The organism is Lelliottia nimipressuralis, assembly GCF_004402045.1.
Taxonomy (GTDB): Bacteria; Pseudomonadota; Gammaproteobacteria; order Enterobacterales; family Enterobacteriaceae; genus Enterobacter; species Enterobacter chinensis.
Genome location: NZ_SOMG01000030.1, coordinates 226288 through 341111, shown reverse-complemented (window position 1 = coordinate 341111; position 114824 = coordinate 226288). Strand labels below are relative to the sequence as shown.

The 114824-nt window shown below is 55.4% G+C and carries 112 protein-coding genes, 2 tRNA genes, 1 other RNA gene and 1 pseudogene (1 of these 116 running past the window's edge); 64 read left to right on the top strand and 52 right to left on the bottom strand.

What is annotated here, in order from left to right; genetic code table 11:
- The first annotated feature begins 20 nt into the window (after positions 1–20).
- Entirely contained in the window at positions 21–950 is a 930-nt protein-coding gene (tus, locus tag E3U32_RS19280) for a DNA replication terminus site-binding protein (RefSeq protein WP_134350046.1), read from the top strand.
- Here tus and fumC read toward each other — a convergent pair whose 3' ends face one another.
- Positions 951–2345, bottom strand: a complete 1395-nt coding sequence (gene fumC, locus E3U32_RS19275) for a class II fumarate hydratase (RefSeq protein WP_134350045.1) — start codon at positions 2343–2345, stop codon at positions 951–953.
- Positions 2346–2528: 183 nt separating this feature from the next.
- On the bottom strand, positions 2529–4175 hold the full coding sequence (fumA, locus tag E3U32_RS19270; protein WP_134350044.1) for a class I fumarate hydratase FumA: 1647 nt from the start codon (positions 4173–4175) through the stop codon (positions 2529–2531).
- 199 nt (positions 4176–4374) lie between these two features.
- On the opposite strand from fumA, the gene manA reads away from it, so the two are divergent.
- Both manA and E3U32_RS19260 read left to right on the top strand, forming a co-directional pair.
- Entirely contained in the window at positions 4375–5550 is a 1176-nt protein-coding gene (gene manA, locus E3U32_RS19265) for a mannose-6-phosphate isomerase (RefSeq protein ID WP_134350043.1), read from the top strand.
- A 99-nt stretch (positions 5551–5649) separates the two neighbouring features.
- On the top strand, positions 5650–7182 hold the full coding sequence (locus E3U32_RS19260; protein WP_134350042.1) for a YdgA family protein: 1533 nt from the start codon (positions 5650–5652) through the stop codon (positions 7180–7182).
- Positions 7183–7221: 39 nt separating this feature from the next.
- Here E3U32_RS19260 and E3U32_RS19255 read toward each other — a convergent pair whose 3' ends face one another.
- On the bottom strand, positions 7222–8076 hold the full coding sequence (locus E3U32_RS19255; protein ID WP_134350041.1) for an alpha/beta fold hydrolase: 855 nt from the start codon (positions 8074–8076) through the stop codon (positions 7222–7224).
- A 15-nt stretch (positions 8077–8091) separates the two neighbouring features.
- Positions 8092–9072 carry an MBL fold metallo-hydrolase gene (locus E3U32_RS19250; protein ID WP_134350040.1) on the bottom strand — a complete coding sequence of 327 codons (981 nt, stop codon included), beginning with the start codon at positions 9070–9072 and terminating at the stop codon, positions 8092–8094.
- A gap of 107 nt (positions 9073–9179) precedes the next feature.
- Between E3U32_RS19250 and E3U32_RS19245 the strand changes: the two genes are divergently transcribed.
- Positions 9180–10076, top strand: a complete 897-nt coding sequence (locus tag E3U32_RS19245) for a LysR family transcriptional regulator (protein ID WP_134350039.1) — start codon at positions 9180–9182, stop codon at positions 10074–10076.
- 2 nt (positions 10077–10078) lie between these two features.
- Here the strand turns inward: E3U32_RS19245 and E3U32_RS19240 are convergent, their stop codons facing one another.
- Entirely contained in the window at positions 10079–11107 is a 1029-nt protein-coding gene (locus E3U32_RS19240; RefSeq protein ID WP_023311457.1) for a Mal regulon transcriptional regulator MalI, read from the bottom strand.
- Positions 11108–11284: 177 nt separating this feature from the next.
- Here E3U32_RS19240 and malX point away from each other — a divergent pair, with 177 nt between their 5' ends.
- The 3 genes from malX to add all read left to right on the top strand — a co-directional run bounded on the left by malX (position 11285) and on the right by add (position 15196).
- A complete protein-coding gene (gene malX, locus E3U32_RS19235) occupies positions 11285–12877 on the top strand; it encodes a maltose/glucose-specific PTS transporter subunit IIBC (RefSeq protein ID WP_047348773.1) in 1593 nt (530 codons plus the stop codon).
- 48 nt (positions 12878–12925) lie between these two features.
- Positions 12926–14098, top strand: a complete 1173-nt coding sequence (locus E3U32_RS19230; protein ID WP_134350038.1) for a MalY/PatB family protein — start codon at positions 12926–12928, stop codon at positions 14096–14098.
- Between the two features lie 96 nt (positions 14099–14194).
- On the top strand, positions 14195–15196 hold the full coding sequence (gene add, locus E3U32_RS19225; protein ID WP_134350037.1) for an adenosine deaminase: 1002 nt from the start codon (positions 14195–14197) through the stop codon (positions 15194–15196).
- Positions 15197–15250: 54 nt separating this feature from the next.
- Here the strand turns inward: add and E3U32_RS19220 are convergent, their stop codons facing one another.
- Positions 15251–16291, bottom strand: coding sequence for an oxidoreductase (locus tag E3U32_RS19220; protein WP_134350036.1), 1041 nt, complete (start codon positions 16289–16291; stop codon positions 15251–15253).
- Positions 16292–16534: 243 nt separating this feature from the next.
- Here E3U32_RS19220 and blr point away from each other — a divergent pair, with 243 nt between their 5' ends.
- The 12 genes from blr to gstA all read left to right on the top strand — a co-directional run bounded on the left by blr (position 16535) and on the right by gstA (position 26692).
- Complete coding sequence (blr, locus tag E3U32_RS19215; RefSeq protein WP_168112406.1) at positions 16535–16660, top strand: division septum protein Blr; 126 nt, start codon at positions 16535–16537, stop codon at positions 16658–16660.
- Positions 16661–16891: 231 nt separating this feature from the next.
- Entirely contained in the window at positions 16892–17107 is a 216-nt protein-coding gene (ydgT, locus tag E3U32_RS19210) for a transcription modulator YdgT (protein ID WP_013096896.1), read from the top strand.
- An 86-nt stretch (positions 17108–17193) separates the two neighbouring features.
- Complete coding sequence (locus E3U32_RS19205; RefSeq protein WP_024909347.1) at positions 17194–17634, top strand: DUF2569 domain-containing protein; 441 nt, start codon at positions 17194–17196, stop codon at positions 17632–17634.
- 76 nt (positions 17635–17710) lie between these two features.
- Positions 17711–18292: an electron transport complex subunit RsxA gene (rsxA, locus tag E3U32_RS19200; protein ID WP_008500564.1), complete on the top strand. Its 582-nt coding sequence runs from the start codon at positions 17711–17713 to the stop codon at positions 18290–18292.
- A complete protein-coding gene (gene rsxB / locus E3U32_RS19195) occupies positions 18292–18870 on the top strand; it encodes an electron transport complex subunit RsxB (protein ID WP_023335457.1) in 579 nt (192 codons plus the stop codon). The genes rsxA and rsxB overlap by 1 nt, the downstream gene beginning before the upstream one ends.
- Entirely contained in the window at positions 18863–20884 is a 2022-nt protein-coding gene (gene rsxC / locus E3U32_RS19190; RefSeq protein ID WP_134350035.1) for an electron transport complex subunit RsxC, read from the top strand. Before rsxB ends, rsxC begins: the two co-directional genes overlap by 8 nt.
- Positions 20885–21937 (top strand): electron transport complex subunit RsxD, encoded by a 1053-nt coding sequence (gene rsxD, locus E3U32_RS19185; RefSeq protein ID WP_134350034.1) that lies wholly within the window; start codon positions 20885–20887, stop codon positions 21935–21937. It abuts the gene before it with no gap.
- Between the two features lie 10 nt (positions 21938–21947).
- Positions 21948–22568: an electron transport complex subunit RsxG gene (gene rsxG, locus E3U32_RS19180; protein WP_047348780.1), complete on the top strand. Its 621-nt coding sequence runs from the start codon at positions 21948–21950 to the stop codon at positions 22566–22568.
- A 2-nt stretch (positions 22569–22570) separates the two neighbouring features.
- Positions 22571–23257: an electron transport complex subunit E gene (locus E3U32_RS19175; protein WP_134350033.1), complete on the top strand. Its 687-nt coding sequence runs from the start codon at positions 22571–22573 to the stop codon at positions 23255–23257.
- A complete protein-coding gene (gene nth, locus E3U32_RS19170; RefSeq protein WP_134350032.1) occupies positions 23254–23889 on the top strand; it encodes an endonuclease III in 636 nt (211 codons plus the stop codon). Before E3U32_RS19175 ends, nth begins: the two co-directional genes overlap by 4 nt.
- A 590-nt stretch (positions 23890–24479) precedes the next feature.
- On the top strand, positions 24480–25988 hold the full coding sequence (gene dtpA, locus E3U32_RS19165) for a dipeptide/tripeptide permease DtpA (RefSeq protein WP_134350031.1): 1509 nt from the start codon (positions 24480–24482) through the stop codon (positions 25986–25988).
- Positions 25989–26086: 98 nt separating this feature from the next.
- On the top strand, positions 26087–26692 hold the full coding sequence (gene gstA, locus E3U32_RS19160) for a glutathione transferase GstA (RefSeq protein ID WP_134350030.1): 606 nt from the start codon (positions 26087–26089) through the stop codon (positions 26690–26692).
- A gap of 90 nt (positions 26693–26782) precedes the next feature.
- On the opposite strand, the gene pdxY is transcribed toward gstA, so the two are convergent.
- From pdxY to anmK, 5 genes are all read right to left on the bottom strand, one after another.
- The gene (gene pdxY / locus E3U32_RS19155) at positions 26783–27643 is read right to left on the bottom strand and encodes a pyridoxal kinase PdxY (protein ID WP_134350029.1); all 861 of its coding nucleotides are present in this window, start codon (positions 27641–27643) and stop codon (positions 26783–26785) included.
- A 67-nt stretch (positions 27644–27710) separates the two neighbouring features.
- Positions 27711–28985, bottom strand: coding sequence for a tyrosine--tRNA ligase (gene tyrS / locus E3U32_RS19150; protein WP_134350028.1), 1275 nt, complete (start codon positions 28983–28985; stop codon positions 27711–27713).
- Positions 28986–29110: 125 nt separating this feature from the next.
- Complete coding sequence (gene pdxH / locus E3U32_RS19145; RefSeq protein WP_166790962.1) at positions 29111–29767, bottom strand: pyridoxamine 5'-phosphate oxidase; 657 nt, start codon at positions 29765–29767, stop codon at positions 29111–29113.
- Between the two features lie 57 nt (positions 29768–29824).
- Complete coding sequence (gene mliC / locus E3U32_RS19140; RefSeq protein ID WP_134350026.1) at positions 29825–30148, bottom strand: C-type lysozyme inhibitor; 324 nt, start codon at positions 30146–30148, stop codon at positions 29825–29827.
- A 93-nt stretch (positions 30149–30241) separates the two neighbouring features.
- Positions 30242–31366: an anhydro-N-acetylmuramic acid kinase gene (gene anmK, locus E3U32_RS19135; RefSeq protein WP_134350025.1), complete on the bottom strand. Its 1125-nt coding sequence runs from the start codon at positions 31364–31366 to the stop codon at positions 30242–30244.
- A 255-nt stretch (positions 31367–31621) separates the two neighbouring features.
- Between anmK and slyB the strand changes: the two genes are divergently transcribed.
- Together slyB and E3U32_RS19125 are read left to right on the top strand one after the other, a co-directional pair.
- Complete coding sequence (slyB, locus tag E3U32_RS19130) at positions 31622–32089, top strand: outer membrane lipoprotein SlyB (protein WP_047348789.1); 468 nt, start codon at positions 31622–31624, stop codon at positions 32087–32089.
- Positions 32090–32288: 199 nt separating this feature from the next.
- On the top strand, positions 32289–33650 hold the full coding sequence (locus E3U32_RS19125; RefSeq protein WP_134350024.1) for a sensor domain-containing diguanylate cyclase: 1362 nt from the start codon (positions 32289–32291) through the stop codon (positions 33648–33650).
- 35 nt (positions 33651–33685) lie between these two features.
- Here E3U32_RS19125 and slyA read toward each other — a convergent pair whose 3' ends face one another.
- Positions 33686–34126 carry a transcriptional regulator SlyA gene (slyA, locus tag E3U32_RS19120; protein ID WP_024909359.1) on the bottom strand — a complete coding sequence of 147 codons (441 nt, stop codon included), beginning with the start codon at positions 34124–34126 and terminating at the stop codon, positions 33686–33688.
- Positions 34127–34312: 186 nt separating this feature from the next.
- Between slyA and E3U32_RS19115 the strand changes: the two genes are divergently transcribed.
- The 3 genes and pseudogenes from E3U32_RS19115 (at position 34313) to E3U32_RS19105 (ending at position 37447) form a co-directional block, all read left to right on the top strand.
- Positions 34313–34549 carry a DUF1656 domain-containing protein gene (locus E3U32_RS19115; RefSeq protein WP_134350023.1) on the top strand — a complete coding sequence of 79 codons (237 nt, stop codon included), beginning with the start codon at positions 34313–34315 and terminating at the stop codon, positions 34547–34549.
- A 2-nt stretch (positions 34550–34551) separates the two neighbouring features.
- The gene (locus tag E3U32_RS19110) at positions 34552–35412 is read left to right on the top strand and encodes an efflux RND transporter periplasmic adaptor subunit (RefSeq protein WP_134350022.1); all 861 of its coding nucleotides are present in this window, start codon (positions 34552–34554) and stop codon (positions 35410–35412) included.
- A pseudogene (locus E3U32_RS19105) lies at positions 35412–37447 on the top strand (FUSC family protein). The gene E3U32_RS19110 and the pseudogene E3U32_RS19105 overlap by 1 nt, the downstream one beginning before the upstream one ends.
- Here the strand turns inward: E3U32_RS19105 and sodC are convergent.
- From sodC to E3U32_RS19090, 3 genes are all read right to left on the bottom strand, one after another.
- Complete coding sequence (gene sodC / locus E3U32_RS19100) at positions 37426–37944, bottom strand: superoxide dismutase [Cu-Zn] SodC (RefSeq protein ID WP_094917650.1); 519 nt, start codon at positions 37942–37944, stop codon at positions 37426–37428. The pseudogene E3U32_RS19105 and the gene sodC overlap by 22 nt on opposite strands.
- Positions 37945–38024: 80 nt before the next feature.
- Positions 38025–38921, bottom strand: a complete 897-nt coding sequence (locus E3U32_RS19095; protein WP_134350021.1) for an aldo/keto reductase — start codon at positions 38919–38921, stop codon at positions 38025–38027.
- Positions 38922–38969: 48 nt separating this feature from the next.
- A complete protein-coding gene (locus E3U32_RS19090; protein WP_134350020.1) occupies positions 38970–39209 on the bottom strand; it encodes a DUF1289 domain-containing protein in 240 nt (79 codons plus the stop codon).
- Between the two features lie 149 nt (positions 39210–39358).
- Between E3U32_RS19090 and eptA the strand changes: the two genes are divergently transcribed.
- From eptA to rnt, 5 genes are all read left to right on the top strand, one after another.
- Positions 39359–40984, top strand: a complete 1626-nt coding sequence (gene eptA / locus E3U32_RS19085; RefSeq protein WP_134350019.1) for a phosphoethanolamine transferase EptA — start codon at positions 39359–39361, stop codon at positions 40982–40984.
- Between the two features lie 41 nt (positions 40985–41025).
- Complete coding sequence (locus E3U32_RS19080; RefSeq protein ID WP_134350018.1) at positions 41026–41625, top strand: TetR/AcrR family transcriptional regulator; 600 nt, start codon at positions 41026–41028, stop codon at positions 41623–41625.
- A gap of 52 nt (positions 41626–41677) precedes the next feature.
- Positions 41678–42775, top strand: coding sequence for an alkene reductase (locus tag E3U32_RS19075; protein ID WP_134350017.1), 1098 nt, complete (start codon positions 41678–41680; stop codon positions 42773–42775).
- Between the two features lie 101 nt (positions 42776–42876).
- Complete coding sequence (gene gloA / locus E3U32_RS19070) at positions 42877–43284, top strand: lactoylglutathione lyase (protein ID WP_013096923.1); 408 nt, start codon at positions 42877–42879, stop codon at positions 43282–43284.
- Between the two features lie 96 nt (positions 43285–43380).
- Entirely contained in the window at positions 43381–44031 is a 651-nt protein-coding gene (gene rnt, locus E3U32_RS19065; RefSeq protein ID WP_134350016.1) for a ribonuclease T, read from the top strand.
- A gap of 44 nt (positions 44032–44075) precedes the next feature.
- On the opposite strand, the gene grxD is transcribed toward rnt, so the two are convergent.
- Positions 44076–44423: a monothiol glutaredoxin 4 gene (gene grxD / locus E3U32_RS19060; RefSeq protein WP_003832760.1), complete on the bottom strand. Its 348-nt coding sequence runs from the start codon at positions 44421–44423 to the stop codon at positions 44076–44078.
- Positions 44424–44761: 338 nt separating this feature from the next.
- Between grxD and E3U32_RS19055 the strand changes: the two genes are divergently transcribed.
- Positions 44762–45535 carry a C40 family peptidase gene (locus tag E3U32_RS19055; RefSeq protein WP_134350015.1) on the top strand — a complete coding sequence of 258 codons (774 nt, stop codon included), beginning with the start codon at positions 44762–44764 and terminating at the stop codon, positions 45533–45535.
- A gap of 123 nt (positions 45536–45658) precedes the next feature.
- Entirely contained in the window at positions 45659–46240 is a 582-nt protein-coding gene (gene sodB, locus E3U32_RS19050; protein ID WP_023311353.1) for a superoxide dismutase [Fe], read from the top strand.
- A 38-nt stretch (positions 46241–46278) separates the two neighbouring features.
- Here sodB and E3U32_RS19045 read toward each other — a convergent pair whose 3' ends face one another.
- Complete coding sequence (locus E3U32_RS19045; protein WP_134350014.1) at positions 46279–47445, bottom strand: MFS transporter; 1167 nt, start codon at positions 47443–47445, stop codon at positions 46279–46281.
- A gap of 163 nt (positions 47446–47608) precedes the next feature.
- On the bottom strand, positions 47609–47698 hold the full coding sequence (locus tag E3U32_RS19040; protein WP_014831618.1) for a YnhF family membrane protein: 90 nt from the start codon (positions 47696–47698) through the stop codon (positions 47609–47611).
- 297 nt (positions 47699–47995) lie between these two features.
- Here E3U32_RS19040 and purR point away from each other — a divergent pair, with 297 nt between their 5' ends.
- On the top strand, positions 47996–49021 hold the full coding sequence (gene purR / locus E3U32_RS19035; protein ID WP_047348803.1) for an HTH-type transcriptional repressor PurR: 1026 nt from the start codon (positions 47996–47998) through the stop codon (positions 49019–49021).
- 17 nt (positions 49022–49038) lie between these two features.
- Here purR and punR read toward each other — a convergent pair whose 3' ends face one another.
- Positions 49039–49950, bottom strand: coding sequence for a DNA-binding transcriptional activator PunR (punR, locus tag E3U32_RS19030; protein ID WP_134350013.1), 912 nt, complete (start codon positions 49948–49950; stop codon positions 49039–49041).
- Between the two features lie 115 nt (positions 49951–50065).
- Between punR and punC the strand changes: the two genes are divergently transcribed.
- Together punC and cfa are read left to right on the top strand one after the other, a co-directional pair.
- Complete coding sequence (gene punC, locus E3U32_RS19025) at positions 50066–51265, top strand: purine nucleoside transporter PunC (RefSeq protein ID WP_134350012.1); 1200 nt, start codon at positions 50066–50068, stop codon at positions 51263–51265.
- Positions 51266–51563: 298 nt separating this feature from the next.
- Positions 51564–52712: a cyclopropane fatty acyl phospholipid synthase gene (cfa, locus tag E3U32_RS19020; RefSeq protein WP_059312064.1), complete on the top strand. Its 1149-nt coding sequence runs from the start codon at positions 51564–51566 to the stop codon at positions 52710–52712.
- Between the two features lie 30 nt (positions 52713–52742).
- Here the strand turns inward: cfa and E3U32_RS19015 are convergent, their stop codons facing one another.
- Entirely contained in the window at positions 52743–53384 is a 642-nt protein-coding gene (locus E3U32_RS19015; protein ID WP_047348807.1) for a riboflavin synthase, read from the bottom strand.
- A gap of 225 nt (positions 53385–53609) precedes the next feature.
- On the opposite strand from E3U32_RS19015, the gene mdtK reads away from it, so the two are divergent.
- From mdtK to E3U32_RS18995, 4 genes are all read left to right on the top strand, one after another.
- Positions 53610–54983, top strand: a complete 1374-nt coding sequence (gene mdtK, locus E3U32_RS19010; RefSeq protein WP_134350011.1) for an MdtK family multidrug efflux MATE transporter — start codon at positions 53610–53612, stop codon at positions 54981–54983.
- Between the two features lie 153 nt (positions 54984–55136).
- Positions 55137–55213 (top strand) — tRNA-Val (locus E3U32_RS19005).
- A 4-nt stretch (positions 55214–55217) separates the two neighbouring features.
- A tRNA-Val gene (locus E3U32_RS19000) sits at positions 55218–55294 on the top strand.
- Positions 55295–55412: 118 nt separating this feature from the next.
- On the top strand, positions 55413–57008 hold the full coding sequence (locus tag E3U32_RS18995) for an FAD-NAD(P)-binding protein (protein WP_134350010.1): 1596 nt from the start codon (positions 55413–55415) through the stop codon (positions 57006–57008).
- Positions 57009–57036: 28 nt separating this feature from the next.
- Here the strand turns inward: E3U32_RS18995 and E3U32_RS18990 are convergent, their stop codons facing one another.
- Positions 57037–57672, bottom strand: coding sequence for a carbonic anhydrase (locus tag E3U32_RS18990; RefSeq protein WP_047348810.1), 636 nt, complete (start codon positions 57670–57672; stop codon positions 57037–57039).
- A gap of 72 nt (positions 57673–57744) precedes the next feature.
- Positions 57745–58527: an MBL fold metallo-hydrolase gene (locus E3U32_RS18985; protein ID WP_134350009.1), complete on the bottom strand. Its 783-nt coding sequence runs from the start codon at positions 58525–58527 to the stop codon at positions 57745–57747.
- Positions 58528–58652: 125 nt separating this feature from the next.
- On the opposite strand from E3U32_RS18985, the gene E3U32_RS18980 reads away from it, so the two are divergent.
- Complete coding sequence (locus E3U32_RS18980) at positions 58653–58793, top strand: hypothetical protein (RefSeq protein WP_003857665.1); 141 nt, start codon at positions 58653–58655, stop codon at positions 58791–58793.
- Positions 58794–58828: 35 nt separating this feature from the next.
- Here E3U32_RS18980 and E3U32_RS18975 read toward each other — a convergent pair whose 3' ends face one another.
- The 4 genes from E3U32_RS18975 to E3U32_RS23675 all read right to left on the bottom strand — a co-directional run bounded on the left by E3U32_RS18975 (position 58829) and on the right by E3U32_RS23675 (position 61603).
- Positions 58829–59308, bottom strand: a complete 480-nt coding sequence (locus tag E3U32_RS18975; RefSeq protein ID WP_047348812.1) for a GlcG/HbpS family heme-binding protein — start codon at positions 59306–59308, stop codon at positions 58829–58831.
- Between the two features lie 90 nt (positions 59309–59398).
- Positions 59399–60010, bottom strand: a complete 612-nt coding sequence (locus tag E3U32_RS18970) for a response regulator transcription factor (protein WP_134350008.1) — start codon at positions 60008–60010, stop codon at positions 59399–59401.
- Positions 60003–61328 (bottom strand): sensor histidine kinase, encoded by a 1326-nt coding sequence (locus tag E3U32_RS18965; protein ID WP_134350007.1) that lies wholly within the window; start codon positions 61326–61328, stop codon positions 60003–60005. Before E3U32_RS18965 ends, E3U32_RS18970 begins: the two co-directional genes overlap by 8 nt.
- Positions 61329–61435: 107 nt before the next feature.
- Positions 61436–61603 (bottom strand): hypothetical protein, encoded by a 168-nt coding sequence (locus tag E3U32_RS23675; RefSeq protein WP_166790961.1) that lies wholly within the window; start codon positions 61601–61603, stop codon positions 61436–61438.
- Between the two features lie 245 nt (positions 61604–61848).
- Between E3U32_RS23675 and E3U32_RS18960 the strand changes: the two genes are divergently transcribed.
- Genes E3U32_RS18960 through E3U32_RS18945 form a run of 4 tightly spaced genes read left to right on the top strand, consistent with a single transcriptional unit; the run spans position 61849 to position 64942 of the window.
- Positions 61849–62679 (top strand): ABC transporter substrate-binding protein, encoded by an 831-nt coding sequence (locus tag E3U32_RS18960; RefSeq protein ID WP_166790978.1) that lies wholly within the window; start codon positions 61849–61851, stop codon positions 62677–62679.
- A 1-nt stretch (position 62680) separates the two neighbouring features.
- On the top strand, positions 62681–63496 hold the full coding sequence (locus E3U32_RS18955; protein ID WP_134350006.1) for an amino acid ABC transporter ATP-binding protein: 816 nt from the start codon (positions 62681–62683) through the stop codon (positions 63494–63496).
- Positions 63496–64272 (top strand): amino acid ABC transporter permease, encoded by a 777-nt coding sequence (locus E3U32_RS18950; RefSeq protein ID WP_134350005.1) that lies wholly within the window; start codon positions 63496–63498, stop codon positions 64270–64272. The genes E3U32_RS18955 and E3U32_RS18950 overlap by 1 nt, the downstream gene beginning before the upstream one ends.
- Positions 64256–64942 carry an amino acid ABC transporter permease gene (locus E3U32_RS18945; RefSeq protein WP_134350004.1) on the top strand — a complete coding sequence of 229 codons (687 nt, stop codon included), beginning with the start codon at positions 64256–64258 and terminating at the stop codon, positions 64940–64942. Before E3U32_RS18950 ends, E3U32_RS18945 begins: the two co-directional genes overlap by 17 nt.
- Here the strand turns inward: E3U32_RS18945 and fumD are convergent.
- The 4 genes from fumD to E3U32_RS18925 form a co-directional block, all read right to left on the bottom strand.
- A complete protein-coding gene (gene fumD, locus E3U32_RS18940; protein ID WP_134350003.1) occupies positions 64923–65132 on the bottom strand; it encodes a fumarate hydratase FumD in 210 nt (69 codons plus the stop codon). The two genes, E3U32_RS18945 and fumD, sit on opposite strands and share 20 nt — an antisense overlap.
- A 110-nt stretch (positions 65133–65242) precedes the next feature.
- Positions 65243–66055: a MetQ/NlpA family ABC transporter substrate-binding protein gene (locus E3U32_RS18935; protein ID WP_134350002.1), complete on the bottom strand. Its 813-nt coding sequence runs from the start codon at positions 66053–66055 to the stop codon at positions 65243–65245.
- Between the two features lie 23 nt (positions 66056–66078).
- The gene (locus E3U32_RS18930) at positions 66079–66747 is read right to left on the bottom strand and encodes a methionine ABC transporter permease (protein WP_047348818.1); all 669 of its coding nucleotides are present in this window, start codon (positions 66745–66747) and stop codon (positions 66079–66081) included.
- Positions 66740–67762, bottom strand: coding sequence for a methionine ABC transporter ATP-binding protein (locus tag E3U32_RS18925; protein ID WP_134350001.1), 1023 nt, complete (start codon positions 67760–67762; stop codon positions 66740–66742). The genes E3U32_RS18930 and E3U32_RS18925 overlap by 8 nt, the downstream gene beginning before the upstream one ends.
- 400 nt (positions 67763–68162) lie before the next feature.
- Here E3U32_RS18925 and E3U32_RS18920 point away from each other — a divergent pair, with 400 nt between their 5' ends.
- The 5 genes from E3U32_RS18920 (at position 68163) to lpp (ending at position 73035) form a co-directional block, all read left to right on the top strand.
- Complete coding sequence (locus E3U32_RS18920) at positions 68163–69533, top strand: pyridoxal-phosphate dependent enzyme (protein ID WP_134350000.1); 1371 nt, start codon at positions 68163–68165, stop codon at positions 69531–69533.
- An 11-nt stretch (positions 69534–69544) separates the two neighbouring features.
- Positions 69545–70690, top strand: coding sequence for a trans-sulfuration enzyme family protein (locus tag E3U32_RS18915; protein WP_134350748.1), 1146 nt, complete (start codon positions 69545–69547; stop codon positions 70688–70690).
- Positions 70691–70763: 73 nt separating this feature from the next.
- Positions 70764–71060, top strand: coding sequence for a protein YnhH (gene ynhH, locus E3U32_RS23975; protein ID WP_435659351.1), 297 nt, complete (start codon positions 70764–70766; stop codon positions 71058–71060).
- A 7-nt stretch (positions 71061–71067) separates the two neighbouring features.
- Positions 71068–72489: a pyruvate kinase PykF gene (pykF, locus tag E3U32_RS18910; protein WP_047348822.1), complete on the top strand. Its 1422-nt coding sequence runs from the start codon at positions 71068–71070 to the stop codon at positions 72487–72489.
- A gap of 309 nt (positions 72490–72798) precedes the next feature.
- A complete protein-coding gene (gene lpp / locus E3U32_RS18905) occupies positions 72799–73035 on the top strand; it encodes a murein lipoprotein Lpp (protein ID WP_001082307.1) in 237 nt (78 codons plus the stop codon).
- A gap of 60 nt (positions 73036–73095) precedes the next feature.
- On the opposite strand, the gene ldtE is transcribed toward lpp, so the two are convergent.
- The 9 genes from ldtE to E3U32_RS18855 all read right to left on the bottom strand — a co-directional run bounded on the left by ldtE (position 73096) and on the right by E3U32_RS18855 (position 82175).
- The gene (gene ldtE / locus E3U32_RS18900) at positions 73096–74109 is read right to left on the bottom strand and encodes a L,D-transpeptidase LdtE (RefSeq protein ID WP_134349999.1); all 1014 of its coding nucleotides are present in this window, start codon (positions 74107–74109) and stop codon (positions 73096–73098) included.
- A 97-nt stretch (positions 74110–74206) separates the two neighbouring features.
- On the bottom strand, positions 74207–74623 hold the full coding sequence (gene sufE, locus E3U32_RS18895; RefSeq protein ID WP_134349998.1) for a cysteine desulfuration protein SufE: 417 nt from the start codon (positions 74621–74623) through the stop codon (positions 74207–74209).
- 14 nt (positions 74624–74637) lie between these two features.
- On the bottom strand, positions 74638–75858 hold the full coding sequence (gene sufS / locus E3U32_RS18890; protein ID WP_134349997.1) for a cysteine desulfurase SufS: 1221 nt from the start codon (positions 75856–75858) through the stop codon (positions 74638–74640).
- On the bottom strand, positions 75855–77126 hold the full coding sequence (gene sufD / locus E3U32_RS18885) for a Fe-S cluster assembly protein SufD (RefSeq protein ID WP_134349996.1): 1272 nt from the start codon (positions 77124–77126) through the stop codon (positions 75855–75857). Before sufD ends, sufS begins: the two co-directional genes overlap by 4 nt.
- Positions 77101–77847: a Fe-S cluster assembly ATPase SufC gene (gene sufC, locus E3U32_RS18880; RefSeq protein WP_014831592.1), complete on the bottom strand. Its 747-nt coding sequence runs from the start codon at positions 77845–77847 to the stop codon at positions 77101–77103. Before sufC ends, sufD begins: the two co-directional genes overlap by 26 nt.
- A gap of 9 nt (positions 77848–77856) precedes the next feature.
- The gene (gene sufB, locus E3U32_RS18875) at positions 77857–79347 is read right to left on the bottom strand and encodes a Fe-S cluster assembly protein SufB (RefSeq protein ID WP_134349995.1); all 1491 of its coding nucleotides are present in this window, start codon (positions 79345–79347) and stop codon (positions 77857–77859) included.
- An 8-nt stretch (positions 79348–79355) separates the two neighbouring features.
- Positions 79356–79724: a Fe-S cluster assembly scaffold SufA gene (gene sufA / locus E3U32_RS18870; RefSeq protein ID WP_134349994.1), complete on the bottom strand. Its 369-nt coding sequence runs from the start codon at positions 79722–79724 to the stop codon at positions 79356–79358.
- A 307-nt stretch (positions 79725–80031) separates the two neighbouring features.
- Positions 80032–80766: a MerR family transcriptional regulator gene (locus E3U32_RS18860; protein WP_134349993.1), complete on the bottom strand. Its 735-nt coding sequence runs from the start codon at positions 80764–80766 to the stop codon at positions 80032–80034.
- A gap of 188 nt (positions 80767–80954) precedes the next feature.
- Complete coding sequence (locus E3U32_RS18855; RefSeq protein ID WP_134349992.1) at positions 80955–82175, bottom strand: diguanylate phosphodiesterase; 1221 nt, start codon at positions 82173–82175, stop codon at positions 80955–80957.
- A 338-nt stretch (positions 82176–82513) separates the two neighbouring features.
- Here E3U32_RS18855 and ycgZ point away from each other — a divergent pair, with 338 nt between their 5' ends.
- The 4 genes from ycgZ to fdhF all read left to right on the top strand — a co-directional run bounded on the left by ycgZ (position 82514) and on the right by fdhF (position 85727).
- The gene (ycgZ, locus tag E3U32_RS18850) at positions 82514–82753 is read left to right on the top strand and encodes a regulatory protein YcgZ (RefSeq protein WP_029739771.1); all 240 of its coding nucleotides are present in this window, start codon (positions 82514–82516) and stop codon (positions 82751–82753) included.
- 4 nt (positions 82754–82757) lie between these two features.
- The gene (locus E3U32_RS18845; RefSeq protein WP_134349991.1) at positions 82758–83078 is read left to right on the top strand and encodes a hypothetical protein; all 321 of its coding nucleotides are present in this window, start codon (positions 82758–82760) and stop codon (positions 83076–83078) included.
- Between the two features lie 29 nt (positions 83079–83107).
- Positions 83108–83386, top strand: coding sequence for a biofilm development regulator YmgB/AriR family protein (locus tag E3U32_RS18840; protein WP_134349990.1), 279 nt, complete (start codon positions 83108–83110; stop codon positions 83384–83386).
- A 190-nt stretch (positions 83387–83576) separates the two neighbouring features.
- A complete protein-coding gene (fdhF, locus tag E3U32_RS18835; RefSeq protein ID WP_134349989.1) occupies positions 83577–85727 on the top strand; it encodes a formate dehydrogenase subunit alpha in 2151 nt (716 codons plus the stop codon).
- A 44-nt stretch (positions 85728–85771) separates the two neighbouring features.
- Here fdhF and fliB read toward each other — a convergent pair whose 3' ends face one another.
- From fliB to E3U32_RS18800, 7 genes are all read right to left on the bottom strand, one after another.
- Positions 85772–86989 carry a flagellin lysine-N-methylase gene (fliB, locus tag E3U32_RS18830; protein ID WP_134349988.1) on the bottom strand — a complete coding sequence of 406 codons (1218 nt, stop codon included), beginning with the start codon at positions 86987–86989 and terminating at the stop codon, positions 85772–85774.
- A 109-nt stretch (positions 86990–87098) separates the two neighbouring features.
- A complete protein-coding gene (locus E3U32_RS18825) occupies positions 87099–87740 on the bottom strand; it encodes a LuxR C-terminal-related transcriptional regulator (RefSeq protein ID WP_134349987.1) in 642 nt (213 codons plus the stop codon).
- Between the two features lie 176 nt (positions 87741–87916).
- Entirely contained in the window at positions 87917–88429 is a 513-nt protein-coding gene (locus E3U32_RS18820) for a fimbrial protein (RefSeq protein WP_134349986.1), read from the bottom strand.
- A gap of 11 nt (positions 88430–88440) precedes the next feature.
- Positions 88441–89388: a fimbrial protein gene (locus E3U32_RS18815; RefSeq protein ID WP_134349985.1), complete on the bottom strand. Its 948-nt coding sequence runs from the start codon at positions 89386–89388 to the stop codon at positions 88441–88443.
- 1 nt (position 89389) lies between these two features.
- A complete protein-coding gene (locus E3U32_RS18810; RefSeq protein ID WP_134349984.1) occupies positions 89390–91933 on the bottom strand; it encodes a fimbria/pilus outer membrane usher protein in 2544 nt (847 codons plus the stop codon).
- A 44-nt stretch (positions 91934–91977) separates the two neighbouring features.
- Positions 91978–92655 (bottom strand): fimbrial biogenesis chaperone, encoded by a 678-nt coding sequence (locus E3U32_RS18805; protein ID WP_134349983.1) that lies wholly within the window; start codon positions 92653–92655, stop codon positions 91978–91980.
- 57 nt (positions 92656–92712) lie between these two features.
- On the bottom strand, positions 92713–93243 hold the full coding sequence (locus tag E3U32_RS18800) for a fimbrial protein (RefSeq protein ID WP_134349982.1): 531 nt from the start codon (positions 93241–93243) through the stop codon (positions 92713–92715).
- Positions 93244–93691: 448 nt separating this feature from the next.
- On the opposite strand from E3U32_RS18800, the gene E3U32_RS18795 reads away from it, so the two are divergent.
- A complete protein-coding gene (locus E3U32_RS18795; RefSeq protein WP_134349981.1) occupies positions 93692–94351 on the top strand; it encodes a winged helix-turn-helix transcriptional regulator in 660 nt (219 codons plus the stop codon).
- Positions 94352–94420: 69 nt separating this feature from the next.
- A complete protein-coding gene (locus E3U32_RS18790) occupies positions 94421–95050 on the top strand; it encodes a helix-turn-helix domain-containing protein (RefSeq protein ID WP_134349980.1) in 630 nt (209 codons plus the stop codon).
- 44 nt (positions 95051–95094) lie between these two features.
- Here E3U32_RS18790 and E3U32_RS18785 read toward each other — a convergent pair whose 3' ends face one another.
- The 3 genes from E3U32_RS18785 to ydiJ all read right to left on the bottom strand — a co-directional run bounded on the left by E3U32_RS18785 (position 95095) and on the right by ydiJ (position 98838).
- Positions 95095–95289 (bottom strand): YdiH family protein, encoded by a 195-nt coding sequence (locus E3U32_RS18785; RefSeq protein WP_003857766.1) that lies wholly within the window; start codon positions 95287–95289, stop codon positions 95095–95097.
- A gap of 85 nt (positions 95290–95374) precedes the next feature.
- On the bottom strand, positions 95375–95785 hold the full coding sequence (menI, locus tag E3U32_RS18780; RefSeq protein WP_029739768.1) for a 1,4-dihydroxy-2-naphthoyl-CoA hydrolase: 411 nt from the start codon (positions 95783–95785) through the stop codon (positions 95375–95377).
- Positions 95782–98838 (bottom strand): D-2-hydroxyglutarate dehydrogenase YdiJ, encoded by a 3057-nt coding sequence (gene ydiJ, locus E3U32_RS18775; protein WP_134349979.1) that lies wholly within the window; start codon positions 98836–98838, stop codon positions 95782–95784. The genes menI and ydiJ overlap by 4 nt, the downstream gene beginning before the upstream one ends.
- A gap of 198 nt (positions 98839–99036) precedes the next feature.
- On the opposite strand from ydiJ, the gene ydiK reads away from it, so the two are divergent.
- Positions 99037–100152 carry an AI-2E family transporter YdiK gene (gene ydiK / locus E3U32_RS18770; protein ID WP_033145295.1) on the top strand — a complete coding sequence of 372 codons (1116 nt, stop codon included), beginning with the start codon at positions 99037–99039 and terminating at the stop codon, positions 100150–100152.
- 209 nt (positions 100153–100361) lie between these two features.
- Positions 100362–100469: antisense sRNA RprA (gene rprA / locus E3U32_RS18765), an RNA gene on the top strand.
- A 5-nt stretch (positions 100470–100474) separates the two neighbouring features.
- Here rprA and E3U32_RS18760 read toward each other — a convergent pair.
- The 3 genes from E3U32_RS18760 to ppsA all read right to left on the bottom strand — a co-directional run bounded on the left by E3U32_RS18760 (position 100475) and on the right by ppsA (position 106867).
- Positions 100475–102850, bottom strand: coding sequence for a glycoside hydrolase family 3 N-terminal domain-containing protein (locus tag E3U32_RS18760; RefSeq protein ID WP_134349978.1), 2376 nt, complete (start codon positions 102848–102850; stop codon positions 100475–100477).
- Between the two features lie 3 nt (positions 102851–102853).
- On the bottom strand, positions 102854–104254 hold the full coding sequence (locus E3U32_RS18755) for an MFS transporter (RefSeq protein ID WP_134349977.1): 1401 nt from the start codon (positions 104252–104254) through the stop codon (positions 102854–102856).
- Between the two features lie 234 nt (positions 104255–104488).
- Entirely contained in the window at positions 104489–106867 is a 2379-nt protein-coding gene (gene ppsA, locus E3U32_RS18750) for a phosphoenolpyruvate synthase (protein ID WP_134349976.1), read from the bottom strand.
- Positions 106868–107202: 335 nt separating this feature from the next.
- On the opposite strand from ppsA, the gene ppsR reads away from it, so the two are divergent.
- From ppsR to E3U32_RS18710, 8 genes are all read left to right on the top strand, one after another.
- Entirely contained in the window at positions 107203–108036 is an 834-nt protein-coding gene (ppsR, locus tag E3U32_RS18745) for a posphoenolpyruvate synthetase regulatory kinase/phosphorylase PpsR (RefSeq protein WP_134349975.1), read from the top strand.
- Between the two features lie 152 nt (positions 108037–108188).
- Entirely contained in the window at positions 108189–109235 is a 1047-nt protein-coding gene (gene aroH / locus E3U32_RS18740) for a 3-deoxy-7-phosphoheptulonate synthase AroH (RefSeq protein WP_134349974.1), read from the top strand.
- Between the two features lie 210 nt (positions 109236–109445).
- The gene (hemP, locus tag E3U32_RS18735) at positions 109446–109628 is read left to right on the top strand and encodes a hemin uptake protein HemP (protein WP_059312296.1); all 183 of its coding nucleotides are present in this window, start codon (positions 109446–109448) and stop codon (positions 109626–109628) included.
- A gap of 72 nt (positions 109629–109700) precedes the next feature.
- On the top strand, positions 109701–111683 hold the full coding sequence (locus E3U32_RS18730) for a TonB-dependent hemoglobin/transferrin/lactoferrin family receptor (protein WP_134349973.1): 1983 nt from the start codon (positions 109701–109703) through the stop codon (positions 111681–111683).
- 34 nt (positions 111684–111717) lie between these two features.
- Positions 111718–112746, top strand: a complete 1029-nt coding sequence (gene chuS / locus E3U32_RS18725; protein ID WP_134349972.1) for a hematinate-forming heme oxygenase ChuS — start codon at positions 111718–111720, stop codon at positions 112744–112746.
- Positions 112743–113564: a heme/hemin ABC transporter substrate-binding protein gene (locus E3U32_RS18720; protein WP_134349971.1), complete on the top strand. Its 822-nt coding sequence runs from the start codon at positions 112743–112745 to the stop codon at positions 113562–113564. The genes chuS and E3U32_RS18720 overlap by 4 nt, the downstream gene beginning before the upstream one ends.
- A complete protein-coding gene (locus tag E3U32_RS18715; protein ID WP_134349970.1) occupies positions 113564–114556 on the top strand; it encodes a FecCD family ABC transporter permease in 993 nt (330 codons plus the stop codon). The genes E3U32_RS18720 and E3U32_RS18715 overlap by 1 nt, the downstream gene beginning before the upstream one ends.
- Positions 114549–114824, top strand: partial view of a heme ABC transporter ATP-binding protein gene (locus tag E3U32_RS18710; protein WP_134349969.1) — the 5' end (the start) only. It continues 504 nt past the right edge of the window; the window shows 276 of its 780 coding nt (coding positions 1–276); it begins with the start codon at positions 114549–114551; its stop codon lies off the right edge, out of view. The genes E3U32_RS18715 and E3U32_RS18710 overlap by 8 nt, the downstream gene beginning before the upstream one ends.

Genomic DNA, 114824 nt, shown 5'->3' with positions numbered 1-114824 from the left:
TGTAACTAATGAGTGTGTTTATGGCAACCTACGATCTCATCGAAAGGCTGAACAGCACCTTTCGCGAAATAGAACACGAGTTACTCACTCTGACGGAACGTTTGCAGACCTGCCGTCTGCTGGCCGCGCGCGTCTTTACCCTGCCCGACGTGGCCAAAGGAGCCGAGCACGATCCGCTGGATACCATCGAGGTGAAACAGTACATCGGCAGCGCCGCATGTGAGCTGGCGATGAAACACTATCGCCATCTCTTTATCCAGCAGCAGTCAGAACAGCGCAGCAGCAAGGCGGCCGTGCGTCTGCCTGGCGTGATCTGCCTACAAACCGATGCCGCAGCGCGCGAGGCGCTTGAAACCCAGATTGCCCATATCAATAACCTGAAAGCGACGTTTGAAAAGATCGTTACCGAAGAGTCGGGCCTGGCCCCTGCCGCCCGGTTTGAGTGGGTGCACCGTCAGCTTCCGGGGCTGATTACCCTGAATGCCTACCGCACGCTGACGGTTCTGCACCACCCCGCCACGCTGCGCTTCGGCTGGGCGAATAAACACATTATTAAAAACTTTACCCGGGACGAGATTCTGGCGCTGCTGGAAAAAAGCCTGAAGACGCCGCGCACCGTCGCGCCGTGGTCGCGTGAACAGTGGATCGAACGCCTGGAGCAGGAGTACCACAGCATCGCCTCGCTACCGGCGGACACGCGCCTCAAGATCAAGCGACCGGTGAAGGTGCAGCCTATCGCCCGCGTCTGGTATTCCGGCCAGCAAAAACAGGTGCAGTATGCTTGCCCGACGCCGCTGATTGCGCTTTATGATGCCGAACAAGGGGCCGTCGTGCCGGATATTGGCGAGCTGTTGAATTACGATGCTGAAAATGTTCAGCACCGTTACAGACCTCAGGCGCAACCGCTACAGCTGATTATTCCGCGGTTGCACCTGTACGTGGCGGGATGATTATTTCAGACTGCCGACCATCGCTTCCGGGCGTACCCAGGCGTCGAACTCCGCCTCCGTCAGATAGCCCAGCGCCAGGGCGGAAGCTTTCAGCGTCAGCCCCTCTTTATGCGCTTTTTTGGCGATCTCGGCGGCCTTGTCGTAGCCGATATGGGTATTGAGTGCGGTCACCAGCATTAATGACTCATTCAACAGCTGGCTGATGCGCTCGCGGTTTGGCTCAATGCCCACCGCACAGTGCTCGTTAAAGCTCTCCATCCCGTCCGCCAGCAGACGAATGGATTGCAGAACGTTGTGGATCACCATCGGGCGATAGACGTTCAGCTCGAAGTTGCCGGATGCCCCGCCCATATTGACGGCCACGTCGTTGCCCATCACCTGACAGCAGAGCATGGTCATGGCTTCGCACTGGGTCGGGTTCACTTTACCCGGCATGATAGAGCTGCCCGGCTCGTTTTCCGGAATGCTGATTTCACCAATGCCGCAGCGCGGACCGGAAGCCAGCCAGCGCACGTCGTTGGCAATTTTCATTAGCGAGGCCGCCAGCCCCTTCAGGGCGCCGTGGGTGTGAACCAGCGCATCGCAGGTCGCCAGGGCCTCGAACTTATTGGGTGCGGTGACAAACGGCTGCCCGGTAATGGCTGCAAGCTCCTCAGCCACGCGCTCCGCGTATTCAGGATGGGTATTTAACCCGGTACCGACCGCCGTACCGCCGAGCGCCAGCTCCGCAAGATGCGGCAGGTTGTACTCAATATGTTTCAGGTTATGTTCCAGCATCGCCACCCAGCCGGAAATCTCCTGACCGAGCGTCAGCGGCGTAGCGTCCTGCAGGTGCGTACGGCCAATTTTAACGATGTCGCGGAAGGCCTTCGCCTTATCGTTAAGCGTGGATTTTAGGACGTTGAGCTGCGGGATAAGCTGTTCGCGGATAGCGATCACCGCCGCCACGTGCATCGCCGTGGGGAATACGTCGTTAGAGCTCTGGCTTTTGTTCACGTCATCGTTCGGGTGAACCTTGCGCTCCATGCCGCGTACGCCGCCCAGCAGCTCGCTGGCCCGGTTTGCCAGCACTTCGTTCATATTCATATTGCTTTGGGTGCCGGAACCGGTCTGCCAGATGGCGAGGGGGAATTCGTCAGGATGCTTGCCCGCCAGCACTTCGTCGGCGGCATTAATGATGGCGGTGGCCTTGTCTGCCGCCAGCAGGCCTAAATCCTGGTTGACTTTCGCGGCTGCACGTTTGGTAAGAGCCAGCGCCTGAATCAGCGAAACGGGCATTTTTTCGGTCGAAATACGGAAATGTTCCAGCGAACGCTGGGTTTGCGCGCCCCATAGCTTGTCGGCCGGAACTTCGATTGCGCCCATAGAGTCTTTCTCATGGCGTACCGTTGTCATTACTTTCTCCTTGATAACACTGTCGGGATTGCTCACATGCTTAAGGGATAAGTATTGATGACTTCTGAGAAACGATATGGCGCTTTGTGCGCTCTTTTTGGTGTCGGGTGGCGCTGACGCTTACCCGACCTACCAGACTCGTAGGCAGGGTAAGGCGCAGCCGCCACCCGGCAATTTACAGAATTACTTCACACATGCCGAACACTGAGAGGACTGGATCTGTTTGAAGAAGTCGTTACCTTTGTCATCCACCAGGATAAACGCCGGGAAATCTTCCACTTCAATTTTCCAGATCGCTTCCATACCCAGTTCCGGGTATTCCACGCACTCCAGGCTCTTGATACTGCCCTGCGCCAGGACCGCAGCCGGGCCGCCGATGCTGCCCAGGTAGAAACCGCCGTGCTTGTGGCAGGCGTCCGTCACCTGCTGGCTACGGTTGCCCTTCGCCAGCATGATCATGCTGCCGCCGTTGGCCTGCAGCTGGTCAACGTACGAGTCCATACGCCCTGCCGTGGTCGGGCCTAACGAGCCGGAGGCATAGCCTTCAGGCGTTTTCGCCGGGCCGGCGTAGTAGATCGGGTGATCTTTAATGTACTGCGGCAGCCCTTCGCCGTTGTCCAGACGCTCTTTCAGCTTCGCGTGCGCGATGTCGCGGCCCACGATAATCGTGCCGTTCAGGGAAAGACGGGTCGAGACCGGATACTGCGAAAGCTGCGCCAGGATCTCTTTCATCGGACGGTTGAGGTCAACGCGAACCGCTTCACCCTCGCCCGCTTTACGCAGTTCTTCCGGGATGTATTTGCCTGGGTTGTTTTCCAGTTTTTCGATCCACACGCCTTCGCGGTTGATCTTCGCCTTGATGTTGCGATCCGCAGAGCAGGACACGCCCATCCCGACCGGGCAGGATGCACCGTGACGCGGCAGACGGATCACGCGCACGTCGTGGGCAAAGTATTTGCCGCCAAACTGCGCGCCGAGGCCCAGATTGCGCGCTTCTTCCAGCAGCTCCTGCTCAAGCTGAACGTCGCGGAACGCCTGGCCGTGCTCGTTACCTTCGGTTGGCAGACCGTCGTAGTATTTGGTTGAGGCCAGCTTCACGGTTTTCAGCGTGCTTTCCGCCGACGTACCGCCAATCACAAACGCGATATGGTACGGCGGGCACGCCGCGGTGCCGAGCGTGCGCATTTTCTCAACCAGGTAGTTCTTCAGCTTGCCCGGGGTGAGCAGCGCTTTGGTCTCCTGGTAGAGATAGGTTTTATTGGCTGAACCGCCGCCTTTGGCGATACAGAGGAATTTGTACTCGTCACCGTCCACGCTGTAGAGATCGATCTGCGCAGGCAGGTTGGTACCGGTGTTGACCTCTTTATACATATCCAGCGCCGCGTTTTGCGAATAGCGCAGGTTGTCTTCGATGTAGGTGTTGTAAACGCCATGCGCCAGCGCTGCTTCATCACCGCCGCCGGTCCAGACGCGCTGGCCTTTTTTACCGACGATGATCGCCGTGCCGGTGTCCTGGCAGGTCGGCAGAATGCCTTTCGCCGCGATGTCTGAGTTACGCAGGAACTGCAGGGCAACGTATTTATCGTTTTCGCTGGCCTGCGGGTCGCTCAGGATATCGGCAACCTGCTGCTGATGCGCAGGGCGGAGCATAAACGAGGCGTCGTGGAAAGCGTGCTGCGCCAGCAGCGTCAGCGCCTGCGGATCAACCTTGAGGATCTCTTGTCCTTCAAACTCAGAGACGGAGACGTGATCGCGGGTTAACAGGTAATACTCGGTCTGATCCTTACTGAGGGGGAAAGGATCCTGATAATGGAAGGGTTTATTCGACATTGGTCTCTCACTTACTGCTTCGGTCTGATTATTCAGGGCAGATGTTCCGCTGCCCGGCTTAAAAGCGAGTCAGCTTATCCTACACAATTTTTTAACAAAAACTGAGACTAGTACGACTTTTTACATCCACAGGTTACTTCCATGAGGTTTATTGCTTTAATACCCGGAGTTAATTCCATAATTGAATCAGGGCTTGATAATGCAAAAACTCATTAACTCGGTGCAAAACTACGCCTGGGGAAGTAAAACTGCGTTAACGGATCTCTACGGTATCGCCAACCCGAACAACCTGCCGATGGCAGAACTGTGGATGGGGGCTCACCCGAAGAGCAGCTCAAAAATTGAAGATGCCAGCGGCCAGGTACGCAGCCTGCGTGACGTAATTGATGCCGATAAAACCGCGCTGCTGGGCGACAAGGTAGCTCAGCGCTTCGGCGAACTGCCGTTCCTGTTTAAAGTGCTGTGCGCCGACCAGCCGCTCTCCATTCAGGTTCACCCAAACAAGAAAGCGTCTGAAATCGGCTTTGCGAAAGAGAACGCGGCGGGTATCCCGTTAGACGCCGCCGAGCGTAACTACAAAGATCCTAACCATAAGCCGGAGCTGGTTTTTGCACTGACCCCGTTCCTTGCGATGAATGCGTTCCGCGAGTTTTCAGAGATCATTTCCCTGCTGCAACCGGTCGCGGGTGCCAACAAGGCTATCGCTCACTTCCTCGAAAACCCGAACGCAGACGCGCTGAGCCAGCTGTTTGCCAGCCTGCTGAATATGCAGGGGGAAGAGAAATCTCACGCGCTGGCGGTGCTGAAAACAGCTCTGGACAGCCAGCAAGGTGAACCGTGGGACACTATCCGCCTGATTTCCGAATTCTACCCGGACGACAGCGGCCTGTTCTCTCCTCTGCTGCTGAACGTGGTGAAGCTGAACCCGGGCGAAGCGATGTTCCTGTTTGCCGAAACCCCGCACGCTTATCTGCAGGGCGTGGCGCTGGAGGTGATGGCCAACTCTGATAACGTGCTGCGCGCGGGTCTGACGCCAAAATACATCGACATCCCGGAGCTGGTTGCCAACGTGAAGTTCGTGGCGAAACCTGCCGCAGAGCTGCTGACTCAGCCGGTCAAAAACGGCGCAGAGCTGGACTTCCCTATTCCGGTCGATGATTTTGCTTTCTCCCTGCACGACCTGAGCCAGACGGAAACGGCCATCGCACAGGAGAGCGCAGCGATCCTGTTCTGCGTTGAGGGTGAAGCTACTCTGCATAAAGGTAGCGAGCGTCTGGTGCTGAAACCGGGTGAATCGGCGTTTGTTGCGGCGAATGAGTCTCCGGTGAGCGTAAGCGGCACCGGTCGCCTGGCGCGCGTTTTTAATAAGCTATAGGCACTTACTGAATTTTTTAACAACTCTTGCTAAGCTAGTGGCAGGCTTTATATCTCCGGGCGGTTTCAACCGCCTGGTTTCATTTTAGGGATAGTCGCAATGAAAAAATCGGTCGTAGCGGTTGGAGTGATTGTAGCGTTAGGCGTGGTCTGGACGGGTGCCTCCTGGTTTACCGGGAAACAGCTGGAAGGCCGTCTGGCTGAGATGGTGGCGCAGGCGAACGGAGAGATTAAGCGCAGCGCGCCGGAAGCAGGCCTTGAGCTGAGCTACCAGAATTATCAGCGCGGTGTGTTTACCAGCCGTATGCAGCTGGTGGTGAAGCCGGTTCCCGGTACCGAAAACGGCTGGCTGAAACCGGGCCAAAGCGTGGTGCTGGATGAGGTGGTGAGCCACGGCCCGCTCCCGCTGGCACAGTTAAAATCGTTTAACCTGATCCCGTCGATGGCGTCCGTTCACACCGTGCTGGTGAACAACGACCTGACCAAACCGCTGTTTGACCTGGCGAAGAATGAATCACCTTTCGACATTAATACCCGCATCAGCTATGCCGGTGACACGAGTTCCGATATTGCCCTGAAAGCGCTGAACTACGAGAAAGAGAATGAGAAAGTCGCCTTTAGCGGCGGTAACTTCAAACTTGACGCTGACCGCGACGGAAACGTGCTCTCCCTGACGGGTGAAGCTGAAAGTGGCCTGGTCAATGCCGTGAACGAATATAACCAAAAAGTTCAGCTCACCTTCAACAACCTGAAAGCTGACGGCAACAGCCGAATGACCGATTTCAAAGAGCGTATCGGCGATCAGAAACTTTCTCTCGACAAGGTTGCGATCGCGGTTGAAGGCAAAGAGATGGCCGTGCTGGAAGGCATGGATATCAACGGTACATCTGACGTTTCCAAAGACGGTAAGAGCATCAACACGCAGCTGGACTACACGCTGAAGAGCCTGAAAGTACAGAATCAGGATCTGGGTACCGGCAAACTTTCGCTGAAGATCGGCAATATCGACGGCCAGGCGTGGCACGAATTTAGCCAGAAATACAGCAAAGAGAGCCAGGCGCTGCTGACCGATGCCGCGCTGCAGCAGAACCCTGAGGTGTACCAGCAGCAGGCGATGGCGGTACTGTTCAACAACCTGCCTATCCTGCTGAAAGGTGAGCCGGTGGTAACCGTTGCGCCGCTGAGCTGGAAAAACAGCAAAGGTGAAACCAACTTTAACCTGTCTCTGTTCCTGAAAGATCCGGCAACCGCAACGGGCGAACCGCAGACGCTGGCGCAGGAAGTGGATCGCAGCGTGAAGTCGCTCGACAGCAAGCTGACCATCCCAATGGATATGGCGACCGAGTTTATGACCCAGATTGCGAAGCTGGAAGGTTACGGCGATGAAGACGCTGGCAAACTGGCGAACCAGCAGGTGAAAGGTCTGGCTGCGATGGGCCAGATGTTCCGCATCACTAAAGTGGAAGACAACACGATTTCCACCAGCCTGCAGTATGCCAACGGCCAGGTGACGCTCAACGGCGATAAAATGCCGCTGGAAGACTTCGTCGGGATGTTTGGTATGCCGACGCTGGGGATGCCGGAACCGGCTGAACCCGCAGCGCCAGCCGAACCGGCAGCGCCGCAGCAGTAAACAACAAAACCCCTCGAATGAGGGGTTTTTTATTGCCCGTTAAAATTTCCATCCCGCCAGGAAATCCAGCAGCAGCGCGTTCACTTTCTCTGGCTGCTCCTCCTGCGGCAGATGACCGCACTCATCAATACCGTATGCCCGCAGGTTATCCGCCATTTCGGCCCAGACGCTTTGCATATCGAAGAGCTTGCCAACCGCGTGAAAATCATTGCCCCACAGCGACATTACCGGGCAGTTAATTTTCACGTCAGCGTCTGCCAGATCCTGCGCCACATCCTCTGCGTTGGCGCGATAGTCAGCCATTGCGCCCCGCACGGCACCCGGCGCCTGATACGCGCGTACATAGGTGTCAAACGCCTCGCCGCTGATGGTTGACGGGTCGTAGGTCCAGTCCGAGAAAAAGTGGCGCAGCCATACGTTTTCTCGACCCGCAATCAGGGCTTCCGGCAGGTCGGGCACAAGATGAAACAGGAAGAACCAGTATGCACGCGCAATCGAAGCATTCAGATCGCGGGCCACAATACGCGTTGGCACGTTGTCCATCACCACCAGGCGGTCGATTAACTCGGGATAATCTTTCGCAAAGCGGGTCGCAACCCGCGCTCCGCGATCGTGCCCTACCAGCACCACCTTCTCCAGACCCAGTACTCGCATCAGTTCCCGAATGTCACGCGCCATGTTCCGTTTATCATAACCGGAGGCCGGTTTATCCGTTTCCCCATATCCGCGTAGATCGGGCGCAATCACGCGATAGTGGCGGGATAAAACCGGTATCTGGTGGCGCCAGGCATAGTTTGTTTCTGGAAAACCGTGCAGAAGAATAACCGGCGCGCCGTCACCCTCTTCGACCACAAACTGACGGATGCCGTTTGCCGTTACGGTGTAACTTTTCATGCGGTTAACCTCACTTTATTTCAGCAGAGGCACATGGGCCGCACGTTGATAAGGACCATAATTTACCGGGGTCCAGCGGTAGCCCTGCTGCCAGGCGGTGATATGCCCAATACCCGGGAAAGGCAGATGCGCCGCGGCCATCCACTCGCCGTCTTTCGCCAGCGCGTTAAATTCCTGCGCGCGGGATGAGACGGCTTTTTTCGAATCGACATCGAAACGAATAGACACTTCTGGATGCGGGAACTGGACGGCAGGAGCATGAATCAGGTCCCCAATGAAGTTAATGGCCGTTCCCTGTGAAGCAAACCGATAAACGGTGCTGCCGGGCGTATGACCAATGGCATAGGCCGTCTGGACTTCAGGAATAGGCGAAGCGGGCGGAATAAAGGTTTTAAGATGTCCGGTGGCTTTATACGCAGCCAATGCATTCCTGGCGATAGCGAAATAGGCTTTCGCATTCGCTGGCGCGCTCGCTTCCTTAGCCGGATCGAGCCAGTAATCGGCCTCCCCCTGCGGCACATAGACGGTGGCATTGGGGAACAACGCCTTACCGTCCGCATCGCTCAGGCCACACACATGGTCAAGATGAAGGTGGGTCAGGAAAATCGTATCGACCTGCTCAGGCCGATAGCCTGATGCGTTCATATTGCCGATGAGCTGGCCGGCGGTTTCCGCCATGCAATGGCCACCCCCGCTGTCAATCATGACCAGGTGTTTACCGGTATTCACCAGAAAGGCGTTGAAGGCGGTAGGCATGCGCTCGGCATCGATTTTTTGTTGTGCCAGCAGTTTGCGAACCGCGTCGGGTGAAAGGCCTTGTAACAGCGTGGGCGAAAGATCGTTATAGCCGTCGAACAGCGCCGTCACCTCGTACTCCCCTACGGCAAGGCGATAATAGCCGGGGACCTGCTGTTTCACCTGCGCGGGTGCATCTGCCCACGTCGCGCTCGCAAACAACAGGCCGCTGAACGCCAGAACCGTTTTCAACTTTTTCATCTTCACTCCAAATTCATGTTTATCAGGATGTGAAGAGACTATGGCAGCGTAACGAAAAATAATGTAGATATGTAATTTGATAAGGCAGCATAACGAAAAACGAGATAATGAGACTGGAAGATATTGAAGTTTTTGTTGAAGCCGTCAGGGCGGGTAGTCTCGCCGGCGCCGCACGTCGGCTCTCCATGAGCGCCATGGCCGCGTCGCGTGCCCTGACGCATCTCGAAGCGGAGCTGGGGGTTCGGCTGGTACACCGCACCACGCGTTCGCTCTCGCCCACCAGCGACGGGGATATTTTTCTCCCTCACGCGCTGGCGCTCCTGGAAGATAAAAGCAACGCGCTTGCCGACCTGTTTCCCGACGGGACGCACCTTTCCGGACGCCTGCGCATTACCGCCTCAGCGGGGTTTGGCCGGAAGATCGTGGCTCCTATGCTGACCCGGTTCATGCAGCAGCATCCCGCCCTGCAGGTCGATTTACTCGCCACCGACGAACAGGTTGATATTGTCGGCAAAGGCATAGACGTGGCGTTACGCATTGCGCCGCTGCGCGATAACCGACTGGTTGCCCATCGCCTTTGCCATAACCCTCGCGATCTCTGCGCCAGCGCTGAGTATCTGGCAACAAACGGTTATCCAAAATCGTTTAACGATCTGGCGGCACACAGCTGTCTGACCACGTCAGACACGGTCCACTGGTCTTTCGAACAGGGCGAACTACGCTACAAGCAGAAGGTGTCGGGCCGATTCTCCGCGAACTCTGTCGAGGCCATTTTCGAAGCCTGCCTCGGAGGGATGGGCATCGCCAATCTATCTCGCTGGTACGTAGAACCGGAGTTCAGAGAGGGGAAACTGGTACGCATCGTCCTGGAGGATGCCCAGCCGGAATCACTGGCCGTGTGGGCGGTCTATCCGACCTCCCGCCTGATCCCGGCAAAAGTACGAAAGTTTGTGGAAGCCCTGGAGGCCGAGCTGCTGCTCAACCCGCTTACGCAAAATACCTGAGGTTATTTCACCGTCACTAGCCGCGCCGCCACAATCTGGTGCCCGGCCTGAACATCCGTATTGTCGATGCGCTGCATGATCCTGTCCGCCAGCGTGTAGCCCATCTCCCGCGCAGGGGTCGTGGCCCAGACGATAGGGAGATCGTCGAGCGCGTTTTCGCCGACGTCGGCGAACGCCCCCAGCGCCACCTGATGGCCGAAGAACGTTTCTACCCCGCCCTCGCCGCTCTGGCGTCCGGCGCGGATCAGGCCAAACCAGGCACCCATGGCAATCACGTCGTTATAGCAAATCACGGCGCTAATCGTCGGACTGCTTCGCAGTAGCGCGCCTATCGCTTCCGCCGCTTTCTTCTGGCTGGATTCACACTCCACGACCCATTCGCTGTGGAACGGCAGGCCGTATTTAATCAGCGTCGCGCAGTAGCCGCCTACCCGCTCGGCGCGCGTCAGTGACGAGCTTTTCCCGCCCAGCCAGGCGATGCGCTGATGCCCGCGACGAATAAGATGCTCGGTCAACATTTGTGCGGCCTGCATGTTATCCGGGCGCAGCGTATCGGCTTCGTCCAGGTAGCTGGCGCGAGAGGCAAACACCAGCGGTACGCCTTTTTCGGCGGCTCGCTCGCATAGCTCGCTGCCCACGCCCGACGCCCCGGCGACAATCACCCCGTCCACTCCCTGGTTTAGCAGCATATCGAGCCGGGAAAGAAGCTGATCGGCCTCGCGTCCGCCATGCAGCAAAAAGACCATTCGCCCCTGCGCTTCAAGCGCTTCGGTTAACCCTGCGGTCAGCTCCGCATAGAACGGCGACGTCAGGTCGCGGACAATCAGGCCAATCACCCCGCTTTGCCCGCCGCGCAGCGCCGACGCCTGGCGATTACGCACGAAGCCCAGCTGTTCAACCGCCTCGTTAACCCGCTGGCCGGTTGCGGGCGAGATACGCCCTTTTCCGCTTAGCACCAGAGAAACGGTGCTGACGGAAACGCCCGCCGCCAGCGCGACATCGTTAATGGTGATTTTTTTCGCTACAGCCATGTGTCGGCGTGACTCCCTGAAATGAGATCGGTAAAACGTTTTATCAATACGTTATCTTTATACTACCAGTCAAAGCCTGAGAATGTGATTTAGCGCGCACTAAACTTTGATAAAACGTTTTATCTTCTCGCAGCATTGAAGCAGACAAACTGATTTTAACAATAAAGGAGTCGTTTTATGACGGCGAAAGCAGCACAAAAAATATCGCTGTGGGAATTTTTCCAGCAACTGGGTAAAACCTTTATGCTGCCCGTAGCACTCCTCTCGTTCTGCGGGATCATGCTCGGGATCGGCAGCTCGCTAAGCAGTAAAGACGTCATCACGCTGATCCCATTCCTCGGCGCACCCGTGCTGCAGGCGATCTTTATCTGGATGAGTAAAGTCGGCTCCTTCGCCTTCAGTTTCCTGCCTGTCATGTTCTGTATCGCTATCCCGCTGGGCCTGGCCCGCGAGAACAAAGGCGTCGCGGCGTTTGCCGGGTTTGTGGGTTACGCGGTAATGAACCTCGCGGTCAACTTCTGGCTCACCGCAAAAGGCATACTGCCTACCACCGACGCTGCGGTGCTCAAAGCCAACAACATTCAGAGCGTGATTGGTATCCAGTCTATTGATACCGGGATCCTCGGGGCGGTGATCGCCGGGGTGATTATCTGGATGCTGCACGAGCGCTTCCACAATATCCGTCTGCCGGATGCCCTGGCCTTCTTCGGCGGCACCCGCTTTGTACCGATTGTGACGCTGGTCGTGATGGGCCTGTTTGGTTTGATCATTCCGCTGATCTGGCCGGTCTTCGCGATGGGCATCAACGGCATTGGCCGCATTATTAACGGCGCGGGAGATTTTGGTCCGATGATCTTCGGCACCGGCGAGCGCCTGCTGCTGCCGTTTGGCCTGCAGCATATCCTGGTGGCCCTGATTCGCTTCACCGAAGCGGGCGGTACCATGGAGGTGTGCGGTCATGATGTGAGCGGCGCGCTGACCATCTTCCAGGCGCAGCTGAGCTGCCCGACGACCCACGGCTTCTCCGAAAGCGCGACCCGCTTCCTGTCTCAGGGTAAAATGCCGGCCTTCCTCGGCGGCCTGCCCGGTGCCGCGCTGGCGATGTACCACTGTGCACGCCCGGAAAACCGTCATAAAATTAAGGGCCTGCTGATCTCCGGCGTGATCGCCTGCGTCGTGGGCGGTACCACTGAGCCAATCGAATTCCTGTTCCTGTTCGTTGCGCCGGTGCTGTATCTGATTCACGCGGTGCTGACCGGTCTGGGCTTTACCGTGATGGCGGTGCTGGGCGTAACCATCGGCAACACCGACGGCAACGTAATCGACTTCGTGGTATTCGGGATCCTGCACGGCCTGTCCACCAAGTGGTACCTGGTGCCGGTTGTGGCGGCTATCTGGTTTGCGGTGTACTACGGTATCTTCCGCTTCGCGATTACCCGCTTTAACCTGAAAACGCCGGGTCGTGATGCGGATACCGCCACCAGCGTAGAACAGGCCGTTGCAGGGACCGTAGGTAAATCCGGCTATAACACTCCGGCCATTCTGGCGGCGCTGGGCGGTGCGGATAACATCACCTCTCTGGATAACTGTATTACCCGCCTGCGTCTGTCGGTGGCGGATATGTCAAAAGTGGACACCAATGCCCTGAAAGCCAACCGGGCCATTGGCGTGGTGCAGCTTAATCAGCACAATTTGCAGGTGGTTATCGGCCCGCAGGTGCAGTCAGTGAAGGATGAGCTGGCCACCCTGATGCGAACAGTAGAAGCCTGATGCCTCAGCCCCCTCACCATGAGGGGGTTTTACGTTAAGGAATAAAGCATGTTTGATTTCTCGACCGTCGTGGACCGTCACGGCACCTGGTGTACGCAGTGGGACTACGTCGCCAACCGCTTTGGTGCAGCCGATTTGCTGCCCTTCACCATCTCCGATATGGATTTCGCCACCGCCCCCTGCATTACCGACGCGCTGCATGAACGCATTAATCACGGGGTGTTCGGCTACAGCCGCTGGAAAAATGACGAGTTCCTGGCCGCCATCGCGCACTGGTTCCAGCAGCGCTTTAACAGCCGGATTGATACTGAAAGCGTTGTGTATGGACCTTCGGTCATCTATATGGTTTCCGAGCTGATACGGCTCTGGTCAACCCCTGGCGACGGTGTGGTGGTTCACACCCCGGCATATGATGCCTTTTACAAGGCCATTGAGGGCAATGCGCGTCATATGGTGCCCGTTGAGATGCAAAAACAGCCGGCAGTCTGGCAAGGGAATATGGCTGCCCTTGAAGCCGCCCTGGCAAAACCCGAAAACAAAATTTTGTTACTGTGCAGCCCGCAAAACCCAACCGGCAAGGTCTGGACGCGGGATGAACTGACGCACATGGCTGAACTGTGCGCACGTTATGACGTGGCGGTCATCAGCGATGAAATCCATATGGACATGGTGTGGGGAGAGCATCGTCACACGCCGTGGAACGACGTCGCGCGCGGCAAATGGGCGCTTCTGACTTCCGGATCGAAAAGCTTTAATATTCCGGCGCTCACGGGCGCTTATGGCCTGATTGGCGATGAAGAGAGCCGTAATGGCTACCTCAGCGCGCTAAAAGGCCGCGACGGGCTATCTTCCCCCGCCGTGCTGGCGCTGACGGCCCATATTGCGGCCTATCAGCAGGGATCGCCATGGCTGGATGCCTTACGCCATTATCTCGAAGCGAATTTGTTGTATATCGCGCGCGAATTAAACAGCGCTTTTCCGAATCTGAACTGGCAGCCGCCAGAAGCGACCTATCTGGCCTGGATTGACCTGCGTCCGCTGAACATTGACGACCATGAGCTGCAAAAAGTGCTTATCGAGCAGCAAAAGGTCGCCATCATGCCGGGATATACCTACGGCAAAGAGGGAATGGGTTTTGTGCGGCTTAACGCTGGCTGCCCGCGCAGCAAGCTGGAACAAGGGGTTCAGCGCCTGATTGCCGGCATTAATACACTTCTGTAATGAGTTTGCGCAACGGAATATTCCCTTGCGCAAATAGCTTTTTACCCCGTTTTGTTTTTATAATATGGCGCACTTTAACCAGAAAAGAGTGCGACCATGATTGATACACGCCTGCCTTTAACTGATATTCATCGTCACCTTGACGGTAACATTCGTGCCCAAACCATTCTCGATCTTGGCCGCCAGTTCAATTTAACGCTTCCCGCCCAGACGCTTGAGTCTCTGATCCCGCATGTACAGGTGACCTCTAATGAACCGGACCTCGTCAGCTTCCTGAGCAAACTCGACTGGGGCGTGAAGATGCTGGCCTCGCTGGATGCCTGCCGCCGCGTCGCCTTCGAGAATATTGAAGATGCGGCCCGCAACGGCCTGCATTACGTCGAGCTGCGCTTCTCGCCGGGCTATATGGCGATGACCCACAACCTGCCCGTTGCAGGCGTGGTAGAAGCCGTCATTGAAGGCGTCCGCGAAGGCTGCAAAACCTTCGATGTTCAGGCCCGTCTGATTGGCATTATGAGCCGCACGTTCGGCGAAGCAGCCTGTCTGCAGGAACTGGAGGCGCTGCTGGCCCATCGCGATGCCATCACCGCCGTCGACCTCGCCGGCGATGAGCTGGGCTTCCCGGGCAGTCTGTTCCTCTCCCATTTCAACCGAGCGCGCGATGCCGGCTGGCACATTACCGTGCATGCGGGTGAAGCGGCAGGCCCGGAAAGTATCTGGCAGGCCATCCGCGAACTGGGCGCCGAGCGTATCGGCCACGGCGTGAAGGCGGTCGAAGATCGCGCCCTGATGGATTTCCTGGCGGAACAGCGTATCGGGATTGAGTCGTGTCTGACGTCTAACATTCAGACCAGCACCGTCGCCTCACTTGACAAGCACCCGCTGAAAACCTTCCTCGAGCACGGCGTGCTGGCCTCGCTGAACACGGACGATCCGGCGGTACAGGGGGTAGATATTATCCACGAGTACACCATCGCCGCACCGCAGGCGGGTTTGAGCCGCGATCAGATCCGCCAGGCGCAAATCAACGGGCTGGAGATCGCCTTCCTGACGCCTGAAGAGAAGCGGGCGCTTCGGGATAAGGTGGCAACCGCGTAAACCCTTTGCCGGGTAGCGGCTACGCCTTACCCGGCCTACAAAATTAGTTAAAATTTATGCCAGACAGAGCGTGGCGCGATGTTTGGCAGATTCGATGCCCAGCTCAATCAGCTCCATGATCTGAATCGCCTGGCTGGCCGGAACCGGATTCTCCCCCGTGCCGTTCAGCGCATCGCGGACGGCCGCATAATACGCCGGATAATTACCCGGGATCGTCAGCAACGTTTCCTCGACCAGCTCTTCACCTTCCACCCGCGTTACAACGCCGTCGCGCATGTCATAGCCCCAGTCTTCCTGCGGCAAACGTTCGCCATTTTTCAGGCGGTCTTCCTGCGGATCGAGACCAAACTTCACGTAGCTCCCGCGCGTGCCGTGAATAATGTACCGGGCAGACTCTGCGGCTGCGATCATCGTACCGTGCAGCACAACCCGTCGCTGCGGGTAACTTAAAACAGCGTGGAAGTAATCGGTTGTCTGCGCCCCGGGCCTGAGCTGGGCCAGATCGACCGTCATGCTCACCGGCAGACCAAAAAGATTTACGGCCTGATCCAGCAGATGCGGGGCTAAATCGTACCAGATACCGCTGCCCGGACCGGCCTGCTCGCGCCAGCGGTTACGTACCTGCGGGCGGAAACGGTCAAAGTGCGATTCAAAAAAGGTAATCTCCCCTAACGTTCCTTCGCTGAGCAATGCTTTTACGGTCAGAAAGTCGCTGTCCCAGCGGCGGTTATGGAAAACCGACAGCAGCCTGCCCAGACCCTTTGCCAGCGCGTCCAGCTCACGCGCCTGTGACAGCGTGACGGTAAAGGGCTTATCGACAACCACGTGTTTACCGGCCTCCAGCGCGGCCTTTGCCAGCGGGAAGTGAGTATCGTTCGGCGTGGGGATAACGATTAAATCAATATTCGGATCGTTGAACAGATGTTTAGGCTCAGAGACAACCGGCACGGAAGGCCAGTCGGCATGGACTTTAGCGGCATCGCTGCTGGATACCGCCGAAAGCGCCATCCCCGGCGTACCGGCTATCAGAGGCGCATGAAACGTTTTGCTCGCGTAGCCGTATCCAATTAGCCCGACGCGGATATTATCACTCATAGTGCCATCCTCTTTTATGACGTTCTTATTTCACACTGGCTAGCCTGGCTTTACCACAGATTAATAATGAGTCATATGACGTAAAATAGCAGGTTGTACCGGTTGTTTTTGTTACATAGTATTAACCTGCTGATTTTGTTTAAGGGAACCGTTCCCGAAGCGCTTGCCGTCGGGAAGCGCTCGCTGTAACATTTGCACCCAGTATTTATGGATAAAGTACAATTACGAATCATGACGTCAATTATTAATCGAATCATTGAATTAGCGGGATGGATTGTTCTTGGGGTATCGGTCATTTTGCTCGGCGTTGCCAGCCATATCGATAACTACCAGCCGCCGGAGCCTGTCACCGTCGCCCAACCTAAGTAACCGGTTACCGCAATAAAGAGTGACATAATATGTCAGTTACGTATTGCCAGCCCTAGTGAACACGGTTAACCTTCTCTTCCAGGCATCGTCTGATGCCTGAATTTCAGCAAAGAAAACTCCTAATTTCGTCGCGTTACCTGAGTGGGCTGTTTACGTCTTTATTAATCCGTTTATTATTCGAACGAATTACCTTAACTGGTATTACTCACTTTTATATGGAAACTTATTAATATGACAGTTCAGGACTATTTATTAAAATTTCGCAAGATCAATTCGCTTGAGAGCCTGGAAAAACTGTTTGACCATCTGAACTACACCCTGTCGGATAATCAGGACATCATTAATATGTATCGCGCCGCCGATCATCGCCGTGCGGAGCTGGTCTCCGGCGGTCGTTTGTTCAACGTGGGCGAAGTGCCTAAATCCGTATGGCGTTACGTTTTATAAGAAAGTAGCCATCCGCGCGAAATGTTATATACTCTCCGCCCTGCAAACTGGCTGTACAACATTTCGCGCAGATTATGGGAGAGTTCATGACCGCAACGCCTGGAGAACGCATTGGAGGCTGGTTAATCGCCCCACTGGCATGGCTGCTGGTTGCTTTATTAAGCGCATCACTTGCGCTGCTGCTTTATACTACCGCGCTGATTACCCCTCATGCTATCCAGACCCTGATGTCGCAAAGCGTGCTTAATATTGCGCTGTGGTTTGTGTCGTTCGTTTTCGCGATAGGGATGTGGTACTACACGCTATGGCTGACGATCGCCTTCTTTAAGCGCCGTAAGAGCGTGCCTAAACACTACATTATCTGGCTGCTGATTTCGGTCCTGCTGGCGGTGAAGGCGTTTGCTTTTTCGCCCGTATCAGACGCTCTGGCCGTCCGTCAGCTGCTTTTCCCGTTGCTGGCTGCGGCGCTGCTGGTGCCCTACTTCAAGCGTTCGACGCGGGTGAAAAACACCTTCGTGAACCCGTAATAACCTTACAGATAACCTGTTGTCGCCTGCGTGGGTTTGTCCGATAATAGGCGGCTTTTTTATTTCAGGCTAAATAATGACCGATTACTTACTGCTCTTTGTCGGCACTGTGCTGGTTAACAACTTCGTTCTGGTGAAGTTCCTTGGCCTGTGTCCGTTTATGGGCGTTTCCAAAAAGCTGGAAACGGCTATGGGAATGGGGCTGGCGACGACCTTCGTCATGACGCTGGCATCTATCTGCGCGTGGTGGATTGATACCTGGATCCTCATCCCGCTGGGGTTAACCTATCTCCGTACGCTGGCCTTTATTCTGGTTATCGCGGTGGTGGTGCAATTTACCGAAATGGTGGTGCGCAAAACCAGCCCGGCGCTCTATCGCCTGCTGGGTATCTTCCTGCCGCTGATCACCACCAACTGTGCCGTACTGGGCGTGGCGTTGCTGAACATCAACCTTGGCCATAACTTTATGCAATCGGCGCTGTATGGTTTTTCTGCGGCGGTCGGTTTCTCGCTGGTCATGGTGCTCTTCGCCTCTATTCGCGAGCGCCTGGCGGCAGCGGATATTCCTGCGCCCTTCCGCGGTAACGCGATTGCGCTGGTGACCGCAGGTTTAATGTCTCTGGCCTTTATGGGCTTTAGTGGTCTGGTGAAGTTGTAATGAATGCTATCTGGATTGCCATCGCCTCTATCAGCGTCCTGGGGTTGGTGTTTGGCCTTATCCTGGGTTACGCCTCCCGCCGTTTCGCGGTAGAGGACGATCCTGTTGTTGAGAAAATTGATGAGCTTTTGCCACAAAGCCAGTGCGGGCAGTGTGGCTACCCCGGCTGTCGCCCCTATGCCGAAGCGGTAGGGATTCAGGGTGAAAAAATTAACCGCTGTGCACCCGGCGGCGAAGCGGTGATGCTGAAAATAGCGGCCCTGCTTAACGTTGATCCGCAGCCCGTTGACGGCGATGCGGACGTGCAGGAGCCGGTACGCGCCCTGGCCGTGATCGACGAAGCGAACTGCATCGGTTGCACCAAATGTATTCAGGCCTGCCCTGTTGACGCCATTGTTGGCGCAACCCGCGCCATGCACACCGTGGTGGCGGATCTGTGCACCGGCTGTAACCTCTGCGTGGCCCCCTGCCCGACGCAATGTATCGAGTTGCGCCCGGTTGAAACGACTACCGAAAGCTGGAAGTGGGATCTTCAAACCATTCCGGTTCGCATCATTCCTGTGGAACAACATGCTTAAGTTATTTTCTGCTTTCAGAAAAGAGAAGATTTGGGACTTTGACGGCGGTATTCATCCACCGGAGATGAAAACCCAGTCCAACAGCACCCCGCTGCGTCAAATTCCGCTGGCGACGCGCTACGTCATGCCGCTCAAGCAGCACATCGGTGCCGAGGGTGAACTGTGCGTGAAAGAAGGCGATACCGTCCTTCGCGGCCAGCCGCTGACCTTTGGTCGCGGACGTATGCTGCCGGTACACGCCCCAACCTCCGGTAAAGTGGTGGCCATCGCTCCTCATACGGTGGCTCATCCGTCAGCGCTCTCCGAACTGAGCGTGATTATTGAAGCCGACGGCGAAGACCGCTGGATCGATCGTGACGGCTGGAGCGACTACCGCTCCCACAGCCGCGAAGCGCTTATCGAGCGAATTCATCAGTTCGGCGTTGCCGGTCTGGGAGGCGCGGGCTTCCCTACTGGCGTCAAACTGCGCGGCGGTGGCGATAACATTCAGACGCTGATTATCAACGCCGCCGAATGCGAACCGTATATCACCGCCGACGACCGTCTGATGCAGGATTGTGCCGCCCAGGTGGTGGAAGGTATCCGCATCCTTGCGCACATTCTGCAGCCGCGGGAAGTGCTGATTGGTATCGAAGACAATAAACCGCAGGCTATCTCTATGCTGCGCGCCGTGCTGGCCGGTAGCCATGATATTGCCCTGCGCGTCATTCCGACCAAATACCCCTCTGGCGGCGCAAAACAGCTGACGCAAATTCTCACCGGCAAGCAGGTTCCGCACGGCGGACGCTCTTCGGATATCGGCGTGTTGATGCAAAACGTTGGTACCGCTTACGCCGTGAAGCGTGCGGTGATGGACGGCGAGCCGTTAACCGAGCGCGTGGTGACGCTGACCGGAGAATCGGTCTCTCGCCCGGGCAACGTCTGGGCGCGTCTGGGTACGCCGGTGCGTCACCTGCTGGAGCAGGCTGATTTCTGCCCGGGCAGCGACCAGATGGTGATCATGGGTGGCCCCCTGATGGGCTTTACCCTGCCATGGCTCGATGTCCCGGTGGTTAAAATTACCAACTGTCTGCTCGCGCCTTCACCGACCGAGATGGGTGAAGAGCAGGAAGAGAAAGGCTGCATCCGCTGTAGCGCCTGCGCCGATGCCTGCCCCGCGGATCTGCTCCCGCAGCAGCTGTACTGGTACAGCAAAGGCCAGCTGCACGATAAAGCGAAGGCCCATAATCTGGCTGACTGCATCGAATGCGGTGCCTGCGCCTGGGTCTGCCCAAGCAACATTCCGCTGGTGCAATATTTCCGCCAGGAGAAAGCTGAAATTTATGCCATCTCGATGGAAGAAAAACGCGCTGCGGAAGCTAAAGCGCGCTTTGAAGCACGTCAGGCGCGACTCGAACGCGAAAAAATCGCCCGTCAGGAGCGCCATAAGCAGGCTGCCGTTCAGCCTGGCGAGAAAGATCAGGATGCCATCAACGCCGCGCTGGCGCGCGTTCGCGAGAAAAAAGCCACCGCGGCGCAGACTGTTATCATTCCGGCGGGCGAGAAACCTAACAACAGCGAAGCGGTCGCCGCACGTGAAGCACGTAAGGCCGCAGCGCGCGCCCGTCAGGCTGAAAAAGCGCAAACGGCCGAGGCAAATGCTGAAGTCGATCCACGTAAAGCCGCCGTTGAAGCGGCGATTGCCCGCGCCAAAGCCCGCAAAGCCGGAGAGCAGCAGGTAGTGGTTGAACAGGAAGCGGTGGATCCGCGTAAAGCTGCCGTAGAAGCGGCAATTGCTCGCGCCAAAGCCCGTAAAGCAGCGCAGCAGGCGCCAGCGGCAGAACCAGAAGCACCGGTCGACCCGCGTAAAGCCGCCGTCGAAGCGGCAATTGCCCGCGCCAAAGCCCGTAAGGCGGCGCAGCAGGAAGAGCAACCGCAGGCCGCCAACGATGACCCACGCAAGGCCGCCGTTGCCGCCGCCATCGCGCGCGTTCAGGCGAAGAAAGCCGCACAGAAAGCAGTTAACGAGGATTAAATGGTTTTCAGAATCGCAAGCTCCCCTTACACCCACAATCAGCGCCAGACGTCGCGCATTATGATGCTGGTCTGCCTGGCGGCGCTGCCGGGCATTGCCGTTCAGTGCTGGTTTTTCGGCTGGGGAACCCTGTTCCAGATAATCCTGGGCTGCGCCAGCGCCCTGGCAGCGGAAGCCCTTGTGCTTAAGCTACGCAAGGTGGCTGTTGCCCGCATTCTTGCCGACAACTCCGCGCTGCTGACCGGCCTGCTGCTGGCCATCAGTATCCCGCCGTTTGCACCGTGGTGGATGGTGGTCCTCGGGACCATTTTTGCCGTGATTATTGCCAAGCAGCTGTATGGTGGCCTGGGTCATAACCCGTTTAACCCGGCGATGATTGGCTACGTGGTGCTGCTGATCTCCTTCCCTGTGCAGATGACCAGCTGGCTGCCACCGCACGAGATTGCGGCCACGGTTCCGGGCTTTATGGATGCCCTGCACGTTATCTTCACCGGCCATACGGCGCTCGGCGCGGATATGAACGCGCTGCGTATGGGCGTGGACGGCATTAGCCAGGCGACGCCTCTCGATACGTTTAAAACCTCCCTGCATGCCGGGCACAGCGTTGAGCAGATTATGAAATCCGCCATCTACAGCGGCATGCTGGCGGGTGCCGGCTGGCAGTGGGTCAACCTGGCGTATCTGCTGGGAGGCCTGTTCCTGCTGCAGCAAAAAGCGATTCGCTGGCATATCCCGGTCAGCTTCCTCGTGACGCTGGCGGTCTGCGCCACGCTGGGCTGGGTGTTCTCTCCTGAATCACTGGCCAGCCCGCAGATGCACTTGCTCTCCGGTGCGACCATGTTAGGGGCCTTCTTTATCCTGACGGACCCCGTTACGGCGTCAACGACTAACCGCGGGCGCCTGATCTTCGGCGCGCTGGCTGGCTTGCTGGTATGGCTCATCCGCAGTTTTGGTGGATACCCGGACGGCATGGCCTTTGCTGTCCTGCTCGCCAACATTACCGTTCCGCTCATCGACTACTACACGCGTCCGCGCGTGTACGGCCACCGCTAAGGGTTTCGCCATGTTAAAAACGATGCAAAAACACGGCGTCACACTGGCTGTCTTCGCCGCGGTCCTGACAGGCCTGACGGCCCTGGTCAATGCGTTGACCAAAACCACGATAGAAGAGCAGGCCACGAAGCAGCAAAAAGCGCTGTTCGATCAGGTGATCCCGTCCGATTTCTACGATAATGACCTGCAAAAAAGCTGCTTTGTGGTAGACGCGCCGCAGCTTGGGAAAGGTACGCATCGCCTCTTTATCGCCCGCAAAGGGGATAAACCGGTAGGCGCGGTGATGGAAGCGACGGCACCCGACGGTTATTCCGGTGCCATTCAGCTGCTCGTTGGCAGCGATTTCTCGGGCACGATACTGGGCACCCGCGTCACGGAGCATCATGAAACGCCGGGTCTTGGCGATAAAATTGAAACCCGACTGAGCGACTGGATTTTGCACTTCGCCGGTAAAGTTATTCATGGCGAAGGGGATACCGCGTTTGCGGTGAAGAAAGATGGCGGCGAGTTCGACCAGTTCACCGGCGCGACCATCACCCCGCGCGCGGTGGTGAACGCCGTAAAACGAGCCGGGCTGTATGCTGAAACGCTGCCCGCGCAAATCAACAATCTTCCGGCCTGTGAGGAGTAATCATGAGCCAGGTTAAAGACGTTATCGTCCAGGGATTGTGGAAGAACAACTCCGCGCTGGTACAGCTTCTGGGGATGTGTCCGCTGCTGGCGGTGACATCCACCGCTACCAACGCGCTCGGTCTGGGCCTGGCGACCACGCTGGTGCTGACCCTGACCAACCTATCCATCTCTGCCCTGCGCCGCTGGACGCCGTCGGAAATCCGTATTCCGATTTACGTCATGATCATTGCGTCGGTGGTCAGTATCGTCCAGATGCTGATTAACGCCTACGCGTTTGGTCTTTACCAGTCGCTTGGGATCTTTATTCCCCTGATCGTCACCAACTGTATCGTGGTCGGGCGTGCGGAAGCCTTCGCGGTGAAAAACAGCCCGGCCATGTCGGCGCTGGATGGTTTTTCCATTGGCATGGGCGCCACGTGCGCTATGTTCGTGCTGGGCTCGCTGCGCGAGATCCTCGGGAACGGTACGCTGTTTGACGGCGCAGACGCGCTGCTCGGCGGCTGGGCCAAAGCGCTGCGCATTGAAGTGTTCCACACCGATACGCCATTCCTGCTGGCTATGCTGCCGCCTGGCGCGTTTATTGGCCTTGGCATGATGCTGGCGATAAAATACCTGATTGATGAAAAACGTAAGCGCCGCGCGGCAGAGCGCAGCGTCCAGGAAGGGATACCCGAGAAGGCCTCATGAATAAAGAAAAGCGCATTGCGATCCTGACCCGTCTGCGCGACGAGAACCCGCACCCGACGACGGAGCTGAATTTTAACTCCCCGTTTGAGCTGCTGATCGCCGTGTTGCTCTCTGCGCAGGCTACCGACGTTAGCGTCAATAAAGCTACCGCCCTGCTCTATCCGGTCGCCAATACGCCGAAGGCCATGCTGGAGCTGGGCGTTGAGGGCGTGAAGTCCTATATCAAAACCATTGGCCTGTTTAACAGTAAAGCCGAGAACGTCATAAAGACCTGTCGGATCCTGCTGGAACAGCACGGGGGCGAAGTGCCGGAGGACCGCGCTGCGCTGGAAGCCTTACCGGGCGTGGGCCGTAAGACGGCGAACGTGGTGCTCAATACCGCGTTTGGTTGGCCTACTATCGCTGTGGATACGCATATTTTTCGCGTGTCTAACCGGACAAACTTTGCGCCTGGGAAAAATGTCGAGCAGGTCGAAGAGAAGCTGTTAAAAGTGGTTCCCGCCGAATTTAAGGTTGACTGCCATCACTGGCTGATTCTGCACGGTCGTTATACCTGCATTGCCCGTAAGCCTCGCTGCGGCTCATGCATTATTGAAGATCTCTGCGAATACAAAGAAAAAGTCGATCTCTGATTATCAAATCCCTTATCAAAAGAAGGGTAATCACACGCTCTTCTTTTGGCCGTTATTTGTTCGCCATTCCTTTCCATTGACCTGTCACTTGTTCGGTTGTTTAACGCTCAAACAGGTTAATACTTTTTTCATAGCCAAAAATTTCTATACATCTGTGATCGCGATCACCCTGATAACTTCATGTTGTATTTTTGTTATCAAAATCTGCCTAAACCCTTTGCGGCACAAGATATCTCCCCCTCAAAGCCGCATATCCAACCAGTGATTTTTCAGATTATGGGCTATATGACTGCCTAAAACGACAAATAGCAGAACATATCGCCAAAAGCCGTTCAGGGAGGGTAATTGCCAGTCGAAAAAACTACCTTTACTCATCGAATGAAATTTAACGCTGAATAACATTTGTATGAACCGACGATTATACCACCCAAGATATATGTAACAGAGTATTACAAACGTATTGCCAGATGGGGCAGGATAGTGAACATTACCCGCCGTTTCTCCTCCCAATATAACTATAAGGCGTATGGACTACGGCCATCACGCTATGAACACCCCCGTTAATATGGGATGTAAAAAAAGAGGTATATGTGTCTACTGCAAACAATAAACCAACAGATGAAAGCGTGAGTCTTAACGCTTTTAAACAACCTAAAGCGTTCTATCTCATCTTCTCTATCGAGTTATGGGAGCGTTTTGGTTATTACGGCCTGCAAGGGATCATGGCGGTTTACCTGGTAAAACAGCTGGGTATGTCCGAAGCCGATTCCATCACGCTGTTCTCTTCCTTCAGTGCTCTGGTGTACGGCCTGGTCGCTATCGGCGGCTGGCTGGGTGATAAAGTCCTCGGGACTAAACGTGTCATCATGCTGGGTGCCATTGTCCTGGCGATTGGCTATGGCCTGGTTGCATGGTCAGGACACGATGCGGCTGTTGTATACATGGGTATGGCGACGATTGCCGTCGGTAACGGTCTGTTCAAAGCGAACCCGTCCTCCCTGCTCTCTACTTGCTATAACAAAGACGATCCGCGTCTGGACGGTGCATTTACCATGTACTACATGTCCATTAACATCGGTTCGTTCTTCTCGATGCTGGCGACTCCATGGCTTGCAGCGAAATTCGGCTGGAGTGTGGCGTTCGCGCTGAGCTTCGTCGGTATGCTGATCACCGTGGTGAACTTCCTGTTCTGCCGCAGCTGGGTTAAAGATTACGGTTCAAAACCGGACTTCGAGCCTGTGCACATGGGCAAACTGCTGGCGACCATCGTGGGCGTTGTGATCCTTGCCGCGATCGCTACCTGGCTGCTGCACAATCAGGGTATCGCACGTGCGGTTCTGGCCGTGGTTGCATTGGGTATCGTGATTATCTTTGCGAAAGAAGCATTCGCCATGCAGGGGGCTGCCCGTCGTAAGATGATTGTGGCGTTCATTCTGATGCTGGAAGCAATTATCTTCTTCGTTCTGTACAGCCAGATGCCAACCTCTCTGAACTTCTTCGCGATTCGTAACGTTGAGCACTCTATTCTGGGCATCGCGTTCGAACCGGAGCAGTATCAGGCTCTGAACCCGTTCTGGATCATGATTGGTAGCCCGATTCTGGCCGCTATCTATAACAAGATGGGTGACCGTCTGCCAATGCCGCACAAGTTCGCTATCGGCATGGTGCTGTGCTCCGGCGCGTTCCTGGTGCTGCCGCTGGGCACCAAATTCGCCACCGACGCGGGTATCGTTTCCGTTAACTGGCTGATCCTGAGCTACGCTCTGCAGTCTATCGGCGAACTGATGATCTCCGGTCTGGGCCTGGCGATGGTGGCACAGCTGGTTCCGCAGCGTCTGATGGGCTTCATTATGGGTAGCTGGTTCCTGACCACTGCCGGTGCGGCAATTATCGCCGGTAAGATTGCGAACCTGATGGCTGTGCCGGAAAACGTCACCGATCCACTGGTCTCTCTGAACGTCTACGGTACCGTATTCATGCAGATTGGTATCGCTACGGCAGTTATTGCAGTTCTGATGCTGCTGACCGCTCCGAAACTGAATCGTATGACTCAGGACGACGACAAGACGGCGAAAGCGACCAAAACCGCAACCGCGTAATGTTATTGAGAAACGACGAGCCGCTAATGCATTAGCGGCTTTTTTTTTATCCGTGCGCGCACTAACATAGCTGAAACCTCAGCCAAAAGGAGTTACCGATGAAACTGTTCTATAAACCAGGTGCCTGCTCTCTTGCTTCCCATATTACCCTGCGCGAGAGTGGCAAAGATTTCACGCTGGATGGCGTTGATCTGATGAAAAAACGCCTGGAAAATGGCGATGATTATCTTGCCATTAACCCGAAGGGACAAGTTCCGGCGCTCTTGCTGGATGACGGTACTCTGCTGACCGAAGGTGTCGCGATTATGCAGTTCCTGGCCGATAGCGTGCCCGATCGCCAACTGCTGGCACCGGTCAGCACAATTTCGCGCTATAAGACGCTGGAATGGCTGAACTACATTGCGACCGAACTGCACAAAGGCTTTACGCCGCTGTTCCGCCCGGATACGCCGGAAGAGTTTAAGCCGACCCTGCGTGCCCTGCTGGAGAAAAAACTCCAGTACGTCAACGCATCGTTGAAGGACGATCAGTGGATTAGCGGGTCGCGCTTCACGGTTGCCGATGCGTATCTCTTCACCGTGCTGCGCTGGGCGCGCGCGGTTAAGCTGAACCTGGAAGGGTTAGACCATATCGCATCGTATATGAAACGCGTGGCGGAGCGCCCTGCAGTGGCTGCGGCGCTGAAAGCGGAAGGTTTGAATTAACCGAGCGGCCTGTGTTGCCGGGTGGCGCTGATGCTTACCCGGCCTACAAATTTCGTAGGCCCATGCAAGCGCAGCGCCGTCGGGCGGCGTCTAAAGCTGCGTTGCGCTGAAATAGTGCTCCGGCTTCGCGATACGATCCTGTGCCGCAACCACCTGCAGTTCATACTCCTGCATCTCTTTCGTCGCAATCATGATTTCGTACACCGCCGCTGTGACATGCTCCAGCGCATCGCGCAGCGTCGCCCCCTGCAGCAATTTCACCAGCAGCAGACCGCTGGTGACATCACCAACCCCCACTGGCTGTCGCAGGCCAAAATCCACCAGCGGACGGCTGATATGCCAGGCGTCGTCTTTCGTCACCAGCAGCATCTCAAAACGGTCCTGACTCAGCCCTGCGCGCGCAAGGTGTTTTACCAGCACAACCTCAGGCCCCTGGGCTATCAGCTCACGAGAGGCGCTTACCGCCTCTTCTACGCTGTTCACCGGACGCTCGCAGAGAATTTCCAGCTCGACCAGGTTTGGCGCAATGATATCGCTGGCGGGCAGCGCATGGCGGACGTGAAACTCTGCGACACCTGGCGCCACGATACAGCCTTTCTCCGGATGTCCCATGACGGGGTCGCAGAAGTATTTTGCCAACGGATTTGCTGCTTTCACCTGGCGTACGATGCCGAGGATATGCTCCCCCTGCTCCGCTGAGCCGAGGTAACCGCTCAGTATGGCGTCACAGCGTTTGAGCTGGTCGATATCGGCAATCCCCTGCACAACCTCTGTGAGGTGCGAAGGCGGCATCACACAGCCGGTCCATTTGCCGTACTGCGTGTGGTTGGAAAACTGCACGGTATTGAGGGGCCAGACGTTGACGCCGAGGCGGCGCATCGGGAATTCCGCTGCGCTATTGCCAGCATGTCCAAAAACAACGTGGGACTGAATGGCGAGGATGTTCTTCATTTTTGCTTACCAAACCCTGAAAAAAACAAAAAGGGGCGTGGTTTCCCACGCCCCTCGAGACCGTTAATTATTTCCAGCAGACAAGGCAGTAATTTTTCTTACCGCGACGCAGCAGCGTGTAGCGGCCATACAGGCGGTCGCCGTCAACGAAGGTGTATTCCGGGTCGGCCTGTTTCTCACCGTTGATGGTGATCGCGTTAGACGCGATGGTTTTACGCGCCTGACCGCGGGAAGGCTGCAGCTCAGAGTCCACCAGCGCCTGCATCAGGTCAGCCCCTTTTTCCATCTCAACCATTGGCACGCCGTCCTGCGCCAGCTGTTCGAAGTCCGCTTCGCTCAGATCGCTCAGGGTACCGTTGAACAGGCTCGCCGTAATGCGTTTTGCCGCAGCCAGACCTTCTTCACCGTGGACCAGTTTGGTCACTTCATCTGCCAGCACGTACTGAGCACGTGGCGCTTTACCGCTGTTCTTGTCTTCTTCTTCCAGCGCATTGATTTCTTCAATGTCCATAAAGGTGAAGAACTTCAGGAAGCGGTAAACATCGGCGTCCGCCGTGTTGATCCAGAACTGGTAGAATTTATACGGGCTGGTTTTCTTCGGATCAAGCCATACCGCGCCGCCTTCAGTCTTACCGAATTTGGTGCCGTCTGCTTTGGTGATCAGCGGAACGGTCAGACCAAAGACCTGGTTCTGGTGCAGGCGACGGGTCAGATCGATACCGGAGGTAATGTTACCCCACTGGTCAGAACCGCCAATCTGCAGGGAAACGCCGTGCAGTTTGTTCAGGCAGGCAAAGTCATACCCTTGCAGCAGGTTGTAAGAGAACTCAGTAAAGGAGATACCCTGGTCGTCACGGTTCAGACGCTGCTTCACGGCTTCTTTGTTAATCATCTGGTTAACAGAGAAGTGCTTGCCGATGTCACGCAGGAAGGTCAGCACGTTCATGCTACCAAACCAGTCGTAGTTGTTCGCGGCAATCGCGGCGTTATCACCACAGTCGAAGTCGAGGAACGGTGCAACCTGTTTGCGGATCTTATCCACCCACTCCTGCACGGTATCTTCGGTATTCAGTTTACGCTCAGCGGCTTTGAAGCTTGGGTCGCCAATCAGACCGGTCGCGCCGCCCACCAGGGCAACAGGCTTGTGGCCTGCCATCTGGAAGCGTTTCAGGCATAACAATGGAACAAGATGCCCCAAATGCAAGCTGTCAGCGGTGGGATCGAAGCCGCAATAGAGCGCGATCGGGCCTTGCGCCAGTCGCTCTGCTAACGCTTCCTCGTCCGTCACCTGGGCCACGAGGCCCCGCTCTTGCAATTGTTTAATCAAGTTACTGCTTGCCATCAAATTCTCCATGTATAAACGACTGCACCTTTGCCGGTACACGACTTTTCGCCTGATGCGAAAGGACCATAGAATAAAGCGCAAGCGCGGTGTGCGCTAGCGCTTAAATCAACAAATTTCGGGGATTACGGTGCCAGTCTGTCGATTTTCCAGCCGCCATTCTCGCGCTGGTATAAAAAGCGGTCGTGCAGGCGATGTTCCCCCCCCTGCCAGAACTCCATCTGCTCAATCGGAATACGGAAGCCGCCCCAGAAACTCGGCAGCGGGATTTCACCCTGCTGGAACTTCTGCTTTAGCTCGAGGAATTTACTTTCCAGCACGCCGCGGGCAGAAATGCGGCTGGACTGTTTTGATACCCAGGCGCCAATCTGGCTGTCACGCGGACGGCTGTGGAAATACTTCACCACTTCCAGCGTCGAGAGACGCTCGGCTTTGCCTGTCACCATCACCTGACGTTCCAGCATGTGCCATGGGAACAGGAGACTGATACGCGGATTTTTTTCTAAATGATGCGCTTTGCGGCTGCCCAGGTTGGTATAGAACACCAGTCCTTTCTCGTCATAATGCTTGAGCAATACGATGCGCTGATACGGTTGGCCGTTTTCATCTACCGTCGCGACAACCATTGCCGTTGGGTCGGCAAGTTTCGCTTCGCAGGCCTGTTTCAGCCAGCGTTCAAAAAGCACGAGGGGTTCAGCGGGAAGGTCCTGGCGGCGCAGGCCGCCTTTGGTGTATTCACGGCGCAGATGCGCGATTTGCTGCAGTTCGTCGTTATCTGACATGGCGTTAGCTGACATTGAGATTGGGTGGCGCTATTGTGCGCCGCCCCTGTGAAAATCTCAACGCTTCGGATTTTCGAGCTGGCAATTGTTCAGCACAATGCGGTCGCGTTTGTAGACCGTGGCACTGTCGCCTTTTGACCAGAACACATAGATACCGTCGGTATAACGTGCACCTGAGGCCGACATGCCCTGCTTCAGCGTCAACAGTTTATTGTCGTAAACAAAGCTGGCTTCCTGGCGCGGATTATTCAGCTTCACGGTCAGCGGTTTTTCGTCGCAGCGATACTCCAGCGTATCGGTCTGCATGCGCTCAAGGAGCTGGTTATAGACGCTGCATCCTGACAGCAACAAAGGGGCGACAATAAGAAGAAGTTTTTTCATGGGCGTATTCCGAAGACTTTCCTGGTCCTGGAGGGCATGCCTGCCCTCCTGTTTCATTCCATTCTAACGATGCCGCGCCGCGCTGAATTTCAGTTAACTCTGATTATGACGCGGATTGGCCGGGAAAATCGCCCCGAGAACGCTCGCCTCGCGCGCACCGGTTACCGACGGCAAATTCCCCGGGAGTCCTGCAATGGTTCGCCAGGCAAGCCAGGCAAATGCCAGCGCTTCCATGTCATCGCCACTGATGCCGGCCTCATCTGTCGTCGTCACTTCGGTACCCGGCAGTAGCCCTGCAAGACGCGCCATCACCAGCGGGTTGCGGCTTCCACCACCGCATACCAGCAGGCGTTCACACCCGCCGCTGAGAAGCACCTGCTCGGAGATCGACACGGCCGTAAGCTCGGCAAGTGTCGTCTGGACATCCTGCGGCGCGAGCGCCGGGAATGGCGCCAGCTGGCGCTCAAGCCAGCCTAAGTTGAAGTATTCACGTCCCGTGCTTTTAGGTGCCGGCAAGGCAAAATAAGGATCGCTCAGCATGGACTGCAACAGCGGGATAATCACTTTACCCTCGCTCGCCCACTCCGCGTTTTTATCATACGGTTGGCCACACTGACGCCAGATCCAGGCATCCATCAGCATATTGCCGGGGCCGGTATCATAACCGCGGACCGGCTGGCCCGGGATAAGCATCGACAGATTGGCAATCCCACCAATGTTGAGCACCATCCGCCGCTCTGTTGGGTGTGCCAGCAACGCCTGATGGAATGCCGGTACCAGCGGCGCCCCCTGACCGCCAAGCGCAATATCGCGACGACGAAAATCGCCGACCACCGTGACGCCCGTTTTCGCCACAATCTGGTTATTATCGCCAATTTGCAGCGTGTGCGGGGCATCGCCGACGGGCTCGTGCCAGACCGTTTGTCCGTGACACCCGATGGCCACCACATCCTGCGGGCGAAGATGTTCTTTTTGCATTAAAGCCTGCACCGCATCCGCAAACAGCGCCCCCAGGCGGACATCAAGTTGCCCAAGCTGGGAGAGGGTCAGCTGCTGCCCCTGACAGATACTCAGAATATCCTCTTTCAGTGAAATGGGGATTGGCCAGGTCAGGCTCGCCTGCTGCGCCACCATATTTTCGTCAATGGCGGCCAGAACGACATCTACCCCATCCAGACTGGTGCCTGACATCACACCAATGTAGCGACCCGATTTCATGCGCTTTCCTTACGTTGCGTGGGCTAAGGATATCCACTCAACCATAAACGACACCGCTTTGCCATCCGGCGATAATATTTTTTAACAATCTCAGACGGGTAACGCGGGCAGATCCTGTTTATGTCTCGTTAAGTCAAATTCAAGTACAATTTTCCTATTGTTAGTGCAAAGATATGAACTATGGCCCCTTATGCCATATAATTTAGCCATAACGGATGCCCTCGGTCGGGCGTTTTTGGTGAACAGGAGATTCAAATGATTTTACGTGTACTGGGCGTTTCGCTGATTGGTTTAACTCTGGCTGGCTGTGTGAACGACAGTTCACTTTCTGGCGACGTTTACAGCGCTTCTGAAGCGAAACAGGTTCAGAACGTGACTTACGGTACCGTTGTTAACGCACGCCCTGTACAGATTCAGGGTGGCGATGAAAACAACGTGATGGGCGCAATCGGCGGTGCCGTTCTGGGTGGTTTCCTCGGTAACACCGTTGGCGGCGGTACTGGCCGCTCTCTGGCAACGGCCGCAGGCGCCGTTGCGGGTGGTGTAGCAGGCCAGGGCGTTCAGGGTGCGATGAACAAAACTCAGGGCGTAGAGCTGGAAATTCGTAAAGACGACGGCAGCACTATCATGGTTGTACAGAAACAAGGTAACACCCGCTTCTCTGCAGGCCAGCGTGTTGTTCTGGCAAGCAACGGTAGCCAGGTGACCGTTTCCCCACGTTAATTAAAGGTAGATGTGGCCGTTGGGCCACATCTATTTACAATATATATCACCCTCGCAAATATATTTACAAAATACATTCACCACATCCATTATTAATCACGCCGTATATTGTTTCTGCGCAAAGTATTTATTGTGCTAATTGATTAGACTCTTCGCAATTACCTTCTCTTCATACATTATAATTTTGTCAAAAACCTATATGCTTGCGAATCGTCGTTCTCTAAAGAGTCGTTATATCGCGTTCTGCCTCGGCTGCATTGTTGTCATCGGGATATTACAAACGCTATTTTTAAAACTCGTTGAATGGGTTCCTTCCTTTTCACCGCTTTTATTCCCTACGCTCACCATTTTCTTGCTGGTGTTTCACCTGTTTATTGCCTGTTTTATGGAGATGAAATACTGGTGTGACAGAAGGCGCTTGTATCTGATAGCGATCGCTTTCGCCTTTGCCGGTTCGGCATTGCTGATGGTCGGAACGCTGTCCAGCTTCCCTGCCTGGCTGGATCTCTATCAGTTCAACGTCGTGAACTACAACGATGCAATGATTTACTATATGTTCCGCCACCTCTTAATGGCGGTGCTGATACTGATTGCGGCAATACTCTATACCACGCGCGATTATCCCGTTTCCCGGCTGGCGCATATCTCAATAGTGAGCGGCACGTTTCTCTTTACCGCCTGCGCAGTGGGGCTGGCCTGGCTCTATTCCAGCCATTCACCATTGTTATCCATTGACCTGGTTGATAATGAAACCCGTCAGTTTATGGTTCTCTGGAGCCAGTTCATTAATATTTCTTTAATTGTCCTCTGGATAGTGACATTAGCAACGCTGATGTTTGTTACGCGCGTGCGCAATTTATTCTGGGTGGGCGGTAATTTTCTCTGCGTCTGCTATATCGTCACGCTATCAATGCTGTTAGCGGGTGGACATGCCGAAGATATATCCTGGTATCGCGCCCGGTTATTTGAAACGGTCGCCACACTGCTGATTATTTTTGTTCTGCTCTACGATGTCTTCAGGCTGTATCGCGACTCGCATGTAAAATATCAGCAGTCCTATCAGAACTCGATTCGCGACCCGCTCACGCGCCTTTATAACCGCAGTTATTTCTATGAATCGTTAAATCAGGCGCTGGATATCGCTAAAGCTAACCGCCCAGTTTCCGTCATCGTCAGCGACCTCGATCGCTTCAAGCGTATCAACGACACCTATGGGCATCTGCAGGGCGACAAAGTCCTGCAGTTTGTCGCCAACCTGCTGATGGATTCCGTGCGCCCGCAGGACATCGCAGCCCGCATCGGGGGGGAAGAGTTTGTTCTGATGCTGACCAACACCTCACCAGAGGCGGCATTTCAGGTGGCTGAACGCATACGGTTGAATCTGAGCAGCTTTGATAGCACCAGCAGCGGGGGGCAGTTACCGGAGCCGATCACCATCAGCATGGGGGTGTTTACGGCTACGTCACCGGCGATAACCGCGGAAACGTGCGTGGAGAATGCCGATAAGGCGATGTATGAAGCGAAAGAGACAGGTCGTAACCGTGTGGTCGTGTTTAAGTAAAAAAAGGCCTTGCTGCTGCAAGGCCTTATTGTTTGTCAGTCTCGCGACTGCAGCTCATGGATGTTTTGCTCGAGGCGTCCAATGAGGCTGATGAGCATTTCCAGCTCCGCCGGTGAAACACCTGACAGGATTTCACCGCGCGTTTTGGTAATCACAGCTTCCATTTCAGTGATGATAGGGGCTGCTTTCTCGGTAAGCTTAATCCGCTTAGCACGACGATCGCTGGCGCAGGTTTGCCGGGAAATCAACCCCTTCTCTTCCAGCTGGTCAAGCGTACGTACCAGCGACGGCTGCTCAATCCCTATCGCTTTTGCCAGCTGAATTTGCGACTGATCGGGCGGCAGCTGATGAATGTTGTGCAGCGTGACCCAATGCGTCTGTGTGAGTTCCAGAGGTTTCAGGCGATGGTCAATCAGAGCACGCCAGACGCGTACCAACCTTGCCAGATCAGAACCTAATGGCGATTCCAATTTCATCTCCTTATAATTAGCTTGCTAAGTTATTATACTGATTTTAGAATAGTGTGCAGCATTTGTATTGCCAAAACAAATGCAATACTGCATTCATCGAACTTAAAAGTATGACTTACACTGAATTGTGATGCTTCACCCTACTAAGACAAGCCAACGCGGCATTCTGTTCACTGCAAAGGATTTCTGCCTGTGACGTTTTTTCATCGCTCAGAGGGGTTACCCCTTCAGGACCTGATCTTCGGTGCGTCAGTCTACTTTCCTCCCTTGTTTAAAGCCGTTCTGGTGGGCTTTATTCTCTGGCTCATCGCACATCGTCTGCTTCGTGACTGGATGTACTCCGGCGAAATCTGGCATCCCATGTTGATGGATCTTTCCCTGTTTGCCCTCTCCGTCTGTGTGGGCCTTGCCGTTTTGACTGTGTGGTGAATATGTCTCTGAAAACGCTAAAGTACTTTTCCACCCTGTTTGTTCTTGCCCTCGCGCTGGTTGCGGGCTGGTGGATGTGGAATTTTTATATGCAGTCGCCCTGGACACGTGACGGTAAAATTCGCGCTGAACAGGTCAGTATTACCCCTCAGGTGTCGGGAAGTATCACGACGCTGCTCGTTAAGGATAACCAGTACGTTAAAAAGGGTGAGATTTTATTCCGTATCGACGATACCCCGTACCACATCGCGATCCTGAATGCCGAGGCGCAGCTGGCGAAAGCCCAGTCTGACCTGGCGAAAGCCAACAACGAAGCCAATCGCCGCCGGCATTTATCGCAAAACTACATTTCAGCGGAAGATTTAGACACCGCGAATATCAACGTGAAGGCCATGCAGGCGAGCGTCAACGTTGCCGAAGCCTCGCTAAAACAGGCCCAGTGGGAACTGACGCAAACGGTCATCACCGCCCCGGTCGATGGATGGGTGACCAACCTTTCCGCCCGCGTGGGAAACTATGCCACCACTGGCCAACCTGTTTTTGCTCTCGTCGACAGCCACTCCTTCTATGTCGTGGGCTATTTTGAAGAGACCAAACTTCGTCATATCCGCGAAGGGTCACCCGCCGCGATAACGCTTTACAGTGGCTCGAAAAAGTTACAGGGTCACGTATCCAGTATCGGCCGGGCCATTTACGACCAAAGCGTTGAAACGGATTCGGGGCTAGTGCCGGACATTAAGCCGAACGTTCCCTGGGTGCGTCTGGCCCAGCGCGTTCCGGTTCGCGTGGAGTTTGACCGTTTACCGCAGGACATCACTCTGGTATCCGGCACCACCTGCACCGTCGCCATCGGAACCCGTTAATGAAGTTGCCGGTTTTCTCCTGGCAAAACACGCCGTGGCTGAAAGCGACGCGTCCCCAGTGGCGCTACGCGCTGCGCAATGGCATTGCCATGTGTCTTGCGCTGTCTGTCGCCTATTACCTGAACCTGGATGAACCCTACTGGGCGATGACGTCTGCAGCGGTGGTGAGTTTTCCCACGGTCGGCGGAGTGATCAGTAAAAGCCTTGGCCGTATCGCAGGCAGCCTGCTGGGTGCCACCGCCGCGTTAATTATCGCCGGCCATACGCTAAACGATCCGTGGCTGTTCCTGCTGAGCATGGCGGCATGGCTGGGATGCTGTACCTGGGCCTGTGCCCATTTTACCAATAACGTCGCCTACGCTTTCCAACTGGCGGGCTATACCGCCGCCATTATTGCCTTTCCGGTGGTTAACGTGCTCGACACCACCGAGCTGTGGGATATCGCTCAGGCGCGCGTCTGCGAAGTGATTGTCGGGATCCTCAGCGGCGGTTTTATGATGATGATCCTGCCCAGCACTTCCGACGGCACTACGCTCATCACCGCGCTGAAAACAATGCATGCCCGATTGCTGGAGCATGCGAGCCTGCTGTGGCAACCCGATACCAGCGATGACATCCGTCTCGCGCATGAAAAGGTTATCGGGCAGATCCTGACGATGAATCTGCTGCGTATTCAGGCCTTCTGGAGCCACTACCGCTTTCGCCGTCAGAACACCCTGCTTAATTATTTACTGCACCAGCAGCTGCGCATGACCAGCGCTATCTCCAGCCTGCGCCGGATGCTGCTCAACTGGCCAACGCCACCTGAAAACACCCGGGCCGTGATTGAAACGCTACTCGCGGCCCTTGCGCGCCCGGATGCAGATATCTACACGGTCGCGCGCATTATTGCCCCGCTCGCTCCGGTTGATGACTACGACTACCGCCATCGCGCCTTCTGGCAGCGTCTGAACTACTTTTGCCGGCTGTACCTGCGCAGCAGTCGCTGGATTAATGCGGTTGAGAATGCAACCCCTCTGACAGAATTCAACGTCCCCGGCAGCCCCGCTCTTGCACGGCATACCGACTATCTGGAAGCACTGTGGAGCGGTTTTCGCACCTTCTGTGCGCTGATGCTGGTGGGCGCGTGGAGCATCACCACGCAGTGGGAATCCGGTACGGCAGCCCTGACGCTTGCCGCCATCAGCTGCGTGCTTTACTCCGTCGCAGCCTCGCCGTTCAACTCCCTGACGCTCCTGCTGCGCACGCTGGTGCTGCTGTCGCTGTTCAGCTTTGTGGTGAAGTTTGGCCTGATGGTGCAGATAAGCGATCTGTGGCAGTTCCTGCTGTTCCTGTTCCCCCTGTTAACCACTATGCAGCTTCTGAAGCTGCAAATGCCGAAGCTGGCCGGTCTCTGGGGACAGCTGATTATTTTTTTATGGGTTCGTTTATCTCCGTGACGAATCCGCCAGTTTATGATTACGCCGATTTTCTCAATGACAACCTGGCGAAGATCCTGGGCGTGGGGCTGGCGTGGCTCGCTTTCGCGGTGTTACGTCCCGGTTCCGATGCGCGCAAGAGCCGCAGGCATATCCGGGAGTTACGGCGGGGATTTGTCGACCAGCTCAGCCGTAAACCGCATCTGCGTGAAAGCGAATATGAATCGCTGGTTTATCACCACGTCAGCCAGCTGAATAACAGCCAGGATGCGCTTTCCCGACGCTGGCTGTTGCGCTGGGGCGTCGTGCTGTTGAACTGTTCGCACGTGGTCTGGCAGCTTCGCGCGTGGGAAACGCGTTCCGACCCGCTGTCGCAGGTGCGTGATGTGTGTATCTCCCTGCTGCGCGATGTGATGAGTGAACGCGGCGTCCAGCAGCGACCGCTGGAAGCCACGCTGAATGAACTGCGGCGGATCTGCGATACCCTCGCACGGCATCATCTGCCCGCAGCCCGCGATTTGGCGTCGATAATCTGGCGCCTGCACTGCTCGCTGTCGCAGCTGGAACAGGCGCCGCCACCGGGAACAATTGGGGATCAGATCACGCCGCAGGCATAACGTGCCCCGCCGCCGCCGAGTGGTTTAGGCTGATCGGACATATTGTCGCCGCCGACGTGGATCATCAGTGCCTTACCTTTCACCTCATCCAGCTTTTTTAGGCGCGGAGCAACAACGGGCTCTGTGGCTTTACCGTCGTTATTCACCACCAGCACGGGCAAATCACCCAGATGCCCCATACCTTCCGGCCCCTCATGCTTTCCGGAGTGTTGTGGATCAAGGTGCCCCCCTGCTGCTTCCGCCGCAGACGGTTTACCCTCTTTTAATGCGGGCTGACAGCTGCCTTTGGCATGAACATGGAAACCATGTTCGCCGGGAGGGAGTGCTTTGAGGTTCGGGGCGAACTCCAGTCCTTTATCGGTTTCAGTGATTTTCACCGTTCCGATGGACTGGCCCACACCCTGAGAGGTGACGAGATTCATTTCCACTTCGTCGCTGGCTGCCTGCGCCCCTGCGCAAACAACCAGCGTGACCAGTGCCAGAGCAAAACGCTTCATATGACCTCCGCTGGTTATTTTTTGCCCCTTAAGTGTATACCAGGGGCAAAGATTTCACCGGAAAGTCACCTTCTGGCGGTTTATGGCACGTCGTAACCCAGGGCGGCCTTGCGGATGCGGAACCACTGCTGGCGGGTCATCTGCAGCTCTTCTGCGGCCAGCGCAGAACGCACGCGTTCTATTTTGCCGGAACCGATAATTGGCAGCGGCTTTGACGGCAGACGCAGGATCCACGCGTAAACCACCTGTTCGATGCTCTCAGCGTTCAGTTCGCGGGCAATAGTTTCAAGCTCGTTGCGCAGCGGCTGGAATTCATCATCATTGAACAGGCGTCCGCCCCCCAGACACGACCAGGCCATCGGGCGAATGCGCAGCTGCTGCAGCTGATCGAGCGTACCATCCAGCAGCAGCGGCTGGTGTACCGGGGAGATCTCAACCTGGTTAGTGGCCAGGGTGAACGGCAGACGAGACTGAAGCAGTGCAAACTGCGCCGGGGTAAAGTTTGAAACGCCGAAGTGACGCACTTTCCCACTCTGATGCAGATTCAGGAAGGCTTCCGCCACCTCATCGGCATCCATGAGCGGGTCCGGACGGTGAATTAACAGCAGGTCGATACGATCGGTCGCCAGATTGACCAGCGACTGCTCGGCACTCTTGATGATATGCGCGCTGTCGGTGATGTAATGACCGAGGGCGTGTTCTGGTTTTGCCGTGGTGGCAATCCCACACTTCGTGACGATCTCCATGCGATCGCGGAGTGCCGGAACCAGCTTGAGGGCTTCGCCAAACGCGGCTTCACACAGGTAGCCACCGTAAATATCCGCATGATCGACAGTAGTGATACCTAAATCGATATGCTCTTCAATAAAGCTCGCCAGCTGGAGGGGGGACATATTCCAGTCCATCAGGCGCCAGTAGCCCATCACAAAACGGGAGAATTCTGGCCCCTGGGGGGCAAGGGTAATTCGCTGAACCATAACATTTTCCTCAAGGACGTAATGTCATGAGTATACGCAATTACCGTGTTAAAAAAGTGAAGGCTGCTGGGGTTCTTCGGTCTCACCGGCTTTGTTTGCGCGTATTTTGCGCTGAAGTCGCTGTCGACAAAGGCGAAGCACCTCTTGTTTTTGCGTGTCGCTAAAGTTTTGCCAGTTAAAACGCTCATCACGGGTACGCATGCACCCGCGGCAATAGCCGCGTTCATCCACCTGACAAATACCCCGGCACGGGCTCTGGATGGGGAAAAACTCCAGCTGCTCTGCCACACTCACCTCCAGATAACCGCTCTCACCTACAGTGAAGACGTTAAACGCGCCACGTGCAAGGGCTTTACCACAGATTTATGGCATTAAGGTTTCACTAATCTTCCCTCTCTATACTCGGCCCATCATTACAATGACAGGTTTCTCGTTCGATGTGGTTAATCAAAAAGTTACAATGTAACGACATTAAATTTACTCTGGGCTGTGCACTCTTCTTTACGTTGATTAATGGGCTGTTTATCCAGCGCAGCTGGGCGATTATCGCCCCTGAACATCTGCACGACATCCTCTTTGCCGCGTCCGTACCGCTGGTACTTTTTTGCGGCTGGGTGATTGTCTTTAGCCTGCTCAATATCCCGTATATCCGTAAACCGCTGCTGATTGTTTTAACCATCGGTTGCGCCGCGGCGACCTATTTTATGTACACCTACGGCGCGGTGATCGATCAGAACATGATTGTGAACGTGTTCGAAACCAACTCTCAGGAAGCGACCGCCCTGGTCACTCCGCAAATGATTCTGTGGATTGCCCTTGCCGGTCTCGCTCCCTCCGTGGTGCTGGCGTTGACTCGCATCCGTACCGGAAAATGGTGGTATGCCCTGCTGACGCGCGTTGCCGCTATGCTCGGTGCCCTGCTGGTGATTATCCTGATTGCGGCGCTGTTTTATAAAGATTACGCGTCGCTGTTTCGCAATAACAAAAGCATCGTCAAAATGGTGACCCCGGCGAACTATGTCAGCGCCGTGGTGAAGTACAGCAAAATGCGCTGGTTTGCAGGCGATCAAACGCTGGTGCGGATTGGTGAAGATGCCCATAAAGGACCATTAATTTCCGGTCAACAAAAGAAAACCGTTCTGGTGCTTGTCATCGGCGAAGCGTCTCGCGCGGCGAACTACTCCCTGAATGGTTACGGGCGTGAAACCAACCCGGAGCTGAAAAAGCAGGATGTGATTAACTTCCCGCAGGCCTCCTCGTGCGGGACTGAAACCGCCGTTTCTGTTCCCTGCATGTTCTCCGGCATGACCCGGAACAAATACGATGCCGATCTCGCTCACCATCAGGAAGGACTGCTCGACGTGCTCAACCATGCGGGCGTCAACCTGCTTTGGCGCGACAACGACGGCGGCTGTAAAGGTGCCTGCGATCGCGTACCCCATACCGACATGACGCAGTGGAAGCTGGACCAGTTCTGCAAAGATAAATCCTGCATTGACGATGTGAATTTCTACCGACTGGACAACGTGCTGGATGGCCTGAAGCAGGACACGGTGCTGGTTATCCACCTGATGGGGAGCCACGGCCCGGCGTACTATCGCCGTTACCCGGATAATTTCCGTAAGTTCACGCCAACCTGCGATACCAACGAAATTCAGGATTGCGATCATCAGGCGCTGATTAACACCTATGACAACACCATCCTGTATACCGACAGCATGGTCAGTAAAACCATCGATACGCTGAAAGCGCGCCAGGCAAGCATGAACACCGCGCTGATTTATCTCTCGGATCACGGTGAGTCACTGGGCGAAAGCGGTATTTACCTGCACGGTACGCCGTACATGCTGGCGCCGGAGCAGCAAACCCACATTCCGTTTATGTTCTGGCTGTCCCCGGACTATGCGAAAAACTTTGGCATCAGCGAACAGTGTTTACGTGAACACGCTGCAAAAAATGCGGTTTCCCAGGACAATTTGTTCTCGACCGTACTGGGTATGATGGACGTGAAATCAAAGGTTTATCAACAGCAGCTGGATATTCTGAGCGCATGCCGTCAGTAAACTCGCTTGCATTAGACCGAACGGTCTATTAGAGTGCGGCCATGAGCAGAAATACTGAACACGATACCCGCGAACATTTACTGGCTACCGGCGAGCGGCTTTGCATGCATCGCGGGTTTACCGGTATGGGGTTGAGCGAACTGTTAAAAACCGCCGAAGTACCGAAGGGGTCGTTTTATCACTACTTCCGGTCCAAAGAGGCTTTTGGCGTGGCAATGCTGGAACGTCATTACGCTGGCTATCACCAGCGTCTGGCGACCCACTTTGCCTCGGGTGAAGGTAACTATCGCGATCGTGTTCTGAATTACTATCAGGAAACGCTGAACCAGTTCTGCCAGCAGGGCATTATCAGCGGATGCCTGACGGTCAAACTGTCTGCCGAAGTGTGCGATCTTTCAGAAGATATGCGTACAGCGATGGATAAGGGTGCCAGCGGTGTTATCGCCCTGCTGGCCCAGGCGCTGGAGAAAGGCCGCGATGAAAAAACGCTGGCCTTTTCCGGCGAGCCGTTAACCCAGGCGCAGGTGTTATATGCGCTCTGGTTAGGCGCTAACCTGCAGGCAAAAATTTCGCGCAGTGCCGTGCCGCTGGAAAGCGCACTGGCACATGTGAAAAACAGCATTACTGCGCCTGGCGTATAGCAGGCGTTTTTTTTAACTCATTACTAGTCGACTGGTCTACTCAGGAGTCTTTATGTCAGCTGAAAAACTCTTTACCCCCTTGAAAGTGGGTGCCGTCACGGCGCCAAACCGCGTGTTCATGGCTCCGCTTACCCGTCTGCGCAGCATTGAGCCGGGTGATATCCCAACCCCACTGATGGGTGAATACTATCGTCAGCGCGCCAGCTCTGGCCTGATCATCACCGAAGCCACGCAGATTTCTGCACAGGCTAAAGGTTACGCAGGTGCACCGGGTCTTCACAGCCCGGAACAGATTGCTGCATGGCAGAAAATCACCGCGGGCGTCCACGCTGAAGAGGGTCGTATTGCGGTCCAGCTGTGGCATACCGGTCGTATTTCTCACAACAGCATTCAGCCAGGCGGCCAGGCTCCGGTTTCCGCTTCGGCCCTGAGTGCAAATACCCGTACTTCTCTGCGTGATGAAAACGGTAATGCGATCCGCGTGGATACCTCTATGCCACGCGCACTGGAGCTGGATGAAATACCGGGTATCGTTAACGATTTCCGCCAGGCCGTGGCTAACGCACGCGAAGCCGGTTTTGACCTGGTTGAGCTGCACTCCGCTCATGGCTATCTGCTGCACCAGTTCCTGTCGCCGTCGTCTAACCACCGCACCGACCAGTATGGCGGCAGCGTCGAAAACCGTGCCCGCCTGGTGCTAGAAGTGGTTGATGCCGTTTGCCAGGAGTGGAGCCCGGACCGTATCGGCATTCGCGTTTCCCCAATCGGTTCTTTCCAGAACGTTGACAATGGTCCGAATGAAGAAGCCGACGCGCTCTATCTGATTGAAGAGCTGGCGAAACGCGGTATCGCGTATCTGCACATGTCCGAGCCGGACTGGGCCGGCGGTAAGCCTTACACTGAAGCTTTCCGCCAGAAAGTGCGCGAACGTTTCCACGGCGTGATCATCGGTGCGGGGGCCTATACCCCAGAGAAAGCCGACGATCTGATTAATAAAGGGCTGATCGATGCCGTCGCGTTTGGTCGCGACTACATTGCCAACCCGGATTTGGTTGCCCGTCTGCAGCAGAAAGCGGCGCTGAACCCGCAGCGTCCGGAAAGCTTCTACGGCGGCGGCGCGGAAGGCTACACCGACTACCCTTCTCTGTAATCTCGCCATTGTTCATTGATAGCGGCGACACTTCGCCGCTATACTAAAACATCGTTTCTGTTCAAAAAAAACAGTCTGTTCCACAGGTTAATGAGGAAATTATGCGCCTACTTCACACCATGCTGCGCGTTGGCGATCTGCAACGTTCGATTGATTTCTACACTAACGTACTGGGTATGAAACTGCTGCGCACCAGCGAAAACCCGGAATACAAATACTCGCTGGCGTTCGTGGGTTACGGCCCGGAAACGGACGAAGCGGTTATCGAGCTGACCTACAACTGGGGCGTTGACAGCTATGAGCTGGGCACGGCATACGGTCACATCGCGCTGGAAGTGGACAACGCGGCTGAAGCGTGTGAACGTATTCGCAGCAACGGCGGTAACGTCACACGCGAAGCAGGCCCGGTAAAAGGTGGCACCACCGTGATTGCGTTCGTGGAAGATCCGGACGGTTACAAAATCGAGCTGATTGAAGCCAAAGATGCCGGTCGCGGTCTGGGCAACTGATCCCTCAGGGCGCAACGTGCGCCCGTAGTTTTACTGCATCACCCTGCAAAATTTGCCATAATGCGCTCTGCTTTTTTCCCCATGTAAGAGACCCTGATGTCCGATAACGCTCAATTTAGCGGTCTGTGCGACCGTTTTCGTGGTTTTTATCCCGTTGTCATTGATGTAGAAACAGCCGGATTTAACGCTAAAACCGATGCGCTGCTCGAAATTGCCGCCATCACGCTGAAGATGGATGAACAGGGCTGGCTTACACCGGACACCACGCTGCATTTCCACGTTGAACCTTTCGAAGGGGCAAACTTACAGCCGGAAGCACTGGCGTTTAACGGTATCGATCCGCATAACCCGCTGCGTGGTGCGGTCAGTGAATATGATGCGCTGCACGCCATTTTTAAAATGGTGCGTAAAGGTATGAAAGACAGCAACTGCAGCCGCGCCATCATGGTAGCCCACAACGCCACCTTCGATCACAGCTTCACCATGGCCGCCGCGGAGCGCGCTTCGCTCAAGCGAAACCCGTTCCACCCTTTTGTGACCTTCGACACCGCCGCACTGAGCGGCCTGGCGTTGGGACAAACGGTGTTATCAAAAGCCTGTATCACGGCAGGGATTGAGTTTGACGGCACGCAGGCGCACTCCGCTCTGTACGACACGGAGCGCACCGCAGAGCTGTTCTGTGAGATCGTCAACCGCTGGAAGCGTCTGGGCGGCTGGCCACTGCCGATGGGCGACAGCGAAGAATAAAAAAAAGCGACCTTATCAGGTCGCTTTTTTATTTCCGCAGAAAATTACTCTGCGTCCGGCTCTTCAGTTTTGTACTTAGCCGCCGTTTCTTTGATCAGCTGCTGCAGTTCGCCGCGCTGATACATTTCAATCAGGATATCGCAGCCGCCAACCAGTTCGCCGTCTACCCACAGCTGTGGGAAAGTCGGCCAGTTAGCGTATTTAGGCAGCTCAGCGCGGATGTCCGGGTTCTGCAGGATATCAACGTAAGCAAAACGCTCACCACAGGCGGACAGCGCCTGAACCGCTTGTGCGGAGAAGCCGCAGCTTGGCAGCTTCGGAGAACCTTTCATATACAGCAGAATCGGGTTTTCAGCGATCTGGCGCTGGATTTTTTCAATAGTGGTGCTCATGTCTTGCTTCCTTTAACTTCTGTTACGGCATTCGTCTGACATTGTAGCGGTTCAGACTGGCATCGGAAAATAACATTTTTGTCACGTTTATACATTCTACCCCGAGTCACGAAAAGTTGCATTGCAAATGGTGTTTACCCCTGCGGCAGTCAGGGTTTTGCTTAGGGAGTGGGCAAATGTGCGACAGAACGATGGATTTTTTTGCACTTGCTTACGAAACACGATTGTAGATTGAAAAATGCTATTAACTTTCTGGGTTTTTATGGATTAGAATCGACGGGCTTTGTAAATCACACGCGGGTATTATTGATGACCTGCATTTATCAGGGGACTGCCCAGTGGCGCGGATAAATAAAATCTCGATCACGCTCTGTGCTTTACTGTTTACATCACTCACTTTCACGCCAGTGGCAAACGCCTCTCAGCAGGCGCGGCATTCTGCTGTACAAAAAAACCATCTGGTGAAAGCCACAGAACGTAAGAAAAAAACCACCGCTAAGAACGACAAGAAAAAAACACCCACACAGACTAAACAGACCGCTTCCAGCAAGACGAAAACCAAATCTTCCCGCACTGCCCACACCGCCAAAAATAAAACTTCGTTAACCGCCGCTAACCTCGTTACTGAAAAATGCATCACGCGTAAAGGCCACAAAGCGAAGTGCACAAAAGTCACGAAAATTGCGGAAGTGCATAAAGTGCGCGTACAGAAAGCGCAAAAAACCGCGATGAACAAACTGATGGGGCAGATTGGCAAACCTTATCACTGGGGTGGCAGTTCGCCGCGTACCGGTTTTGACTGCAGCGGCCTCGTCTATTACGCCTATAAAGATTTGGTCAAGTTCCGCATTCCTCGCACCGCCAATGAGATGTACCATCTGCGCGATGCTTCCCCGGTTGACCGTGGTGAGCTGGAAAACGGCGATCTGGTGTTCTTCCGCACTCAGGGCCGCGGCACAGCTGACCACGTTGGCGTTTATGTCGGCAACGGGAAATTCATCCAGTCACCGCGTAGCGGCCAGGATATTCAGATCACTTCACTTAGCGAAGACTACTGGGTACGTCATTACGTCGGCGCGCGTCGCGTGATGACGCCAAAAACCATTCGCTAACCCCTGCCCTGCCGCGCTCGTGGCAGGGTAAGTTCCTCTTTTGCATACCCTTTCAATTTGCTATCCTGTCCATGTTGTCTGTGTGGTTATTGGCAACGCCAAAATACAATAAGGAGAGAAGCAATGTCGTTCGAATTACCTGCACTACCGTATGCAAAAGACGCCCTGGCACCGCACATTTCTGCGGAAACCCTGGAATATCATTACGGCAAGCATCACCAGACGTACGTCACAAACCTGAACAACCTGATCAAGGGTACCGATTTTGAAGGCAAAACGCTGGAAGAGATCGTCCGCAGCTCAGAGGGTGGCGTATTTAACAACGCGGCTCAGGTGTGGAACCACACCTTCTACTGGCACTGCCTTGCGCCGAATGCCGGTGGCGAACCTGCCGGTGAACTGGCTACCGCCATTAACGCCGCATTTGGCAGCTTCGCAGATTTCAAAGCGAAGTTCACCGATGCCGCTATCAAGAACTTCGGCTCTGGCTGGACGTGGCTGGTAAAAGAGGCTGATGGCAAACTGGCTATCGTTTCCACTTCTAACGCGGGTACCCCGCTAACCACCAGCGCTAAGCCGCTGATGACCGTGGACGTTTGGGAACACGCTTACTACATTGATTACCGTAACGCGCGCCCGAACTACCTGGAGCACTTCTGGGCGCTGGTTAACTGGGACTTTGTGGCGAAGAACTTCGCCGCGTAAGAGACACGCAGAAGGGTTCGCCCTTCTGCGTTTTTGGTTTATTCAGCAGCGCAGGCTGCTTCTGGCTGTTTACGACCCGACATCATCACCAGCAGCAGGCCGAGCGCGGCGATGATTGCCCCCATCACCGGCACAAAGCTGTACCCCAGTCCCCCTGAAATCACGGCCCCACCGGCCGCGGCGCCGAGCGCATTGCCCAGGTTGAAGGCACCAATATTGACCGAAGAAGAGAGGCCAGGCGCCTCATGCGCGACGCGCATTACGCGCATCTGCAGCGGCGGAACCACCGCAAAGGTAGCGGCCCCCCAGACGACCATCGCAACGGCGGCCCCATACTCATTACGTGCCAGCCATGGAATGGCGATCATGATGACAATCAGCAGAGTTAAGAAACCCTTCAGCGTCCCGCTCACGGAACGGTCGGCAAATTTCCCACCGAGATAGTTGCCAATCGAGAAGCCCACGCCAATCAGCACCAGCATTGCGGTGACAAAAAGAGGCGTCGCGTGGGTGATGTCATGCAATACCGGCGAAATATAGGTGTAAAGGGTGAACATCGCCCCAGCCCCCAGCACAGTGGTGAGCAGCGCGGAGAGCACCTGTGGGCGCATCAGCACCGACAGTTCCCGGCGCACGTCAGGACGTTCCCCCGCGCTGCCTTTCGGCAAGGAGAAGAACAGCGCCACCATCGCGATCACGCCCAGCCCGGCCGTCGCCAGGAAGGACATACGCCAGCCAATCACTTCTCCCAGCCAGGTTGCCGCCGGCACCCCGCCAATGTTGGCAATCGTCAGGCCCATAAACATAGTCGCCACGGCGCTCGCCTGCTTGTGCTTTGGTACCACGCTTGCCGCCACAACCGACCCCAGCCCAAAGAACGCGCCGTGGTTAAGGCTTGTCAGAATGCGTGACAGCATCAGTGTGGTGTAGTCCGGCGAAATGGCGGAAAGCACGTTGCCCAGGGTGAAAATCGCCATCAGGAAAATCAGCGCATTGCGACGCGCGCGGTGCGAAAGCAGAAGCGTCATCAGCGGCGCCCCTACCATTACGCCAATAGCGTAGGCGCTGATTAACATGCCTGCAGCAGGGATCGAAACATCCACACCCCGGGCAATAACAGGCAGTAACCCCATCGGGGAGAATTCAGTGGTGCCAATCCCAAAAGCGCCAATCGCCAGGGCCAGCAGGGGAAAATTGATTTTCATGCGTCAACTCCGGATGCCGTGTCATGTGGTGACACAGAACAAAGAAGCAGAAAGCATGACATCAATCACAAAAAATGAGAAGTTAACAAAATGGCAAAAGATTTTTGCATGAGAAGTAACAATCGGGACGATCGGGAGGGAGAACGCTCTCCCTCCGCGTAAATCAGTGCAGCGCAGCCGTCAGACCAGCAGCGACAATCAGAGCCAGCACAATAATGGTGGTGAACAGCGAAAACTTCAGATCGGAACTCATCAATTTTTCTCCTTTTAATCCCCCCACGAAAAGTGAGCCTGCTCATTTTTGCACAGTTTACGTCAAAAATCTTCCTGGATTTAAACTGATAACCACTTTACCTCTTCCCCTTTTCATCAAGATAGGACAAAATTCCACGCTAAATTTATTAGCGTACCGGCCATTGACCCCCTCCTGACGTCCCGTGTCGTTTTCCCGGCGTGCCGCAACTCAATATTGCGAAATAAGGGTGAGAGAAGGCAAACGTTTACCTTCAAGTTTTTCAGGAGTTTAGGATATGGTCTGGAGTGACATTTAATGGCAACAATTAAAGACGTAGCAAAACGCGCAAACGTTTCCACTACAACCGTATCACATGTAATTAACAAAACCCGCTTCGTAGCGGAAGAGACGCGCAATGCCGTCTGGGCAGCGATCAAAGAGCTGCACTATTCGCCAAGTGCGGTTGCGCGTAGCCTGAAGGTTAATCACACCAAGTCCATTGGATTGCTGGCAACCAGCAGTGAAGCGGCCTATTTTGCCGAAATCATTGAAGCGGTAGAAAAAAACTGCTTCCAGAAAGGCTATACCCTGATTCTGGGCAACGCGTGGAACAGCATTGAAAAACAGCGCGCCTACCTGTCGATGATGGCGCAAAAGCGCGTTGATGGCCTGCTGGTGATGTGTTCCGAGTATCCGGAATCCGTGCTGTCGATGCTGGAAGAGTATCGCCATATTCCGATGGTAGTGATGGACTGGGGCGAAGCGCGCGCGGACTTCACCGATTCCGTCATCGATAACGCTTTTGAAGGCGGCTATATGGCCGGTCGTTATCTGATCGAACGTGGTCACCGCGAGATTGGCGTGATCCCGGGTCCGCTGGAGCGCAACACCGGCGCGGGCCGTCTGGCCGGTTTCATGAAAGCGATGGAAGAAGCGCTGATCAACGTGCCGGAAAACTGGATCGTGCAGGGTGACTTTGAGCCGGAATCGGGCTACCGCGCAATGCAGCAGATCGTTTCCCAGCAGCACCGTCCGACCGCCGTTTTCTGCGGAGGTGATATCATGGCCATGGGCGCGCTCTGCGCAGCCGATGAACTGGGTCTGCGCGTACCGCAGGATATTTCCGTGATCGGGTATGACAACGTGCGTAACGCGCGTTACTTCACGCCAGCGTTGACCACCATTCACCAGCCGAAAGATTCGCTGGGCGAAACGGCCTTCAATATGCTGATGGACAGGATCGTCAACAAACGTGAAGAGTCGCAGTCCATTGAAGTTCACCCGCGCCTTATCGAACGCCGTTCCGTAGCGGATGGTCCGTTCCGCGACTACCGTCGTTAATCGCTTTACGGGGCCAGCTACGCTGGCTCCCGTAACCATTCCCGGTTAAGCGTTTCGCTGTCTCCCAGATAATCCAGAAGCCACGCCATGGCGGGCGAGACGTCACTTTGCTGCCAGGTGAGGCAGCAGGCCGCATCCGGGAATGGATTCTCCAGCGTCAGTTCAACCCATTCTCCGGTATCGATTCTGGCGCGCGCAAAATGAACGGGCACCATCGCGACGCACAGTCCGGCACTGAGGCACGTTGCCGACGATTCCCAGTCAGGTGCCACCACCCGCCGCTGGTTATCCAGCAGCCAGGTGATACGCTTGGGCAATGAACGGGAGGTATCCTCCAGCACCAGAGACGGCCAGTTGCGTAACGTATCGTCGCTCAACGGCCCTTCCATCGCCGCCAATGGATGATCGCTTGCCACCACGCACTTCCAGCTCAGCATGCCCATATCTCGGAAGGCGTACCGCCCCCCGACCGGGATCGCCTGCGTGGCCCCAATCGCCATCTCTGCCCTACCGTCCGCCAGCGCATCCCAGACGCCGTTGAACACCTCCTGCGAGACCCGCAGTTCGACATCAGAAAAATGACGATAGAAATCGACGATCATTTGCCGGGTGCGCTCCGGCTTAACGATGTTATCCACCGCGATGGAAAGATGTCCTCGCCAGCCGTTAGCGATCTGCTGACACTGTTCACGGGTGATCTGCATTTTTTTGATAACAGAACGCCCTTCCTTTAAAAACCACGCGCCTGCGGGCGTTAATTCCACATCACGATGTCGCCGTTCAAACAGCGGAACCGCCAGCCATTCCTCAAGCTGACGCACGGTGTAGCTGATAGCCGAAGGGACGCGGTGCAACTCCTGCGCCGCACCGCTAAAGCTGCCGTTACGCGCGACAGCATCGACCACTTCAAGAGAATAATCTGACCACATTTTCTGCCTGCAAAATTTTTGAATGCACCCGCCAAATATTAGCGTTTCACAAGCGGCTTTGCACTCCCTACACTCAGCGCCAACGTACACCTGCCTCCTTAAGGAGAATAAAATAATGCAACCCAGGAAAGGTTTTTTAGTCTGGCTCGGCGGCTTAAGCGTGCTGGGCTTTTTGGCCACCGATATGTACCTGCCGGCTTTCGCCGCTATGCAGGAAGATTTGCAAACGCCTGCCGCGGCCATCAGCGCCAGCCTGAGTTTGTTCCTTGCCGGTTTTGCTTTCGCACAGCTGCTCTGGGGACCACTCTCGGATCGCTTTGGTCGTAAACCAGTATTACTGCTGGGTCTGGCCATTTTTGCCGTTGGCTGCCTGGGGATGTTATGGGTACGCGACGCCACCTGGCTGCTGGTACTGCGCTTTATTCAGGCTGTGGGCGTCTGTGCCGCGGCCGTGACCTGGCAGGCGCTGGTCACCGACTACTACCCGGCTAACCGCACAAACCGTATTTTCGCCACCATAATGCCGCTCGTAGGTCTCTCACCTGCCCTTGCTCCGCTGCTGGGTAGCTGGATCCTCGCGCATTTTGACTGGCAGGCCATTTTTGCCACGCTGTTTGCCATCACGCTGGTACTGATGCTGCCCGCGTTTGCCCTCAAACCCGCGCATAAAAAAGTGGCGGATGCTGACGCAAAACCGATTACCTTCACCTCCCTGCTGAGCACCAAAGCGTATCGCGGCAATGTCCTGATCTATGCCGCCTGCTCGGCGAGCTTCTTCGCGTGGCTCACCGGCTCGCCATTCATTCTGCACGATATGGGATACAGCCCGGCGGCCATCGGTCTGAGCTATGTTCCGCAGACTATCGCGTTCCTGGTGGGTGGGTACGGCTGTCGCGCGGCACTGCAAAAATGGGAAGGTCAGCAAATGCTGCCATGGCTGTTGGTGCTTTATGCGTTGAGCGTCATCGGGACCTGGGCCGTTGGCTTTATTCCGGGCGCCGGTCTGGCTGAAATTTTGATTCCATTCTGCGTAATGGCCGTCGCGAACGGGGCGATTTACCCGATTGTGGTGGCACAGGCACTCCGTCCATTCCCGCAGGCGACTGGCCGCGCCGCCGCGCTGCAAAACACCCTGCAGCTGGGATTGTGCTTCCTGGCAAGCCTGGTGGTCTCCGCGCTGATTGCCACGCCGCTCCTGACCACCACCAGCGTGATGCTGGTAACCGTTGCGCTGGCGGTGATGGGCTATCGTATGCAGGTCTCCGCGCAGCGTGAGGAGGATAACCGCGCTCAGGTTGAAACGTCACATGCATAATCGCGCCAGAAATCATGTTAATTTTCAGTGATTAGGTTGCTAAGAATTTTCTATTGAATCACCAAATTTTGAGGCCTATACTAAATTTGGTTCGATTAAATACGATAAATATTAAGTGTTAACGGGAGCCGGAGTGCTCCCGTTTTACCATGGAAGGCATTTCGGCAAGGGTTATCTCCCTTCCTCTGTTCTACGTCGGATACTAGCCTCGCGGTATTTACCGTGAGATTTCTCACAAACCAAAAAAAGCGTCTACGCTGTTTTAAGGTTCTGATCACAGTAGGGTGATGGAGAAGCTATGAGTTCATCGTGTATAGAAGAAGTCAGCGTTCCGGACGACAACTGGTCCCGGATCGTCAGTGAACTGTTGGGTCGCGCAGGCATCACTATCAACGGATCTTCGCCATCCGATCCCCAGGTCAAACATCCCGACTTTTTTAAACGCGTGTTGCGGGAGGGATCGTTAGGACTGGGAGAAAGCTATATGGACGGCTGGTGGGAATGCGAACGGCTGGATATTTTTTTCGCCAGCGTTTTGCGTGCCGGTCTGGAAAATCAACTCCCCCGCAATCTGAAAGACACCCTGCGCGTCGCCTCTGCCCGACTGTTTAATCTGCAAAGTAAAAAACGCGCATGGATCGTCGGCAAAGAACATTACGATCTTGGCAACGACCTGTTCAACCGTATGCTTGACCCTTTCATGCAGTACTCCTGCGCCTACTGGAAAGACGCATCGACGCTTGAAGAGGCTCAGCAGGCTAAGCTGCGTCTGATTAGCGAGAAACTGCAATTACAGCCCGGTATGCGTGTGCTGGATATTGGCTGCGGCTGGGGTGGGCTGGCGTATTTTATGGCGAAGCACTATGGCGTCAGCGTCGTCGGCGTCACGATTTCAGCAGAACAGCAAAAAATGGCGCGAGAGCGCTGTCAGGGTCTCGATGTGGATATCCGGCTACAGGATTACCGTGACCTGAACGAACAGTTTGATCGTATCGTTTCCGTGGGCATGTTCGAGCACGTGGGGCCGAAAAACTACGACACCTACTTTGAGGTGGTGGACCGTAATTTAAAACCGGACGGTATCTTCCTGCTGCACACCATCGGCTCTAAGCGGACCGACAATAACGTTGACCCGTGGATCAACAAATACATCTTTCCGAATGGCTGTTTACCGTCCGTTCGCCAGATTGCCAACGCCAGTGAATCCCATTTCGTTATGGAAGACTGGCATAACTTTGGCGCGGATTACGACACCACACTGATGGCATGGCATGCCCGTTTTCAGGAGGCCTGGCCAGAGATAGCGGACAACTATTCTGAACGATTCAAACGGATGTTTAGCTATTACCTGAATGCCTGCGCGGGGGCGTTTCGCGCGCGGGATATTCAGCTCTGGCAGGTGGTATTTAGCCGTGGGATTGAACACGGGCTGCGCGTAGCACGCTAAAAAAATAACCCCGGATATCCGGGGTTATTTTTATTCTTCTTCGACGGTCTTTATTATTGCGGCTTCTTTTGCGGCCAGCACGCGTTCAACCGTATCGACCACCGCCTGGGTTTGCGGATCGATTTCAATATTTACGCGATGTCCCAGCTTTTTCGCGCCCAGCGTAGTGCGCTGCAGCGTTTCAGGAATTAAATGTACGCAAAAACGCGTTGGCGTCACTTCCCCCACCGTCAGGCTAATCCCGTCAATGCCAATAAATCCTTTGTAGAGGATGTATTTCATTAATGAAGGATCCTGCATTTTAAACCAGATTTGACGGTTATTTTCCGAGGTCACGATTTTCGCCACTTCAGCGGTGGTCATGATGTGCCCCGACATCAGATGGCCGCCAATCTCGTCGCTGAACTTCGCCGCTCGCTCAACGTTGACGGTATCCCCCACCACCAGCTCGCCCAGGTTGGTGATGCGCAGCGTCTCTTTCATTAAATCAAAGCTAATCTGGTTGCCGTTAATTTCGGTTACGGTCAGGCAGCAGCCGTTATGGGCAATAGACGCGCCGGTTTCAATACCCTCAAGCATATATTCCGGCAGCTCAACAACATGAGTACGGAAATTAGGTTTTTCATCAATGGACACCACTTTGGCGGTGCCCTGCACAATACCAGTAAACATGCTTACCACTCCTGTTTTTTCCGGACGGTGATGACACCGTTTAATCCCACCACAATAACAGTTGGAAAAACAGGTTGCCAGCGGGGCGCATTTTCTGGCGATTTTTTCACTAGATAAATAGCTAAAGCCCGCTACAATAGCTGGCACCCCCCTGCATTTTCTTCTTGCTGCCCGTTTCGGCGGCTTTTTTAGTCTCTCAAATAACTACAAAATAAAGGTGTTCACGTGCAGAAGTACATGAATGAAGCGCGCCAGTTATTGGCACTGGCTATACCAGTGATCATCGCGCAAGTGGCCCAGACCGCAATGGGATTTGTGGATACGGTAATGGCAGGTGGCTACAGCGCCACCGATATGGCGGCCGTGGCTATCGGCACGTCAATCTGGCTTCCGGCCATCCTGTTCGGCCACGGTCTGCTGCTCGCGCTCACGCCTGTTATCGCTCAGCTCAATGGCTCGGGTCGTCGCGAGCGCATTGCCCATCAGGTCCGTCAGGGTTTCTGGCTGGCAGGGTTTGTCTCCGTGCTGATCATGGTCGTGCTCTGGAACGCGGGCCATATCATACGCGCTATGCATAATATTGACCCGGCACTGGCTGATAAAGCCGTGGGCTATCTGCGCGCCCTGCTTTGGGGGGCGCCTGGCTACCTCTTTTTCCAGGTGGCACGTAACCAGTGTGAAGGCCTGGCGAAAACCAAGCCCGGGATGGTGATGGGCTTTATTGGTTTGCTGGTCAATATTCCGGTTAACTATATCTTTATTTACGGCCATTTCGGGATGCCTGAGCTGGGCGGCGTCGGCTGCGGCGTGGCGACAGCAGCCGTTTACTGGGTGATGTTTTTCTCGATGATCACCTTTGTAAAACGCGCCCGTTCAATGCGCGATATTCGTAACGAGAACCGATTTAGCACCCCGGACTGGAACATCATGACGCGTCTGGTGCAGTTAGGGTTGCCAATTGCCCTGGCGCTGTTCTTTGAGGTAACCCTGTTTGCCGTGGTCGCTCTGCTGGTCTCCCCGCTGGGCATTGTGAACGTCGCCGGGCACCAGATTGCGCTGAACTTCAGCTCCCTGATGTTCGTCCTGCCGATGTCGCTGGCTGCGGCAGTGACCATTCGCGTGGGCTTCCGCCTGGGGCAAGGCTCGACGCTGGATGCGCAAACCGCCGCCCGGACCGGGCTGGGCGTCGGCGTCTGCATGGCAGTCTGTACGGCACTCTTTACCGTTGCATTACGCGAGCAGATTGCCCTGCTCTATAACGACAATCCGGAAGTGGTCGCGCTGGCCTCGCACCTGATGCTGCTGGCCGCTATATACCAGATCTCCGACTCCATCCAGGTGATTGGCAGCGGCGTGCTGCGCGGATATAAAGACACGCGATCCATCTTCTTTATCACCTTCATCGCCTACTGGGTGCTGGGACTGCCGACTGGCTACATCCTGGCGCTTACCGATCTGGTGGTGGAGCGCATGGGTCCGGCAGGGTTCTGGATGGGCTTTATCATCGGCCTGACGTCGGCGGCGATTATGATGATGATGCGCATGCGCTTCCTGCAACGCCAGCCATCAACGGTCATTTTGCAACGCGCTGCACGTTAAATACGCAGTAGCCGCCAGCCGGCGGCTACTTTCTCTTCACTTTGCGCGGTAATAAAGCAATCGCGTGAAATCAGAGAGAAAAATGCATTTTCCCTCTTGCCTCATTGGGGCTGTGCCGCTAATATTCGTCCCCGTTGTCACCGACAACACGTTGCGTTCATAGCTCAGTTGGTTAGAGCACCACCTTGACATGGTGGGGGTCGTTGGTTCGAGTCCAATTGAACGCACCATTCTGCGTCCGTAGCTCAGTTGGTTAGAGCACCACCTTGACATGGTGGGGGTCGGTGGTTCGAGTCCACTCGGACGCACCATTTCAGTCCTGAAATGGTGCAAATCCTCTTCTGATATCCTGAATTTTCCTAATCCCTTATTTTCATCACTGTTCTCCTGCTACGCTTTTCTCATGGAAAAAAGAGAGGAAAACCGTCGATGAAGAAAATCGCCATTATCGGTTCCGGCCCTACAGGGATTTACACCTTTTACGCGCTTCTTAAAAACCCTCAGCCGCTTTCGGTCTCCGTCTTTGAACAGGCTGATGAAGCTGGCGTGGGCATGCCCTATAACGACGACGATAACTCTCGTCTGATGCTGGCAAACATCGCGAGCATTGAAATCCCGCCGCTGTTTATGACTTACCTCGACTGGCTTAAGGGCCAGAGTGACGCCCATCTGGCGCACTTTAAGGTGGATAAAGCCCGTTTACATGACCGGCAGTTCCTGCCCCGGATCCTGCTGGGTGAGTATTTTCGCGACAGCTTTCGGTCAATCGTAGAAGAGGCTAAAAAGCGAGGGTTTCATGTTGAAATCCATGAATCCGCCCGCGTAACCGACATCATCCCCTCGGAGGCTGGCGTCACGCTTTCAGTCGACGATAGCGACTTTCCTGAGCGCTTTGACCTTGCGGTTATCGCCACCGGTCACGTCTGGCCAGACGAGGACAAAGCCACCCGCGCGTTCTTCCCAAGCCCCTGGTCCGGTCTGATGGACGCGAGCATTCCTCCCTGCCGCGTTGGCATTATGGGGACATCGTTAAGCGGTCTCGACGCCGCCATGGCGGTGGTGATGCAGCATGGTGCGTTTCGCGACGATAAATTCGTCCTGGATGACGGCAGCGAAGCGTTAAATATTGTCCTTATGTCCCGGACGGGCATTCTGCCAGAAGCCGATTTTTACTGCCCAATTCCTTACGAACCGCTGTCGGTCTTAACCGAATGCGTGGTTGAAACTGAGATCGGCAAAGGGCCGGATGGCCTGCTTGACCGCATCTTTGCCCTGATGGTGAAAGAGCTTCAACTCGCTGACCCGGTGTGGTGTAAGAAAGTGTCTCTGCATGAGCAAAATGCGGACAGTATTCGCGAGGCCTGGTTTGAGGATCGTAAACGGCACGGCCCCTTTACCTGGGCGGAAGAGAATCTCAACGAGGTTGAGCGGAACAAACGCGAACGGCGCACCGTGGCCTGGCGCTATACCGTGCTTCGGCTGCATGAAGTGGTTCAGGAGATCGTTCCCCATCTTAACGTACAGGACAAAAAACGCTTCAAACAGGGGCTCGCCCGGGTATTTATCGACAACTATGCAGCCATTCCTCCGCAGTCAATCCGCCGGCTTCTCGCACTTCGCGAAGCCGGTATCATTAGCGTGGCAGCGCTCGGTGACGATTACACGCTTGATGTTGGTAGCGACCGGACGGTGATAACCACAAAAGAGACGGTTTATCGTTTCGACGTGTTTATTGACGCGCGTGGGCAAAAGCCGCTCAAAACGAAAGATCTGCCCTTCCCGACGCTGCGCAAACAGCTGGAAACAACGGGCGAAGAGATACCCGACATCGGTGAGGATTACACCCTAAAAGCGCCTGAAACCGTTCGCGGACGCATTGCCTTCGGTGCGATACCGTGGCTGATGCACGATCGTCCCTTTGTTCAGGGGTTGGCGGAGTGTGCAGAGATTGCAGAGGCAATGGCGAAAGCGGCTGAAAAACCCGCGACGGGATTACGGCGGAGATTACCGTACAGTGAGGACTGACAGGGCTTCCATGCCCTGCTGTTGCTGATTACTCGAAGTAGACTTCCGGGTTTTCAGACAGTGAGACGAAAGTTTTCGTCGCTTTATCCAGCGCAAGGATTTTGCCGCTTTCAATGTCGTACACCCAGCCGTGCAGTCGGATGGAGTTATTACGCAGGCCCACCGCAACGGACGGATGGGTCTTAATGTTGCTCAGTTGCGCAAACACGTTCTCCTGCACCATCGCATTGACTTTATCGATCGGCTTATCCCAGGTTTTTTTCTCCACCACGGCTTTTGCCGCGTCGGAATAGCGCAGCCAGTGTGACACCGCCGGCATGGGCTCCAGATTCGCGTTATCCGCAATCGCCTTCATCGCCCCACAGTTGGAGTGACCACAGATAACGATATCCGTTACGCCCAGCGCCACAACGGCGTATTCGATAGTGGCAGACACGCCGCCAGGCTCTGGTCCGAAAGGCGGCACGATGTTGCCAGCATTACGAATGACAAAGAGTTGTCCCGGCTCTTGCTGGGTGACCAGCTCTGGGACCAGACGGCTGTCGGAGCAAGAGATGAACAGCGCTTTGGGATTCTGGCTGGACGCTAAACTGCGGAAGAGTTCTTTACGTTGCGGGAAAATCTCTTTTTGAAAGCTGAGAAAACCTTCAATGATATGTTGCATAGCAATGTCTCTTTTATCTGTTTTAGTTTAGGTATGATCGAGATCACACTCGTAAAGTTTACCCATCGTGGTTTACTTCAGACAAGCAATATATTTCTGGCCCGACCGCTGCACAATCTCGTCCGCGTTGGCCTGGATATTCTGCCCTTCGAACGCGCCGTACAGGCGTGCAAACGTTCTTCCTTCCAGATGACTGACAACCGACGCCACGGTGCGGGCCGGTAGCGGGAGATAGTTAGGATAGCTCCACATAAACGAGACGGCATCTTTTCCGGGCGTGACCTGCAGAATATCGCCCACCAGCAATACCCCTTCCCCCTCCTGCCAGTGCAGTACCGTTCCGCCGGCAAAATGCCCGCCCAGACGCAGCAGGGTGACCGACGGGAAAACCTCCAGCACATCCCCCTGCCAGAAATGAATGGCCGGGCTGTCGCGCATCACCCACTCTCTGTCGCTGGCGTGCAGATACACCGGAGCATCAAACGCCGCGGCCCACTCCTGCATCGTGGTGTAATAGTGCGGATGCGAAATCGCAATCGCGCTGATGCCGCCGAGAGCGGTGATGATCGTTTTGGTGACGGGGTCGAGGTTGGCAATGCAGTCCCAGAGAATATTGCCGTGGGGCGTTTGCAGGAGCAGCGCCCGCTGGTTGATAGCAAACGCGGGAACCGTTTTAATACCGAACAACCGCGGCTCCAGCTGCTGCCATTTATTGCTATGCGTAGCGGTTACGGTGTCGAAATCTGTCCATGTTTGTCCCGTAGCAGGCACATACTGGCGTTCATCCTCGCAAATCGGACACCTGTCCGGCTGTGCGCCATAGGCGGTTCCACAGGTTTTACAGAGTGTAATCATGGGCTCTCCTCAGCAATAAAGCACTGAGTATGGCAGGGATTATCGTTATGTGCTGCGAGGTACATTGCTGGCTTTTTTTGCCCTATACTGTGCCAGAATCACATACTGAACAGAGCAGGTGCCACATGGAAATTGATCTCGATAACTTAGTCTTTAACGGTCTGGATGAAGCCGAAGAGCGTAATGCGGAACGTCTGGACGATGCAGACAAAAAAGCGCAGGCGATTGTCGCCGACGACGACTGCGGCGATGCCTGCAAGATCTGATAAAAAAGCACCGGGAAACCGGTGCTTTTTTTGTATTACTTTTTGAGCCCGTCAATGGCTGCCTGAGCGCAGGCTTCATCAAGATGACCGCCCGGCGCACCGCCGATACCAATCGCCCCGATCGTCTCATCGCCCTCTTTCACCGGCAGGCCACCCGCCAGCAGCAGGAAGCCCGGGATGTCACGCATGTTTTGCGCACCGGCGTTGCTCTGCGCCGCTTCCATCACTTTGCCTGACGCATTCTTTGCGCTGAGCGCCGTCCAGGCTTTCATTTCACTGGCTTTAACCGTGTGCGGGCCGGCATTGTCCGTGCGCTGTACCGCTTTTACCACGCCTGCACGGTCAACCACGGTGACCGTCACCTGATAATTTTTTGCCGTACACGCCTGAATGGCGGAGGTTGCCAGCGCGTTCGCCTGGGCCAGTGAGAGATTCTTTTGACTCAACGTATCGGCCTGCGCCGCCAGGCTCAGGCTACCCGCGGCCAGTGCCGCAACCATCATTAATTTTTTCATCGCGCATCCTCGCGTGTTGGGAGACAAAGCAGAGGTTACTCAGCCGCGCGATAAAACGGTATTCGGTTGATTACGCACTCATCCTGGTAGTTATACGGATTGCAATTTATCGTATTCCCGGATTGCCTGGACCAGGCTACTGACGCCAAGCTTGGTAAATGCCGCCGCGCGGTGCGCTTCCACCGTTCGCGGCGAAAGGTTCAGCCGTGCAGCCGCCTCCTTGTTGCTGAGTCCTTCCATCAGTTTGCCGAGCACCTCATGTTCCCGCGCGGTCAGCTGTGCGAAACGCGCCTTGACCCGGGACGTTTCCTGCCAGTCGGCAAAGCGGCGCTGACTTTCCTCGAAGGCCTGACCCACCGTTTCGATAAGTTTGTCAGCATCCAGCGGCTTGGTGAAAAACTCAAAGACGCCGTTATGAAATGCCCGACGGCAAGCGTCAACGGTTCCGTGGCCGGTCATGATAATCACCGGCAACAATGGCCAGGGCCACTTGCCCTCTTCCAGCCAGGCGAGTCCGCCTTTGCCTGGCATACGCATATCCAGCAGCATACACCCCACCAGCGCCGTATCCCGTGCATGGGCAGCGATAAAGGCGTCGACGCTTTCAAACGTCTTTACCGGCCAGCCCATCCCCGAAAGCAAAAACGCCATCGACTCTCTGATAGACTCATCATCATCAATCAGCCAGATTGTTTTATTCATCCTTAGCCTCCTTTCCATGCGCCAGCTGAAGTCGGATCTGCGCCCCGCCCTGCGGCGCGTTACCCAGCGTAATCGAGCCATTCATACGCGTCATTAATGATTCCGTTAAGGTCATCCCCAGACCAATACCCACTGCTCTGCCGCTGTAAAACGGCATGAAGGCATTCTGCAACGCCTCAGGGCTAAAGCCTGGACCGCCGTCTGTGATGGTGATCAGCACGCCGCTCTCGTTTTTCTGACTCTCAATTTTAACCCAACCGGCAGTATCCGGCTGCTGTGCCTGAATCGCATTGCTGAGCAGGTTATGCAGCACCTGTTCCAGCCACAGACGGTCTGCCAGCACCGTCGTAGCTCCCGGGGCAAACGCATGGCTGACCGTAATATGTTCGGCCCTGCGTTCGTGCTCAAGCAGGTTCACTACCTGCAGCCAGCAGTGCACCAGATCGGTTTCACGCAGGATCACCTTCTCCTGTACAACGTGTTCGCGAAAACGGGTCAGCAAGGCGCTAATACGCTGCATTTGCGTCAGTGCGGCCGCCAGCGCCTGCGACACTGCCTGCCCGTTGTCCTGCCGCAGCTGGCGCTGTGCGCCCTGGATCCACGTCTGCGCGGCGGTAAGCGGCTGGTTTATCTCATGCACAATTCCAGCGGTGATTTCCCCCAGAGTATTGAGTCTGGCGTGCTGATAATAGAGCGCCCTTTGCTCGGCATCTTTACGCGCTCTACGCTGCCAGAGCACCACGCTCGCCAGCGCAATCACTATCCCCCATCCGATAAAAAGTAAGGGATAAATAGACCCGTTGACGCCGAACCAGGCCGGCTGTGAATCAGCCTCCAGCGTGAAAGGTTGAGTATGCTGCGGGAAGGTACGTTGCCAGTGCCAGAAGGCGTCAGACGCCTGCTCGTCACCGTTCGGCGTAAAACGGATCCCGAGATGGGTAAAAGGATGATGGGCATTCAGGATCGGGCCGAGATCTACCAGCACGCGGATTTGACGCCAGGGGTTGTAAAGCCAGTACCGCATCTCGTGGGCAGGCTCAACCCTTGGCGCATCAAGCGCGCGTCCGGTAGTCTTTTCCAGAACAAGAAGCTGAGGGAATTTTTTGCGCAGGGCGGCAATATCTTCATCGCCGTTCAGAAGCGGCAGTACAGATTCATTTTGCGTTAATACCGCGCTTAATTCAGAGAAGAGTGCCGCGAACTCGCGATCGCGCTCCCAGAACTGGCGGCGAATTTGTTCGGCATAGAGCAACACGCCGCTGATGAGGCAGACTATCGTCCAGACAATAATGCCGCGCTTAAAAAAAGGGTTCTTCATTCCGTTAACTGAGCAGACTCAACCATCTGTCGACATTAACAGCTATCCGGCATCAGAACAAAATTCAGCACAGCTCGTTCCAGTACATTTCGCGCGTGCGGCGCAATTCAGCGTGACGTTTTATCATGGAACCACTCCGGGTCAATGTTGGCAACGTCTATGCCATACAGGCTGGCGACAGGCAGTATTGACTCAAGAACACGTTGCGCGCTGTTCTCCGCATTTACTGGTCGGGCCGCAAAAAACCGCCGTAACGTGCTGATCCATTTTTTCATCGTCTCAACCTCTCTCGCTTAACCTGTCCTCAGTTAAACACCCAATTTCCGCACAGGGGAAATACCAAAATCCACTGTCGATGTGCAGGATTTGCAAATAGCATACTGTTCTTTTCACGCTTCATTAACACCTTGTTCACTAATGCTTTTTTGCTCATAGCAAAGAACGATTTCTTATTTGGCGATAGCTTTCGCTTATGGGAGCGTAGCGAGGTAAAACAAAAACAACGGGATGGCGTATGACTATGGCAGCAAATATGAAAGGGTTTACAAAACGGACACTGGTTTTGGGATTGTTGGCGGCCGGGAGCCTGCTTTCAGCACAGGCACAGGCCGATAAGCTGGCCGATATTAAGGCCGCAGGGGTGGTGAAAGTGGCCACCTTTGACGCCAATCCGCCGTTTGGCTCTGTTGATGCAAAAACGCATGAGATCGTGGGTTACGACGTGGACTTCGCCAAAGCGCTGGCAAAATCGCTTGGCGTGAAACTTGAACTGGTCGCCACCAATCCGGCCAACCGTATTCCGCTGCTGCAGTCCGGAAAAGCAGACCTGATCGTGGCGGATATCACCATCACCCCGGAACGCGCGCAGGTGATTGATTTCTCGACGCCTTACTTTGTCACCGGCCAGCAATTCCTGGTCCCGGCAAAATCTCCGGATAAGCTCGAAGACTACAGCCGGGCACGCATTGGCGCGGTAAAAGGCACAACGGGTGAACAGGCGCTGCACCAGCGTTTCCCGCAGTCCCGCGTGCTCTCTTATGACGATATTCCGCTGGCGTTGACGGCACTGCGCAACGGCAACGTGCAGGCCATTACCCAGGACAGCACCATTCTGGCGGGTCTGCTGGCGCAGGCACCGGACAAAGCGAACTTCAAAATCCTGCCCGACCTGCTGAGCAAAGAAGAGATTGGCGTTGGGGTGAAAAAAGGTGAAGCGGCGCTGCTGAAAGCCGTCAACGATGAACTGGTCAATCTTGAGAAGAACGGCCAGGCGGCAAAAATCTACGATGTCTGGTTCGGTCCAGACACCCCTGCTCCACAGCCTCGCGCTTTTAAAATAGAAGCCAGATAATATGCTCTCAGGTTTATTCTCACACTCCGCGGCCGGTGCCGCGGATTTTTCACATCTGGAACAGGCCAGCGTCGAGTTTCGTCATGTGGACAAACGCTACGGTGACCATCAGGTTTTAAACGACATTAACCTCACCATCACGCCCGGTGAAGTGGTTGCCATCCTCGGCCCTTCGGGCTCCGGTAAATCCACCCTGATTCGTCTTATCAACCAGCTTGAAACCCTGAGCGGCGGAGAGATTCTGGTCGACAACAAGCCTACCGGAAAGCTTTCCGCTTCCGGGCTGCGCCAGCTGCGAAGCCGCGTGGGGTTTGTGTTCCAGCAGTTCAATCTGTATGCCCATCTCACCGCCAGCCAGAATATCACCCTGGCACTGGAGCACGTTCACGGCTGGAAACCGCTGCCTGCCCAGGAGCGCGCGCTGGCCCTGCTGGAGAAAGTCGGAATGCTGGAAAAGGCCCACCATTTCCCCGCAGAGCTTTCCGGTGGACAGCAGCAGCGCGTGGCGATTGCCCGCGCCCTGGCCTCTTCACCGCAGATAATCCTGTTCGATGAACCTACCTCCGCGCTGGATCCAGAGATGATTGGCGAAGTGCTGTTTGTGATGAAAGCCCTTGCCCACAGTGGGATCACGATGATTGTGGTGACCCATGAGATGCAGTTCGCCCGGGAAATTGCCGATCGGGTGGTCTTTATCGACGGGGGGCAAATTCTGGAAATTGCCCCCCCGGCGCAATTTTTCAGCCAGCCCTCGCATCCGCGTGCGCAGCGGTTCCTGCAAAAGGTGCTGAACCCGCTGCATCAGGAGCATCTGTAATGCCCGCGCTCGACTGGCAGGGGGTACTGACCGGACAGCCTCTGCAGTGGATCCTCTCCGGATTTCTCACCACCCTGTGGGTGACCCTTGCGGGAGTCATGCTGGCCAGCCTGCTTGCACTGCTCTTTATGCTCCTGCGCCTTTCCGGCGGGCGCGTCGGGAATGCGGTCGTCAGCAGCTGGGTATCGCTGTTTCGCAATACGCCGCTGCTGGTCCAGCTGCTGTTCTGGTATTTTGCCGCCTGGAACGGGCTACCGCAGGCGTTTCGCGACGTGGTAAACGCGGATCACAGCTGGTCAATTCTGCCCGGCGACGTCTGGTGGTTTACGCCCGAGTTTCTCTGTTCCGCCTGGGGGTTGGGTGTTTTTACCTCGGCGTTTTTAATCGAAGAAGTGGAATCTGGATTGCGTTCTGTTCCGGCCGGGCAGCGGGAGGCAGCGCTTGCACAGGGATTCTCCGCGTGGCGCCTGTTTCGTTACATCCTTCTGCCGCAGGGGCTGGCCAACGCCTGGCAGCCGGTTGTGGGGCAGTATCTTAATCTGATGAAGCTCTCCTCGCTCGCCAGCGGGATTGGCTTTGCCGAACTGACCTATCAGGTCAGGCAGATTGAGAGCTATAACGCGCACGCGCTGGAGGCATTTACCCTCGGTACCGCACTCTATCTCCTGACCGGTCTGGTGATGGGGATGGTGCTGGTTCGCATCGGACCTCAAGCGAAACATAAAAGCCCGATCGTCGTCACCTCAGGGAGTGAAAAACATGATTGCCGGACTTAATGTCATTGCCGATAACATTGACTATCTGCTGTGGGGGCGTGCGGCAACCGGTGAACCGGGTGGCGTATTGCTCTCGTTAATGATGGCGATTGGCGCAGCGGTCATCGCCCTGCCCGGTGGAGTTGCGCTCGCGTGTCTGGCCTGGCGCTTTACCGGGCTCGTGCGTAACGCCCTCTTTTTGTGGGCTGAGCTGATTCGCGGTATCCCGCTTATCTTCGTGATTTTCTGGATGTGGTATCTCCTGCCGCTCATCACCGGGGGCGACCTGCCGGGGGCGCTGACCGTCACGCTGGCCCTGGCCTGGTTTACGGCGGCAACCGTAATGCACTCGGTGCTGGCCGGGCTTAACGCGCTGCCGTCCGGGCAGTATGAAGCCGCGCTGTCTCAGGGGTTCAGCACCCAGCAAACGCTGTGGCGCGTACTGCTGCCGCAGGCGCTGAGGAATATTCTGCCGTCGCTGGTGGGTATTTTTATCAGCCTGCTGAAGGATACGTCGCTGGCGTTTATCGTGAACGTACCAGAACTGACCACGGTGGCAGGACAGGTCAACAACCGGGTGCAAATCTACCCGGCGGCCATTTTTATCTTTACGGGCGTGGTCTACTACCTGCTCTGCTGCTCGCTTGAGCAGTTTGCGAAGCGCTGGCGCATTACCCGGCCAGCGCTTTAACTACCGTTTCCATCGCCTGCGTGGTTAACGCGCTACGCTGTACGCGCTGGTTCGCCAGCGCCGTACGCAGCACCCCGGCAATGACAATATGCTTTGGCTCCTGCCCTAAATCACGCATCTCCAGAACGACCTTTCCGACCACCCGGCACATCTCCTGGTACAGCGCTTCATCTTTGGTAACATTACCCATCGTCATCACTCCATTGCCTTTTAAACGTTGAGCTTAAATGATTCTCCTGCCGGATACAAAAAAGAAGCCCGGCGAGAGACTCGCCGGGCTTCATCTGTAAAATCAGCTAATTAGTTGTTTACTGGAATGACCGCGCCTTTGTACTTAGTGCGGATCCAGTCCTGAATCTCTTTCGAGTGCAGCACGTTCACCAGCGCGACGATATCTTTCTTCTTCTCGTCACCGCGATGAACGGTAATGATGTTGGCGTACGGGTTATTTTCACCGCTCTCAACGGCAATCGGGTCATGAACCGGATCCAGACCAGCGTCAATCGCGTAGTTGGCGTTAATCACCACCGCATCGCCTTCGTTGTTGTTGTACATCTGCGGCAGCAGGGACGCTTCCACGTTAGGCGTGAACTTCAGTTTTTTCGGGTTCTCCACGATGTCGCTGATGCGCGCGGTCACTTTGTCGATGCCCGGCTTGAGCTTGATCACGCCCTCTTTCTCGAAGATAGAGAGAATGCGGCCCTCTTCAGAAACGGCGTCGCGCATGATGATCTTGCCGCCTTCCGGCAGGTCCTTCAGCGACTTGTATTTTTTGGAGTAAATGCCGATGGGCTCAATGTGGATCGCGCCCGCGCTGACAAAATCGTAATCCTTATCGCCCGCGTGATCTTTCAGCACGCTGTTAAGGTATGGAATGTGCTGGAAATAGTTGGCGTCAATGTCACGCCCGGCCAGCGCGGTGTTGGGCAGAATGTAGTCCTGGAAAGGTTTGATCTCCAGGTCGATACCCTGCTTCGCCAGAATCGGCTTTGCCTGCTCCAGAATTTCGGCGTGCGGCGTGTTGGATGCCCCCACGGTCAGGGTATCAGCCCAGGAGGCGAAGCTCAGGGCGCTCAGGGTTGCTGCGGCGATCAGTGTCAGTGTCTTTTTCATGATGTGGTTCCTGTGTGTATTTATTAGCGTTTATCTAACAGAGAAGTAATGGCGTCGCCGCAGAACTGGATAATGAAAACGATGATCAGAATGGTCACCGTTGCCACCAGCGTGACGTCACCATGGTTGCGCTGGAATCCTTCCAGATAAGCCAGATTTCCCAAACCACCGGCGCCAATCACCCCCGCCATGGCGCTGTAGCTCACCAGCGCAATCAGCGTTACCGTAATTCCTGATACCAGTGCAGGTGATGATTCCGGCAGTAAAACCCGAAACACTAACGTGCTCAGTCGCGCGCCCATCGAGCGCGTCGCTTCTATCACGCCTTTATCCACTTCACGCAGGGCAATCTCCACCAGGCGTGCGTAGAACGGTGCGGCGCCCACAATCAGCGCCGGCAGTGCCGCGTTGGCACCAAGAATGGTGCCCACGACGGTCTTGGTGAACGGGATCAGCAGGACAATCAGAATGATGAACGGAATCGAGCGGAACACGTTCACCACAATCGAAATGACGCTATAGACCGTGCGGTTGTGAAACAATCCGCCGCGCGCGGTTAAAAACAACGCCAGGCCCAGCACGATCCCCAACACAAAGGTCGCCACGCCGGACAGTGCGGTCATGTACAGCGTTTCCAGCGTCGCCGCCCAGAGTTGATCCCACTTGAGATGCGGAAAGAGATCCTCAGCCATGTTTAACGACCTCGCCTTCAATATCGCTGTGCTTCAGGTCGGCGAGGATATTGTTCAGTTGTTCATCGGATGCCATGACGTGCACCCAGAGCTGACCAAACACGCCGTGGGCGGTTTGCGTCATTTTTCCGTGCAGAATGTTAAACGTCAGGCCGTAGCGCAGGGTCAGTTCACCCACAACCGGTTTATGCGTGCTGTGGCCGGTAAAGGTCAGCCTGATGACCGTGCCTTCCAGATCGTTTGCCAGTTCAGTATTGAAGGTTTCGTCCTCGGCATACTGACTCACCTGGCGGACAAACTGCCGGGTGATCGGCTGCTGTGGATGGGTAAAGACGCTCAGCACGTCCCCCTCTTCCACCACTTTGCCGTTTTCCATCACCGCCACGCGGTCGCAGATTTTGCGCACCACATGCATTTCGTGCGTGATCAGCACGATGGTCAGTTTAAAACGACGGTTAATGTCCAGCAGCAGATCGAGGATCTGATCGGTGGTCTGTGGGTCGAGTGCGGACGTGGCTTCATCACAGAGCAGCACATCGGGATTATTGGCCAGCGCACGCGCAATACCTACGCGCTGCTTTTGCCCGCCGCTAAGCTGTGACGGGTACGCATGCTCGCGGCCTTTCAAACCGACAAGTTCGATAAGCTCGGCCACGCGGGCCTTAATGTCAGCTTTAGATACCCCGGCGATTTGCATGGAGAAAGCGATATTTTCACTCACCGTACGCGACCACAGCAGGTTGAAATGCTGGAACACCATGCTGATCTTCAGACGCGCCTGGCGTAAGGCTTCACCTTTAGCGGCAGAAATGTTCTGCCCGTTGATGGTTACGCTGCCGGTGCTGGGTTTTTCCAGACCGTTCAGCAGGCGAATAAGCGTACTTTTACCTGCCCCGCTGTAACCGATAATCCCGTATATCTGCCCCTGTGCTATCGTCAAATTGACGTTATCAACGGCCGTGAGTGCCACCTTTCCGTTGTCAAAAACCTTCGAAATATTGCTCAGTACAATCATTCTTATTCGTTATCCGTGCCGCCCGTGGCGGTTTAGCAGTATGGATGTCTAAACGATAGTAAACAGGCGTTATCAGCTTTTAAATGAACAAAAAAGAATGTGTTATAACTTTCGGAAATAAACAGCGGATTTACCGGGTGGGCAGCATTTAGACCAATTTCAGCAATGAATATCTGCCAGATGCATATCTTCTGGCTCACGCCCGCAAAAAACGGTCATTTTTGCAGCATTTTATGCCAGTATAGCCATCCTCACATCCAGACAACTTTACGTCTTGCTGTCCTGACATCCAAAAACGTCATTTATATTCCTTTCCGTTCTAAAAGGCAGTGAATGGTTCTTTATTGCGGAAATTTCACCGCCCTATCATCCCGTCATGACATCCAGAAAGGAAAACATCATGACGATTTACCACTCCGTCACCGAACTGATTGGCCGTACTCCGCTTATCCAGCTGCACAAGCTTGATACCGGTCCCTGCTCGCTGTTTCTGAAGCTGGAAAACCAGAATCCGGGCGGCTCTATTAAAGATCGCGTGGCGATGTCGATGATTAACGAAGCGGAACGTACCGGCCAGCTGCAGCCGGGCGGCACGATCGTTGAGGCAACGGCGGGCAATACCGGTCTCGGCCTGGCCCTGATCGCCGCCCAGAAAGGCTACTCGCTGATCCTGGTGGTGCCGGACAAAATGAGCCGCGAGAAGATTTTCCACCTGCGCGCGCTGGGGGCTCAGGTGGTGCTGACCCGCTCCGACGTCAATAAGGGCCATCCCGCCTATTACCAGGATTACGCCCAGCGTCTGGCCAATGAGCTGCCTGGCGCGTTTTACATTGATCAGTTCAATAACGAAGCCAACCCGCTGGCACACCGTACCACCACGGCACCGGAACTGTATGAGCAGCTTGACGGCAAGATCGACGCCATCGTGGTGGGCGTCGGTTCTGGCGGTACGCTGGGCGGCCTGCAGGCGTGGTTCGCCGAGCATTCTCCGCACACGGAGTTTATCCTCGCGGACCCGGCCGGATCCGTGCTGGCCGACCAGGTAGAAACCGGACGTTACCACGATGCAGGCTCATGGCTGGTTGAGGGGATCGGTGAAGACTTTATTCCTCCATTGGCCCACATCGAAGGCGTGAATCGCGCCTGGCGCATCACCGACCGCGAAGCGTTCACCACCGCGCGCGATCTACTGAAAACGGAAGGCATTCTTGCGGGCTCCTCCAGCGGCACGCTGCTGGCGGCCGCGCTGAAGTATTGCCAGGCGCAGACCACGCCGAAACGCGTGGTGACCTTCGCCTGCGACAGCGGCAACAAATATCTCTCGAAGATGTTCAACGATGACTGGATGCGTCAGCAAGGGCTGATCGCACGCCCGCAGGCAGGCGATCTCTCCGACTACATCGCCCTGCGTCACGATGAAGGCGCCACCGTTACCGCCGCTCCGGATGACACGCTTTCTACCGTACTGGCGCGCATGCGTCTGTATGACATTTCCCAGCTGCCGGTGCTGGAGAACGGCAAGGTGGTGGGCATTATCGACGAATGGGATCTTCTGCGGCATATCGGCGGCGACGGCGATCGCTTCGCGCTTCCGGTGACGGCGGCCATGACGCGTCAGGTGGAGTTCCTTGATAAACACGCCCCGGAAAGCGCCCTGAACGCCATCTTCGACCGCGGTCTGGTGGCCGTGATTAATGACAATGACCGCTTTCTGGGTCTGATTACGCGCAGCGACGTGCTGACCGCATGGCGCAACCGCCTACAGCAATAAAGGAATAGATGATGAAAAACCTGGCAACCCTGAGCGTCCACAGCGGCGAGTTCAACGATCAGCACGGCGCGGTGATGCCGCCGATTTACGCCACCTCGACGTTTGCGCAACCCTCTCCCGGAGAACATACCGGCTATGAATATTCCCGCAGCGGCAACCCGACTCGCCACGCGCTGGAGACCGCCATCGCCGAACTGGAAGGCGGCACGCGCGGCTACGCGTTTGCTTCCGGTCTGGCGGCTATTTCCACGGTGCTCGAACTGCTGGATAAAGACAGCCACATTGTCGCCATTGATGATGTTTACGGCGGGACGTATCGCCTGATTGAAAACGTGCGCAAGCGCAGCACCGGCCTGCAGGTCAGCTGGGTTAAACCGGACGACCTGGCCGGGCTTGAGGCCGCCATTCGTCCGGAAACCCGCATGGTGTGGGTCGAAACGCCAACCAACCCGCTGCTAAAGCTGGCGGATCTGGCGGCTATTGCGGCAATCGCCCGTCGTCATAACGTCATCAGCGTGGCGGATAACACCTTCGCGTCGCCGGTTATCCACCGTCCGCTGGAGTCGGGTTTCGATATCGTGGTGCACTCCGCCACCAAATACCTGAACGGCCACTCAGACGTGGTGGCCGGACTGGCGATTGTCGGGGACAACAAGGAACTGGCGGATAAGCTGGGTTATCTGCAAAACGCGGTGGGCGGCGTACTGGATCCGTTCAGCAGCTTCCTGACCCTGCGTGGTATTCGCACCCTTGCGCTGCGCGTCGAAAAGCACAGCACCAACGCGCTGGCGATTGCGCAATGGCTCGAGCAACATCCTCTGGTCGAAAAAGTATTCTATCCCGGCCTGGAATCGCACCCGCAGTATCAGCTTGCCCGCACGCAGATGGCGCTGCCCGGTGGGATGATTTCCGTCGTGGTAAAAGGCGATGCGCAACGCGCAACGGAAGTGATCCGCAACCTGAAATTGTTTACCCTCGCGGAAAGCCTGGGCGGCGTGGAAAGTCTTGTGAGCCAGCCTTACAGCATGACGCACGCCTCAATTCCGCTTGAGCAACGGCTGGCAAACGGCATTGTACCGCAGCTGATCCGCCTGTCGGTGGGGATTGAAGATCCGAAAGACCTGATTGCCGACCTCAGCCAGGCGCTGCAAAAATAAGCAAAATGCGGCAGGTCAATCACCTGCCGCCATAAGTTGTCATCATGGCTTAACGCCTTGATAACAATATTATGTGAAACTGCACAGATTATTTCTGAAACACCGTTTCCATTTTCCTTTTATCTTAAAACCAGCGTATAATGCGCGCCTAATCCCTGGTGAATGGTTTCAGCGCTTGGAATACAAAAAACAACGTACAACTTCTCCTCTCCTTCGTTGGGCTGTCACTCAGGCACACTTTCTTCTGCACGCTCATTTGATGTCTCCTATCCTTAGTGCGTGTCATATACTCTTTTGCAACACAGGTTTGACTCCGCGGCGGTGCGCCCCCGGAGCGAGATTTCCATATCCTTCCCAACTTAAAGACTAAGACTGTCATGAAAAAGACGAAAATTGTTTGTACTATCGGCCCGAAAACCGAATCTGAAGAGATGCTGACCAAAATGCTGGACGCCGGCATGAACGTGATGCGTCTGAACTTCTCCCACGGTGACTACGCAGAACACGGTCAGCGTATCCAGAACTTGCGCAACGTGATGAGCAAGACCGGTAAAAAAGCCGCCATCCTGCTGGACACCAAAGGTCCAGAAATCCGTACCATCAAACTGGAAGGCGGTAACGACGTTTCTCTGAAAGCGGGCCAGACCTTCACTTTCACCACCGACAAATCCGTGGTCGGCAACAATGAAATCGTTGCAGTGACCTATGAAGGCTTCACCAGCGACCTGTCCGTTGGTAACACCGTGCTGGTAGACGATGGTCTGATCGGTATGGAAGTCACCGCTATCGAAGGTAACAAGGTTATCTGTAAAGTGCTGAACAACGGCGACCTGGGCGAGAACAAAGGCGTTAACCTGCCGGGCGTTTCCATCGCGCTGCCAGCGCTGGCTGAAAAAGACAAACAAGACCTGATCTTCGGTTGCGAGCAAGGCGTTGACTTCGTTGCTGCTTCCTTCATCCGTAAACGTTCCGACGTGGTTGAAATCCGCGAGCACCTGAAAGCGCACGGCGGCGAGAAGATCCAGATCATCTCCAAAATTGAAAACCAGGAAGGCCTGAACAACTTCGACGAAATCCTCGAAGCGTCTGACGGCATTATGGTTGCCCGTGGCGACCTGGGCGTTGAAATCCCGGTTGAAGAAGTGATCTTCGCGCAGAAGATGATGATCGAGAAATGCGTTCGCGCGCGTAAAGTGGTTATCACCGCAACGCAGATGCTGGACTCCATGATCAAAAACCCACGCCCAACCCGCGCTGAAGCAGGCGACGTGGCTAACGCCATCCTCGATGGTACGGATGCCGTTATGCTGTCCGGCGAATCCGCGAAAGGTAAATATCCGCTGGAAGCAGTGTCCATCATGGCCACCATCTGCGAACGTACCGACCGCGTAATGAAGAGCCGTCTGGACTACAACAACGACAGCCGCAAGCTGCGCATCACCGAAGCGGTGTGCCGCGGTGCAGTAGAAACGGCTGAGAAACTGGAAGCGCCACTGATCGTGGTTGCCACTCAGGGCGGTAAATCTGCTCGTGCCGTGCGTAAATACTTCCCGGATGCGACTATCCTGGCGCTGACCACCAACGAAACCACTGCCCGCCAGCTGGTACTGAGCAAAGGCGTGATCCCTCACCTGGTGAAAGAGATCGCTTCTACCGATGATTTCTACCGTCTGGGTAAAGAAGTTGCGCTGGAGCTGGTTGATCGTGGTCTGGCACAAAAAGGGGACGTTGTGGTCATGGTTTCTGGTGCGCTGGTACCAAGCGGAACGACCAATACCGCATCTGTTCACGTGCTGTAATAATTCCCGAACGAATTAATTTTGATTAAAAGCGCCCTCCGGGCGCTTTTTTTATTCCTCGCATTAGCCAAAGTCATTCAAAAAGCAAATCGGGTTTTTCTATTTAATTGCGAATTATCTAAGATGAATCCGATGATAAATGCCTTTTTTTCCTTAGATTTTTGCCCGAAAAGGGCTGATTCGATGCTTCTTTGAGCGAACGATCAAAAATAGGTGTATTCCCATCAAAAAAATATTCTCAACCCAAAAAACTTTGTGTAATACTTGTAACGCTACATGGAGATTAACTCAATCTAGAGGGTATTAATAATGAATCGTACTAAACTGGTACTGGGCGCGGTAATCCTGGGTTCTACTCTGCTGGCTGGTTGCTCCAGCAACGCTAAAATCGATCAGCTGTCTTCTGACGTTCAGACTCTGAACGCTAAAGTTGACCAGCTGAGCAACGACGTGAACGCAATGCGTTCCGACGTTCAGGCTGCTAAAGACGACGCAGCTCGCGCTAACCAGCGTCTGGACAACCAGGCTACTAAATACCGTAAGTAATAGTACCTGTTAATAAAATGGCGCACATTGTGCGCCATTTTTTTTGCCTGCGTCAAACCCCTACTGCATCACCTTCTCCCCTTCATTTTCCGCTACCGCTGCAGGCACCCGACTGTTCTGCACAGACAACACGTTATTACTGGCTGACGGGACGCTACCCGACGACACGACAACCGGGATCCCGGCACGGCGTGACAGGGCTTTATTAATAAGCGCCTTATCGCTTCCAGACTGAGAAACAAAGCTCGCAAAGTCTGCGGAATGGGTAATTGGCGAGACCTGTGGGTTTTCTCCCTCTGCCTGCGCCAGCGGACGGTGGACTTCAATATAGCGTTTGCCATCCGGCTCAACGGAGAACTTCACCGGTTCATTGATAATCTGTACGCGTGTGCCCACCCGTACCTGTTCGAACAGGGCTTTAATATCCGGGGCATTCATCCGCATACAGCCGGAACTGACCCGCAGACCGACGCTGTCCGGCGCGCTGGTGCCGTGGATCAGATATTCCCCATTGCCCACACCTAAACGCAGTGCGAAGCGTCCCAGAGGGTTATTTGGCCCGGCAGGTACTACCGGAGGCAGTTTAATTCCCTGCTCCAGAGAGCGTGCTCTGATGCCCGGTGTGGGTGTCCAGGTGGGATTAGGGATTTTCTGGCTCACGCGCGTGGTCGTGACCGGTGTTTCAAGCCCCAGCTGTCCGATGCCGAGCGGGAAAACCTGAACAATGTTTTCTCCAGGGGGGAAGTAGTAGAGCCGAAGCTCGGCGAGGTTAACCACAATACCCTCGCGCGGCGTGTCCGGCAGCAGCATCTGGGATGGGATGGTAATCACGGTTCCCGGCGCAGGGTTGACCGGCGCAATAGTATTGTTCGTTTCCAGGATCACCTGCGCCGCGGTATTAAACCGGCGGGCGATGGTCTGCAGCTTATTATCCCCTTCCTGTATCGTGTAGGTTTGATTTTGCCCAATCAGACGACTGCCTGCGGGCGGCAACGGATAGTCCATCGCGCGGGCCGAATTAAGTGCACCGAGCGAACTGAGGAGTAATAGAGTTATTAGAGACGCGCGCTTCATGCTGAGATTCCTTATTCACTGGCAGAATGCCAGAAAGCTGAAAAACCAGCGAGGCGGGAACCACCTCGCGAAACAGAATGAATGCTGTTCTGTTAGTCTAGCTAAGGATTGCAGCTTTGGCGCGGATGGCGCGAATCATCGCTTCCAGTCCCTGAGAACGGGACGGGGTGAGGTGTTGGGTCAGGGCCATTTTTTCAAACCACGGGCGGACGTCGAACGCGACAATATCCTGCGCCGACATCCGGTGATAAAGAATAAAGACGACCGCAATAAGCCCTTTTACAATTGCCGCATCGCTGTCGCCGTGCAATTCGACAGTGCCGTCCTCCGACTGCGTCATGACAATCCACACCTGGCTCTGACAGCCCTGAATACTATTCTCCGGGCTATGCGCCTCTTCGCCGAGCGGCGCTAAGCGCTGTCCCAGCTCAATGATATAGAGATACTTCTCTTCCCAGTTTGCGCAACGCGAGAAGTTACGCAGTAATTTATCTTTGTCAGGCAGCTCTGCCATCTTTCGCTTCTCCGTTAGCCCAGCAGCTGGTGAATGCGTTTTAGCCCCGCCACCAGCCTGTCGACCTCTTCCGTTGTGTTGTACATCACCAGCGACGCGCGGCACATTGCCGGTACCTGGTAAAACGCCATCAGCGGCATGGCGCAATGGTGCCCGGTACGGACCGCTACGCCGTAATTATCGAGGAAACTGCCCACGTCATAGGCGTGGTGCTTCCCGAGATTAAACGCGATCACCCCTTGCCGGTCGGCAGGTCCGTAGAGGGTCAGATCCGGCACGCTGGCAAGCTCCGCAAGCGCATAGTGCATCAGCAGCTGTTCGTACTCCTGAATGCTATCAAGGCCGATTGCGGAGACATAAGAAACCGCCGCCCCCAAACCGATAATCCCACCGGTGTTGGGCGTACCCGCCTCAAAACGCCACGGCGCGCGGGCATAGGTGGTGCCTTCCGTCAGGCTAACGGTGGCGATCATCGACCCGCCCCCTTCCCACGGCGGCATCGCCTGCAGGATGTCTTCTTTCACATACAGCACGCCAATCCCGGTCGGCCCATAGAGCTTGTGGCCCGAAAAGACGTAGAAATCGCAGTCCAGCGCCTGGACGTCAACCGCGTGGTGCATCACCGCCTGAGCACCGTCAATCAGCACCTTCGCGCCCGCCTGATGGGCTTTTTCTACAATCTCTGCCACCGGGTTTTCAGTCCCCAGCACGTTGGAGACCTGGGTGACCGCCACCAGCCGCGTGCGGTCATCCAGCAAGGCGTCAAGCTGCTCAAGCTGCAGCGTCCCGTCGACGTTGAGCGGGATTACCCTCAACTGCGCGCCAACGCGCTCGCAGAGCATCTGCCATGGCACGATATTGGCGTGGTGCTCCATCTGGGTGATGATAATGTTATCCCCCGCGTGGACCTGCGCGTTGCCCCAGCTGTTGGCGACAAGGTTGATCCCCTCCGTCGTGCCGCGCACAAACACCAGCTCTTCGGGTGAACGTGCATTGAGGAAGGCGGCAATCTGCGTACGCACATTCTCCATACGCTGGGTGGCTTCTGCGCTGAGCGTATGGATCCCCCGGTGTACGGCGGCATAACCGTGACGATAGAACTCGGCTTCCGCATCCACCACCTGATTCGGCTTTTGCGCGCTGGCCGCGCTGTCCAGATAGGCCAGAGGAAGACCGTTTACTTCACGGGTCAGAACCGGGAAATCTGCCCGCACTTTCTCGACGAGAAAACTCATGCTTCGCCTCCAGGCAAACGCTGGCCAATACGCGCCAGCACCTGCTGTTTTAACTGACCATCGTGCAGCGCTTCCGTCAGTTCGGCGGCAAACGCATAGATAATCATTTTCTGCGCCGCCTGCTGGTCGATACCGCGGGAACGCAGGTAGAACATCTGTTCGTCGTCGATCCGCCCGACCGTCGCGCCGTGGCTGCATTTCACGTCGTCGGCGTAGATCTCCAGCTGCGGTTTGGTGTCCACTTCCGCCAGACGACCTAACAGCAGATTGTTGTTGGTCATTTGCCCGTCGGTTTTAATGGCGTGCTGAGCCACGTTAATCAGGCCGTTAAACACCGCGCGCCCTTTATCACTGACGATGGTTTTGTGCAGCTGACGGCTGTTGCAGTAACCTTTGTTGTGCTCCAGCCAGGTACGCGTGTCGCACACTTCTGATTTAACCGGCATCGCCAGGCTGTTGATGCGCAGCGTGGTGTTTTCACCGTTAAGCTGCGTGCTGGTGTTATGGCGCAGCACCGCTCCGCCAAGCAGGAAGCTATGGCTGTACGCCGCGGCATCCTGACCCAGCACAATGTCATTATGGGCAAAGTGGTGGCTCTGCGGGTTCTCAAACGCCAGCTTGACGTGGTGAAGCTGGGCGTTGGCGGCGACGTTCATCGTCAGGCGCGACCCGGTAAAGTGGCGGGTGTCGCTGAGGCTGACGTAATGTTCGATTACCGTGGCCTCCGCCCCCTCCGCCAGCTCAAGATGGTGGCGATAGTGCGCAGTGTTAATTTCATCGCCGTCCAGACCCTGGGTGATATGCATCAGCAGCAGCGGTTTTGCCGGACGATGATTACGCTTCACGCGGATATGCGTCACGCCGCGGGCCAGGCTCTCAGTCAGGTGCAGGAAGACTTCAGGCTGAACCGGAGCACTCAGGCGCTGGCGATCGTCGTTAATCTCAACCTCAAATCCGCTCTCCTTGAGCGTGTCGCTCAGCTCGGGGCGGAACTGACCATCGACAAACACCAGACGCAGGGCATCAACATTCAGCGCCAGCGCGTCGCGCTGCGCCGGGGTAATATCCGCCAGACGAGTCACAAACTCAGCGTTCAGCAGGCCATCAAGCGGGGTGTATTTCCAGTTCTCATGCTTACGCGTCGGCAGGCCGAGCCGCAACATCTGCTGCAGATGCTGCTGTGCCTGTTCAGAGCGCGTGCCGCCCTGGGCTTCAAACAGCCGGTGCCACTGCTGGAGCGCATTACTGCTGTTCGGTAAGCCAGCCATAGCCCTGCTCCTCCAGTTGTTTAACCAGCGTGAAATCACCGGATTTCACAATACGTCCCTGGTAAAGCACGTGAACGTAATCCGGTTTGATGTAGTCCAGAATGCGCTGGTAGTGGGTGACGATAATGAACGAACGCTTGCCGTCGCGCAGGGAGTTCACCCCGTCAGCGACAATCTTCAGGGCGTCGATATCCAGACCGGAGTCGGTCTCATCCAGAATGCACAGCTCGGGCTCCAGAACCGCCATCTGCAGGATGTCGTTACGCTTTTTCTCGCCGCCGGAAAAGCCAACGTTCACCGAACGCGTCAGCAGATCTTCCGGCATTTTCAGCAGCTTGATCTTCTCTTCCATCAGGTCCTGGAAGTCGAAGCGGTCCAGCGCCTCCAGGCCGCGATACTTGCGCACCGCATTCAGCGCCGTCTGGAGGAAGAACTGGTTACTGACGCCCGGAATTTCTACCGGGTACTGGAAGGCCATAAAGATGCCCTCTCCCGCGCGATCTTCCGGGGACATTTCCAGCAGATCTTTGCCGTTAAACTCGACCGAGCCGTGGGTCACTTCATAATCTTCGCGTCCCGCCAGCGTCGCAGAAAGCGTACTTTTCCCGGAACCGTTCGGTCCCATGATGGCGTGAACTTCACCCGGCTTAACGTCAAAATTGAGGCCACGCAGGATGGCTTTGTCTTCAACGCTAACCTGTAAATCTTTAATGCTTAACATGTGCTTTCCTTAACCGACGCTGTGTTCAAGACTAATGGCGAGGAGTTTCTGGGCTTCAACGGCAAATTCCAGCGGTAGTTCAGAGAACACGTCCTTACAGAAGCCGTTTACGATCATTGAGATGGCATCTTCTTCGCTGATCCCGCGCTGCAGGCAGTAGAAGAGCTGATCTTCCCCAATTCGTGACGTCGTCGCCTCATGCTCAAGCTGGGCGGTGTTATTTCGACACTCAACGTACGGGAAGGTGTGTGCGCCGCAGTCTGCGCCAATCAGCATTGAGTCACATTGAGTAAAGTTTCGCGCATTGGTGGCCGTCGGCATGATTTTCACCAGCCCGCGATAGCTGTTCTGGCTGTGCCCGGCAGAGATACCTTTCGAGATGATGGTCGATTTGGTGTTTTTACCAATGTGGATCATCTTGGTGCCGGTATCCGCCTGCTGATGGCCGCTGGTGAGCGCCACCGAGTAAAACTCACCTATGGAGTTATCCCCGCGCAGGATGCAGCTCGGGTATTTCCAGGTGATGGCAGAGCCGGTTTCTGACTGGGTCCATGACATCTTGCTGTTTTCACCTTCGCACAGCGCGCGCTTGGTGACGAAGTTAAGGATGCCGCCGGTATTGCCGTCGCCGGGGAACCAGTTTTGCACCGTCGAGTATTTCACCTCGGCGTCTTTATGGATGATGACCTCTACCACCGCCGCGTGCAGCTGGTAACTGTCGCGGACCGGGGCGGAGCACCCTTCGATGTAGCTAACGTAGCTGCCTTCGTCTGCCACCAGAATCGTGCGTTCGAACTGACCGGTTTTTTCGGCGTTGATGCGGAAATAGGTCGAGAGCTCCATCGGGCAACGTACCCCTTTCGGCACGTAGATAAAGGTGCCGTCGGAGGCGACCGCTGCGTTGAGCGCCGCAAAGAAGTTGTCGTTAGAGGGCACCACGGTCCCGATGTACTTTTTCACCAGTTCCGGATGATCGTGAATGGCTTCGCCGAAGGAGCAAAAGATAATCCCCTGCTCCGCCAGCTTTTCACGATAGGTTGTGGCCACCGACACGGAGTCAAAGATGGCGTCCACCGCCACCTCTCTGCCTTCGCGAACAGGGACGCCGAGCTGGTTAAAGGCTTCTTCAACCTCTTTACTGAGGAAGCTGTTATCGGCACCGGTTTGCTGCACCGCGCCGGGCTGCGAGGCGCAGGTGTCATCACAGCTGCCGCAGGAGGGCGCGGAGTAGTAGCTGTAATCCTGATAGTTCAGCTTGTCATAGTGCGCTTTCAGCCAGTGCGGTTCTTCCATCTCCAGCCATGCCCGAAAAGCGCTCAGGCGAAATTCCAGCATCCACTCGGGTTCATTACGTTTCGCCGAGATCGCCCGAACGACATCTTCATTAATGCCTTTCGCCAGTTCATCCGTCTGCAGCTGGGTGAAGAACCCTTCTTTATAATTCAGGTGTCCGCCGCTCCAGGTGTTCACATCACTCGTTGCTTCAGTATTACGAGACATAGTACCGCCTATACCCCAAAGCTTTCGCCGCAGCCGCATTCGTTCTGGGCTTTCGGGTTATGAAATTTGAATAACTGGTTTAAGCCTTCGCGGACGTAGTCCACTTCGGTGCCGTCGATAAACGGCATGGCCTGCAGCGCGACGAACAATTTTGCTCCGTCCGTTTCGAATACCAGGTCATCTTTCTCGGGTTCGGTAACGGTGTCGAGCACGTAACCGAAGCCTGCGCACCCGGTCTGTTTGACACCTAAACGCACGCCGAGGATCTCGGGCTTTTTCGCCACCAGCTCGTGAATATGTGCCGCCGCCGCCGGTGTGAGCGTTAAACCGCGCCAGGCAAAATCGGCAGGATTAAAGATTTCTGAATGCAGTTCCATAGGTCCACCTCATCTGATAAGCCATCAGGGTATAACACCATGTTAGTGATAACGATTATCACTTCAACCCTCTGTCAGCAGGGGCATTCATCTAAACCGCCCTTTTTGGCTACTTTTATTAAGCATAGACCCTGTGGAAGGATGCAGGCAGGATGGATTTATTTGTTCAATGCATTGATTAATAATGCATTTCGTCACGACATTTATGACGGAGAGGAGAAAAGTAAAATATGCATCGGAAATGCCTATTTTTGAGATAGTTTTGGTGAGGAAAAGAACAAAAACAAAAAAAGGCCCTTAAGGCCTCTCAGGATCCGTGATGAAATGAGACAGCAAACCCCTGCTCACGCCAGTGATCTAGCTGTTCCTGCTGGCGAGGCGTTGGCAATTTCCCCGTCCAGACGAAGATTTTTTGCCCGGGGAAAAGCTCGGGACGCGGTGAGTCAATCGGTTCTGCCAGCACGTCTATGTGCCAGCCCTTCTGCGATAAGCGCGCAGCTTCCAGCCACAGAGGGGTGCGGTCATCGCATTCCCATCCAATAAGGAGAGCGTCTTTTCCGGCTTTCTTGCGGGACTCCGCCAGACTTGCAATCGCGAATTCGATCAGTACGCCATCAAACAGGCTCGCCATGTGACGTACGGTGTTTTGGTCCTGGTTCATTCGCTGACGGACGGGAGAGATAATATTGTCAATCAACGCATCCATCGCGTGATCGCGGCGGAACTCACCTATTTTGGCGCGCAGCTTTGCCGGGCTGGCGTAACGCAGAACGGTCATCATCTCTTCCTGGAAAGAGACCCAGTTACCCTGCGTCAACACTTCCTTGTTTTCCAGTAAGGCTTTTACTTTTCCGACCGAAACGCCGGTTTTCATCAGGCGTTTGATCTCTTCAATGCGCAGGATATCTTCATCGTCAAACTGACGATGACCCCCTTCGCTTCGCTGCGGCTTCAACAATCCATAACGGCGCTGCCAGGCACGCAGCGTAACGGGGTTGATACCGCATCGTTCGGCCACTTCGCCGATACTGTAATAGGCCATTAACTCCCTCACGCTCAGAACTTCCATACCTAACTGCACCAACCTTATCAGATTGTACACACCATTTGTATAACTAAGGCCGCATTTTGACCAGGTGAATGGGGTGCTCTTCCCTTCACCTGTCAATACATTGTTGTATAAAATTTGCCAGTCGTACAGTTAACTCTGCCCGATTGTGTACAGCTTTATCAGAACTCGAATTTTTTCTCTGGCCACGCAATAGCCGGAATACCGCCGTGCCGGGGGCTGGCAAAAAGATGTCCCTGGAACTGGGAAATTCCCGCGGACTCCAGCCACATCCACTCTTCCGCCTTCTCCACACCCACCGCGCAGAACTGGATCTCAAGCGAGGAACAGCATTTGATAATCGCCTGAATGATGGCCTGTCGAGGACCGCTTTTATGCACGTTCGCGACCAGATCGCGATTAATCTTAATTCTGTCCGGCTGGAACTGAGCCAGCAGCTGTAGCCCCGCAAAACCGGCGCCAAAGTGATCGATCGCCACGCTGAGGCCCGCACTTTTGAGCTGCCTGACCGAATCCGCGAATTCATCAAAACGGGAAATAGCTTCGCTTTCGGTAAACTCCACCACAATTTGCTCGGGCACAAACCCATTTGCTTCAATCGCGGTGAGCAGGAAATCCACGGCATTGGGAATGTTAACCAACGTCATGGGCAGCAGGTTAAGAGATAACGTCTGGTGCTGTAACCCCAGCGCGCTGGCCATGGAAAGCGCCACCTGCTTGCTCTGCAAGTCAGATGCATACACTTCGTCACGCGGGCGGTTGGCGAAATAGACGCCAGGCGAGCCGCCATCAGGGGAGCGGAGTAGTGCCTCCCAGGAGACGACCTGCTGCATAAACGGATCGACTATCGGCTGGAATGCAAAGCTGCAATCTGCCCCTTTCGCGACCACCTCGGGCTGCGCGGACAGGCGCGTCTCTTCGGGAACGAAATCCCATGAATCCGCCGGTGGTAGTTCAAAGTAGTTGGCTTTTTCCGTGGCTTCGACAAACGTGCGGAAAAACTGCAGAGGGCGGTCGTTATACGTCAGCTTGTAACGCGTCGTCCCTTTGTTGAGCACCTGCTGTAGCACCTCATCCCTGTCGAACTGGCGCAAATCAAAAAGCTCCATTCCCACGTTACCAAAACGCCGGACAGGTCCGTGATCGCGCATCAGCTCCACCACGTTATGGTGGCGCGGGTCATTACAGATCTGCTCATAGATGGCAGAAACATGCTCCACTGGCCCTTCAAGCAGCTGAAAAAAATGTGTGCCGTTAAACAGCAGGATCCCCGTGACATTGGATTGCCGGTTTTTACTATTGGCAGCAGCGACCATTGCTTCCAGCGCTTTCACTGGAACGTCCGCGCAGATATGACTGCGGTAAATGATGGTTGTGAGCATGCTATTCCTGAGGGTTAGGGTTTTGGCCACAAAAAAGGTGGATAAGGATCATGTATAGCATATTAATTGCCTGACAAATAATTTACATCTCAACCATTTACGGGAGTTAATGCTACATTTTTTCGCCCTGTACAACTTACCCGCACCTGACCTTTTTGTACAATATACCCTGTAACGTTACCGCTTCATGACAACCAAATAACACCATGAAAATAAAGCACTTTATAAAATATATCATAAAAATATAAAAAATCTGTACATTTTTAATGTACAGATTTAGGAATTATGTATACCTTAAATGTAACGTTAGTGATTACAAAATTTTACAGGAGCGAAACATGCAGCAGAAAGGTTACGCCACAGATTCCGCAGCAGCGATCGCACAGTACTTCGAAAAGGCCGCGCTTCCTACCCAACAGGAGACGCTGGGCCAGGTGGTTGTCGAAATTCTCAGCGACGGGCGAAACCTTAACCGCAAATCGCTCTGTACCAAACTGCTCAGCCGCCTCGAAAGAGCCGATGGGCCGGAAGAGGAAGAGCATTACCACATGCTGCTTGGTCTGCTCTTCGAACGGTAACGTGATGAATAGCAGTAACGCAGACAGACTGATCGACCAGCTTATCGGTGAAGCCGTTCTCTCTCTTCTGAAAGAGCGGGGGCCAGTGACAACCGAAGGATTGCTGCAGCGTCTGCGGAGCATGAAAGAACATGAAAAGGATCCCCGGCGGCGGGAGACTCTTGCGGTGGTGATTGCCGAGATCGGCTCAAACAGCATCGCATTTACGCGTCGCAGAACCGCGCAAGGACGAACGAACAGAGAGGGACCTCTCAACGATAACAGAGACAATGTTGTGCCGTTATTTGGAAGTGGAAAACCGTCCGATCCCAAAAAAATACATTGACTGCAATTTAACAGCTACGGTGAGAACAAATGAGACAAAATATTCAGCTTCAACCCGAATACCATTCTGCTTTTTTAGACAGTGCGCTGTCGGAATACTTCCGTCACGCAGGCGATCGTTTTGCTGAAGAGTCCGCTATTTTTTCTACTGCAGTACGCTGTGTTCTGGCCTCCGAGGGGCATTTGTCAAATAAAGCGATCATCCTCTGGCTCATTCAGACCCTGGAAGCCACAAATGATGTGGTTCAGGCGGATGTGATTCGTAAGACCCTGGAAATCGTGGTGGGCTACACGATGGACGATCTCTAAGTTCCTGCACTCTACGCACCTAACGTGTCATCGTCAAAACTGACGATCGGCCTGACGATGACACGCGCCCTCCCCGCATAACACCCTGTAAAACCAGCAAAGTCATCCTGGCACGGATCCTGCTACTCTCCGTTTACGGGACTGGGTATTCCAGTCAACTTTGCTTCATTTCTTAACAGGTCTGTTATTGATGAAAAAGATCGCCAGCGTCTGCCCGTACTGTGGTGCAGGCTGTAAATTAAACCTTGTCGTTGAAAATAACCGTATCATCCGTGCCGAAGCGGCAGAGGGGGTAACAAACCAGGGCACCTTGTGTCTGAAAGGATTTTACGGCTGGGACTTCCTCAACGATACCCGTCTGCTCACCCCGCGCCTGACTCAGCCGATGATCCGTTATCACAAAGGCGAGGCATTCACCCCCGTTACCTGGGAAGAGGCTATCCGCTACACCGCTCACAAGCTCAGCAGCATTAAAGCGCAGCACGGTTCGCGGTCAATCATGACCACCGGTTCCTCCCGCGGAACCGGCAATGAAACAAACTATGTGATGCAAAAATTTGCCCGCGCGGTGCTGAACACCAACAACGTGGACTGCTGCGCGCGCGTCTGTCATGGCCCTTCCGTGGCCGGTTTACAGGAGACGCTCGGCAACGGCGCAATGAGCAATTCAATCAACGATATTGAAAACTCAAAATGCCTGCTGGTATTTGGCTACAACTGCGCGGACTCCCACCCTATCGTCGCCCGGCGCGTGCTGAAAGCGCGTGAAAACGGCGCAAAAATTATCGTCTGCGATCCGCGGCGCATTGAAACGGCGCGCATCGCCGATCAACATCTGCAGCTGAAAAACGGCAGCAACATGGCGCTGGTTAACGCCTTTGGCTACGTGCTGCTGGAAGAGGAGCTGTACGACAAAAGCTACGTGGCGCGTTTTACGGAAGGGCTTGAGGCCTACCGGCAGACGGTGAAAGACTATGCGCCGGAGAAGGTCGAACATCTCACCGGTATTCCCGCCCGTGACGTTCGCCAGGCGATGCGCACCTTCGCGGCGGCCCCTTCCGCTACCGTGATGTGGGGAATGGGCGTGACCCAGTTTGGTCAGGCCGTCGATGTGGTCAAAGGGCTTTCAAGCCTGGCGCTGCTGACCGGTAACCTTGGACGACCTGCCGTCGGCGTCGGGCCCGTGCGCGGTCAAAATAACGTACAGGGTGCCTGTGACATGGGCGTTCTGCCGAATATGTTCCCAGGCTATCAGGATGTTACCGATCCGGCGGTCAGGCAGAAGTTCGCCGATGCCTGGGGGATTGACGTTAAGGCGATGGACGATCGCGTCGGAACGCGCATTACCGAAGTGCCTCACCTTGCGCTGGAGGGCAAGGTCAAAGCCTATTACATCATGGGCGAAGACCCGCTTCAGACTGAGGCCGATCTCGGCCTGGTGCGCAGCGGTTTTGAAGCGCTCGATTTTGTCGTGGTTCAGGACATCTTTATGACCAAAACGGCAGAGGTGGCTGACGTTCTCCTCCCTGCCACCTCCTGGGGTGAACACGGTGGCGTCTTTACCTGTGCTGACCGTGGGTTCCAGCGTTTTGGCAAAGCCATTGAGGCCAGCGGCAACGTGAAGCGCGACTGGGAAATCATCAGCCTGCTCGCCACCGAGATGGGCTACCCGATGCATTATGACTCCAACCAGCAGATCTGGGATGAGATGCGCGAGCTGTGCCCGCTCTTCTACGGCGTAACGTATGAAAAAATGGGCGAAATGGGCCATGTGCAGTGGCCGTGCCCGACGCTGGATCATCCGGGCACGCCGTACCTGTACAAAGACAATCAGTTTGACACCCCGAGCGGTAAGGGACAGCTCTTTGCCGCACCGTGGCGCGCGCCGGCTGAAACGCCTGATGACGACTATCCGCTGGTGCTCTGTACCGTACGTGAAGTGGGACACTACTCCTGCCGCTCCATGACCGGGAACTGCGCCGCGCTGCAAAGTCTGGCCGACGAGCCGGGCCGGGTGCAAATGAACCCTGCCGATGCGGACAAACTGGGTATTACCGACGGACAGCTGGTGTGGGTGCGTTCGCGTCGCGGCAAAGTGATTACCCGCGCCAGCATCAGCGAGCGTATCAACGCCGGGGCCGTCTATATGACCTATCAGTGGTGGATTGGCGCCTGCAATGAGCTGACACAGGATAACCTCGACCCTATCTCCAAAACGCCGGAAACAAAGTATTGCGCGGTGCAACTGGAGGCGATTGAGGATCAGCGCTGGGCGGAGGACTTTGCGGCGTCTGCGTATCAGTCCATGAAATCGCGGCTGATCGATGCGGTGAATGTCTGAGGAAAAAGCCGGGTAACGCTGTGCGTACCCGGCCTCTTGCGCGTTTATCCAATCAACAACAGGCAGGATAAATCATCGCCGCCGTTGATTTTATCAATCGCAAAGTCCATGCGCGCATCTATGGTGCTATTGTGCATGGTCTTTTCTGAAAGGCTGGCGATGGTTTTCATCACTACCTGCTGGTCGATTTCACCCTGCATCGATTTTACGCTGAGAATGAATTTGACATAGAAAAAGTCCAGCACCACACGATAAAACTGACGCATGACGGTTGCCGTATTTTTGCCGGGGAAATAGCTGCTGTAGAGTTTATACAGCAGATAATTTCGTAACACGTAAGGTTCTGACAAACAGGAATCCTCACACAATTTATGCCACTGCTGATTAATCTTGTCGAACTTCGCCTCCAGTTCAGCAGCGTCGTCTGAACCGGCAATATTCAGATACGCGGCAATTTGCTGATGCCCTTCAAGAATAAAACCGTCCCGGGCCGAATCTTTCGCCACGTTGGTCCCCATCACGGACAAAGCCAGATATTTCATCGCGTTTGAATTGGCCAGATTACCGGAATCGATCAGCGATTTGCCGCTCTGAAGTTCATTGAGTAACGCCCCGTAGAAATTTTCCACTTCAGAAAATTTATTATGCAAATCAAAATTAACGTGCTGAAGACAGAGAATAAACTGTGCCAGCGCCATTAAATTCTCTTCAATGTTACGGGAAGGCGACTGGATTAAATTCCAGGCAAAAAGATGGATCACCTGCTGCGTCTGCGAGACAGACTGACGCTGCCCAATCAGGTTTGTTTTGTAACGCGCCACTAACTCATCCTGCTCCTGAAGCAGCATGGCATCCGGGTCAAACAGCACGCGTCGCACCACTTCCGGACAGGAGAGCGTCATCGTATGCCGTGTCTCATCCTGATAGCGGGTTGAACTCCGGGGATAGGTGCTACAGGTATGCGAGAGCGCCTCTTCCCCTAAATCGCGGTGTACCATGCAGAGCTTGTTTTCATCGATAAAAGGACAGTCCCCTTTTTCGTTGAGCCTGACTCTGGAATAGTTGCTCTTGCCCTTTCGCTGAAGGATGAGATTCTCTTTGGCAATGGCAGCAATGCCTGCGTGTGAGGAGAGGACATATTTCTGGTGGGTTTTCTTATCAATATTGATCGTCCAGCCACGACAGCATGACATTAAGCACTCGGGCCCAACACACTGAAACTTACAGACAAAAATCGGCTTGATGGTTTTATGAATTTGCATAGCGAAGGCGTCATTATATAAAGCATAAAAAGTACCATGACGCACACGCTATTCTATAGGTGCATAACCGTGCACTATGTTTTGTAATTCACTGCATCAAAGGGGCACATTATCCATAATTATTGACCAGATAGTCACGCAACATGTTCGGGTGACTCTTCTTCTCCACCATTTTGCGAATCAGAGCCATCAGTTCGAAATCACTTCGCAGATTGAATTTTTGCATCATCATATACTTATGCGTAAAGACGGTTTTATCGCTCATCTTCAGCGCACGGGCAATCTGCACCACCGATAACCCCCTGTAAAAATTCACCATAATGCGAATTTGCTGCGGCGATAATATTTTATACTGACACTCGGAACAGCTTATTTTCTTCCAGATATAACCGGGAGATCGCATGCGATACCAGGCGATAAACAATATCTGGCTTAGATGATCGAGCGAGGCACTACGGGGAATAAAAATAATATCCTGAAAACAGGACGGCAATACAGAGAAACGCAGTGCATCCTCAACCAGCCCTATCACGATACCTTTTTGTCGCGCCTGTAATTCAGGAAAACAGGTGAGCGTCTCCCCATGGCATAACGTAATAACGATAATATCCGCCGTACTGACGTTATCGTAGCTTAGCTCATCACCAAAATGGATCTGTCGCTTAAAATTGCGCCAAAAGAATTCCATAAAGAAACGCTGCAGTCCATGGTGAAAAAATTGATCTGTTTCTTGAATCAGGATATTCAACATAGCGAGCACCAATGTCTGTTAATCAATAAGGTTTATACCCTAAATAATTCGAGTTGCAGGAAGGCGGCAAGGGAGTGAATCCCCAAGAGCTTACATAAGTAAGTGACTGGGGTGAACGAGTGCAGCCAACGCACATGCAACTTGAAGTATGACGGGTATATCAACACGCTTGTGTCTTAGTTGTATTGCATCGTCATCACAACGACTGCACTGATACTCCCCGGCGTCGCACCACCGCTAACCGATTTGACCGCAGCCTGCATAGCCATCGTGGCGGTTCTGTCTGCCGCAATATTTTGCGTGATGCTGGAACCCGTTCCCTTTAGCGTCCCCGTTGCGGCCTCACGCATGGCAACCGCAACATTTGTCGCCGAACCGCTGTTCATGTAGTAGTCCGCGCCAGCCACGGGATCGGGGGTGCCGGTAAATGACACCATCACGCTGCGCGTCCCTACCGGACATTGCGTAAACGACAGAGTGAACGGTACCGGGTCGGATGAGGAGCCGGGCGTCGCCATATTTGTCGCCTCTATATTGCCGAGATTAATATCCAGCTGCGTATTCCCGCCATTAAATATGCAGGGAGAGGCCACGATATTTCCCGTCACACCGACACTGACGCTATCGGCGGATAACACCTCCCAACTCAGCAACATAAGCATGAGTATTTTCTTGTGCCGTATATTCATCCTGTTACCTGTTACTGGTAGGTTATATTAAGCGTGGCAGAAGCATTGGCCGAGCCTGATTCGACGGCGGTTAATGTCTGGTAATAGCGCGCCGTTAACGGGAGCGTCTCCTGCCCGCCCGCAGACTGTTTTAATAAAAGACGGCTGTTCAATACCAGCGGCGTACCGTTATATAAAAGCTGCACGCCGACACCTTTAGCCGTACCGGCACTCCCCTGCCCCGTTAATGCCATTATGCTGGTATTGGCGCTGTCGGGGTTTTGTATTCCGCTGAGCGAGACCGAAATATTGGTACCGGCGCTGCAGTTTAATCCCAGATTTTGCGTATTCTGTACGCCCACAGGCGTGGTTCCCACACCGCCTGTGAACGCTGAAGCCGGAATATCGCCAAAGGCAAACGTTAGCTGAGGCGTGTTAATACTGCATGCGAGGACGCTAATGGTTCCTGAGGTGAGCTGCGTGGGAAGGCCGTCACGGTAAACGCCGTCGCTTCCCTGAATGGTCACGACGCCGATAATGCCCGGCGCTAAATCACCCGACTCTACCGGCCCCGTCACCACCAGTTCGACTTTTCCACCAAACCAGTTCACATAGGAGGTTTGCGCGCTATAAGAGAACGTATTGCTCGGGTTATCGAAGGTATTGCCGGACGAAAAACGAATGCCAATACCGCTGAGATTCGTATTGTAAACGTGATTACCGTAGCTGCTCAGCGTGGCATTGTTGTACCGCATGCTAAACCCCAGCATGAACGGGTTGCTGCACCCAGTAAGATACGCCCCCGTCGCTGTCGCCGCACCGGAGAAGATGACCGTCCCAACGGGCGCATCACGCTGAACGTTAATGGTTCCCACCGCCAGCGTAGACAGCTGCGGAACGATGGTGGTGCAGGTGCCGGCACGGGCTATATTCCAGCCGGAGAGTAAGCACACGAATAAAATTATCTTTATGTCTTTCATATTACTGTTCCTGGCGACAGCTGGCGCTGGTGTCAGCAATGCCGCCGTTTGATGTGTGTTTCGGCAGGCTGAAATCGGCGCGACACCGCTGGCTGGCCTGATTGCCCCATGTCGCAACGACCGTTCCCCGCTCGGGCATACCGGTTAAATAAACCTGACCGCGATCGCCCACGATAAAGCTGCCGTTGGCATTACCCTCAAGGGTGACCACCGCCCCAAACGGCACGGCGCGGTTACTGTCCGATAAGGTCATCAGCACCTTGCGGCCAACGCTGGAGATATACTCGGCCTTCACCACCGCGCCACGCGTCGGCGTCACCGTGCGCGTATTGATCTCCAGCTCCACGTCATCAGGCATATTTTCCGGCGCGAGGGCGAGATCGTTTTTCCGGTACACGGAAAGATTGCTGACCACCGTATAGCCCCGGTAATCCGTACGTACTCCGGCCTGATTGCGGATACCCACGCCGTGGGCGCCGGGCGCTTTAATCAACGCATTGGTTTCACCCAGCGGCTGAGAAAACGTCATGCCATCCGCGTGGGCAAGCACACCCCCCTGCACGCCATAATTCAGTCGCTCACTGTTTCTGTCATAGCCGTATCCCACCGAGACGTCACCGTATGTGCCTTTGTAATCGCCGTTCATATTGCCGCTATAGCCCACGCCCTGGGTGCCGTATCCCTGCTGCACGTTCCAGCTCAGGGCTCTGTTTTCAAGGGCTACGCCATTCATACCGACAGTGTGCGTTGCGCCGTTATTCCTGCTGGCGTTCATGCCGTAGTTCACCCACGTCTGGGGGAGAAATGCGTCCAGCGGCACGCTGACGTTAATCGCCAGAAGCCGGTCGCTGTCATAGGTTTTGCCGCTCTCGCTCCCGGATGAGGCTGAACGACCATTTTTGCTGTATGTCCAGGTCACGCCATAGCTGATGTTGTGCCAGTAGTTGTTGTAGCCGGCGCTCCAGGAGACCATCGAGGTACCGGAATTCCAGTAGTCTTCCCGCGCTGCGCTGAGCGTCATCGCCCCCAGACTGCCCCCCAGCGACTGGCTCATCGTCAGCTCTGCCCGGTTTCGCCGTCTGTCCTGCAATGCGCTGCCGTCTCCCCAGGAGTCCAGCACTTCCTGCATCCCGTAATAGCCGCGGGTGGAATAGCGGTATCCCGCAATTGAAACGTTCGTGCCGGTATTCACCATGTTCTTGCTGTAGCGCACGCGCCAGGATTGCCCCTGAGTTTTGGCGGCGTTATCCGGCGTTGACCAGCTCTGTGTAACGTCTGCGGAAAGCGCGCCCGCCTCCCCCATATTTGTCCCCAGGCCTAAGGCCAGCGACTGGTATTTACTGGAACCCTGCAACCCGCCGTAGATCGTCATACCGTGCCGCAGACCGTAAATTCCGGTCAGTTGCCCGAACGGCGTTTTCTCCACGCTGGGGTTATAGGCGCGATAATTTCCCCCGGTGAGGGCATACTTCAGCCGCCCTTCCCGCTGCAGCACCGGCAGCGAGGCATAAGGTTGCGTGAAATGTTGCTCGCTACCGTCAGCCTCTTTTATGGTCACATCGAGATCGCCCGCGCCCCCGGTGGGATACATATCCGCAATCTCAAACGCGCCCGGCGCCACGTAGCTTTGATAGATCTGGTAGCCGTTCTGCCGCACCACGACCTGCGCATTGGTGCGCGCAATCCCGCGCACCACGGGAGCGTAGCCCTTCAGGGAGTCGGGCAGCATGTCATCGTCCGAGGCCAGTTGACCACCGCGAAACGGGATACCGTCAAACACATCCGCAGGTGTGGAGCTGTCGCCAAGCGTGAGCTGGGCCTTAAGCGGGATCACGGCGCGCTGTGCGTAGGTGTACACGCTGTCCCATTTATTCTGCCCGGTGGCCTCCCGTGACCAGGTGGTATAATTGCGAAAACGCCACGGCCCGATATTGACCCCCGGACGCAGGTTCGCGTACTGGCTGGCGCTGCTGGCACCCTGCCCTGTTTTCGCCCGGCTGTTTGCGGCGCTCAGGCTGTAATTCAGCATGGCCGCCGTTATTCCTTCGTCCCACATTTGTGGCGACACGTAGCCCCTCGCTGGCAGATCGACTGCCGCCTGAGGAATGCTTATCACCAGACGCTGAGCACCAAACTGAAAATCGGTGCTGGCCTGCGGAATAGCCTGCAGATCCGCACATCCCGGCTTGCCTGAAGCGAGCTGAGGAAATAGCGCGGTTCTGACGCCCCACTGTTTTAATTGATCGATGCTCAGGCAAGGCTGCAATACCTCATTACCGCTGTCGGTTTTCAGCGCAGTAAAGGTTATATCAAGGGTATCCATTAACTGGTCGTCGAGAATAACGTCAACGCGATACGTTCCCGCTGCCTGAGAGCCAGATTCAAAGGCCGATAAATCAGCTTTGCCCATACCGGGATTATCCAGCTCAACCAGTTCTGTATTAAATGTTTCACTGGCATATAGCGTCGGTGAGTGACCTGCAAGCGCTAAGGCAATAAGCGTCGCCAGGCGCGCAGGCCGCCTCTTTGTATTTAACGTTGTCATTACGAGTAACCTAATTAATGCTCACGTGCCCGTCAGTAACACAATCACAAACGGGCCTGGTGCGTGCTCCCTGGGCTGCCATAGTCGTTAATAATTTTAAACGTGAGCGTATTGCCGCTGCTCCCCGGCGGTAATGTGAACCGCGCGAAAGTGCCTGGTAAAACATACGTCACATCATCAAGTTTTTTATCCCCTACGGTAATCTCATTAAAATTAATGACGTAGGGCGTGCTATTAGTTACCTGAAGCTGATTACCTGTTCGTTGCCAGGTTAATTTATCCGCCTGCTCCTCTGGTGTTGACGCACGCAGGCCATCCGGTCGGTAAATCAGTTTAATACGCGTTTTTACCGCAATTTGCAGAGCGTTCATCTGTTTCGTTGCGGACGGAATGGCTTTGATATTCAGCCAGAATAAGCTCTCCTGCCCCTGAGGCAGTGCTCCCGTCATGACAATACGCTCAAGGTTTTTTTGCCCACCGTCCAGACGATAGAGCGGTGGGGTAATAATAAATGGCGTCTTACCAGAACTCCCGTCCTGCATTTCTACCCATGACTGAATTAACCAGGGCGTAGGGTCAGGATTATTAATATTGATTGATGCTTCTTTTTTTGCACCATCAAATATAATTCGGGTGCCGCCAATAATTACCCCGGCACTGGCGGTCGTTATCATTAGCGATAACAGTGCCACAGCCAATCCGGCGGTTTTGATAAAACGCATTTTATACCTCATAAAACAAAGGGGCCGGGTGGCCCCCTACTGATTACTGCAAAAGACTTAGTTATAAACCACAGAGAAGTTTGCCACCGAGTTAGCCGGCCCCATGGTCACGGTTGCCGCGGTTGAAATATACTGTGCGTAGAAGTTCAACGTATTGTCGGCGGTGCTGCTCAGCGTATAAGTATGGCTATTGCTGCCGTGCAGCGGTAAGTCTGCCTTATCCGCCGTCATCAGGTTAATCGCCACGCCCGTTGCCGCCCCCGGAACGGATGAATCGATAGCCAGCAGGCTGGCATTGGTGGCATCCGGCGTACCGTCAAAACGTACTTTGGCGTTAGTCACCGTCACCGGGCAGTTTTTCAAGACAATATTGAATTGAGTTGCCGCTGTTCTTGCTCCCGTCGAGGGGAATTCCGTCTTATAATAATCGCCCAGCACAACCACCTGGTTCTGAGAGGCGATATCAACATCGCAGGCAGAATCAAGAATATTCCCGTTAAAATTAACCGTTCCTGCCGCAGCGAAAACCGGACTTAGCGGCAGCACGGCGCTTATTGCCAGCATTACCATCATTATATTCTTTTTCATCACATCACACTCTGTATCGATTTATTCATTACTGGAATTGGGCGATGGCGCTGATATGTTCCAGCACCATACTGCATCTGGCCCTTTATATACTGCCTGTCATTCATTAAATAAAAACCACTTGCGGCTTGTGTAGTACAATCCGGATCAGCCCTGCTGACGAGTCAAAATTTATACAACTCTTTTTCCGCGCACAATCTATTTTAAGGTCTAGCTGTAGACTCATCCTTAACAAAAATAAAACATACCTATTGGGGAATACCTTATTTACGTCTTCCCGGGTCTATTTTTGGACCAAAGATGCAATTTCTTATAATTCATAAAATTAGGCCACAACCGTCTTCTGGTCTATTATTAGACCCGCTGAAATCATTCCCTGACATGCTGTTTTTTAAGATAATTCTCTATGCCGATCAAAAAATGATCGAATCAGTGAATGAGGTATCTGATGAACACGCGAATGGCACCTGAATTAACCAAAGAACACTCCACCGTGTTGGGTGTTAAACCTTTTGAGCATATTGAAAAAATAATTGATAACATCCTTCCCTCTGCAGAAAGACGGATTGTGTCAAAAGGTGATATCGTCCATTATTATCAAAACGATATTCGTCAGTGTTTTTTACTTACCCAGGGCTGCGTGGCCTTACACCGCCGCGGCGACGGCATTGTGCTAAATTCTGAATCATCACCCTTTATTCTCGGCGTGAGCAGTCAGTTTTCCTCTGAGCATCTTTATGTCAGGGCACTGGAAACATCAGAAATTGCAGCCGTTTCGCTGGAACGTTTTAATCATGTGGTGGCACAGCAAAACTTATGGGAGCATTTTTCGAAGCTGCTGATTTATACCGCTTCGCGGGTATATGAGCACTGTGCCCAAATTTCGCAAATGTCGGCCTACGACATCATTCGCTTTCAGCTTGTTGAACTCATGCAGGAACCGGATGCAATACGGCAAAATATTACCGCGGCAGCGTATATCAAAAGCCGGACCTATCTTTCACGAAGTGGGATCATGCGAATACTGGCGGAATTACGCACCGGGAAGTACATCACCATGGAGCGTGGTGTGCTGCTTGACGTTCACCATCTGCCGCGAAAATATTGATAGCCAGCGTGCCTGCTCACAGGAGAAGCGCTATAATTAGCCAGGTTATTTTTAAGGTTGTCGGCTACCATGTCCCTTCCAGAACAGTCTCAACGGGGTTCCCCCTACGCGCAAGAGCTTATTTCTTACCTGTTGCCTGATTGCACAACGCGACGTACTGCTCGCGGTGAACGGCTGGATTTGCAAATCAACGGTCAGGGCATGTGCTATTTAATTCTTGAGGGAACGATCGCCATCTACAGAAGAAGTGATGACATGATGCTGTCTACGGCCCGTAGCCCCGGCCTGTTCGGCCTCGCTAACCTCACCGATATCTATTTTAATGATTATATTAAGACCGTTAGCCCTTGTCTGATAGGGACGCTCACCACCGAACGGGTGAATGAAATTATCAAAGAAAAGGCACTATGGGGGCTGCTCTCTAAACAGCTCATGTTTGTTTATAGTCGTCTTTATAACAACGTGATGCCGCAGGGCGCGCCGACGGCGTATGAGATGATTCGCCAGCAGCTTGTGAAGCTGATGGAGGAGGAAGAGAGCTATCGACTGGGCGTCACGGCGGAAAGGTATATCAGGGAGAAAACCCAGCTTTCCCGCAGCGGTGTGATGCGCATTCTGGCAGATTTAAAAACCGGTGGATTTATCGAAATGGAAGACGGCAGGCTTATTAGAATCAACAAACTTCCCGCTAAATACTGAATTCCGGACACAAAAAAGGCCGCAATCGCGGCCTTTTTATTCTCTCAATGGACGTGAACGCCCAACCGCCAGGCAAAGTAGATCTCTTCTTTCAGTTCATTCGAAGAGAGCGCCAGCAAATCTGTAAATTCCAGCTCAAGCTGTTTCAGCTTTTTCAGGTACTGTGCCGGAGACAGGTTGCTTTTATCGCGACGTAAATATTCAATTGCCAGCTGTGTTGGGGTTATTTCAGTATCCATGATGTCCTCGCTTATGTACAAAACCTGACCAGTATATCACAAGCCACTGGCTAATTTTTGACCAAAGGCAAAACATCTGAAAACTTTACACAACCGCCGTCGTCAGTCGCGACGAGCAGCACAGGCGATCCTGCTCATCGAGAATGTCTATCTGCCACACCTGATGGCGGCTACCGGCGTGCAGGGCGCGGCAAATGCCGCGCACGCGCCCGCTGCGCACCGAACGAATATGGTTAGCGTTAACCTCAAGCCCGACAACCTTCTGCTCCCCTTCGGTGCAGAGATACCCCGCCACCGAGCCTAGCGTTTCGGCCAGCACGACGGATGCCCCGCCGTGCAATAAACCAAACGGCTGGTGGGTGCGACTATCGACGGGCATGGTGGCCTCAATCTCATCGTCGCCAATGCGGATGAACTGGATATCCAGCAGACCCACCATATTCCCCTCGCCCATGGCGTTCAGCGCCTGCAGCGTGACGGCACGTTTCCAGATCATCCAATTATCTCCAGTAAAGCCTGTAATGGGTGACGTACACCGTTACCTTCGACCCGTTTGACCTGGCTACGGCAGGAGTAGCCGGTCGCCAGGCAGCGGTTTCGCGGTAAACGCTGCATCGCCTGATGCCAGGAAAGCTCGTAGATACCGAGCGAATTAGCGTGGTTTTTCACTTCGTGTCCGTAGGTGCCGGCCATCCCGCAGCAGCCCACGTTGACACTCTCCAGCTTCGCGCCGAACCGGGCAAAGACAGACGCCCACTGCGCGGGTGCGCCCGGCAGCGCGGTCACTTCCGTGCAGTGACCGAACAGATACCACGGTTCACCGCTGACATCCTGAACCGCTTTGTCGTCCAGGGCCATCGGCAGCCACTCGTGCACCAGCATCACGTTGAAATCGCCGCGCTTATCGCCCAGCGTCTGCCTGTATTCATCGCGATAGCAGAGCACCAGCGCAGGATCGACGCCGACCATCGGTATCCCCAGCTGCGCCACGCGATTTAAGAATTCAGCCGTTTTCTGCGCGGTCTTCGCAAAGCGCGTCAGGAAACCTTTAATGTGCTGCGCCTTGCCGTTGGGTGAGAACGGCAGAACCACCGGCTGATAGCCCAGCTTTTCCGACAGGCGGATGAAGTCAGCAACCACCTGCGCATCGTAGTAGCTGGTAAACGGATCCTGCACCACCAGCACCACGTTCGCTTTCTGCTCAGGCGTAAGCGCCTCCAGCTGCTCCAGGGTCATGTTCGCCGAGCGATGCCCGACGAGCTGGCGCTGCAGAGACGGCACCGACAGCAGCGGGAGATCAACCATACCGATGTGTTTTTCAGAGAGCTTGCGCATCAGCGGCTGGTTGATAAAGAAGTTAAAGGTCTTTGGCGCACGCGCCATCAGCGGCGCGTAGCTTTCAACCGTCGCCACCAGATGGTCACGCACCGGACGCAGATAGCGCGTGTGGTAAAGCTGCAGGAAGCGCGAGCGGAATTCCGGCACGTCGATTTTAATCGGGCACTGGGTGGAGCAGGCTTTACAGGCCAGACAGCCGGACATCGCCTCTTTCACCTCGTGGGAGAAATCGTACTCGCCCTTGTTGGCATGCCAGCTGTTGCGGGTGCGCTCAATCAGCGAGCGCAGGCTGGCCCGTTTTTCCGGTAGCTCCTGCTCCAGCTTGAGCGGATCAACCCCGCGGTCGGCCAGCAGACGCAGCCATTCACGCACCAGCGTCGCCCGCCCTTTCGGAGAGTGGATACGGTTGCTGGTGATTTTCATCGACGGACACATCGGGCTTTTCACATCAAAGTTAAAGCACAGGCCGTTGCCGTTGCACTCCATCGCGCCGCGCCAGGAGGAGCGCACCGCAATCGGGATCTGTCTGTCATACGTGCCGCGCTTGACGGCGTCCACCTGTAGCATTGGCGCATCGACACCTTCAGGCGGGCAGATTTTACCCGGGTTAAGGCGGTTATCCGGGTCGAATGCTGCCTTCACCTTGCGCAGCTCCGCGTAGAGCTGTTCACCAAAAAATGCCGGGCTGTATTCCGCGCGGAACCCTTTTCCGTGCTCGCCCCACAGCAGACCGCCGTATTTGGCGGTTAAGGCCACCACATCGTCGGAGATCTGTTTCATCAGGATCTCCTGTTGCGGATCGCACATATCCAGCGCCGGACGCACATGCAGTACCCCGGCATCAACGTGGCCGAACATACCGTAGCTCAGACCGTGGCTGTCCAGCAGGGCGCGAAACTCAACGATATAATCCGCCAGATGCTCAGGCGGAACGCAGGTATCTTCGGCAAACGGAATCGGCTTCGCCGCCCCTTTCGCATTGCCGAGCAGGCCCACGGCTTTTTTACGCATCGCGTAGATACGCTCGATACCGGCCAGTTCGTTACAGAGCTGCCAGCCGATTACGCCGCCTTCGCCCTGCGCAATCAGCTCATCCAGCCGCTGGCAGAGCGTGGTGACCTGGCTCTCAATCAGCTCCGCATCATCGCCGGCAAATTCCACGATATTGAGACCCAGCATCTCTTTATCCGGCACGTCGGTAATCAGCTCGCTTACGGAGTGCCAGACAATGTCTTCCCGGGCCAGATTGAGCACTTTAGAGTCAACGGTTTCCACCGACAGCGCCTGCGCTTCCACCATAAACGGCGCATTGCGCAGCGCGGAGTCGAAGGAGTCATATTTGACGTTCACCAGGCGACGCACCTTCGGTAACCGGGTGATATCCAGCCGCGCCTCGGTGATAAACGCCAGCGTCCCTTCGGAGCCGGTCAGCACGCGGGTTAAATCAAACTGGGTCAGATCGTCGTTAAAGACGTGACGCAGATCGTACCCGGTCAGGAAGCGGTTCAGTTTGGGGAATTTGTCGAGGATCAGCTGACGGTTGTCGCGACAGCGCTCCAGCACGGTACGGTAAATACGCCCGCTGGCGGTGTTATCTTTGCCCAGCGTTTCCGCCAGTTCGACCGGCATCGGCTGAGTGTCGAGGATATCGCCGCCCAGCAGCACCGCTCGCACGCCCAGAACGTGATCGGAAGTTTTCCCGTAGACCAGCGACCCCTGGCCGGAGGCATCCGTGTTGATCATCCCGCCTATGGTCGCGCGGTTGCTTGTGGAGAGTTCGGGCGCGAAGAAGTAGCCGTAAGGCTTGAGATACTGATTAAGCTGATCTTTGATCACCCCCGCTTCGACCCGCACCCACCCCTCTTCAGGGTTGATCTCAATAATGCGGTTCATATAGCGCGACATATCAATAATGATGCCCTGGTTCAGCGCCTGACCATTGGTCCCGGTGCCGCCGCCGCGCGGCGTAAAGACCAGAGAGGCGAAGCGCTCTTGCGTGGCCAGCCGGGCAATCAGCGCCACGTCGGCCGTTGAGCGAGGGAAAACGACGGCATCGGGAAGAAGCTGGTAGATACTGTTATCGGTCGCCATCGTCAGCCTGTCGGCATAGTTCGTAGCGGTATCACCTGTAAAACCCTGTTGCTCCAGTGCCTGCAAAAAATTAAGCACCAGCTGAACGACGCCAGGTGCCTGAGAAATCTGTGGGATCATTACTGTCGACCCTAATTAGAGTTGTGGGAATCGTTTGCGTGTATCTTAAAAGTTTTATCACATTTTTTTCTTATAATCTCTGCTGAATTACAGGCAAAATCCGCCTGTCAAAAACCGCTGAGATCATTAATGATTAGAGAGACGCGGTTTTCCGTTCCCGCCAGCATGGCTGGTGTTCTTTTAAGGAAAGTTTCATTTATGGTCAATCTTCGCCAGCCCAGGGATGTTGCGCAAATTTTGCTGTCGGTGCTGTTCCTGGCCCTCATGATTATTGCGTGTCTGTGGATTGTTCAACCCTTCATTCTCGGCTTTGCCTGGGCTGCGACCGTTGTCGTTGCCACCTGGCCTTTGCTGCTGCGTTTGCAGAAGCTGCTCTTCGGCCGCCGCGGGTTAGCCGTGCTGGTCATGACGCTCCTGTTGTTCCTGCTGTTTATTATTCCTATTGCCCTGCTGGTGAATAGCCTGGTGGACTCCAGTGGCCCAGTTATTCGCGCCATTAGCAGCGGTGACCTGACCCTGCCGGATCTCGCCTGGCTGAACAGCATTCCGCTGGTGGGTGCCAAACTCTACAGCGGCTGGCATAGCCTGCTGGAGATGGGCGGCAGTGCGTTGATGGCAAAAGTTCGCCCGTATATTGGCACCACCACTACCTGGTTTGTGGGTCAGGCGGCGCATATCGGCCGCTTTATGATGCACTGTACCCTGATGCTGCTCTTCAGCGCTCTGCTCTACTGGCGCGGCGAGCAGGTGGCTTTAGGGGTTCGTCACTTTGCCACCCGTCTGGCGGGTAAACGCGGTGATGCCGCCGTTCTGCTGGCTGCACAGGCCGTACGCGCGGTTGCGCTGGGCGTGGTGGTCACCGCGCTGGTGCAGGCAGTGCTGGGCGGTATCGGTCTGGCAATTTCCGGCGTACCGTACGCCACCGTGTTCACCGTTGTGATGCTGATGACCTGTCTTGCGCAACTGGGGCCGTTGCTGGTCCTGGTCCCCAGCATTATCTGGCTTTACTGGACGGGGGACACCACGTGGGGAACGGTTTTACTGGTCTGGAGCTGCGTGGTCGGCACCATGGATAACGTCATTCGTCCGATCCTCATCCGCATGGGGGCAGACCTGCCGCTGATCCTGATCCTCTCCGGGGTGATTGGCGGACTGATTGCCTTTGGCATGATCGGCCTGTTTATTGGTCCGGTGCTGCTCGCCGTCACCTGGCGTCTGTTCTCCGCCTGGGTGCATGAAATTCCGCCGCCGGGAACTGACCCGGACGTGATCTTGAGCGAACTGGAAGAGCTGGAAGAGAAGAACACGCATTAAGTTTTTTTGCCGGGTGGCGCTAACGCTTACCCGGCCTACATTCCCCCTCACAATACTTTAACACTGCTAAAGTATTTATTCGTTACTCACTGGTCAGACCCGCCATTTCAGCAGTAAGTCAGCTATTAACCTCAAGAAATCTTTACGTCTCTTTAACTATTGAGACGAATCCGATCGACGCTAAATAACACAATGCCTACTATTAGCACACGGTTATAAATCAACACCTTGATTTATAAGCATGGAAATCCCCTGAGTGAAACAACGAATTGCTGTGTGTAGTCTTTGCCCATCTCCCACGATGGGCTTTTTTTTATCCTGACTACGCGCGCTTAACCTCACAGGTACTGAGCATGCGCCACTCAGCAGTCAGCACCCGCGTTTCCCCGGTCACATTCACCGTTACCACTTCACGGATATCCGCCGACGATGCACCCACCTGCAGCTCAAACTCCCCCGGCTCGACGATGCGTTTCCCGTCCCGACGGGTGAAGTTGAACATCTCAACCGGTAGCGTGAAGGTGAGCGTCGCGGTTTCGCCAGGCGAGAGCGTAACGCGCTGGAAGGCTTTCAGCTCCTGAAGCGGACGCACCTGCGTGGCAACCTTATCCCTGACGTAAACCTGCACCACCTCGCTGCCGCTGCGCTCCCCGGTATTGGTGATATCTACGCTCAGCGTCACCTCACCGTCGACCGGCACGCTGCGTTCAGCTACGCGGGCAGCGCCCCAGCTAAATGTCGTCCAGCCGAGGCCGAAGCCAAACGGGTAACGTGAACCGAAATGGAACGCAAACGGCGTACCGCCGCTTTTGAGCTTGTGATTGTAGTAATACGGCATCGCGCCGGCGCTTTTCGGCACGCTCACGACCAGGCGACCCTGAGGCTCTGCACGCCCCGTTAGCACGTCCGCAATGGCCCAGCCCCCTTCCTGCCCCGGCGCCCACGCCATTATCAGCGCCGCGACCTTATCCTCCAGCCCCTGAAGGTTGTATGGGCGCCCACCTGTCATCACGACAATCACCGGTTTGCCCGTGGCGACCAGCGCATTCAGCAGCTGTTGCTGCACGCCCGGCAGATTCAGGGAATCGGTATCGGAACCTTCCCCCACGGTACCGCTCTGGAACAGCCCGGCGAGATCGCCCACGCAGGCCACTACCACATCACTCTCCTGCGCAGCCTTCACGGCCTCGGGGATCAGGGCGGTACTTTGCGATACCGGCGACTGCTGCATCGGTTTGCCGCCGCTGTCACCCGGGAAGACCGGCGCACCCGCCATTCGTTTTTCGATGATGTGACACCCTTTGGCATAGCGCACATTCGATGCACCCAGATAGTGTTCCAGCGCCGCGCGCGGGGTCGTGACCTGCGAGGTCTCTTCCACCATATCGCTGATGATCAAATGCACCGGGAAGCTGTAGCCGCTGAGCAACGCCAGCGGGTCGTCCGCCGTCGGCCCCACCACCGCCACGCGGGGTTTGCCGCCGAGTGGCAAAATGCCGTTATTCTCAAGCAGCGTCAGCGAGCGTGTCGCCACGTCCCGCGCGGTCTGGCGGGTCATCTCATTTTGCAGATCGATACCGTTTTCATCGGCATACGGCTTTTCAAACAGGCCCAGGCGGAATTTTTCGGTCAGCACGCGGCTTACAATTTCGTCCACTTTCGCCATGGAAATCAGCCCACGCTCGACGGCCTCGGCCAGGTGGCGCGCGCAGTCATCTTTCGGCAGTTCGACGTCCAGCCCGGCGTTGAACGCCAGCGCGGCAGATTCGGCCGCATCGTGTGATACGCCATGGTGCTGGTGCAGGAGGCTGACGCCGCCGTAATCGGCGACAACGATCCCATCGAATCCCCACTGTTCGCGCAGAACGGTGGTCAGCAGGAAGCTGTCGCTGTGCCCCGGCTGATTATCGATATCGTGGTAGGCCGGCATCACCGAACCGGCATCGGCCAGCTTCACCGCCATTTCAAACGGCAGCAGGAAGGTGTCGTTAAGCTCGCTAAAGCCCAGGTGAACCGGGGCATGGTTGCGCGCACCTTCACTGAAGGAGTGACCCACGTAATGTTTGAGGGTCGCCAGCAGGTCGCGTTTATCGCCCTGCAGTCCTTTTACGTAGGCCGTGGCCATCACGCCAACCAGCCAGGGATCTTCCCCGAAGGTCTCTTCGGTTCGCCCCCAGCGCACGTCGCGTGAAACGTCCAGCACTGGCGCCAGCCCCTGCTGGCAGCCAACGGAGCGCGCCTCTTTGCCAATCTGTTCTGCCGCCCGCTGCACAAGCGTCGGGTCCCAGGTTGAACCGTAGTTCAGCGACGACGGGAACAGCGTGGCCTCTTTGCACAATAGCCCCACCAGACACTCTTCATGGAACAGCGCCGGTATGCCGAGACGCGTCTCTTCCATCATCATCCGCTGCAGGCGGTTCGCGGCGCGCACGCCGGTTTTTGCTTCAACGATATGGGTGCCCAGCGGACGAGTGATCTGCCCGACCCCCAGCTTTAGCCGTTCGCTGAGTGCAGCCTGCTCGCTCACGCCGGCGAATTCGTCACTCAGATCGCTTCGCTCACGGTGATTGCCGTTTTCATCGAGGATCAGCCAGTACGCATGCATCTGAGCGAACTTCTCTTCCGGGGTCATGCGCGCCAGCAAGTCGGCGACGCGCTCGTGCACGGGACGTCCCGCGTCCTTATAGATAGCTGTCATGTTTTACTCCTGTATTGCGGAAGGGGTTGCCGGGCTGAGCTGCCCCGCTTCGGGTCTTACCTCACGTTTGCCGGCCAGCTCCCGGGCAATGGAATCCACCAGCCGGCTGTTGAGTTTGTAGATGGCAAGCAGCGCGACCATGCAGAGGAACAGCGCGCAAGGGATGAGGGTGAATAGTGCGTTTATGGTCGAGAGAACGTTCGGTGCCTGGGTTGCCTGGCCCGGGGCGTAATCCACCATGCCAAGCACCCAGCCGACGACCGCCCCGCCCAGCGCCAGGCCAAATTTTATGGCAAACAGCGCAGTAGAAAAGACCAGCCCATCCAGACGACGGCCGCTGCGGTGCTCTTCGTAGTCGACCACATCGGAGAACATGGTCCACTGGAGCGGTGTGGTTAGGTTTTGCACAAAGCTAAAGACAACGTTGAGGCCAAAGATGAGCCAGACCTGTGAAGGCGGCAGGAAGAAAATCAGTGCGCCGAAAATGACGAAGGAAATAATGGTCCACTGATAGGCGCGGACGCGGTCAAATTTCCCCAGCAGCCGTTCAGATAATAATGCGCCGCTTAAGGAGGCCACCATTCCGGAAACAATAAAGGCAAAAACCAGATCCGGGCGCAACAGCACGTAGTTGACGTAATACATCGTGGCGGAACCGCGCGTCACCACCGCCGTTAACAGCAAAATATTAAACAGGAACACAATACGCCACTGGCTGTTTCCAGCCAGCAGTTTTAAATCGGTGAGCATGGAGCCGGACGTATCATTGCGCGGAGAATAACGCTCGCGGGTCATCAGGAAACAGCAGAAGAACAGCACAATCCCGAGTAGCCCCATCAGGCTCATGGCATAGAAATAACCTTTCTGCACGTTGCCCTGGCCTAACAATGAAACCAGCGGCAGGGCAATAACCGTCACAATCAACCCGCCGATAAACGACAGGCCAAAGCGCCACGACTGCAGAGAGTGGCGCTCGCGCGGATCCAGCGTCAGCGCGCCGGGCATGGCGCAGTAAGGCACGTTAATCGCGGAGTAAATCAGGCTTAAGATCGCGTAGGTCACGCAGGCATAAACGATTTTCCCCGTTGGCCCAGCGTCCGGGACATAGAAGGTAATCAGGCAGCTCACGCCAAACGGAATGGCGAACCACAGCAGCCAGGGACGGAAACGACCGTGACGCGTCCGGGTGCGGTCGACCAGCGCGCCAATGCACGGGTCGACAAACGCATCGACCACGCGCACCACTAAAAACATGGTGCCCATAATCGCGGCGGGCAACCCAAAAACGTCGGTATAGAAATAAGCGAGAAATAACGTTGCCGTTTGCCAGACCAGCGCGCTGGCCATATCACCTAAGCCATAACCTATTTTATCTTTGGTACGCAATACAGAGGAGAGTGTCATTGTTATTTGCCTTTTTATCAGGTTAAAACGTATTTCAACCAGTTGCGCATCATCGGTAGGGAAATGCGCAGTAAGGCTCAAGTATTAGCAACGCTTTGCGCACTAACAATTGTCTAAATTAACAGGCAAATTATGATATTTGGTTTTTTATTTTATTTGTGATGGGGAGCATACTCGGGCGGAAATAAAAAAAGGCGAGGAGATATCTCCTCGCCTTTATCCGTTTTTAAGCGGTTACTTGTTCAGTTCCGCCAGGCTCAGCCAGGTTTGCACCACGGTGTCCGGGTTCAGGGACAGGCTATCAATCCCCTCTTCCATCAGCCATGCGGCAAAGTCTTCATGGTCGGATGGACCCTGACCACAAATCCCGACGTATTTACCCTGCTTCTTCGCCGCACGGATGGACATGGAGAGCAGCGCTTTCACCGCCTCGTTACGCTCATCGAACAGCTCAGAGACCACGCCGGAGTCACGGTCCAGACCCAGCGTCAGCTGCGTCATGTCGTTCGAGCCGATAGAGAAGCCGTCGAAGTGCTCGAGGAACTGCTCGGCCAGCAGGGCGTTGGACGGAATTTCACACATCATGATGATCTTCAGCCCGTTCTCGCCGCGCTTCAGCCCCTGGCGCGCCAGCTCGTCCACAACGGCTTTCGCCTGGTCCACGGTACGCACGAACGGGATCATGATTTCGACGTTAGTCAGCCCCATGTCGTTGCGCACGCGCTTCACCGCCTCACACTCCAGCGCGAAGCAGTCGCGGAAGCTGTCGGCAACGTAGCGTCCGGCCCCGCGGAAGCCCAGCATCGGGTTCTCTTCTTCCGGCTCGTAGCGCTCACCGCCCACCAGGTTAGCGTATTCGTTAGATTTGAAGTCCGACAGGCGCACAATCACGCGTTTCGGATAGAAGGCCGCGCCCAGCGTCGCGATCCCTTCGGTCAGACGGCCGACGTAAAACTCTTTCGGTGAGTCGTAGCCTTTCATCATCTCGCGAATTTCGTTCTGCAGTTTCGGATCCTGGTCGTCAAACTCCAGCAGCGCGCGCGGGTGAACGCCAATCATACGGTTGATGATAAATTCCAGACGCGCCAGGCCAACGCCTTCGTTCGGCAGGCAGGCGAAGTCAAACGCGCGGTCCGGGTTACCGACGTTCATCATGATCTTCAGCGGCAGGTCCGGCATGGTATCTACGCTTGAGCTCTTCACGCTGAAGTCGAGGATGTCGGCGTAGACGTAGCCGGTATCGCCTTCGGCACAGGAGACGGTCACGTTCTGTCCGTCCTTCATGCGCTCGGTGGCATCACCGCAGCCGACAACCGCAGGGATCCCCAGTTCGCGCGCGATGATGGCGGCGTGACAGGTACGACCGCCGCGGTTAGTGACGATAGCCGCCGCTTTCTTCATGATCGGTTCCCAGTCCGGGTCGGTCATGTCGGTCACCAGCACGTCGCCGGGTTCAATGCGGTTCATCTCGCTGATGTCGTGGATCACTTTTACCGGACCGGCACCGATGCGGTGACCGATAGCGCGGCCTTCCGCCACGATTTTGCCCTGCGCGTGCAGCGTATAACGCTCCATCACCTGACCACGAGAACGGACGGTTTCCGGACGCGCCTGCACGATAAACAGCTTGCCGGTATTACCGTCTTTCGCCCATTCGATATCCATCGGACGGCCGTAGTGTTTTTCGATCTGCACCGCCTGCTTCGCCAGCTCTTCCACTTCGGCGTCGGTCAGGGAGAAGCGGTCGCGCTGCTCCTGCGGTACATCTTCAATTTTCACCTGCTTGCCATGCTCCTGGGTCGGGGCATAGATCATGCGGATTTTTTTCGAGCCCATGGTGCGACGCACCACCGCCGGGCGACCCGCGGCCAGCGTAGGCTTATGGACGTAGAATTCGTCAGGGTTAACCGCTCCCTGGACCACCATCTCACCCAGACCCCACGCGGAGGTGATAAACACCACCTGGTCGAAGCCGGATTCGGTATCGATGGAGAACATCACGCCAGATGAGCCTACGTCCGAGCGCACCATGCGCTGAACGCCAGCGGAAAGCGCTACGCCGCGATGGTCATAACCCTGATGCACGCGATAGGAGATGGCACGGTCGTTAAACAGGGACGCAAACACGTGCTTCACTGCTACCAGCACGGCATCGTAACCCTGGACGTTCAGGAAGGTTTCCTGCTGCCCGGCAAACGAGGCGTCCGGCATATCTTCTGCGGTTGCAGAAGAGCGCACGGCAAAGGAGGCCTGCGCATCGTCAGCAGAGAGCTGGTTGTACGCGTCGTGAATGGCTTTTTCCAGTTCCGGCTGGAAAGGTGTGTCGATGATCCACTGGCGGATCTGCGCCCCGGCTTTGGCAAGCTCGGTAACGTCATCAATATCCGTTTTATCCAGCAGGTCGTAAATGCGCTGGTTAACACCGCTCTGGTCTAAAAACAGGTTAAAGGCATCGGCGGTGGTGGCAAACCCGTTCGGTACGGAGACACCCATACCCGACAGATTTGTAATCATTTCACCCAGGGAGGCATTTTTGCCCCCAACTCTGTCTACATCATTCATGCCGAGTTGGTTATACCAAAGCACCAGCGGTGACGAGCCATTGTTGGACATCGAAACAATCCTTTTGTGATATTTGATCGGAGTAAGAAACACCTGACTACGTATTTATACTGGCATATTTATTTCCGCTAAAAAAACGGTGAATCGTGTAAGCAATTTAAATTTTCAACTTTTCGGATACTTTCCCACCAGCCAACAACCCGATGATTCCTATATATTCAGCCAGAAACCCCAAAAATAAAGTCGCTATTTGAAAAATGAAATCCACTTTTCAGGAAAATCAAAAACACCGTTTCATTTATAATTAAGATAAGTTCTTTGCTGTGAAATTTACTTTTTTAATTTATGCTTTCAGGCAATTAGGTCTGATATTCAGGGTGGATAAAATGGATAATGCTGTCGATCGCCACGTTTTTTATATTTCTGATGGTACGGCGATCACCGCCGAGGTGCTGGGCCACGCGGTGATGTCGCAATTTCCCGTTTCGATTAACAGCATCACGCTGCCGTTTGTCGAAAATGAGAGCCGCGCCAAAGCGGTGAAGGACCAGATTGACGCCATCTATCAGCAGACCGGTGTCCGCCCGCTGGTCTTCTACTCCATCGTTATCCCGGAAATTCGCAACATCATTCTACAAAGCGAAGGTTTTTGTCAGGACATTGTGCAAGCGCTGGTGGCCCCGCTGCAAAGCGAGCTTAAGCTCGACCCCACGCCCATTGCCCACCGTACCCACGGGCTCAATCCCGGCAACCTGATCAAGTACGATGCGCGTATTGCCGCTATTGATTACACCCTCGCGCACGATGATGGCATCTCCATGCGCAACCTTGACCAGGCGCAGGTTATTCTGCTTGGCGTGTCGCGCTGCGGCAAAACCCCAACCAGCCTCTATCTGGCGATGCAGTTTGGCATTCGCGCCGCAAACTACCCGTTTATTGCTGACGACATGGATAACCTGGTGCTGCCCGCCGCCCTGAAGCCGCTTCAGCACAAGCTGTTCGGCCTGACGATCAACCCGGAACGCCTCGCCGCCATCCGCGAAGAGCGCCGCGAGAACAGCCGTTACGCCTCCATGCGCCAGTGCCGGATGGAGGTCTCCGAAGTGGAAGCGCTGTACCGCAAAAACCAGATCCCGTGGCTGAACAGCACCAACTATTCGGTTGAAGAGATTGCCACCAAAATTCTCGACATCATGGGACTTAATCGCCGCATGTACTAATATGCTAGTACATTAACTCAGATTCAGTTATCATCATCGGCAACAACGGGGCGGTGTCGCCCCGAACTTGAAATCAGCAGGGATTGGTTTAAGGTGATGCCCATCACTTCCCGGTAGTCTGCCGATGAAGCAAAAATTTTCTGAGACATTCCATGAATAAAACCGATGAACTCCGCACTGCGCGCATTGACAGCCTGGTCACGCCGGCTGAACTGGCACAGCGGCATCCTGTTTCTGCCACCGTCGCGGAACATGTGACGGCCTCCCGCCGTCGTATTGAAAAAATCCTTAATGGTGAAGACAAGCGTCTTCTGGTGGTGATTGGTCCTTGCTCCATCCACGATCTGGATGCCGCGATGGATTATGCAAAACGGCTTCAGGGGCTGCGGGATAAGTACCAGCATCGCCTTGAGATTGTGATGCGCACCTACTTTGAAAAACCACGTACCGTGGTGGGCTGGAAAGGGCTGATTTCCGACCCTGACCTGAACGGCAGCTACCGCGTTAATCATGGTATTGAGCTGGCGCGGAAACTGCTTTTACAGGTCAACGAGCTGGGCGTTCCGACGGCGACCGAGTTTCTCGATATGGTGACCGGGCAGTTTATCGCCGATCTGATCAGCTGGGGCGCGATCGGCGCGCGTACCACCGAAAGCCAAATCCACCGCGAGATGGCCTCTGCCCTTTCCTGTCCGGTCGGCTTTAAAAACGGGACTGACGGCAACACCCGCATTGCGGTAGATGCGATCCGCGCTGCCCGTGCCAGCCACATGTTCCTGTCGCCGGACAAGAGCGGTCACATGACCATCTACCAGACCAGCGGTAACCCGTACGGGCATATCATTATGCGTGGCGGCAAGAAACCCAATTACCATGCGGAAGATATTGCGGCGGCCTGTGAATCACTGGCCGAATTCGATCTGCCGGAACATCTGGTAGTGGACTTCAGCCACGGCAACTGTCAGAAGCAGCACCGCCGCCAGCTGGACGTCTGTGATGAGGTCTGCCAGCAGATCCGCAGCGGTTCAAGCGCCATCGCGGGCATTATGGCCGAGAGTTTCATCAAGGAAGGCACGCAGAAGATCGTTGCCGGACAGCAGATGGTTTACGGGCAGTCGATCACCGACCCGTGCCTGAGCTGGGAAGACAGCGAACTGCTGCTGGATAAGCTGGCGTCTGCGGTTGATTCTCGCTTCTGATGTTATTGTCGGGTGGCGCTGCGCTTACCCGACCTACGATCCGTGCCCTTCTCCCTCTCCCTGTGGGAGAGGGTCGGGGTGAGGGCATCTGACCGCACTTCACCCCCAAATTTGATCCCCTCACCCTTTTTTCACAAAAACGCTTGCCGTGAATTTGCAGTTTATTGATAATGATTATCATTGTTACATTGATTGCTATTTATAAACATTATGTCACGTACGGATAACAGCGCGGCAACGCCAGCAAAAACACACACAGCACCAGCCCCCACCGAGCGTCGGATTGACAGCAAAGCCCTACTCGGCGATGAGGGGCGGGTCATTATCGAGCATGACGGCCAACGCTATCTTCTGCGCCAGACCCATGCCGGAAAACTGATCCTCACGAAATAAACCAAAAAAATACGCCAGCCCCCCAGGTGAACCCCAGGCAGCCAGCGCTTTCGATTCTTATGGAGAGTTGCTATGCCACACCTGCACACCGCATCTTTACGCCCGTCACTTCTGGCGCTGGCGATTGTCAGCGCCCTGCCGGGCGTCGCGTTCGCCGCCACAGACGACATTACCGTGACCGCCACGGGCAACGCCCGCAGCGCCTTTGAAGCTCCCATGATGGTGAGCGTGATTGACGCCAACGCACCGGAGAAACAAACCTCCAGCTCAGCGGCCGACCTGCTGCGTAACGTCCCCGGTCTGACGCTGGACGGCACCGGACGCACCAATGGGCAGGACGTGAACCTGCGCGGCTATGACCGTCGCGGCGTGCTGGTGCTGGTTGACGGCGTGCGCCAGGGAACCGATACCGGGCACCTGAACAGCACCTTCCTCGATCCGGCGCTGATTAAACGTATCGAAGTGGTACGCGGTCCGTCGGCCCTGCTGTACGGCAGCGGCGCGCTGGGCGGCGTGATTTCGTATGACACCGTCGATGCAAAAGACCTGCTGGAGCCGGGTAAAAACAGCGGTTACCGCGTATTTGGTACCGGCGCGACGGGCGATCGTAGCCTCGGGATGGGGGCCAGCGCCTACGGCCGCACCGATACGCTGGATGGTCTGGTCTCCTGGTCCAGCCGGGATCGCGGTGATATCCGCCAGAGCGACGGCGCATCCGCGCCTAACGACGAATCCATTAATAACATGCTGGCGAAAGGCAGCTGGAAAATCGATCCGGCCCAGACCCTGAGCGGCTCTCTGCGTTACTACAACAACGACGCTCAGGAGCCGAAAAACCCGCAAACCACCGGGGCGGACAGCAGTAACCCGATGACCGATCGCTCCACCATTCAGCGTGATGCGCAGCTGGGCTACAACATCGCCCCGGCCGGTAACGACTGGCTGAACGCTGATGCGAAAATTTACTGGTCCGAAGCGCGGATTAACGCCCAGAATATCGACGGCAGCGGTGAGTTTCGCAAGCAGACCACCAAAGGCGGCAAAGTGGAAAACCGCACCCGCCTGTTCACCGACACCTTTGCAGCACACCTTCTGACCTACGGCGGGGAATACTACCGTCAGGAACAACACCCTGGCGGCGCGACCACCGGCTTCCCGGAGGCGAAAATTGATTTCAGCTCAGGCTGGCTGCAGGATGAAATTACCCTGCGCGACCTTCCCGTCACCTTTCTTGGCGGCACGCGCTATGACAACTACCGCGGAAGCAGCGACGGCTACAACGACGTAGATGCCGATAAGTGGTCCTCCCGCGCCGGGTTGACCATCAGCCCGACCGACTGGCTGATGCTGTTTGGCTCTTACGCGCAGGCGTTCCGCGCCCCCACCATGGGCGAGATGTATAACGACGCCAAACACTTCTCCATCGGCCGCTTCTATACCAACTACTGGGTGCCAAACCCAAACCTGCGCCCGGAAACCAACGAAACGCAGGAGTTTGGTTTTGGCCTGCGCTTTGACGATCTGATGCTTGCCAACGATGCGCTGGAGTTCAAAGCCAGCTATTTCGATACCAAAGCCAAAGACTATATCTCCACCACCGTCAATTTTGCCGCCGCGACCACCATGTCTTATAACGTCCCGAACGCCAAAATCTGGGGCTGGGACGTGATGGCAAAATACTCTGCCGACTTCTTCAACCTCGACCTGGCCTATAACCGCACGCGCGGGAAAGACACCGATACGGGCGAGTATATCTCCAGCATTAACCCGGATACCGTCACCAGCAAGCTGGACATTCCGGTGGCGCAAAGCGGCTTTTCCGTCGGCTGGATTGGCACCTTTGTCGATCGCTCAACGCATATCAGCAGCAGCTACAGCAAGCAGCCGGGCTATGCGGTCAACGACTTCTACGTAAGCTATAAGGGCCAGGAGCAGCTGAAAGGCGTGACCACAACGCTGGTACTCGGCAACGCCTTTGACAAAGAATATTGGTCTCCGCAGGGCATTCCGCAGGACGGCCGTAACGGCAAGATTTTCGTAAGCTATCAGTGGTAATGCCCGTCGGGGCAACTATTAGAAGGATAAGACAATGAATCATTACACGCGCTGGCTTGAGCTAAAAGAAGACAATCCGGGTAAGTACGCGCGCGACATCGCCGGCCTAATGAACATCAGCGAAGCAGAGCTGACCTTTGCCCGCGTGGGTCACGACGCCTGGCGACTGCGCGGTGACATCCGCGAGATCCTGGGCGCGCTGGAAGCGGTGGGCGAAACCAAATGTATCTGCCGCAACGAATACGCCGTGCACGAGCAGGTAGGGAGCTTCACCCACCAGCACCTGAACGGCCACGCCGGGCTGGTGCTGAACCCGCGCGCGCTGGATCTGCGCCTGTTCCTCAACCAGTGGGCAAGCGTGTTTCACATCAGTGAAACCACCGCCCGCGGCGAGCGGCAGAGCATTCAGTTCTTCGACCATCAGGGTGATGCCCTGCTGAAGGTCTACGCCACGGATAACACCGACGTTTCCGCCTGGGGCGACGTGCTGACCCGCTTTATCTTTGCCGATAATCCACCGCTGGCGCTGAAGGTGGCCGATGTCCCGGCTCACGCAGAAAACGCGCAAACCGCGCTCGTGGACGCAGAGTGGCGCGCCATGACCGACGTGCACCAGTTCTTCGGCCTGCTGAAGCGCCACAATCTCAGCCGCCAGCAGGCGTTTCGCCTGGTGGGTGACGATCTGGCCTGCAGGGTAGAGAACTCGGCGCTGGCGCAGCTGCTGGAGACGGCGCGCCGGGACGGAAACGAAATCATGATCTTCGTCGGCAACCGCGGCTGCGTGCAGATCTTCACCGGCGCGGTGGAAAAGCTGGTGCCGATGAAAGGCTGGCTCAACGTCTTTAACCCAACCTTCACCCTGCATCTGCTTGAAGATTCCATTGCGGAAACGTGGGTCACGCGCAAGCCGACGGCTGACGGGCATGTCACCAGCCTGGAGCTGTTTGCCGCCGACGGGACGCAAATCGCCCAGCTGTACGGCCAGCGTACCGAAGGCGAGCCGGAGCAGAGCCAGTGGCGTAGCCAGATTGACGCCCTGACGGCGAAAGGGCTGGCCGCATGAAACGGTGGCTTGCCCTGCTCAGCGCTCTGCCGCTGCTGGCGTTTGCAGCGCCACAGGAGAAAATCGTCACGCTCGGCGGCGACGTTACCGAGATTGTCTACGCCCTCGGCGCGGCACCTTCACTGGTGGCGCGCGACAGCACCAGCCAGTGGCCACCGGCGGCGAACGCGCTCCCGGACGTGGGCTATCTGCGCCAGCTCAACGCGGAAGGGATCTTATCCATGCGCCCCACGCTGGTGCTGGCCAGCGCCCAGGCGCAGCCGTCTCTGGCGCTAAAGCAGGTTGAGCAAAGCCACGTCAGGGTGATCGCTGTTCCTGCCAGTAACGACCTGAACGTCATTGACGAAAAGGTGCGGATCGTCGCTGAAGCGACGCACCGCGAGGCCGAGGGAGAGGTCCTGCGCAGCACGCTACGCCAGGCGCTGTCGGCGCTTCCCGCGTCACCGCTCAACAAGCGGGTGCTGTTTATTCTCAACCACGGCGGGATGACCGCGATGGCTGCCGGACAGCAGACCGCCGCGGATGCGGCCATCCGTGCGGCAGGCCTGCAGAACGCGATGCAGGGGTTCACCCGCTATCAGCCGCTGTCGCAGGAGGGCACGATCGCCAGCCGGCCCGATCTGGTGGTGATTTCGCAGGACGGGATCAACGCCCTGGGCGGTGAAGCGAATCTGTGGAAGCTCCCCGGTCTGGCGCAAACCCCGGCAGGACGGAACAGGCAAGTGCTGGCGATTGACGATATGGCGCTGCTGGGCTTTAGCGTGCGAACGCCGGAAGCCATCCAGCAGCTGCGTGCAAAAGCGGAACAGCTGCCCTGATGTCCCGGCGGATAGCCTTATCGTTATGGATGCTGACCGCGATCCTGACCATCATGACGCTCGCCGCGACCGGGGTTGGGGCATTACACCTGCCGGTCAGCCTGCTGTGGAACGGCAGCGACGAGGCGCTGCGTCAGGTCTGGCTGACGATCCGCCTGCCCCGCGTGCTGCTGGCGCTGGCGATCGGTGGTTCACTGGCGCTGGCGGGCTGCGTGATGCAGGGGCTGTTCCGCAACCCGCTGGCGGACCCGGGCCTGCTCGGCATCAGCAGCGGCGCGGCACTTGCCGTCGCGCTGTGGGTGGTGCTTCCATTCTCGCTGCCTGCACTGGTAATGCTGTATGCCCCGATGCTGGCGGCGTTTGTCGGCGCGCTGGCCGCCACCCTCGTGATTTTCCTGCTCAGCCGGCAGCGTGACGGTTCCCTGTCGCGCCTGCTGCTGGTAGGCATTGCCATCAACGCCCTGTGCGGCGCGGCCGTCGGTGTGCTGTCATGGCTCAGCAATGATGCCCAGCTTCGCCAGCTTTCGCTCTGGGGAATGGGCAGCCTCGGCCAGGCGCAGTGGTCAACCCTGCTGGCCGTCGCGTCGCTGATGGTACCCACCGCGCTGGTTATCTGGCGTCTGGCAGGCGCCCTCAATTTGCTGCAATTAGGCGACGAAGAGGCGCACTACCTCGGCGTGGAGGTTGCTACCGTGCAGCGGATCCTGCTGCTGTGTAGCGCCCTGCTGGTGGCTGCCGCGGTTGCGGTCAGCGGCGTTATCGGCTTTGTCGGCCTGGTGGTGCCGCACCTGGTGCGCATGTGGCTGGGGGCCGACCACCGGGCCGTGCTCCCCGGCTCGGTGCTGGCCGGCGCGTTGCTCCTGCTGGTTGCCGATACGCTGGCGCGCAGTCTGGTCGCTCCGGCGGAAATGCCGGTCGGCTTATTGACCAGCCTTCTCGGCGCGCCGGGGTTCCTGTGGCTTATCTTTCGTCGTGGAGGTACGCATGGCTGAACGCTATGGTGCAGAAAACCTTGTTTTTCGCGCCGGACAACGGACGCTGATTAACGACGTGTCGCTGACCTTATCTCAGGGCGAGCTGGTGGCGTTGATTGGCCCCAACGGCGCGGGGAAATCGACGCTATTGCGGCTGCTTACCGGCTATCTTAAACCGGCAGCGGGACGGTGCAGCCTGGCGGGCACGCCGCTTGCGGCCTGGCAGACCGACACGCTTTCCCGCTACCGGGCGGTGATGCGCCAGAATACGCAGCTCGGATTCGAC

Excerpts from the sequence above, each read along its gene's own strand:
- tus (WP_134350046.1), top strand. The coding sequence starts at position 21 with ATGGCAACCTACGATCTCATCGAAAGGCTGAACAGCACCTTTCGCGAA.
- fumC (WP_134350045.1), bottom strand. The coding sequence starts at position 2,345 with ATGACAACGGTACGCCATGAGAAAGACTCTATGGGCGCAATCGAAGTT.
- fumA (WP_134350044.1), bottom strand. The coding sequence starts at position 4,175 with ATGTCGAATAAACCCTTCCATTATCAGGATCCTTTCCCCCTCAGTAAG.
- manA (WP_134350043.1), top strand. The coding sequence starts at position 4,375 with ATGCAAAAACTCATTAACTCGGTGCAAAACTACGCCTGGGGAAGTAAA.
- E3U32_RS19260 (WP_134350042.1), top strand. The coding sequence starts at position 5,650 with ATGAAAAAATCGGTCGTAGCGGTTGGAGTGATTGTAGCGTTAGGCGTG.
- E3U32_RS19255 (WP_134350041.1), bottom strand. The coding sequence starts at position 8,076 with ATGAAAAGTTACACCGTAACGGCAAACGGCATCCGTCAGTTTGTGGTC.
- E3U32_RS19250 (WP_134350040.1), bottom strand. The coding sequence starts at position 9,072 with ATGAAAAAGTTGAAAACGGTTCTGGCGTTCAGCGGCCTGTTGTTTGCG.
- E3U32_RS19245 (WP_134350039.1), top strand. The coding sequence starts at position 9,180 with ATGAGACTGGAAGATATTGAAGTTTTTGTTGAAGCCGTCAGGGCGGGT.
- E3U32_RS19240 (WP_023311457.1), bottom strand. The coding sequence starts at position 11,107 with ATGGCTGTAGCGAAAAAAATCACCATTAACGATGTCGCGCTGGCGGCG.
- malX (WP_047348773.1), top strand. The coding sequence starts at position 11,285 with ATGACGGCGAAAGCAGCACAAAAAATATCGCTGTGGGAATTTTTCCAG.
- E3U32_RS19230 (WP_134350038.1), top strand. The coding sequence starts at position 12,926 with ATGTTTGATTTCTCGACCGTCGTGGACCGTCACGGCACCTGGTGTACG.
- add (WP_134350037.1), top strand. The coding sequence starts at position 14,195 with ATGATTGATACACGCCTGCCTTTAACTGATATTCATCGTCACCTTGAC.
- E3U32_RS19220 (WP_134350036.1), bottom strand. The coding sequence starts at position 16,291 with ATGAGTGATAATATCCGCGTCGGGCTAATTGGATACGGCTACGCGAGC.
- ydgT (WP_013096896.1), top strand. The coding sequence starts at position 16,892 with ATGACAGTTCAGGACTATTTATTAAAATTTCGCAAGATCAATTCGCTT.
- E3U32_RS19205 (WP_024909347.1), top strand. The coding sequence starts at position 17,194 with ATGACCGCAACGCCTGGAGAACGCATTGGAGGCTGGTTAATCGCCCCA.
- rsxA (WP_008500564.1), top strand. The coding sequence starts at position 17,711 with ATGACCGATTACTTACTGCTCTTTGTCGGCACTGTGCTGGTTAACAAC.
- rsxB (WP_023335457.1), top strand. The coding sequence starts at position 18,292 with ATGAATGCTATCTGGATTGCCATCGCCTCTATCAGCGTCCTGGGGTTG.
- rsxC (WP_134350035.1), top strand. The coding sequence starts at position 18,863 with ATGCTTAAGTTATTTTCTGCTTTCAGAAAAGAGAAGATTTGGGACTTT.
- rsxD (WP_134350034.1), top strand. The coding sequence starts at position 20,885 with ATGGTTTTCAGAATCGCAAGCTCCCCTTACACCCACAATCAGCGCCAG.
- rsxG (WP_047348780.1), top strand. The coding sequence starts at position 21,948 with ATGTTAAAAACGATGCAAAAACACGGCGTCACACTGGCTGTCTTCGCC.
- E3U32_RS19175 (WP_134350033.1), top strand. The coding sequence starts at position 22,571 with ATGAGCCAGGTTAAAGACGTTATCGTCCAGGGATTGTGGAAGAACAAC.
- nth (WP_134350032.1), top strand. The coding sequence starts at position 23,254 with ATGAATAAAGAAAAGCGCATTGCGATCCTGACCCGTCTGCGCGACGAG.
- gstA (WP_134350030.1), top strand. The coding sequence starts at position 26,087 with ATGAAACTGTTCTATAAACCAGGTGCCTGCTCTCTTGCTTCCCATATT.
- pdxY (WP_134350029.1), bottom strand. The coding sequence starts at position 27,643 with ATGAAGAACATCCTCGCCATTCAGTCCCACGTTGTTTTTGGACATGCT.
- tyrS (WP_134350028.1), bottom strand. The coding sequence starts at position 28,985 with ATGGCAAGCAGTAACTTGATTAAACAATTGCAAGAGCGGGGCCTCGTG.
- pdxH (WP_166790962.1), bottom strand. The coding sequence starts at position 29,767 with ATGTCAGATAACGACGAACTGCAGCAAATCGCGCATCTGCGCCGTGAA.
- mliC (WP_134350026.1), bottom strand. The coding sequence starts at position 30,148 with ATGAAAAAACTTCTTCTTATTGTCGCCCCTTTGTTGCTGTCAGGATGC.
- anmK (WP_134350025.1), bottom strand. The coding sequence starts at position 31,366 with ATGAAATCGGGTCGCTACATTGGTGTGATGTCAGGCACCAGTCTGGAT.
- slyB (WP_047348789.1), top strand. The coding sequence starts at position 31,622 with ATGATTTTACGTGTACTGGGCGTTTCGCTGATTGGTTTAACTCTGGCT.
- E3U32_RS19125 (WP_134350024.1), top strand. The coding sequence starts at position 32,289 with ATGCTTGCGAATCGTCGTTCTCTAAAGAGTCGTTATATCGCGTTCTGC.
- slyA (WP_024909359.1), bottom strand. The coding sequence starts at position 34,126 with ATGAAATTGGAATCGCCATTAGGTTCTGATCTGGCAAGGTTGGTACGC.
- E3U32_RS19110 (WP_134350022.1), top strand. The coding sequence starts at position 34,552 with ATGTCTCTGAAAACGCTAAAGTACTTTTCCACCCTGTTTGTTCTTGCC.
- sodC (WP_094917650.1), bottom strand. The coding sequence starts at position 37,944 with ATGAAGCGTTTTGCTCTGGCACTGGTCACGCTGGTTGTTTGCGCAGGG.
- E3U32_RS19095 (WP_134350021.1), bottom strand. The coding sequence starts at position 38,921 with ATGGTTCAGCGAATTACCCTTGCCCCCCAGGGGCCAGAATTCTCCCGT.
- eptA (WP_134350019.1), top strand. The coding sequence starts at position 39,359 with ATGTGGTTAATCAAAAAGTTACAATGTAACGACATTAAATTTACTCTG.
- E3U32_RS19080 (WP_134350018.1), top strand. The coding sequence starts at position 41,026 with ATGAGCAGAAATACTGAACACGATACCCGCGAACATTTACTGGCTACC.
- E3U32_RS19075 (WP_134350017.1), top strand. The coding sequence starts at position 41,678 with ATGTCAGCTGAAAAACTCTTTACCCCCTTGAAAGTGGGTGCCGTCACG.
- gloA (WP_013096923.1), top strand. The coding sequence starts at position 42,877 with ATGCGCCTACTTCACACCATGCTGCGCGTTGGCGATCTGCAACGTTCG.
- rnt (WP_134350016.1), top strand. The coding sequence starts at position 43,381 with ATGTCCGATAACGCTCAATTTAGCGGTCTGTGCGACCGTTTTCGTGGT.
- grxD (WP_003832760.1), bottom strand. The coding sequence starts at position 44,423 with ATGAGCACCACTATTGAAAAAATCCAGCGCCAGATCGCTGAAAACCCG.
- sodB (WP_023311353.1), top strand. The coding sequence starts at position 45,659 with ATGTCGTTCGAATTACCTGCACTACCGTATGCAAAAGACGCCCTGGCA.
- E3U32_RS19045 (WP_134350014.1), bottom strand. The coding sequence starts at position 47,445 with ATGAAAATCAATTTTCCCCTGCTGGCCCTGGCGATTGGCGCTTTTGGG.
- E3U32_RS19040 (WP_014831618.1), bottom strand. The coding sequence starts at position 47,698 with ATGAGTTCCGATCTGAAGTTTTCGCTGTTCACCACCATTATTGTGCTG.
- purR (WP_047348803.1), top strand. The coding sequence starts at position 47,996 with ATGGCAACAATTAAAGACGTAGCAAAACGCGCAAACGTTTCCACTACA.
- punR (WP_134350013.1), bottom strand. The coding sequence starts at position 49,950 with ATGTGGTCAGATTATTCTCTTGAAGTGGTCGATGCTGTCGCGCGTAAC.
- punC (WP_134350012.1), top strand. The coding sequence starts at position 50,066 with ATGCAACCCAGGAAAGGTTTTTTAGTCTGGCTCGGCGGCTTAAGCGTG.
- cfa (WP_059312064.1), top strand. The coding sequence starts at position 51,564 with ATGAGTTCATCGTGTATAGAAGAAGTCAGCGTTCCGGACGACAACTGG.
- E3U32_RS19015 (WP_047348807.1), bottom strand. The coding sequence starts at position 53,384 with ATGTTTACTGGTATTGTGCAGGGCACCGCCAAAGTGGTGTCCATTGAT.
- E3U32_RS18995 (WP_134350010.1), top strand. The coding sequence starts at position 55,413 with ATGAAGAAAATCGCCATTATCGGTTCCGGCCCTACAGGGATTTACACC.
- E3U32_RS18990 (WP_047348810.1), bottom strand. The coding sequence starts at position 57,672 with ATGCAACATATCATTGAAGGTTTTCTCAGCTTTCAAAAAGAGATTTTC.
- E3U32_RS18985 (WP_134350009.1), bottom strand. The coding sequence starts at position 58,527 with ATGATTACACTCTGTAAAACCTGTGGAACCGCCTATGGCGCACAGCCG.
- E3U32_RS18980 (WP_003857665.1), top strand. The coding sequence starts at position 58,653 with ATGGAAATTGATCTCGATAACTTAGTCTTTAACGGTCTGGATGAAGCC.
- E3U32_RS18975 (WP_047348812.1), bottom strand. The coding sequence starts at position 59,308 with ATGAAAAAATTAATGATGGTTGCGGCACTGGCCGCGGGTAGCCTGAGC.
- E3U32_RS18970 (WP_134350008.1), bottom strand. The coding sequence starts at position 60,010 with ATGAATAAAACAATCTGGCTGATTGATGATGATGAGTCTATCAGAGAG.
- E3U32_RS18965 (WP_134350007.1), bottom strand. The coding sequence starts at position 61,328 with ATGAAGAACCCTTTTTTTAAGCGCGGCATTATTGTCTGGACGATAGTC.
- E3U32_RS23675 (WP_166790961.1), bottom strand. The coding sequence starts at position 61,603 with ATGAAAAAATGGATCAGCACGTTACGGCGGTTTTTTGCGGCCCGACCA.
- E3U32_RS18960 (WP_166790978.1), top strand. The coding sequence starts at position 61,849 with ATGGCAGCAAATATGAAAGGGTTTACAAAACGGACACTGGTTTTGGGA.
- E3U32_RS18955 (WP_134350006.1), top strand. The coding sequence starts at position 62,681 with ATGCTCTCAGGTTTATTCTCACACTCCGCGGCCGGTGCCGCGGATTTT.
- E3U32_RS18950 (WP_134350005.1), top strand. The coding sequence starts at position 63,496 with ATGCCCGCGCTCGACTGGCAGGGGGTACTGACCGGACAGCCTCTGCAG.
- E3U32_RS18945 (WP_134350004.1), top strand. The coding sequence starts at position 64,256 with ATGATTGCCGGACTTAATGTCATTGCCGATAACATTGACTATCTGCTG.
- fumD (WP_134350003.1), bottom strand. The coding sequence starts at position 65,132 with ATGGGTAATGTTACCAAAGATGAAGCGCTGTACCAGGAGATGTGCCGG.
- E3U32_RS18935 (WP_134350002.1), bottom strand. The coding sequence starts at position 66,055 with ATGAAAAAGACACTGACACTGATCGCCGCAGCAACCCTGAGCGCCCTG.
- E3U32_RS18930 (WP_047348818.1), bottom strand. The coding sequence starts at position 66,747 with ATGGCTGAGGATCTCTTTCCGCATCTCAAGTGGGATCAACTCTGGGCG.
- E3U32_RS18925 (WP_134350001.1), bottom strand. The coding sequence starts at position 67,762 with ATGATTGTACTGAGCAATATTTCGAAGGTTTTTGACAACGGAAAGGTG.
- E3U32_RS18920 (WP_134350000.1), top strand. The coding sequence starts at position 68,163 with ATGACGATTTACCACTCCGTCACCGAACTGATTGGCCGTACTCCGCTT.
- E3U32_RS18915 (WP_134350748.1), top strand. The coding sequence starts at position 69,545 with ATGAAAAACCTGGCAACCCTGAGCGTCCACAGCGGCGAGTTCAACGAT.
- pykF (WP_047348822.1), top strand. The coding sequence starts at position 71,068 with ATGAAAAAGACGAAAATTGTTTGTACTATCGGCCCGAAAACCGAATCT.
- lpp (WP_001082307.1), top strand. The coding sequence starts at position 72,799 with ATGAATCGTACTAAACTGGTACTGGGCGCGGTAATCCTGGGTTCTACT.
- ldtE (WP_134349999.1), bottom strand. The coding sequence starts at position 74,109 with ATGAAGCGCGCGTCTCTAATAACTCTATTACTCCTCAGTTCGCTCGGT.
- sufE (WP_134349998.1), bottom strand. The coding sequence starts at position 74,623 with ATGGCAGAGCTGCCTGACAAAGATAAATTACTGCGTAACTTCTCGCGT.
- sufS (WP_134349997.1), bottom strand. The coding sequence starts at position 75,858 with ATGAGTTTTCTCGTCGAGAAAGTGCGGGCAGATTTCCCGGTTCTGACC.
- sufD (WP_134349996.1), bottom strand. The coding sequence starts at position 77,126 with ATGGCTGGCTTACCGAACAGCAGTAATGCGCTCCAGCAGTGGCACCGG.
- sufC (WP_014831592.1), bottom strand. The coding sequence starts at position 77,847 with ATGTTAAGCATTAAAGATTTACAGGTTAGCGTTGAAGACAAAGCCATC.
- sufB (WP_134349995.1), bottom strand. The coding sequence starts at position 79,347 with ATGTCTCGTAATACTGAAGCAACGAGTGATGTGAACACCTGGAGCGGC.
- sufA (WP_134349994.1), bottom strand. The coding sequence starts at position 79,724 with ATGGAACTGCATTCAGAAATCTTTAATCCTGCCGATTTTGCCTGGCGC.
- E3U32_RS18860 (WP_134349993.1), bottom strand. The coding sequence starts at position 80,766 with ATGGCCTATTACAGTATCGGCGAAGTGGCCGAACGATGCGGTATCAAC.
- E3U32_RS18855 (WP_134349992.1), bottom strand. The coding sequence starts at position 82,175 with ATGCTCACAACCATCATTTACCGCAGTCATATCTGCGCGGACGTTCCA.
- ycgZ (WP_029739771.1), top strand. The coding sequence starts at position 82,514 with ATGCAGCAGAAAGGTTACGCCACAGATTCCGCAGCAGCGATCGCACAG.
- E3U32_RS18845 (WP_134349991.1), top strand. The coding sequence starts at position 82,758 with ATGAATAGCAGTAACGCAGACAGACTGATCGACCAGCTTATCGGTGAA.
- E3U32_RS18840 (WP_134349990.1), top strand. The coding sequence starts at position 83,108 with ATGAGACAAAATATTCAGCTTCAACCCGAATACCATTCTGCTTTTTTA.
- fdhF (WP_134349989.1), top strand. The coding sequence starts at position 83,577 with ATGAAAAAGATCGCCAGCGTCTGCCCGTACTGTGGTGCAGGCTGTAAA.
- fliB (WP_134349988.1), bottom strand. The coding sequence starts at position 86,989 with ATGCAAATTCATAAAACCATCAAGCCGATTTTTGTCTGTAAGTTTCAG.
- E3U32_RS18825 (WP_134349987.1), bottom strand. The coding sequence starts at position 87,740 with ATGTTGAATATCCTGATTCAAGAAACAGATCAATTTTTTCACCATGGA.
- E3U32_RS18820 (WP_134349986.1), bottom strand. The coding sequence starts at position 88,429 with ATGAATATACGGCACAAGAAAATACTCATGCTTATGTTGCTGAGTTGG.
- E3U32_RS18815 (WP_134349985.1), bottom strand. The coding sequence starts at position 89,388 with ATGAAAGACATAAAGATAATTTTATTCGTGTGCTTACTCTCCGGCTGG.
- E3U32_RS18810 (WP_134349984.1), bottom strand. The coding sequence starts at position 91,933 with ATGACAACGTTAAATACAAAGAGGCGGCCTGCGCGCCTGGCGACGCTT.
- E3U32_RS18805 (WP_134349983.1), bottom strand. The coding sequence starts at position 92,655 with ATGCGTTTTATCAAAACCGCCGGATTGGCTGTGGCACTGTTATCGCTA.
- E3U32_RS18800 (WP_134349982.1), bottom strand. The coding sequence starts at position 93,243 with ATGAAAAAGAATATAATGATGGTAATGCTGGCAATAAGCGCCGTGCTG.
- E3U32_RS18795 (WP_134349981.1), top strand. The coding sequence starts at position 93,692 with ATGAACACGCGAATGGCACCTGAATTAACCAAAGAACACTCCACCGTG.
- E3U32_RS18790 (WP_134349980.1), top strand. The coding sequence starts at position 94,421 with ATGTCCCTTCCAGAACAGTCTCAACGGGGTTCCCCCTACGCGCAAGAG.
- E3U32_RS18785 (WP_003857766.1), bottom strand. The coding sequence starts at position 95,289 with ATGGATACTGAAATAACCCCAACACAGCTGGCAATTGAATATTTACGT.
- menI (WP_029739768.1), bottom strand. The coding sequence starts at position 95,785 with ATGATCTGGAAACGTGCCGTCACGCTGCAGGCGCTGAACGCCATGGGC.
- ydiJ (WP_134349979.1), bottom strand. The coding sequence starts at position 98,838 with ATGATCCCACAGATTTCTCAGGCACCTGGCGTCGTTCAGCTGGTGCTT.
- ydiK (WP_033145295.1), top strand. The coding sequence starts at position 99,037 with ATGGTCAATCTTCGCCAGCCCAGGGATGTTGCGCAAATTTTGCTGTCG.
- E3U32_RS18760 (WP_134349978.1), bottom strand. The coding sequence starts at position 102,850 with ATGACAGCTATCTATAAGGACGCGGGACGTCCCGTGCACGAGCGCGTC.
- E3U32_RS18755 (WP_134349977.1), bottom strand. The coding sequence starts at position 104,254 with ATGACACTCTCCTCTGTATTGCGTACCAAAGATAAAATAGGTTATGGC.
- ppsA (WP_134349976.1), bottom strand. The coding sequence starts at position 106,867 with ATGTCCAACAATGGCTCGTCACCGCTGGTGCTTTGGTATAACCAACTC.
- ppsR (WP_134349975.1), top strand. The coding sequence starts at position 107,203 with ATGGATAATGCTGTCGATCGCCACGTTTTTTATATTTCTGATGGTACG.
- aroH (WP_134349974.1), top strand. The coding sequence starts at position 108,189 with ATGAATAAAACCGATGAACTCCGCACTGCGCGCATTGACAGCCTGGTC.
- hemP (WP_059312296.1), top strand. The coding sequence starts at position 109,446 with ATGTCACGTACGGATAACAGCGCGGCAACGCCAGCAAAAACACACACA.
- E3U32_RS18730 (WP_134349973.1), top strand. The coding sequence starts at position 109,701 with ATGCCACACCTGCACACCGCATCTTTACGCCCGTCACTTCTGGCGCTG.
- chuS (WP_134349972.1), top strand. The coding sequence starts at position 111,718 with ATGAATCATTACACGCGCTGGCTTGAGCTAAAAGAAGACAATCCGGGT.
- E3U32_RS18720 (WP_134349971.1), top strand. The coding sequence starts at position 112,743 with ATGAAACGGTGGCTTGCCCTGCTCAGCGCTCTGCCGCTGCTGGCGTTT.
- E3U32_RS18715 (WP_134349970.1), top strand. The coding sequence starts at position 113,564 with ATGTCCCGGCGGATAGCCTTATCGTTATGGATGCTGACCGCGATCCTG.